Annotated in this window: 88 protein-coding genes, 1 tRNA gene and 2 pseudogenes (2 of these 91 cut by a window edge); 63 read left to right on the forward strand and 28 right to left on the reverse strand. The window is 70.1% G+C overall.

The features are described from left to right. The 3 genes from ACN263_RS10825 to ACN263_RS10835 all read left to right on the forward strand — a co-directional run. Positions 1-739, forward strand: the 3' portion of a protein-coding gene (locus ACN263_RS10825; RefSeq protein WP_422739662.1) for a TlyA family RNA methyltransferase. 116 nt of this gene lie to the left of the window's left edge; the window shows 739 of its 855 coding nt (coding positions 117-855); its start codon lies off the left edge, out of view; its stop codon occupies positions 737-739. Positions 740-827: 88 nt separating this feature from the next. Next, on the forward strand, positions 828-1,712 hold the full coding sequence (locus ACN263_RS10830) for an NAD kinase (RefSeq protein ID WP_421476068.1): 885 nt from the start codon (positions 828-830) through the stop codon (positions 1,710-1,712). 158 nt (positions 1,713-1,870) lie between these two features. Beyond that, on the forward strand, positions 1,871-5,584 hold the full coding sequence (locus tag ACN263_RS10835; RefSeq protein ID WP_422739663.1) for a S8 family peptidase: 3,714 nt from the start codon (positions 1,871-1,873) through the stop codon (positions 5,582-5,584). A gap of 81 nt (positions 5,585-5,665) precedes the next feature. Here ACN263_RS10835 and ACN263_RS10840 read toward each other — a convergent pair whose 3' ends face one another. Beyond that, positions 5,666-6,712 carry a helix-turn-helix domain-containing protein gene (locus tag ACN263_RS10840; RefSeq protein ID WP_422739664.1) on the reverse strand — a complete coding sequence of 349 codons (1,047 nt, stop codon included), beginning with the start codon at positions 6,710-6,712 and terminating at the stop codon, positions 5,666-5,668. A gap of 102 nt (positions 6,713-6,814) precedes the next feature. Between ACN263_RS10840 and recN the strand changes: the two genes are divergently transcribed. From recN to ACN263_RS10885, 9 genes are all read left to right on the forward strand, one after another. Further along, positions 6,815-8,572, forward strand: a complete 1,758-nt coding sequence (gene recN, locus ACN263_RS10845; RefSeq protein ID WP_422739665.1) for a DNA repair protein RecN — start codon at positions 6,815-6,817, stop codon at positions 8,570-8,572. A 119-nt stretch (positions 8,573-8,691) separates the two neighbouring features. Further along, positions 8,692-9,870: a putative cytokinetic ring protein SteA gene (gene steA / locus ACN263_RS10850; RefSeq protein WP_422739666.1), complete on the forward strand. Its 1,179-nt coding sequence runs from the start codon at positions 8,692-8,694 to the stop codon at positions 9,868-9,870. A gap of 27 nt (positions 9,871-9,897) precedes the next feature. Beyond that, positions 9,898-10,839 carry a copper transporter gene (locus ACN263_RS10855; RefSeq protein WP_422739667.1) on the forward strand — a complete coding sequence of 314 codons (942 nt, stop codon included), beginning with the start codon at positions 9,898-9,900 and terminating at the stop codon, positions 10,837-10,839. A 43-nt stretch (positions 10,840-10,882) separates the two neighbouring features. After that, positions 10,883-11,749, forward strand: coding sequence for a hypothetical protein (locus tag ACN263_RS10860; RefSeq protein WP_422739668.1), 867 nt, complete (start codon positions 10,883-10,885; stop codon positions 11,747-11,749). A gap of 1 nt (position 11,750) precedes the next feature. Further along, entirely contained in the window at positions 11,751-13,442 is a 1,692-nt protein-coding gene (gene murJ / locus ACN263_RS10865; RefSeq protein ID WP_422739669.1) for a murein biosynthesis integral membrane protein MurJ, read from the forward strand. A gap of 31 nt (positions 13,443-13,473) precedes the next feature. Further along, complete coding sequence (locus ACN263_RS10870; protein WP_422740672.1) at positions 13,474-14,622, forward strand: glycosyltransferase family 4 protein; 1,149 nt, start codon at positions 13,474-13,476, stop codon at positions 14,620-14,622. Next, on the forward strand, positions 14,622-17,030 hold the full coding sequence (locus ACN263_RS10875) for a hypothetical protein (RefSeq protein WP_422739670.1): 2,409 nt from the start codon (positions 14,622-14,624) through the stop codon (positions 17,028-17,030). The genes ACN263_RS10870 and ACN263_RS10875 overlap by 1 nt, the downstream gene beginning before the upstream one ends. A 152-nt stretch (positions 17,031-17,182) precedes the next feature. Continuing rightward, positions 17,183-18,928, forward strand: a complete 1,746-nt coding sequence (locus ACN263_RS10880) for a CTP synthase (protein WP_422739671.1) — start codon at positions 17,183-17,185, stop codon at positions 18,926-18,928. Then, a complete protein-coding gene (locus tag ACN263_RS10885) occupies positions 18,925-19,524 on the forward strand; it encodes an NUDIX domain-containing protein (protein WP_422739672.1) in 600 nt (199 codons plus the stop codon). Before ACN263_RS10880 ends, ACN263_RS10885 begins: the two co-directional genes overlap by 4 nt. Before the next feature lie 87 nt (positions 19,525-19,611). On the opposite strand, the gene ACN263_RS10890 is transcribed toward ACN263_RS10885, so the two are convergent. After that, positions 19,612-19,935, reverse strand: a complete 324-nt coding sequence (locus ACN263_RS10890; protein WP_422740674.1) for a TM2 domain-containing protein — start codon at positions 19,933-19,935, stop codon at positions 19,612-19,614. Positions 19,936-20,162: 227 nt separating this feature from the next. On the opposite strand from ACN263_RS10890, the gene ald reads away from it, so the two are divergent. The 12 genes from ald to ACN263_RS10950 all read left to right on the forward strand — a co-directional run bounded on the left by ald (position 20,163) and on the right by ACN263_RS10950 (position 42,321). Next, positions 20,163-21,278: an alanine dehydrogenase gene (gene ald, locus ACN263_RS10895; RefSeq protein ID WP_422739673.1), complete on the forward strand. Its 1,116-nt coding sequence runs from the start codon at positions 20,163-20,165 to the stop codon at positions 21,276-21,278. A 14-nt stretch (positions 21,279-21,292) separates the two neighbouring features. Then, entirely contained in the window at positions 21,293-22,270 is a 978-nt protein-coding gene (locus ACN263_RS10900) for a site-specific tyrosine recombinase XerD (RefSeq protein WP_422740675.1), read from the forward strand. 182 nt (positions 22,271-22,452) lie between these two features. Further along, on the forward strand, positions 22,453-23,376 hold the full coding sequence (locus ACN263_RS10905; protein WP_357120878.1) for a ParA family protein: 924 nt from the start codon (positions 22,453-22,455) through the stop codon (positions 23,374-23,376). A gap of 41 nt (positions 23,377-23,417) precedes the next feature. After that, positions 23,418-24,383 (forward strand): segregation and condensation protein A, encoded by a 966-nt coding sequence (locus ACN263_RS10910; protein WP_422739674.1) that lies wholly within the window; start codon positions 23,418-23,420, stop codon positions 24,381-24,383. Next, positions 24,376-25,398 (forward strand): SMC-Scp complex subunit ScpB, encoded by a 1,023-nt coding sequence (scpB, locus tag ACN263_RS10915; protein WP_422739675.1) that lies wholly within the window; start codon positions 24,376-24,378, stop codon positions 25,396-25,398. Before ACN263_RS10910 ends, scpB begins: the two co-directional genes overlap by 8 nt. Beyond that, the gene (locus ACN263_RS10920; protein ID WP_422739676.1) at positions 25,385-26,155 is read left to right on the forward strand and encodes a pseudouridine synthase; all 771 of its coding nucleotides are present in this window, start codon (positions 25,385-25,387) and stop codon (positions 26,153-26,155) included. The genes scpB and ACN263_RS10920 overlap by 14 nt, the downstream gene beginning before the upstream one ends. 197 nt (positions 26,156-26,352) lie before the next feature. Further along, positions 26,353-27,033: a (d)CMP kinase gene (gene cmk / locus ACN263_RS10925; protein ID WP_422739677.1), complete on the forward strand. Its 681-nt coding sequence runs from the start codon at positions 26,353-26,355 to the stop codon at positions 27,031-27,033. Beyond that, on the forward strand, positions 27,030-28,433 hold the full coding sequence (gene der, locus ACN263_RS10930; protein WP_422739678.1) for a ribosome biogenesis GTPase Der: 1,404 nt from the start codon (positions 27,030-27,032) through the stop codon (positions 28,431-28,433). Before cmk ends, der begins: the two co-directional genes overlap by 4 nt. A gap of 168 nt (positions 28,434-28,601) precedes the next feature. Further along, a tRNA-Pro gene (locus ACN263_RS10935) sits at positions 28,602-28,675 on the forward strand. A 574-nt stretch (positions 28,676-29,249) separates the two neighbouring features. Then, on the forward strand, positions 29,250-29,723 hold the full coding sequence (locus ACN263_RS10940; protein WP_422739679.1) for a hypothetical protein: 474 nt from the start codon (positions 29,250-29,252) through the stop codon (positions 29,721-29,723). A gap of 335 nt (positions 29,724-30,058) precedes the next feature. After that, positions 30,059-40,633, forward strand: coding sequence for a LamG-like jellyroll fold domain-containing protein (locus tag ACN263_RS10945; protein WP_422739680.1), 10,575 nt, complete (start codon positions 30,059-30,061; stop codon positions 40,631-40,633). Positions 40,634-42,021: 1,388 nt separating this feature from the next. Further along, positions 42,022-42,321: a hypothetical protein gene (locus tag ACN263_RS10950; RefSeq protein WP_422739681.1), complete on the forward strand. Its 300-nt coding sequence runs from the start codon at positions 42,022-42,024 to the stop codon at positions 42,319-42,321. Between the two features lie 156 nt (positions 42,322-42,477). On the opposite strand, the gene ACN263_RS10955 is transcribed toward ACN263_RS10950, so the two are convergent. The 3 genes from ACN263_RS10955 to ACN263_RS10965 all read right to left on the reverse strand — a co-directional run bounded on the left by ACN263_RS10955 (position 42,478) and on the right by ACN263_RS10965 (position 47,112). After that, entirely contained in the window at positions 42,478-42,915 is a 438-nt protein-coding gene (locus ACN263_RS10955; RefSeq protein WP_422739682.1) for a hypothetical protein, read from the reverse strand. Then, entirely contained in the window at positions 42,915-45,314 is a 2,400-nt protein-coding gene (locus ACN263_RS10960; RefSeq protein ID WP_422739683.1) for a hypothetical protein, read from the reverse strand. Before ACN263_RS10960 ends, ACN263_RS10955 begins: the two co-directional genes overlap by 1 nt. 994 nt (positions 45,315-46,308) lie before the next feature. Further along, entirely contained in the window at positions 46,309-47,112 is an 804-nt protein-coding gene (locus tag ACN263_RS10965; RefSeq protein WP_422739684.1) for a DUF6308 family protein, read from the reverse strand. Positions 47,113-47,630: 518 nt separating this feature from the next. Between ACN263_RS10965 and ACN263_RS10970 the strand changes: the two genes are divergently transcribed. Both ACN263_RS10970 and ACN263_RS10975 read left to right on the forward strand, forming a co-directional pair. Continuing rightward, the gene (locus tag ACN263_RS10970; protein ID WP_422739685.1) at positions 47,631-47,933 is read left to right on the forward strand and encodes a hypothetical protein; all 303 of its coding nucleotides are present in this window, start codon (positions 47,631-47,633) and stop codon (positions 47,931-47,933) included. Further along, positions 47,930-51,601 carry an NB-ARC domain-containing protein gene (locus tag ACN263_RS10975; protein WP_422739686.1) on the forward strand — a complete coding sequence of 1,224 codons (3,672 nt, stop codon included), beginning with the start codon at positions 47,930-47,932 and terminating at the stop codon, positions 51,599-51,601. The genes ACN263_RS10970 and ACN263_RS10975 overlap by 4 nt, the downstream gene beginning before the upstream one ends. A 344-nt stretch (positions 51,602-51,945) precedes the next feature. On the opposite strand, the gene ACN263_RS10980 is transcribed toward ACN263_RS10975, so the two are convergent. Further along, on the reverse strand, positions 51,946-52,803 hold the full coding sequence (locus ACN263_RS10980; protein ID WP_422739687.1) for a hypothetical protein: 858 nt from the start codon (positions 52,801-52,803) through the stop codon (positions 51,946-51,948). Between the two features lie 450 nt (positions 52,804-53,253). Between ACN263_RS10980 and ACN263_RS10985 the strand changes: the two genes are divergently transcribed. Continuing rightward, positions 53,254-54,168 carry a hypothetical protein gene (locus ACN263_RS10985; protein WP_422739688.1) on the forward strand — a complete coding sequence of 305 codons (915 nt, stop codon included), beginning with the start codon at positions 53,254-53,256 and terminating at the stop codon, positions 54,166-54,168. Here the strand turns inward: ACN263_RS10985 and ACN263_RS10990 are convergent. Then, the gene (locus ACN263_RS10990) at positions 54,165-56,435 is read right to left on the reverse strand and encodes a tetratricopeptide repeat protein (RefSeq protein WP_422740676.1); all 2,271 of its coding nucleotides are present in this window, start codon (positions 56,433-56,435) and stop codon (positions 54,165-54,167) included. The two genes, ACN263_RS10985 and ACN263_RS10990, sit on opposite strands and share 4 nt — an antisense overlap. A gap of 1,073 nt (positions 56,436-57,508) precedes the next feature. Here ACN263_RS10990 and ACN263_RS10995 point away from each other — a divergent pair. Continuing rightward, positions 57,509-57,634: a hypothetical protein gene (locus ACN263_RS10995; protein WP_422739689.1), complete on the forward strand. Its 126-nt coding sequence runs from the start codon at positions 57,509-57,511 to the stop codon at positions 57,632-57,634. 84 nt (positions 57,635-57,718) lie between these two features. Here ACN263_RS10995 and ACN263_RS11000 read toward each other — a convergent pair whose 3' ends face one another. Next, entirely contained in the window at positions 57,719-58,069 is a 351-nt protein-coding gene (locus tag ACN263_RS11000; protein ID WP_422739690.1) for a hypothetical protein, read from the reverse strand. Between the two features lie 459 nt (positions 58,070-58,528). On the opposite strand from ACN263_RS11000, the gene ACN263_RS11005 reads away from it, so the two are divergent. Together ACN263_RS11005 and ACN263_RS11010 are read left to right on the forward strand one after the other, a co-directional pair. After that, a complete protein-coding gene (locus ACN263_RS11005; protein WP_422740678.1) occupies positions 58,529-59,065 on the forward strand; it encodes a hypothetical protein in 537 nt (178 codons plus the stop codon). 221 nt (positions 59,066-59,286) lie between these two features. Further along, positions 59,287-59,610 (forward strand): hypothetical protein, encoded by a 324-nt coding sequence (locus ACN263_RS11010; RefSeq protein ID WP_422739691.1) that lies wholly within the window; start codon positions 59,287-59,289, stop codon positions 59,608-59,610. Positions 59,611-59,763: 153 nt separating this feature from the next. Here ACN263_RS11010 and ACN263_RS11015 read toward each other — a convergent pair whose 3' ends face one another. After that, entirely contained in the window at positions 59,764-60,930 is a 1,167-nt protein-coding gene (locus tag ACN263_RS11015) for a PucR family transcriptional regulator (RefSeq protein ID WP_422739692.1), read from the reverse strand. Positions 60,931-61,245: 315 nt separating this feature from the next. On the opposite strand from ACN263_RS11015, the gene ACN263_RS11020 reads away from it, so the two are divergent. Then, the gene (locus tag ACN263_RS11020) at positions 61,246-61,650 is read left to right on the forward strand and encodes a hypothetical protein (protein WP_422739693.1); all 405 of its coding nucleotides are present in this window, start codon (positions 61,246-61,248) and stop codon (positions 61,648-61,650) included. Positions 61,651-61,809: 159 nt separating this feature from the next. On the opposite strand, the gene ACN263_RS11025 is transcribed toward ACN263_RS11020, so the two are convergent. Then, positions 61,810-62,346, reverse strand: coding sequence for a hypothetical protein (locus tag ACN263_RS11025; RefSeq protein ID WP_422739694.1), 537 nt, complete (start codon positions 62,344-62,346; stop codon positions 61,810-61,812). 353 nt (positions 62,347-62,699) lie between these two features. Then, positions 62,700-63,158 (reverse strand): hypothetical protein, encoded by a 459-nt coding sequence (locus ACN263_RS11030; protein ID WP_422739695.1) that lies wholly within the window; start codon positions 63,156-63,158, stop codon positions 62,700-62,702. A gap of 183 nt (positions 63,159-63,341) precedes the next feature. Here ACN263_RS11030 and ACN263_RS11035 point away from each other — a divergent pair, with 183 nt between their 5' ends. Beyond that, positions 63,342-63,818 (forward strand): hypothetical protein, encoded by a 477-nt coding sequence (locus ACN263_RS11035; RefSeq protein WP_422739696.1) that lies wholly within the window; start codon positions 63,342-63,344, stop codon positions 63,816-63,818. Positions 63,819-63,966: 148 nt separating this feature from the next. Here the strand turns inward: ACN263_RS11035 and ACN263_RS11040 are convergent, their stop codons facing one another. Then, positions 63,967-65,232, reverse strand: coding sequence for an alpha/beta fold hydrolase (locus tag ACN263_RS11040; RefSeq protein WP_422739697.1), 1,266 nt, complete (start codon positions 65,230-65,232; stop codon positions 63,967-63,969). A gap of 556 nt (positions 65,233-65,788) precedes the next feature. Between ACN263_RS11040 and ACN263_RS11045 the strand changes: the two genes are divergently transcribed. Further along, entirely contained in the window at positions 65,789-66,484 is a 696-nt protein-coding gene (locus tag ACN263_RS11045) for a hypothetical protein (protein WP_422739698.1), read from the forward strand. A gap of 75 nt (positions 66,485-66,559) precedes the next feature. Further along, a complete protein-coding gene (locus ACN263_RS11050; RefSeq protein ID WP_422739699.1) occupies positions 66,560-66,793 on the forward strand; it encodes a DUF6980 family protein in 234 nt (77 codons plus the stop codon). A 173-nt stretch (positions 66,794-66,966) separates the two neighbouring features. Here ACN263_RS11050 and ACN263_RS11055 read toward each other — a convergent pair whose 3' ends face one another. Further along, positions 66,967-67,470: a DUF4279 domain-containing protein gene (locus ACN263_RS11055; RefSeq protein ID WP_422739700.1), complete on the reverse strand. Its 504-nt coding sequence runs from the start codon at positions 67,468-67,470 to the stop codon at positions 66,967-66,969. Between the two features lie 71 nt (positions 67,471-67,541). On the opposite strand from ACN263_RS11055, the gene ACN263_RS11060 reads away from it, so the two are divergent. After that, positions 67,542-68,024: a HalD/BesD family halogenase gene (locus ACN263_RS11060; RefSeq protein WP_422739701.1), complete on the forward strand. Its 483-nt coding sequence runs from the start codon at positions 67,542-67,544 to the stop codon at positions 68,022-68,024. An 88-nt stretch (positions 68,025-68,112) separates the two neighbouring features. Here the strand turns inward: ACN263_RS11060 and ACN263_RS11065 are convergent, their stop codons facing one another. After that, the gene (locus ACN263_RS11065; protein ID WP_422739702.1) at positions 68,113-68,742 is read right to left on the reverse strand and encodes a VOC family protein; all 630 of its coding nucleotides are present in this window, start codon (positions 68,740-68,742) and stop codon (positions 68,113-68,115) included. A gap of 66 nt (positions 68,743-68,808) precedes the next feature. Beyond that, positions 68,809-69,543 (reverse strand): hypothetical protein, encoded by a 735-nt coding sequence (locus ACN263_RS11070; RefSeq protein ID WP_422739703.1) that lies wholly within the window; start codon positions 69,541-69,543, stop codon positions 68,809-68,811. A 216-nt stretch (positions 69,544-69,759) separates the two neighbouring features. Between ACN263_RS11070 and ACN263_RS11075 the strand changes: the two genes are divergently transcribed. The 6 genes from ACN263_RS11075 to ACN263_RS11100 all read left to right on the forward strand — a co-directional run bounded on the left by ACN263_RS11075 (position 69,760) and on the right by ACN263_RS11100 (position 80,493). Then, positions 69,760-70,272 carry a hypothetical protein gene (locus ACN263_RS11075; RefSeq protein WP_422739704.1) on the forward strand — a complete coding sequence of 171 codons (513 nt, stop codon included), beginning with the start codon at positions 69,760-69,762 and terminating at the stop codon, positions 70,270-70,272. A 116-nt stretch (positions 70,273-70,388) separates the two neighbouring features. After that, positions 70,389-72,416, forward strand: coding sequence for a TIR-like protein FxsC (locus ACN263_RS11080; RefSeq protein ID WP_422739705.1), 2,028 nt, complete (start codon positions 70,389-70,391; stop codon positions 72,414-72,416). 2 nt (positions 72,417-72,418) lie between these two features. Beyond that, complete coding sequence (locus ACN263_RS11085) at positions 72,419-73,393, forward strand: AAA family ATPase (protein ID WP_422739706.1); 975 nt, start codon at positions 72,419-72,421, stop codon at positions 73,391-73,393. Positions 73,394-73,401: 8 nt separating this feature from the next. Beyond that, entirely contained in the window at positions 73,402-74,277 is an 876-nt protein-coding gene (locus tag ACN263_RS11090) for a hypothetical protein (RefSeq protein ID WP_422739707.1), read from the forward strand. A 162-nt stretch (positions 74,278-74,439) separates the two neighbouring features. Continuing rightward, positions 74,440-79,608, forward strand: coding sequence for a caspase family protein (locus tag ACN263_RS11095; protein WP_422739708.1), 5,169 nt, complete (start codon positions 74,440-74,442; stop codon positions 79,606-79,608). Between the two features lie 24 nt (positions 79,609-79,632). After that, positions 79,633-80,493 carry a hypothetical protein gene (locus tag ACN263_RS11100; RefSeq protein WP_422739709.1) on the forward strand — a complete coding sequence of 287 codons (861 nt, stop codon included), beginning with the start codon at positions 79,633-79,635 and terminating at the stop codon, positions 80,491-80,493. A 3-nt stretch (positions 80,494-80,496) separates the two neighbouring features. Here the strand turns inward: ACN263_RS11100 and ACN263_RS11105 are convergent, their stop codons facing one another. Beyond that, the gene (locus ACN263_RS11105) at positions 80,497-81,375 is read right to left on the reverse strand and encodes an NAD(P)H-binding protein (protein ID WP_422739710.1); all 879 of its coding nucleotides are present in this window, start codon (positions 81,373-81,375) and stop codon (positions 80,497-80,499) included. A 69-nt stretch (positions 81,376-81,444) separates the two neighbouring features. Here ACN263_RS11105 and ACN263_RS11110 point away from each other — a divergent pair, with 69 nt between their 5' ends. Next, complete coding sequence (locus ACN263_RS11110; protein WP_422739711.1) at positions 81,445-82,338, forward strand: LysR family transcriptional regulator; 894 nt, start codon at positions 81,445-81,447, stop codon at positions 82,336-82,338. A gap of 15 nt (positions 82,339-82,353) precedes the next feature. Here ACN263_RS11110 and ACN263_RS11115 read toward each other — a convergent pair whose 3' ends face one another. Then, the gene (locus ACN263_RS11115; protein WP_422739712.1) at positions 82,354-84,201 is read right to left on the reverse strand and encodes a glycoside hydrolase family 15 protein; all 1,848 of its coding nucleotides are present in this window, start codon (positions 84,199-84,201) and stop codon (positions 82,354-82,356) included. A gap of 157 nt (positions 84,202-84,358) precedes the next feature. Between ACN263_RS11115 and ACN263_RS11120 the strand changes: the two genes are divergently transcribed. After that, positions 84,359-85,594 (forward strand): low temperature requirement protein A, encoded by a 1,236-nt coding sequence (locus tag ACN263_RS11120; protein ID WP_422739713.1) that lies wholly within the window; start codon positions 84,359-84,361, stop codon positions 85,592-85,594. Between the two features lie 94 nt (positions 85,595-85,688). On the opposite strand, the gene ACN263_RS11125 is transcribed toward ACN263_RS11120, so the two are convergent. From ACN263_RS11125 to ACN263_RS11155, 7 genes and pseudogenes are all read right to left on the reverse strand, one after another. Then, complete coding sequence (locus tag ACN263_RS11125) at positions 85,689-86,237, reverse strand: hypothetical protein (protein ID WP_422739714.1); 549 nt, start codon at positions 86,235-86,237, stop codon at positions 85,689-85,691. A 100-nt stretch (positions 86,238-86,337) separates the two neighbouring features. Then, positions 86,338-87,180, reverse strand: a complete 843-nt coding sequence (locus tag ACN263_RS11130) for an oxygenase MpaB family protein (protein ID WP_422739715.1) — start codon at positions 87,178-87,180, stop codon at positions 86,338-86,340. Next, positions 87,177-88,394, reverse strand: coding sequence for an MAB_1171c family putative transporter (locus ACN263_RS11135; RefSeq protein WP_422739716.1), 1,218 nt, complete (start codon positions 88,392-88,394; stop codon positions 87,177-87,179). The genes ACN263_RS11130 and ACN263_RS11135 overlap by 4 nt, the downstream gene beginning before the upstream one ends. Before the next feature lie 7 nt (positions 88,395-88,401). Continuing rightward, positions 88,402-88,980, reverse strand: a complete 579-nt coding sequence (locus ACN263_RS11140; protein WP_422739717.1) for a hypothetical protein — start codon at positions 88,978-88,980, stop codon at positions 88,402-88,404. A gap of 25 nt (positions 88,981-89,005) precedes the next feature. Then, a pseudogene (locus ACN263_RS11145) lies at positions 89,006-89,493 on the reverse strand (hypothetical protein); the annotation flags it as partial. Between the two features lie 257 nt (positions 89,494-89,750). Continuing rightward, positions 89,751-90,800, reverse strand: coding sequence for an SMP-30/gluconolactonase/LRE family protein (locus tag ACN263_RS11150; RefSeq protein WP_422739718.1), 1,050 nt, complete (start codon positions 90,798-90,800; stop codon positions 89,751-89,753). A gap of 90 nt (positions 90,801-90,890) precedes the next feature. Continuing rightward, on the reverse strand, positions 90,891-92,372 hold the full coding sequence (locus tag ACN263_RS11155; RefSeq protein ID WP_422739719.1) for a family 43 glycosylhydrolase: 1,482 nt from the start codon (positions 92,370-92,372) through the stop codon (positions 90,891-90,893). A 324-nt stretch (positions 92,373-92,696) separates the two neighbouring features. On the opposite strand from ACN263_RS11155, the gene ACN263_RS11160 reads away from it, so the two are divergent. Further along, entirely contained in the window at positions 92,697-93,413 is a 717-nt protein-coding gene (locus ACN263_RS11160) for an alpha/beta fold hydrolase (protein WP_422739720.1), read from the forward strand. A gap of 58 nt (positions 93,414-93,471) precedes the next feature. Beyond that, positions 93,472-93,930, forward strand: a complete 459-nt coding sequence (locus ACN263_RS11165) for a GNAT family N-acetyltransferase (protein ID WP_422739721.1) — start codon at positions 93,472-93,474, stop codon at positions 93,928-93,930. Here the strand turns inward: ACN263_RS11165 and ACN263_RS11170 are convergent, their stop codons facing one another. After that, the gene (locus tag ACN263_RS11170; RefSeq protein WP_422739722.1) at positions 93,931-95,331 is read right to left on the reverse strand and encodes a PLP-dependent aminotransferase family protein; all 1,401 of its coding nucleotides are present in this window, start codon (positions 95,329-95,331) and stop codon (positions 93,931-93,933) included. It lies immediately after the preceding gene. A gap of 515 nt (positions 95,332-95,846) precedes the next feature. Here ACN263_RS11170 and ACN263_RS11175 point away from each other — a divergent pair. Genes ACN263_RS11175 through ACN263_RS11220 form a run of 10 tightly spaced genes read left to right on the forward strand, consistent with a single transcriptional unit; the run spans position 95,847 to position 105,320 of the window. Continuing rightward, positions 95,847-97,154 carry an anthranilate synthase component I family protein gene (locus ACN263_RS11175; protein ID WP_422739723.1) on the forward strand — a complete coding sequence of 436 codons (1,308 nt, stop codon included), beginning with the start codon at positions 95,847-95,849 and terminating at the stop codon, positions 97,152-97,154. Beyond that, positions 97,151-97,843: an anthranilate synthase component II gene (locus tag ACN263_RS11180; protein WP_422739724.1), complete on the forward strand. Its 693-nt coding sequence runs from the start codon at positions 97,151-97,153 to the stop codon at positions 97,841-97,843. Before ACN263_RS11175 ends, ACN263_RS11180 begins: the two co-directional genes overlap by 4 nt. Further along, positions 97,840-98,628: a B3/4 domain-containing protein gene (locus ACN263_RS11185; RefSeq protein WP_422739725.1), complete on the forward strand. Its 789-nt coding sequence runs from the start codon at positions 97,840-97,842 to the stop codon at positions 98,626-98,628. Before ACN263_RS11180 ends, ACN263_RS11185 begins: the two co-directional genes overlap by 4 nt. After that, positions 98,625-99,851, forward strand: coding sequence for an ATP-grasp domain-containing protein (locus ACN263_RS11190; RefSeq protein ID WP_422739726.1), 1,227 nt, complete (start codon positions 98,625-98,627; stop codon positions 99,849-99,851). Before ACN263_RS11185 ends, ACN263_RS11190 begins: the two co-directional genes overlap by 4 nt. Further along, positions 99,851-101,071 (forward strand): MFS transporter, encoded by a 1,221-nt coding sequence (locus ACN263_RS11195; RefSeq protein ID WP_422739727.1) that lies wholly within the window; start codon positions 99,851-99,853, stop codon positions 101,069-101,071. Before ACN263_RS11190 ends, ACN263_RS11195 begins: the two co-directional genes overlap by 1 nt. 29 nt (positions 101,072-101,100) lie before the next feature. Beyond that, the gene (locus ACN263_RS11200; RefSeq protein WP_422739728.1) at positions 101,101-102,405 is read left to right on the forward strand and encodes a TrpB-like pyridoxal phosphate-dependent enzyme; all 1,305 of its coding nucleotides are present in this window, start codon (positions 101,101-101,103) and stop codon (positions 102,403-102,405) included. 54 nt (positions 102,406-102,459) lie between these two features. Next, a complete protein-coding gene (locus ACN263_RS11205) occupies positions 102,460-103,164 on the forward strand; it encodes a flavodoxin family protein (protein ID WP_422739729.1) in 705 nt (234 codons plus the stop codon). Next, on the forward strand, positions 103,154-103,501 hold the full coding sequence (locus ACN263_RS11210) for a cupin domain-containing protein (protein ID WP_355050129.1): 348 nt from the start codon (positions 103,154-103,156) through the stop codon (positions 103,499-103,501). Before ACN263_RS11205 ends, ACN263_RS11210 begins: the two co-directional genes overlap by 11 nt. Further along, positions 103,498-103,863 (forward strand): chorismate mutase, encoded by a 366-nt coding sequence (locus ACN263_RS11215; protein WP_422739730.1) that lies wholly within the window; start codon positions 103,498-103,500, stop codon positions 103,861-103,863. The genes ACN263_RS11210 and ACN263_RS11215 overlap by 4 nt, the downstream gene beginning before the upstream one ends. Continuing rightward, positions 103,860-105,320: a UbiD family decarboxylase gene (locus ACN263_RS11220; RefSeq protein WP_422739731.1), complete on the forward strand. Its 1,461-nt coding sequence runs from the start codon at positions 103,860-103,862 to the stop codon at positions 105,318-105,320. Before ACN263_RS11215 ends, ACN263_RS11220 begins: the two co-directional genes overlap by 4 nt. Here ACN263_RS11220 and ACN263_RS11225 read toward each other — a convergent pair. Both ACN263_RS11225 and ACN263_RS11230 read right to left on the reverse strand, forming a co-directional pair. Continuing rightward, complete coding sequence (locus ACN263_RS11225; protein WP_422739732.1) at positions 105,265-106,776, reverse strand: PLP-dependent aminotransferase family protein; 1,512 nt, start codon at positions 106,774-106,776, stop codon at positions 105,265-105,267. The genes ACN263_RS11220 and ACN263_RS11225 overlap by 56 nt on opposite strands. A 93-nt stretch (positions 106,777-106,869) precedes the next feature. Continuing rightward, positions 106,870-107,253, reverse strand: a complete 384-nt coding sequence (locus ACN263_RS11230) for a DUF6223 family protein (RefSeq protein WP_422739733.1) — start codon at positions 107,251-107,253, stop codon at positions 106,870-106,872. A 216-nt stretch (positions 107,254-107,469) separates the two neighbouring features. Here ACN263_RS11230 and ACN263_RS11235 point away from each other — a divergent pair, with 216 nt between their 5' ends. The 3 genes from ACN263_RS11235 (at position 107,470) to ACN263_RS11245 (ending at position 110,235) form a co-directional block, all read left to right on the forward strand. Next, entirely contained in the window at positions 107,470-108,588 is a 1,119-nt protein-coding gene (locus ACN263_RS11235; RefSeq protein ID WP_422739734.1) for a sensor histidine kinase, read from the forward strand. Further along, the gene (locus ACN263_RS11240) at positions 108,585-109,247 is read left to right on the forward strand and encodes a response regulator (protein WP_422739735.1); all 663 of its coding nucleotides are present in this window, start codon (positions 108,585-108,587) and stop codon (positions 109,245-109,247) included. The genes ACN263_RS11235 and ACN263_RS11240 overlap by 4 nt, the downstream gene beginning before the upstream one ends. Before the next feature lie 79 nt (positions 109,248-109,326). Further along, on the forward strand, positions 109,327-110,235 hold the full coding sequence (locus tag ACN263_RS11245; RefSeq protein ID WP_422739736.1) for a hypothetical protein: 909 nt from the start codon (positions 109,327-109,329) through the stop codon (positions 110,233-110,235). A gap of 119 nt (positions 110,236-110,354) precedes the next feature. Here the strand turns inward: ACN263_RS11245 and ACN263_RS11250 are convergent. Beyond that, positions 110,355-110,747 (reverse strand): annotated as a pseudogene (locus tag ACN263_RS11250) (helix-turn-helix domain-containing protein); the annotation flags it as partial. Positions 110,748-111,111: 364 nt separating this feature from the next. Between ACN263_RS11250 and ACN263_RS11255 the strand changes: the two are divergent. The 5 genes from ACN263_RS11255 to ACN263_RS11275 all read left to right on the forward strand — a co-directional run. Beyond that, positions 111,112-111,930: a basic amino acid ABC transporter substrate-binding protein gene (locus tag ACN263_RS11255; protein WP_422739737.1), complete on the forward strand. Its 819-nt coding sequence runs from the start codon at positions 111,112-111,114 to the stop codon at positions 111,928-111,930. A gap of 76 nt (positions 111,931-112,006) precedes the next feature. Beyond that, positions 112,007-112,801, forward strand: a complete 795-nt coding sequence (locus ACN263_RS11260; protein WP_396799691.1) for an amino acid ABC transporter permease — start codon at positions 112,007-112,009, stop codon at positions 112,799-112,801. Positions 112,802-112,806: 5 nt separating this feature from the next. Then, positions 112,807-113,643 (forward strand): amino acid ABC transporter ATP-binding protein, encoded by an 837-nt coding sequence (locus ACN263_RS11265; protein ID WP_422739738.1) that lies wholly within the window; start codon positions 112,807-112,809, stop codon positions 113,641-113,643. Positions 113,644-113,875: 232 nt separating this feature from the next. Further along, positions 113,876-114,880 (forward strand): multicopper oxidase domain-containing protein, encoded by a 1,005-nt coding sequence (locus ACN263_RS11270; RefSeq protein WP_422739739.1) that lies wholly within the window; start codon positions 113,876-113,878, stop codon positions 114,878-114,880. A gap of 19 nt (positions 114,881-114,899) precedes the next feature. Beyond that, on the forward strand, positions 114,900-115,343 hold the beginning of the coding sequence (locus ACN263_RS11275) for a ThuA domain-containing protein (protein WP_422739740.1). The gene runs 3,501 nt beyond the window's last position; 444 of the gene's 3,945 nt are visible here — the first part of the coding sequence; its start codon is at positions 114,900-114,902; the stop codon falls past the right edge of the window.

Genomic DNA, 115,343 nt, shown 5'->3' on the forward strand with positions numbered 1-115,343 from the left:
GCGCAAGGCCGCCGCGATGGTCGACCCCGCCGACCCGCTGCTGGTCACCGGCGACGACCCGACCGAGGAGTACGTCTCCCGGGGCGGCCACAAGCTCGCCGGAGCCCTCGCCGCGTTCGGTGGGCTGCGCGTCGCCGGCCGCCGCTGCCTGGACGCCGGGGCCTCGACCGGGGGCTTCACCGATGTGCTGCTGCGCGCCGACGCCGCCGAGGTGGTGGCCGTGGACGTCGGCTACGGGCAGCTCGCCTGGTCGCTACGGACCGACGAGCGCGTCCGGGTCCTGGAACGCACGAACGTCCGTACCCTCGTTCCGGACACGATCGGCGGACCGGTCGACCTGACGGTGGCCGACCTGTCGTTCATCTCGCTGCGGCTGGTGCTGCCGGCGTTGGCCGGCTGCACCCGGGCGGACGGCGACCTGGCGTTGATGGTGAAGCCGCAGTTCGAGGTGGGCAAGGAGCGGGTCGGGGCCGGCGGTGTGGTGCGCGACCCGGCGCTGCGTGCCGAGGCGGTGCTCGACGTGGCCGCCGCCGCGGCCCAGCTCGGCCTCGGTCTGGCGGACGTGGCGGCCAGCCCGCTGCCGGGTCCCAGCGGCAACGTCGAGTTCTTCGTATGGTTGCGCCGGGGCGCGCCGGCGGCCGACCCGCAGCGGGTACGGGCCGTGGTGGACGCCGGGCCGGACGGCGTGACGACGGCCGGCGACGTGCCGGGCGTGGCGGCGGAGGAGGTCGCAGGGTGAACGCGTACAGCGAGCGGCGCGCGACGGCACGCGGGCGTGCCGGAGCACGGGCGTCCGGCCGTGCCGTCGCGGACGGGCGGGTGGCCCGATGAGCCGCACGGCGCTGCTGGTGACCCACACCGGTCGTCGGCGTAGCACCGAGCACGCCCGGTCGGTCGCCGCCGACCTCATCGCCGCGGGATTCGAGGTACGGGTCGTCGCCGACGAGGCCGAGGATCTCGACCTGCCCGGTGTGGTCCCGGTCGCCGGCCCGGAAGCCGCCGAGGGCGCCGAGATCGTCTTCGCGCTGGGCGGGGACGGCACGTTTCTGCGCGCGGCCGAGCTGGCGCGCCCGGCGAAGGCGCCGTTGCTCGGCATCAACCTCGGCAAGGTCGGGTTCCTCGCCGAAGCGGAGATCGACGACCTGGACACCGCGGTCCGCGACGTCGTCGAGCGCAACTACACGGTGCACGAGCGGCTGACGCTCGACGTCACGGCCGAGTTCGACGGCGGGCCGACCATCGAGTCGTGGGCGCTCAACGAGATCAGCGTCGAGAAGGGCGAACGGGCGCAGATGCTCGAACTCCTCGTCGACGTGGACGGCCGTCCGCTGTCCCGCTACGGCTGCGACGGCGTGGTCTGCGCCACCCCGACCGGTTCCACCGCGTACGCGTTCTCCGGCGGCGGCCCCGTCGTCTGGCCGGAGGTGGAGGCCCTGCTGCTGGTACCGATCAGCGCGCACGCGCTGTTCAGCCGTCCACTGGTCACCGCGCCCACGTCGACGTTCGTCATCACCGTCGACCCGTTCACCACGCTCGCCGTGCTCGCCTGCGACGGCCGGCGGGTGTACGACCTGCCGCCGGGCGCCCGGGTGACCGTGCGGCGCGGTGCCCTGCCGGTGCGCATCGTGCGGCTGCGGGCCCGCCCGTTCACCGACCGGCTGGTCGCCAAGTTCGGCCTGCCGGTGCACGGCTGGCGGGGCAGCCGCCGGTGACGGTGGCGCACACCGTCGGTGTCCGGCGGTTGTCCACCTGACGACATGTCGCCGCTACGGCGGCGAGCGGCTAGTGACCTGGTTGTGCGCTGCGTCGCAGACTCCGATCGGTCCTCATCCACGGATGTCGGGCCCGAAGGAGTGAAGGAGCGCATCGCATGCACTGGTCCCCCCGCTGGCTCAGCGCCGGCGCGGTCGGCGCGTTGGTGGTCGGCCTCGCCGCGCCGGCGTCCGCCGAGCCGCCCGTCCGGCCCACCGGCCCGAGCCTGGGCGCGTCCGCCCCGGCCGCCGCGCCCGTCCGCATCACCCTCATCACCGGCGACCAGGTCGAGTTGTCGCCGGCCGCGCCCGGCCGGGTCGCCGCCACCGTACGCCCGGGACCCGGGCGGGAGCGGATCCTCTTCCAGACCCTGGAGGTCGACGGCGGGCTGCGGGTCCTGCCCAGCGACGTCACGCCCTACATCTCCAGCGGTGTCCTCGACGCCAACCTGTTCGACGTGCAGGAGTTGGCCGCCGACGGCTACGGCGACGCCGCGCAGGGGGCGCTGCCGCTGATCGTGCGCTACCAGGAGCCGTCCGCCGGCCGGGTCCGGCCGCTCGGCGGCGTCACCGACGCCCGACCCCTGCCGAGCATCAACGGCGCCGCCGTACGGGTCGGCAAGGCCGACCTGGGTGGGCTGTGGACCACCCTCGCCGGCACGCCGACGACCCGGACCGCGACTCCTCGGCTGGGCGGCGGCATCGCCCGGGTCTGGCTGGACGGTCGGGTGCGCCCGACGTTGGAGCACAGCGTCCCGCAGATCGGCGCTCCGGCGGCCTGGGCGGCCGGCCGCGACGGCAGTGGCGTGACGGTGGCCGTGCTCGACACCGGCGTCGACGCCACCCACCCCGACCTGGCCGGGCGGATCGCCGAGGCGCGGGACTTCTCCGGCAGCGGCAGCGCCCGCGACGGTCACGGCCACGGCACCCACGTCGCCGCCACCATCGCGGGCAGCGGAGCGGCGTCGGAGGGGTTGCGCAAGGGCGTCGCCCCGGGCGCGCGGCTGCTGGTCGGCAAGGTGCTCGACGACGGCGGCTCCGGCTACGACTCGGCCATCATCGCCGGCATGGAGTGGGCCGCCCACTCCGGCGCGAAGGTCGTCAGCATGAGCCTCGGCGGTGGCCCGACCGACGGCACCGACCCGATGAGCCAGGCGGTGAACGACCTGACCGCCGAGACCGGCGCGCTGTTCGTGATCGCTGCCGGCAACTCGGGCCAGGCGCGGAGCGTCAACGCCCCGGGCGCGGCCACGGCGGCGCTGACCGTCGGCGCGGTCGACCGGGACGACAACCTCGCGGACTTCTCCAGCCGGGGCCCCCGCGTCGGCGACAACGGCATCAAGCCCGAGATCACCGCGCCGGGCGTGGGCATCGTCGCCGCGCGGGCCGCCGGCACCACCATGGGTACGCCGGTCGGCGACGCCTACACGGCCGCGTCCGGGACGTCCATGGCCACCCCGCACGTCGCGGGCGCGGCCGCGATCCTCGCCCAGGACCACCCGGACTGGAAGGCCGGCACGCTCAAGGACGCGCTGGTCAGCACCACCAAGGCGAACCCGGCGCTGACCGTCTTCGAGCAGGGCGGCGGTCGGGTGGACGTGGCGCGGGCGCTCACCCAACGGGTGTACGCGTCGGCCACCGCCGACTTCGGCCGGGTCAGCACCGGCGGACCGGTGGCCGAGCGCAGTGTGACGTACACCAATGGCACCTCCGTCGCGCGGACCCTGCGGCTGGCCCTGGAGCTGCGCAACCTGGACAGCGGCGCGGCCGAGACCGACGGCGTCGCCGTCGGCTCGGGCGAGGTGACCGTGCCGGCGGGCGGCAGCGTGGCCGTGCCGCTGCGCGCCGACCCGGCGAAGCTGGCCCGGGGCCCGCACGGAGGATGGCTGGTGGCGACCGGTGCGGACGGCGTCGCCGTGCGCACGCCGGTCGGGCTCACCGTCAGCGGACCGCAGCACGACGTCACGATCAAGGTGCTGGGCCGGCAGGGTCAGCCGACCCTCTCGCCCGCCCTGACCCTCTTCGGCGAGCAGCCCGAGTCGGACTTCTGGGGCTGGTGGCCGGGCGAGGGCACCCTGCGGGTCGAGGAGGGCAGCTACCTGCTGACCGCGCTGGTCGAGCACGGCGCTCCGCTGGACGAGCAGCTGACCCAGACCGTCGAACCCGAGCTCACCGTCGACCGGGACCTGACGGTCGTGCTCGACGCCCGCAAGGGCACGCCGGTACGCGTCGAGACGCCCAAGCCCAGCGAACAGCGGGCCACGCTCAGCTTCTACGTGCACCGGGTGCTGGGCAACGGCCGGCAGATCGACCACGGCGTCATGGCGTACAGCACCGTTCAGCAGGTGAACGTCACGCCGACCCGGCCGGTGCGCCACGGCGAGTTCGAGTTCGCCTCCCGCTGGCAGCTCGTCGCGCCCATGGTGGACGCCACCGTCACCGGCGTGTCCGGACCGTCGGACATCAACCTGCTGGGCGCGTCCCCGGCGCCGACCGGGCGACACAAGCGGCCGCTGGTCTGGGCGGGCGCCGGAACACCCGGCGAGCTGACCCGGGTGCGGGGCGCGGCCGTGCTGCTCGCCACCGACCCGGACCGCAGCGAGGAGGAGCAGGTGGCCGCGGTCGCGGCGGCCGGCGCGGCGGCGGTGCTGATCGTCCGCCCCGAGGACCGGAGCGCGTGGACGGTCTGGCGGCCGGCGGGGGAGCGGCTGCCGATCCCGGCGATGGTCGTGGCGTACGACGACGGGCAGCGGTTGATCGCGGCGGCGCGTACGGGTCGCGCGACGCTGGACCTGACGCTGACCGTGGACAGCCCCTACCTGTACGACGTGTGGCAGGTGTCGAAGGGGCGGGTGCCGGAGCGCATCGTGCACACGGTGACCGCGAGGAACACGGCCGAGGTGACCGCGCGCTACGGCGACACCGGCGCGGGTTGGGCCACCGAGGAGCGGTTCGGCTGGCGTCCGTGGCAGGAGCACGCCTGGAACGACGACCAGCGCCTGGTCCACAACGGCACCACGCGGCAGGAGTTCGTGAGCGCCGGTGACAACTGGTGGCAGCACCGGGTGCTGCACAAGCAGATGTTCATGCAGTGGGGGCAGTTGACCGGCGGCCTCACCCAGGAGCCCCGGCGGTACGCCGCCGACGACCGGGAGACCGAGTCCTGGCACGCCCCGGTGATGCGGCCGGCCGTGCCGGCGAGCGGCGCGCCGGTGCCGACGCGGACCGGGGACGTCCTCGACGTGCGGGTGCCCGAGTTCGTCGACGCCGACGGGCACTACAGCGTGGCGGGCACCAGCGAGGAGTCGGACGGCGTCGAGGTCCGCCTCAGCCGGGATGGGCGGCAGATCGCCGACCTGTCCGACGGGTGGACGCCGGTGCCGACCACGGCGGGACCGTCCCGTTACCGCCTCGACGTGACGACGCGACGGGCCTCGGACGAGTGGCGCTACGGCACCCGGACGGACACGGCGTGGCAGTTCACCTCGGCCCGTCCGGCGGGTGCCGCGGCCAGCCCGCTGTCGCTGTTGCAGGTGGACTACCGGGTGCCGGCCGACCTGCTCGGCACCGTGCCCGGCAACCGCCCGCACCAGGTGGGGCTGACCCTGCGCCAGCCCGCCGGGTTGTCCGCCCCGAAGGGCGCCGGCGTGACCGTGCAGGTCTCCTTCGACGAGGGCGTCACCTGGCGGTCCGTGCCGACCCACGGGTCGGGCGTCCGCTGGACGGCGATTGTGCCGGCCGGACGCGGCACGGTGTCGCTGCGGGTGCACGCCGCCGACCGGGCCGGGAACACCGTCGACCAGACGGTGCTGCGGGCGTACGGGCTGCGCTGACCGCCGGACCGGCCGGGCCCACCGTCAGCGCGACGGTGGGCCCGGCCGCGTCGGTCGTCGCGCGACGGCCGCAGCGCCCGGTCAGAGCCAGCCGCGTCGGGCCACCTGGAACGCCAGCCCCGGCCGGGTGTCGACACCGGCGACGTCCATCAGATCGGCGAGCCGGCGCTGCACGGTGCGGCGGCTCACCCCGAGCTGGGAGGCGATGGACTTGTCCGGTACACCGGCCACGAACAGCGACAGCAGTCGGGCCTCGTCGGCGTCGGGTCGGTAGCCGTCGGCCGGACGGTCGTCGCCGGCGTCGCGGCGGTCGCCGTTGGAGCCGCTGTCGCGGCGGTGTTCGGTCGCCGCGACAGCGAGTGGGTCGTCGAGTCGCAGCCGGGTGGCGAGCCGCCAGTGACTCTCGAAGAGGGCCAGCAGCGCGTCGAGCAGTTGGCTGCGGCCGATCACCGCGGCGCTCGGCTCGCCGCCGTCCCGGTCGGGCACCAGCGGGCAGATGGCGGTACGCCCGTCCACGATGGCCAGTCGGACCGGTAGCCGGTCCAGCACCCGGGCCTGCTCACCGGCGGCGACGCCTTTGGCCAGGTCGGCCAGTGCGCCCGGTTCCAGCAGCAGGTCCCGTTCGTAGATGGCGCGGTAGCTGACCCCGCGGGCGAGGGCGTCGAACTCCTCGACGTTCTCCGGGCCGGCCATCGCGAGGGGGTTGGCCCGGCAGAACCACAGCACCTCCTCGCGGGCCGAGTTCTGCAGGTCACGCAGCCGGTCGCGGAGCGTACGACCGCCGCGGATCACCTCGACCAGATGGTCGACGTGGTGACGGCGCAGGCCGGTCCGGTACTCCTCGGCCAGTTGGGTGACCCGACGGCGGGCCGCCTCCAGGTCCTCCTGACGGCGCAGCAGCGTGGCGCCGAGGGCGACATCCGGTGCGGTGGGGTAGAGCGGGGCGTCCGGATCGTCGCCGGTGGGCTGCACGAGACCCTTGGCCCGCAACGCCTCGACCTGCTCGGCGACCTGCGCCCGGGACCAGCCGAGCCGGCGGACCAGTTCGTCGGGGCGGGCCGTGGTGAGCTGGAGCAGGCAGCGGTAGAGCTCCTCCTCGGCGGAGGTCAGGCCGATCACGTCCAACACGGGGCAAGACTGTACGTCGGCCAGGTCACGGCCGCACCGCGGCCCGGTCGTGGGGCCCGTCGGCTGGTCAAGTGTCGGCCCTCGCGTCTACTGTCGGGTGCTGTGCTGGAAGAGCTGCGCATCACCGGACTCGGCGTCATCGAGGACACCACGCTGCCGTTGACCGGCGGCATGAACGTCATCACCGGCGAGACCGGTGCCGGCAAGACGATGGTGGTCACCGGTCTCGGCCTGCTCTTCGGCGGCCGGGCCGACGCCGGGCGGGTGCGTGCCCAGCCGGGCCGGGCCGTGGTCGAGGGGCGGCTGCGCCTCGCCGGGCGGGTCGCCGACGCGGTGCACGCCCGGATCGGCGACGCCGGTGGCGAGCCCGACGAGGACGGCTCGCTGCTGTTGAGCCGTACGGTGACCGTGGAGGGCCGCTCGCGGGCCCACCTGGGCGGCCGGAGCATGCCCGTGTCGATGCTCGGTGAGGTCGGCGAGCAGGCGGTGGCCGTGCACGGTCAGTCCGACCAGTTGCGCCTGCTGCGCCCGGCCGAGCAGCGGGCCGCCCTGGACCGGTTCGCCGGGCCGGCGCACGAGAAGCTGCTCGACGCGCTGCGGGAGGCGTACACCGGTTGGCGGCGGATCGTCGACGACCTGGCCGACCGGCGGCGCAACGCCCGCGAGCGCAACCAGGAGGCCGACCTGCTGCGGCTCGGCCTCGACGAGATCACCCGGGTCGACCCGCAGCCCGGCGAGGACGACGAGCTCAAGACCGAGGCGCAGCGACTGGAGCACGCCGAGGGTCTGCGCACGGCCGCGCAGCTGGCCCAGCAGTGCGTGGCGGGTGGCGCGGAGGTGGCCGACGAGACGCCGGACGCGGCGTCGCTGCTCGGCACTGCCCGGCGCACCCTGGAGGCGCAGGCCGGCACCGATCCCGCGCTGGGCGAGTTGGCGGCCCGCCTGGAGGAGGCGGCCACCCTGGTCACCGACGTGTCGGCGGAGCTGTCGGCGTACCTGGCGACGCTGGACGCGGATCCGGCCCGGTTGCAGCACGTCTACGAGCGGCGGGCGGCGCTGCGCACGTTGACCCGCAAGTACGCCGACGACGTCGATGGGGTCGTCGCCTGGGCCGAGCGGGCCCGTACCCGACTGTCCGACCTGGACACCTCCGACGACCTGCTCGACGAGCTGGACCGCGAGGGGCAGCGACTGGCCGCGGAGGTGGCCGACCTGGCCGCCCGGGTGTCGGTGTCCCGGCAGGAGGCGGCGGTCCGCTTCGCCGACCAGGTCACCGTCGAGCTGGCCGGTCTGGCGATGCCGCACGCCCGGATCGAGGTGGCGGTGCTGCCCCGACCGGCGGGCCGGGCCGAGCCGTCGTTGACGGTCAACGGCGTCGAGGTGGGCGTCGCGGCCGACGGCGGCGACGAGGTGGAGTTGCGGCTGCTGGCCCACCCGGGCGCACCGTCGTTGCCGTTGCAGCGCGGTGCCTCCGGCGGTGAACTGTCCCGGGTGATGCTCGCCATCGAGGTGGTCTTCGCCGGCTCCGGCGGCCCGCCCACGCTGGTCTTCGACGAGGTCGACGCGGGTGTCGGTGGTCAGGCCGCGGTGGAGATCGGTCGTCGGCTGGCCCGGCTGGCTCGCAGTCACCAGGTGTTGGTCGTCACGCACCTGCCGCAGGTGGCCGCGTTCGCCGACCGGCACCTGGTGGTGGCGAAGGACACCGGCGGCGCGGTGACCACCAGCGGTGTACGGGTCGTGGAGGACACCGAACGCGCCCGGGAACTGGCCCGGATGCTGGCCGGTTTGCCCGATTCGGATCTGGGTATCGCTCACGCCGAGGAGCTGCTGGCGGTCGCGGCGAAGGAAAGGCGGTTGTGACGCCGCGTATTGTGGGCGCAAGCACACCGGCTCGCGCCGGCGTGTGCTTCCCTGGGTAGGCGGCCCTGCTCAGGCATGTCGCGACAGAAAAGCCTGCCTCACATGCCAGGATGGTCACGATGCGTCTACCCACGTTGCGCCGGAACCGGAATGCCGAACCGGGCAGAGTCCTCGGCACCGCGCGCCTTGATCGCCGAACGAAACGCCTGGTCGGCCGGCTTCGCCCCGGCGACATCGCGGTCATCGACCACGTCGACCTGGACCGGGTGGCGGCCGACTCGTTGGTCGCTGTCGGTGTCGGCGCGGTCCTCAACGCCAAGCCGTCGGTCTCCGGCCGCTATCCCAACCTCGGCCCGGAGGTGTTGATCGCCGCCGGCATTCCGCTCCTGGACGATCTCGGCGAGGGCGTCTTCGAGCGCATCCGCGAGGGCGACCAGGTGCGCATCGAGGGCAACACCGTGTTCGCGGGCGAGGAGCCGGTGGCGCACGGCGCCCTGCAGGACGCCGAGTCGGTCGCCAAGGCGATGGCCGACGCCCGGGAGGGGCTGTCGGTGCAGTTGGAGGCGTTCGCCGCCAACACGATGGACTACCTGCGCCAGGAGCGCGATCTGCTGCTCGACGGTGTGGGCGTACCGGACATCCAGACCCAGATCCAGGGCCGGCACTGCCTGATCGTGGTGCGTGGCTACGACTACAAGGCCGACCTGGACGTGCTGCGCCCGTACATCCGGGAGTTCAAGCCGGTGCTGATCGGCGTGGACGGCGGCGCGGACGCGCTGGTTGAGGCCGGGTACACCCCCGACATGATCATCGGGGACATGGATTCGGTCACCGACGACGTGCTGCGCTGCGGCGCCGAGGTGATCGTGCACGCCTACCCGGACGGCCGGGCGCCCGGCCTGCCCCGGGTCAACGGGCTCGGCGTCCCGGCGATCACCTTCCCGGCCGCCGCGACCAGCGAGGACCTGGCGATGCTGCTGGCCGACGAGAAGGGCGCCTCCCTCCTGGTCGCGGTCGGCACCCACGCCACCCTCGTCGAGTTCCTCGACAAGGGCCGCGGCGGAATGGCCTCGACGTTCCTGACCCGGCTGAAGGTCGGCGGCAAGCTGGTCGACGCCAAGGGCGTGAGTCGGCTCTACCGGCAGAGCATCTCCGGTTCGTCGTTGCTGCTGCTGGTGCTCTCGGCGATCGCGGCGATGGCCTCCGCGGTGGCGGTCTCCACCGTCGGTAAGGCGTACCTGGGTGTGGTCGCCGAGTGGTGGGACAATTTCGTGTTCCAGCTGTACCGGCTCTTCTAGTTCCCGACCGATCAAGAGGCTGCAAGCGTGATCAACTTCCGCTACCACGTGGTGTCCCTCACCGCGGTCTTCCTGGCTCTGGCGATCGGCCTGGTGGTCGGCACCGCCGCCCTCAACGGGCCGGTCGCCGACTCGCTCAAGCAGCAGGTCACCGGGCTGCGCAAGGACAACCAGCAGTGGCGCCAGCAGGTCGCCAACATGGAGAAGCAGCTCGGTCTTGAGGAGGAGTTCGCCGAGGAGATGTCGCAGGTGGTCCTGCCGGGCACCCTCAGCGGACGCCGGGTGGTGGTGCTCAGCCTGCCGAACGGACGTGACCACACCGAGGGTGTGCTCAAGAAGCTCCAGCTCGCCGGTGCCACCATCACCGGTCGGGTGGACCTGCAGGACAAGTTCATCAACCCGGACAACAACTCGAACCTGCTGGAACTGGCCGTCACCGCGGCCCGACCCACCGCACAGACCACCGGCCTGCCGGGCAACGGGCACGGGGTGGAGACCTCCAGCGCGCTGCTGGCCAGCGTCCTGCTGGACCGGGCCCAGGGCGCCGCACCGGTCAGCGACGCCGACCGGCGGGCGGTGCTCGCCGCGTACAACAACGCCGGCTACCTGACCACCGACAACAACAAGGTCACCGGTCCGGCGGAGGCGGTCGTCGTGGTCAGCGGCCAGCCGTACGTCGACAAGGACTCCGAGAAGCGGGACGAGTCGGTCGTCAAGATCGCCGAACAGTTCGACCGGACCGGGGCGATCGTAATCGGCGGCAACGGCTCCGCCGGCGGCAACGTGGTGTCCGTGGTCCGGGGTGACCCGGTGCTGTCGCAGACCATCTCGACCGTCGACAACGCCAACACCGTCCAGGGGCAACTGGTCACCAGCCTGGCCCTGGTGCAGCAGCTCACCGAGAAGAAGGCCGGCCAGTACGGCGTCGGCGACAACGCCGCGTCCCTGCTGCCTAGACTGCCCCAGTGAGCGAACGACGTACCGCCGTGTCCGTAATCGACGAGGTGCCGGCATGAGCACGCTGGGTCGGCTGCTGGTCGCCGCCGCCGGAGCGGCCGCCGCCCGGTACGCGCTGCGCGAGGTGCGGACCGCCCCGGTGGGTCCGGCGCTGGAGCGCACCAACTTCCGGGGCCGGACGGTGACCCTCGCCGCCGGTCCGGCGCTCGCGGCCGGCGCGACCGCCGCGGGCGCGTTCGGCGCGACGAGCGCCGCCTCCGGTGGCGCCGCCCTGGTCGCCGGTCTCGGCGCCGGCGGTGTCGGGCTCTACGACGACGTGGTCGGGGCGCGACCGGAGCAGAAGGCGGCCAAGGGCTTCGCCGGGCACCTCGCCGCGCTGCGCGAGGGGCGGGTCACCGCCGGGCTCGTCAAGGTGGTCGGGGTGGGCGCGGCCGGGCTGGGCGCCGCCGCGCTGCTCGCCGCCGACCCCCGCGTCGCCGCGCACCCGCGCCGGCAACGCCAGGGCGCGTTCGGTCGGGGCGTGGACGTGCTGCTCGGCGCCGGCGTGATCGCCGGCACCGCCAACCTGCTCAACCTGCTCGACCTGCGACCCGGCCGGGCCATCAAGTCCGGGCTGCTGCTGGGCGCGCCGCTGACCGGCGGTCCGCACGGCGGGATCGCCGCCGGTACCATCGGCGCCGCCGCCGGCCTGCTCGGGGACGACCTGTCCGAGGACGTCATGGTCGGCGACAGCGGCGCGAACGCGCTCGGCGCGCTGCTCGGCGTCGCGTTGGCCGCCCGCAGCGGCCCACTGGGCCGCGCCGGCCTGCTCGCCGTGCTGGCCGGGCTCACCGCCGCCAGTGAGAAGGTCAGCTTCACTGCGGTGATCCAGCGGACCCCGGGTCTGCGGGAGCTCGACGCACTGGGCCGGCGCACCGACTGACGTGACCAGACCGGCCCCCCTCGCCGGCGCCGGCCGGCTGGCCGGGGCAGCCGCGCTCATCGCCGTCCTCACCGTGCTCAGCCGGCTCGCCGGCTTCGGCCGGACCGCCGTGTTCACCTGGAGTCTCGCCCCGACCGACCTCGGTGGCGCCTACGTGGTCGCCAACGCGGTGCCGAACTTCATCTTCGAGATCGTCGCCGGTGGGGCGCTGGCCAGCCTCGTCGTACCGTTGCTGGCCGGCGCGGTCGAGGCCGGTGACCGGGAGACCGTCGCCCGGACCACCGGCGCCCTGCTGACCTGGACGCTGGCCCTGCTGGTGCCGCTCGCGCTGCTGGTGGCGCTGTGCGCCGGCCCGGTGGTCGAGTCACTGGGGCACCACCTCACCGACGCCCAGCAGCACAGCGGGGTACGGATGCTGCGGGTCTTCGCGCCGCAGCTACCGCTGTACGGGGTCGGCATCGTGCTCACCGGGGTGCTCCAGGCGCACCGCCGCTTCGCCTGGCCGGTGCTCGCCCCGCTGCTGTCCAGCCTCACCGTGATCGTGGTGTACCTGGGGTTCACGGCCACCCAGGGCCGCTACGCCACGGTCGCCGGGGTCAGCCCCGGCGGCGAGGTGCTTCTCTCCGCCGGCACCACGCTGGGCGTGGTGGTGCTGTCGCTGTCGCTGCTCGTTCCGGTCCGCCGGCTGCGACTGGGGGCGCGGCCCGGTTTCGGGTTTCCCGCCGACGCGCGGGCCCGGGTCGGCGCGCTGGCGGTGGCGGGCGCGGTCACCGTCACCACACAGCAGATCGCCCTGATCGTCAGCCTCAACCAGGTGACCGCGGGCGCGCGCAGCAACCCCGGCGTCTACAACCTGGCGCAGACCGTCTACCTGCTGCCGTGGGCGGTGCTGGCGGTGCCGCTGGCGGTGGCGGCCTATCCGACCCTCGCGGCGGCACGCTCGGCCGGCGACGAGGACACCTACCGGGCGACCCTGGCGCCGGCCGTGCGCGGGGTGCTGCTGTTCAGTTGCCTCGGCGCGGCGGCGCTGGTCGGCACCGCGGGGCCGGTCGGGCACTTCTTCTTCCCCGCGTCCACCGCGCCCACCGCCGCCGCCGCGATCATCGGGTACGCCCCGGGCCTGGTCGGCTACGGTCTGTTCGCGATCCTCACCCGGGCGCTCTACGCGCGCGGGCAGACCCGGGCGGCCACGGTGGCGACCGCCGTCGGCTTCCTCGTCGTGCCGGTCGCGGTGCTGACGCTCGGCCGGGTCCTGCCGCTGACCGACCGGGTGCTCGCGGTGACGTCCGCGAACTCGGTGGGCATGGTGGTGCTGGGCGCGCTGCTGGTCGTCGCGGTGGCCCGCTCCGCCGGTGCGCCGGCGCTGGCCGGAGCGGCGCGTGCCGGGGCGGCCGGTCTCCTCGCCGGCGTGCTCGCCGCGCTCGCCGGGCTGGGCCTGAGCCGCTGGCTCGACAGGCTGGACGGCGGCACCCCGACGACGGCCGGGGCGCTCGGTCAGGGCATGCTGTCCGGGGTTCTGGTCGGTGTCGTGTTCCTCGTCGTGGTCTGGTTCGTCGACCGGCGGGACGTACGGCCGCTGCTGACCGGGGTGGCCCGCCGCCTGCGGCGGGGCCAGCGGGGCCGGGCCGGCACGTCCACGCCGGGCGCGGTCCCCCCGGAGTCGGGGGACGGGAAGGAGACGGCGGTTCGGTGAGCGTTGTCAACACCATCCGGCGGTGGCCGGCATGACGGAGCGCAACGGTTGGTCGGGCGCCGTGGCGCTGGTGCTGGCGTCCAGCACCGGCGGGGTCGGCCAGCACGTCAGTTCGGTGGCGCGCGGGCTCGTGGCGTCCGGGGCGACGGTGCTGGTCTGCGGGCCGGCGGCGACGCAGGAGCAGTTCGACTTCGTCGGCGTCGGGGCGCGTTTCGAACCGGTGGAGATCCCGGCCAGCCCGACCCCGGCCGACGCGCGGGCGGTGCTCGCCCTGCGGCGGGTGCTCGCCACGGCCCGGGTCGACGTGGTGCACGCGCACGGCCTGCGCGCCGGTCTCGTCGCCGTGCTGGCCCGACCGGCCGTCCCGCTGGTGGTGACCTGGCACAACGCGGTCCTCGCGGGCGGGCTGCGCGGCGGGGTGTCCCGGCTCGTCGAGCGGGTGGTCGCCCGTGGCGCCCGGGTGGCCCTCGGGGCGTCCGCCGACCTGGTCGAGCGGGCCGCCGCGCTGGGCGCCGCCGACGCACGGCTCGCCCCGGTCGCCGCCCCGACGCTGCCCGCGCCGCGTCGCCGTCGCGCCGCCGTCCGTGCCGAGTTCGGCGTCGGACCGGAGCAGCCGCTGATCCTCTCGGTGGGGCGGCTGCACCCGCAGAAACGCTACGACGTGCTGGTCGACGCGGCGGCCCGCTGGCGCACGCGTACCCCACCGCCGGTCGTGGTGATCGCCGGGAGCGGCCCGGCGTACCTGGCGCTGGCCGCCCGGATCTCGGCGGCCCGCGCGCCGGTGACCCTGCTGGGGCACCGTACCGACGTGGCCGACCTGCTCGCCGGCGCCGACCTCGCGGTGGTCACCAGCGACTGGGAGGCGCGGCAGTTGTTCGCCCAGGAGGCGATGCGGGCGGGCGTGCCGCTGGTGACGACGGCGGTGGGTGGCCTGCCGGAGCTGGTCGGCGACGCCGCCGCGCTGGTCCCCTCGGTCGACGTGGACGCGGTCGACGCGGCGGTGCGCGCGCTGCTGGACGACCCGGCGGCCCGGGCGGATCTGGGCCGGCGCGGCGCCGAACGGGCGGCGACGTGGCCCACCGAGGCGGACACGGTCGCCGTGCTGGCCGCCCTCTACGCCGAACTGGCCGCCCACCCGGCGGCGCCCGGCTCCGACGCGCCCATGACGGGACACCGGTGATGATGCGTCGACTGGCCCCGGCCCTGTTGACCGTGCTCGTGGTGGCGCTGGGCGTCGCCGCGCTCGCCGTCCGGCCGCCGCAGGGCACGCCGCAGCGCACCGCCGACTTCGTGGTGCTCGCCGGTGTGGCGGGGTTGCGCTGGGAGGACGTCGACGAGCAGCGCACGCCGACGCTGTGGCGGATGGCCCAGGAGGGCTCGATCGGCTCGCTGTCGGTACGGTCCGCACACCGGCCCACCTGCCCGGTGGACGGCTGGCTGACGCTCGGCGCGGGCAGTTTCGCCGGCTGGAACGGCGCCCGCCCCGACGGCGGTTGCCCGCCGGCCTCGGTGGCCGTGGAGCAGCCGGACGGGATCGGCGCGAACCTGCCCGACCAGGAGAGTGTGGTCCAGTACAACCAGCAGCGGCTGCCGTGGGGCACCCTGCCCGGGTCGCTGTCGGAGTCGGTGCGCTGCTCGGTCGCCGTGGGTCCGGGCGCCGCCGTGGCCGCCGCGCGGCCCTTCGGCCGGGTCGACAGGTACGCCGCGGGTCTGCCGGCCGATCCGCGCCGGCTGCTCGGCTCCTGCGTGCTGAGCATCGTCGACCTCGGCACGATCGAGGGGACCGACCCGGCGGCGCGCGCCGAGGAGGCGCGGGCGGCCGACGCGCAGTTGGCCCGGGTCCTGGCCGCCCGCCCGCCGCGGTCGCTGGTGCTGGTCGCCGGCATCTCCGACACCGAGCGACCGTCGCGGCTGCACGTGGCGATCGCCGACGGGCCGGGGTGGGAACGGGGCTGGCTCACCTCGGCCAGCACCGGCCGGGACGGTTACCTGCAACTCGTCGACCTCGCGCCCACGGCGCTGGCCGCGTTGGGCCGGCCGATGCCGGAGCGGCTGTTCCTGGGCCGTCCGGCGGTCAGCACGGGCGGCCGGCCGGCGGACCTGACGGAGGCGATCGACGCCCCGGCGGACGCCGACCGGGAGGCGGCCGCCCAGCGGACCGTGTCCGGCGGGTTCTTCACCGTGCTGGCCGTGGTGCAGGTGCTGCTGGCCCTGGCGGTGCTGCCGTTGCTGCGCCGCGCCCGGCCGCACGCCGGCCCGACCGGTCCGACCCCGGTTCCCGCCCGGGTCGTGGCGGTGGTCGAGCTGCTGCTGGTCGCGGCGGCGTTGACCGTTCCGGCCGCGTTGCTGGCCGACGCCGTCCCCTGGTGGCGGGGCGGGCACCCGGGGTGGATCTTCGCCGGGGTCACCGCGTTGCTGGTCGCGGGAGGCACGGCCGCGGTGCGGTTCGCTCCCGGGTACGCCAGGACCCTCGGCCCGGTCGGCGCGGTGGCCGGCCTCACCACCCTGGTTGTCGGGGTGGACGTGCTGACCGGTGCCCGCCTCCAGCTCAACGGTGTGGTCGGCTACTCCGCGTTGCAGGGTGGCCGGTACGCCGGGCTGAGCACGGTCGCGCTCGGGGTGTTCCTCGCCGGCGCGTTGGTGACCGGCGGGTGGCTCGCCCAGCGGGTGCACCGTCGCTGGCGGCCCGCCGTGATGGTCGCCGTGGGTGGCCTCGCCGTGGTGGTGGTCGGCAGCCCGTACCTGGGTGCCGACCCGGTCGGCGCGATCGCGCTGACCGGCGGCCTGAGCGTGGCGGCGGCGATCAGCGCCGGTGGCTGGCTGACCATCAGCCGGCTGGCATGGGCCAGCATGGCCGCCCTGGCGGTAGGTATCGGTTTCGCCGTGGTGGACCTGCGCCGGCCGGCGGCCGAGCGGGGGAGCCTGGGCCGGTTCCTGTCCGCGGTCGGCGACGGCACCGGCGGGTTCACCGTGCACCGTTCCAGCACGGCCAACTTCGAGACGTTGGTGAACAGCCCGCTGACCGTGCTGGCGATCGTCGGTGGGCTGCTGGTGTGGTTCGCGCTGCTCCAGCCGTGGGGTGGGCTGATGCGGCTGTTCGGCATCTACCCGGCGGTGCGGGCGGCGTTCGGTGGCACGGCCGTCGCCGCGGTGCTGGGCGGCGTGCTCGACGGCGCGGCGCTGGACGTGGCCGGCGCGGCGGCCGCCCTGGTGGTGCCGATGGCGGCGCTGGCGTCGTTGCGGGTCCTCGGGCACGCCGCCGACCGGACCCGTCCCGGCACCGGCCGCGCGCGGGAGGACGAGGCCGACGACGATTCGGGTTCCGGGGGCGACGGGCCGGCCGGCGGGGGGAACGGTCCGACCGGCGGCGGTGGTCCGCTGGGCGCCGGTCACCCCCGGCCGGTCAGCGGTGCGCCCGCCGCGCCGCCCCGTACGGTCGTCCGAGGGCTGGACCTGGGCTCGCCGGCGGTCGACGGCGCCGGACGGCCGGACGGTCCCACGGGGGGCGCTGCGGCCACCGCTCCGGCGCAGCGGCGTCCGGCGGACGCGCCGGTGGACCGGCCATCGAGCGAGGTTGCCGCCTCCTGACCGCCGGGTGTCGTCGAGATGGCCCAGCCGGGGTGCGGCCTGCGAGTACCCGTCGCGGAGGTGTTACCGTGGAATCCCGTGGATCGCGTGATCACTTTGCTGATCGAGCACGGCGGTCTGCATGACCGCGACAGACGACACGGGAGCAGGCCTTGGCCCCATCAGCACGGACGACCAGGCACATTTTCGTCACCGGGGGCGTCGCCTCCTCGCTGGGTAAGGGCCTCACCGCCTCCAGCCTCGGCAACCTGTTGACCGCGCGCGGGCTGCGCGTGGTGATGCAGAAGCTCGACCCCTACCTGAACGTCGACCCGGGGACGATGAACCCGTTCCAGCACGGCGAGGTCTTCGTCACCGAGGACGGCGCCGAGACCGACCTCGACGTCGGACACTACGAGCGTTTCCTCGACCGGGCGCTGTCCGGCAAGGCGAACGTCACCACAGGGCAGATCTACTCCGACGTGATCGCCAAGGAGCGTCGGGGGGAATACCTGGGCGACACCGTCCAGGTCATCCCGCACATCACCAACGAGATCAAGTCGCGGATCCTGGCGATGGCGGATCCGGACGAGGACGGCGTCCTGCCCGACGTGGTCATCACCGAGGTCGGCGGCACGGTGGGCGACATCGAGTCGCTGCCGTTCCTGGAGGCGATCCGTCAGGTCCGGCACGACCTGGGCCGGGACAACTGCTTCTACCTGCACGTCTCGCTGGTGCCGTACCTGGCGCCGTCGGGCGAGCTGAAGACCAAGCCGACCCAGCACTCGGTGGCGCAGCTGCGCAACATCGGTATCCAGCCGGACGCCATCGTGCTGCGCTGCGACCGGGAGATCCCGGAGAAGCTCAAGGAGAAGCTGTCGCTCTACTGCGACGTGGACCGCGAGGCGGTCGTCGCCGCCCCGGACGCGCCGAGCATCTACGACATCCCGAAGGTGCTGCACCGCGAGGGGCTCGACGCGTACGTGGTGCGCCGGCTCGGGCTGTCGTTCCGGGACGTGGACTGGACGAGCTGGGACGACCTGCTGGAGCGGGTGCACCGCCCCCGGCACACGGTGACCGTCGCGGTGGTCGGCAAGTACGTCGACCTGCCCGACGCGTACCTGTCGGTGAGCGAGGCGATCCGGGCGGCCGGGTTCGGCAACCGGTCCCGCGTGCAGCTCAAGTGGGTGCCTAGCGACGAGTGCGTCACCCCGGCGGGCGCGGCGGCGGCCCTCGCCGGCGTGGACGGCATCCTCATCCCGGGCGGGTTCGGCGTGCGCGGCATCGAGGGCAAGATCGGCACGGCCCGGTACGCCCGGGAGAACGGCATCCCGCTGCTCGGCCTCTGCCTCGGGTTGCAGTGCATGACGATCGACGTGGCCCGGCACCTGGCCGGCCTGGACGGCGCGAACTCCCTCGAGTTCGACGAGCAGGCCGCGCACCCGGTCATCGCCACCATGGCCGACCAGGAGGACATCGTCGCCGGCAAGGGTGACCTGGGCGGCACCATGCGGCTCGGGGCGTACCCGGCGACGTTGACCGAGGGCTCGATCGTCGCCGAGGCGTACGGCAGCACCGACATCAGCGAGCGGCACCGGCACCGCTACGAGGTCAACAACGCCTACCGGGACGCGCTGACCAAGGCGGGCCTGCACATCTCCGGCACCTCGCCGGACGGTCGGCTGGTCGAGTTCATCGAGCTGGACCGTGACCTGCACCCGTTCTTCGTGGCCACCCAGGCGCACCCGGAGCTCAAGAGCCGCCCGACCCGTCCGCACCCGCTGTTCGCGTCGTTCGTCAAGGCCGCGGTGGCGTACTCGCAGGCCGACCAGTTGCCGGTCGATCTCGAGGCGGCCGCGGAGGCCCCGTCGACCCGCAAGGCCGCCCGCAACGGCGCCGCCACGAAGGCGTCGGCGTGACCGAGCATCGCTACGAGGTCCGCTCCCGTGAGGAGCGCTACCGGGGGCGGATCTTCGACGTGGTCACCGAGGAGGTGACCATGCCGGGCGGCGGCACCGGGCGGCGGGACCTCGTGCGGCACGTCGGTGCGGTGGCCGTGGTGGCTCTCGACGACGCCGGTCAGGTGGTGCTGATCCGCCAGTACCGGCACCCGGTGGGTCGGCACCTGTGGGAGCTGCCGGCGGGGCTGATGGACGTTTCCGGCGAGGAGTTGCCGGCGGCCGCGTTGCGCGAGCTGGCCGAGGAGGCCGACCTGACCGCCGGGCGGCTCGACGTGCTGGTCGACCTGCACAGCTCGCCGGGGTTCACCAACGAGCTCGTCCGGGTCTTCCTGGCCCGGGACCTCGCCGACGTGCCGGCCGACGAGCGGCACGAGCGCCACGACGAGGAGGCCGACCTCCAGGTCATCCGCGTCGACCTGGACGAGGCGGTCGGCATGGTCCTGGCCGGCGAGATCACCAACGCGTCCGCGGTGGCCGGCCTGCTCGCGGCGGCGCGTGGCCGGGACACCGGCTTCGCGGCGCTGCGCCGGGCGGAGGCGCCGCTGCCGCGCTGAGCGCCGCCGCCGGTCCAGCCGATCATCGAGTACGCGCCAAAGGGGCCCCGCCGACGGCGGGGCCCCTTTGTATGGTCGCGCGGACGGTCAGTCCCGCAGCTGGCGGCCCTGCGCGTCGGTGCCGCCGTTGACGAGGATCAGGATGCCGTCGATCAGGCCCCAGAGGCCGCCGGCGCCGCAGGTCACCAGGCTCACGACGAGCTGGAGCACGGCGATCTTGGTGTGTCCGGTGTAGAACCGACCGGCCCCGAAGGTGCCGAGCAGGATGCCGAGGATGCCCGCGACGACCTTGCTCTTGTCGGAGTAACCCGGGGCGTACCCGGGCTGGTAAGGAGGAGTGGTCATGGGCGGACACAATAGTGATCCACTCGCCCGCTGTCCGTACCGCCACCCGTCAGATGGGACGATAATGGGCGAACACTGTCCTGACGGTTGAGGCGACGTCCACCGCCGGCCCGGGTCCTACCCTGACAATCCGTCAGGTCACCCGGGCACCGAATGCCACTGTGCTGGCTCGTGGCGGCACCGGACGCGCCTAGACTGCCGCCGGCGGGACCGGTGGACCGCGGCGGCAACGGGGCCGTCGTGGCACCGAGCGGTCGGGGGGAACGCAACCCCCGAAGAGAGGTGTCTGCATCGTGAAGGTCGGAATCCCACGCGAGGTCAAGAACCACGAGTACCGCGTGGCGATCACGCCGGCGGGCGTCAACGAGTTCACCCGCAGCGGCCACCAGGTCTTCGTCGAGTCCGGCGCCGGCGTCGGCTCCAGCATCACCGACGAGGAGTTCGCCGCCGCCGGCGCGAAGATCCTCGACACCGCCGACGAGGTCTGGGACACCGCCGAGCTGGTGCTCAAGGTCAAGGAGCCGATCGCCGAGGAGTACCACCGGATGCGCGAGGGGCAGGTGCTCTTCACCTACCTGCACCTGGCCGCCTCGAAGGAGTGCACGGACGCGCTGGTCGACCGGAAGGTCACCGGCATCGCGTACGAGACGGTGGAGCTGCCCGACAAGTCGCTGCCGCTGCTCGCCCCGATGTCCGAGGTCGCCGGCCGGCTCGCCCCGCAGGTCGGCGCGTTCTACATGATGCGGACCGGCGGCGGCCGGGGGGTGCTGCCCGGCGGTGTCTCCGGCGTGTACGCGGCGAAGACCGTGGTCATCGGCGCCGGCGTCTCCGGCCTGAACGCCGCCGCCATCGCCCTGGGTCTGCAGTCCGAGGTGCTGCTGCTGGACAAGAACGTGGCCCGGCTGCGTCAGGCCGACGCCATCTACCGGGGGCACCTGCAGACCGTCGCCTCCAACGCGTACGAGATCGAGCGGGCCGTCCTCGACGCCGACCTGGTCATCGGCGCGGTGCTGGTGCCCGGTGCGAAGGCCCCGACGCTCATCTCCAACGAGCTGGTCTCCCGGATGAAGCCGGGCAGCGTGCTCGTCGACATCGCCATCGACCAGGGCGGCTGCTTCGAGGACTCGCGCCCCACCACGCACGCCGACCCGGTCTACAAGGTGCACGAGTCGATCTTCTACTGCGTGGCGAACATGCCCGGCGCGGTGCCGAACACCAGCACCTACGCGCTGACCAACGTCACCCTGCCGTACGCCCTCGAACTGGCCAACCAGGGCTGGCGCGACGCGCTGCGCAGCGACCCCGCGCTGGCGCTGGGCCTCAACACCCACGACGGCCAGGTCACCTACGGCCCGGTCGCCGAGGCGCACGGCATGCCCGTGCTGACGCTGGCCGAGGTGCTGGGCTGACCGACTCCGCGGTGCTGCGGGCCGGTGCGGGCGTCGAACCCGCGCCGGCCCTGCGCCGTGCCGTCCGTGGCTACCTCGACCACCTCACCGTCGAGCGCGGCCTCTCCGCGAACACCCTCGCCTCGTACCGCCGGGATCTGGACCGCTACCTGGCCACCCTGGCCGACGCCGGCGTCGCCGACCTCGCGTCGGTCGCCCCCGGCGTCGTCGAGTCACACCTGGCCCGACTGCGCGCCGGCGACGACGACCACCCGCCCCTTGCCGTGTCGTCGGCCGCCCGCGCGGCCAGCGCGGTGCGGGGCCTGCACCGGTTCGCCCTGCGCGAGGGGCTGGCCGGCGCCGACCCGAGCCGCGACGTCCGCCCGCCGACCCCGCCCCGCCGGCTGCCCCGCGCGCTGGGAGTCGACGACGTGGTCCGGCTGCTGGAGACCGCCGGCCCGGTCACCGCGACCGGCGACGGCGCGTCGCTCGCGCTGCGCGACCGGGCGCTGCTGGAGTTCCTGTACGGCACCGGCGCGCGCATCTCCGAGGCGGTCGGCGCGGCGATCGACGACCTGGACGTCGACGAGGGCACCGTGCTGCTGCGCGGCAAGGGCGGCCGGATGCGCCTCGTCCCGATCGGCGGGTACGCCGTCGACGCGGTCCGCGCCTACCTGGTCCGGGCCCGCCCGACGCTGGCCGCCGCCGGCCGGGGCACCCCGGCGGTGTTCCTCAACGCCCGGGGTGGCGCGCTGTCCCGCCAGGGCGCCTGGATCATCCTGCGGCACGCCGCCGCCCGCGCCGGACTGCCGGTCGACGGACCGTCGGCGGTGTCCCCGCACACCCTGCGCCACTCGTACGCGACCCACCTGCTCGACGGCGGCGCCGACGTACGGGTCGTGCAGGAACTGCTCGGCCACGCGTCGGTGACCACCACCCAGGTCTACACCCTCGTCACCGTCGAACGGCTGCGCGAGGTGTACGCCACCGCCCACCCGCGCGCCCGCGACTGACGGCCCCGGCGGGCGTCGGCCCCGACACGCCGGGCCGGTGCCGAACGCCCTGCTGGTCGGTGGCGTACAGTCGGCATCGGCGCGGACCTCCTGGGGCGACAGACCGGGGTGCGCAGCGGCGCCGCGAAGGACGTCGGACGGCTCCGACGCCGGGTGGGTCGTCGGGAGGGGGCAACGAGGACATGGCTGGCAACGGTGACCGTGCCGAGACGTGGACGTCGGAGCTCCGCGAGCAGCAGGCCGCGCTCGGCAACGATCTGGGTCCGGCCGACCCGGCCGCCTACACCATGCGCAAGCCCATCCCCGAGCCGATGCCCACCGATCGGCACGGTCCGGCGCGCATCATCGCGATGGCCAACCAGAAGGGTGGCGTCGGCAAGACGACCACCACCATCAACCTGGGCGCGGCCCTCGCCGAGTACGGCCGCAAGGTGCTGCTCGTCGACTTCGACCCGCAGGGCGCCCTCTCGGTGGGCCTGGGCGTCAACCCGCACAACCTCGACCTGTCCGTCTACAACCTGCTCATGCAGGACGACGTGACCGCCGAGGACGTCCTCATCAAGACCGACGTCGCGGGCCTGCACCTGCTGCCCGCCAACATCGACCTCTCCGCCGCCGAGATCCAGCTCGTGAACGAGGTCGCCCGGGAGATGGCCCTGGCCCGGGTGCTGCGCTCGGTCCGCAAGGAGTACGACTACATCCTGATCGACTGCCAGCCGTCACTCGGCCTGCTGGCGATCAACGCGCTGACCGTCGCGCACGGCGTGCTCATCCCGCTCGAGTGCGAGTTCTTCAGCCTGCGCGGGGTGGCCCTGCTGCTCGACACCATCGACAAGGTGCGCGAACGGCTCAACTTCGACCTGGAGCTCGAAGGCATCCTCGCCACCATGTACGACAGCCGCACCACCCACTGCCGCCAGGTGCTCCAGCGGGTGGTCGAGGCGTTCGGCGACAAGGTCTACCAGACGGTCATCACCAAGACGGTGAAGTTCCCCGAGTCCACCGTGGCCGGTGCCCCGATCACGACGATGGACCCGGCCTCCTCCGGGGCGCGTAACTACCGTCAGCTGGCCCGCGAGGTGATCGCCGCCCAGTCGGAGCGGTAGCCGGACGTCCCGGTGCCCGTCTCGTGGACTACGGTCGTGCGGTGACCGCGCCGCCCCTCGACCCGCCCGACACCGCCGATCCGGCCGTGGTCGACGAGGCGCAGCCCACCGGCTTCACGGTGCGACTCGCCAACTTCACCGGCCCCTTCGACCTGCTGTTGCAGCTCATCGGCAAACACAAGCTCGACGTCACCGAGGTGGCCCTGCACACGGTGACCGACGAGTTCATCGCCTACATCCGGGCCATGGGCGACGACTGGGACCTGGACGAGGCGAGCGAGTTCCTGCTCATCGCCGCGACCCTGCTCGACCTGAAGGCCGCCCGGCTGCTGCCCGCCGCCGACGTCGAGGACGAGGAGGATCTCGCCCTGCTGGAGGCCCGGGATCTGCTCTTCGCCCGGCTGCTGCAGTACAAGGCGTACAAGGAGGCGGCGGCCCACATCGCCGAGCTGGAGGCGGTCGGCGGTCGCCGCTACCCCCGCGCGGTGAGCCTGGAACCCCGCTACGCCGAGGCGCTGCCCGACCTGGTGCTCGGCATCGGCCCGCAGCGGCTGTTGAAGCTGGCTGTGAAGGCGATGACCCCGAAGGCCGCGCCGGAGGTGTCCATCGCCCACGTGCACATGGTCCGGGTCAGTGTCCGGGAACACGCGGCGATCCTCACCGCCCGGCTGCGCCGGGCCGGCACGGCGACGTTCTCGCTGCTCTGCGCCGACTGCGAGGCCACCCTGGAGGTGGTGGCGCGGTTCCTGGCGCTGCTGGAGCTGTACCGGGAGGGTCTGGTGGCTTTCGTGCAGGAACAGGCCCTGGAGGAGCTGACCGTGCGCTGGACGGGCCCCGCCGACGGCGAGACCGAACTGCACGTCGACGAGTACGCCGGCACGGCCGCCGAGCCCGAACCGACCAGCGGGCCGGAGCCGGCGGAGTCGGAGCCGGCGGGGCCGGAGGCGGCGGGGGAGGCCGGCGGTGCCGCCGGGACGCAAGCGACAGAGGGTGACCGGGATGAGTGACGAAGAACGCCGGGACTCGCTGGCCGATCAGGCCGCCGCCTGGGTCCCCCCGTGGGAACGCCCCCGCCCAGCGGCACCGACCAAGTCCGAGGCCGCGTCGGCGCCCGCGGAGGTTCCGGAGGCCGACGAGCCGGCCGAGCCGCCAGCGACAACCGCGCCGGTCGAGGCCGCCGAGTCGGCCGAGTTCTTAGAGACGGCCGACACGGTCCTGACGGCCCCAGCCGCAGAGACCACCGAGCCGGCCGAGTCGGTTCCGACCGCCCCGACCGCCGAGGTTTCCGAGGCCGTCGGGCCGGCTGAGCAGGCTGCGTCGGCCGAGCCGGCGGTGGCCGCCAGCCCTGTCGAGCCCGTGCCGGCCGGGCCCACGGAGGCGACTGGTGCCGCTCAGGCGGGGAGCCGGGACGTACCTCCGCGGCAGGGCGCCGGGCGGCGGCGGGCGAGCGTCGTGCCGGAGCCCGCGCCCGAGCTGCCCGACGCCGAGTTGCGCGGCGCGTTGGAGGCGATCCTCCTGGTGGTGGACGAACCGGTCAGCGAGCTGGTCCTGGCCCAGGTGCTGGAGCAGCCGGCCGAGCGGATCGGGCCGCTGCTCGACGAGATCGCGGCCGGCTACACGGCCGCCGGGCACGGCTTCGAGCTGCGCCGGGCCGCCGGCGGTTGGCGGTTGTACACCCGGCCGGAATACGCTACCTACGTCGAGCGGTTCGTCCTGGACGGGCAGTCCGTGCGGCTGACCCAGGCGGCTCTGGAGACCCTGGCCGTGGTCGCGTACAAGCAGCCGGTCACCCGGTCGCGGATCTCGGCCATCCGGGGTGTCAACTGCGACGGCGTCATCCGTACGCTTGTCACTCGCGGTCTTGTCGAGGAGTGCGGCACCGAATCGGACAGCGGGGCGTTCCTGTACCGGACCACCACGCTGTTCCTGGAGAAGCTCGGGCTGAACACCGTCGACGAGTTGCCACCCCTCGCACCCTTCCTGCCCGACGACGTAGAAGAGCTTGCTGATGCGACCCGATAACCGTTCCCCGAAGCCCGACGCCCCCGTCTACGAGGGCGCGGAACGCCTGCAGAAGGTGCTCGCCGCCGCCGGCGTGGGTTCCCGGCGCGCCTGCGAGGACCTGATCTTCCGGCGCCGGGTCACCGTGGACGGGCGGGTCGCCAAGCTCGGCGACAAGGTCGACCCGGCCCAGGCCGTGATCCACGTCGACGGCGAGCGCCTTCAGGTCGACGTCCGCCTGGTCTACGTGGCGATGAACAAGCCGCGCGGGGTGGTCACCACCATGGCCGACGAGAAGGGCCGCACCGAGCTGGCCGACTTCATCGGCAGGCGGCTGGACCAGCGGGTCTACCACGTCGGGCGGCTCGACGCGGACAGCGAGGGCCTGCTGCTGCTCACCAACGACGGCACCCTCGCGCACAAGCTCATGCACCCCTCGTACGAGGTGCTGAAGACCTACCTGGCCGAGGTGGTCGGGCCGATCCCGCGCAACCTGAGCAAGCGGCTCCTGGCGGGCGTCGAGCTGGAGGACGGACCGGTCAAGGTCGACTCGTTCAAGGTGGTCGGCACCCTGGGCAAGAGCGCCCAGGTGGAGCTGAGCCTGCACGAAGGGCGCAAGCACATCGTCCGGCGGTTGATGGACGAGGTCGGGCACCCGGTGACCCGTCTGGTGCGTACCTCCATCGGTCCGATCCGGCTGGGCGACCTGCGCACCGGGCGTCTGCGGCGGCTGACCAACGCGGAGGTCGCCGCCCTGTTCCGCGCGGTGGGTGACTGACCCTCGGCCCTGGGGGTACGGCAGCCGGTAGGCTCCGCAGCGGCCGGGAAGCGGCCGCCGGAGGTGGCGTGCGTCGCCTCGGGCGGCGTCGCGTGTGGGTCCGCCACGGGCCCCGGGCATGATTGATGACGATTGACAAACCGCTTGCGGCGTCAGAGCACCGGGCGCTCCGCGAGGTACGGGCTGAGGAGGACACGGTGGAGGAAAACGTACGGGCCGAGCGATGTGTGGTCGCTGTGGACGGGCCGTCCGGTTCGGGTAAGTCCACCGTGTCGCGGCGGCTCGCCGCCGGCATCGGTGCGCGCTACCTCGACACCGGGGCGATGTACCGGGCGATCACGTGGGCCGTGCTGCGCTCCGGCGTGGACCTCACGGACGCCGCGTCGGTGGCCAAGGTCGCCGGCGAGGCGGACCTGCGCATCGGCACCGACCCCCAGGGGTACGGCGTTACCGTCGACGGGGTGAACGTGGACGCGGACATCCGCGGGCCCGAGGTGACCCAGGCGGTCTCCGCCGTCGCCGCCGTGCCGGCCGTCCGTGAGCTGCTTGTCGCCCGGCAGCGCCAGATGATCGTCAACGCGGGTCGGATGGTGGTCGAGGGCCGGGACATCGGCTCGGTCGTGGCACCGGACGCCGACCTGAAGGTCTTCCTGACCGCCTCCGAGGCGGCCCGCGCGGCCCGGCGCAGCGCCGAGGACGCCTCCGACGTGACGGCCACCGCCGCCGACCTGGCCCGCCGGGACCGGCTCGACTCGACCCGCAAGGTCAACCCGCTGGCCCAGGCGCCGGACGCCGTCGTGCTGGACACCACCGAGCTGGGCATCGACGAGGTCGTGGCCCGGCTGCGTGACCTGCTCAGCGAGCGGGGAGTGGCATGAGCGAGGGTGGTGGCTGGGTCGAGTTGCGCGAGCCCGACCTCGCCGTCGAGGAGCCGACCGGCCCGCAGCCGGTGGTCGCGGTCGTCGGCCGCCCCAACGTGGGCAAGTCGACGCTCGTCAACCGGATCATCGGCCGCCGGCAGGCGGTCGTCGAGGACATTCCCGGTGTGACCCGGGACCGCGTGCCGTACGACGCGCAGTGGAACGGCCGGTCGTTCACCGTGGTGGACACCGGCGGTTGGGAACCGGACGCGAAGGACCGTGCGGCGGCCATCGCCGCGCAGGCCGAGACGGCCGTGCTCACCGCCGACGTGGTCCTCTTCGTGGTCGACGCGATGGTCGGCTCCACCGACGTGGACGAGGCCGCGGTGAAGATGCTGCGCCGCAGCGCCAAGCCGGTCATCCTGGTCGCCAACAAGGCCGACAACACCTCCATCGAGATGGAGGCGGTGTCGCTGTGGTCGCTCGGCCTCGGCGAGCCGTTCCCGGTGTCCGCCCTGCACGGGCGCGGTTCCGGTGACCTGCTGGACGCCATCCTCGCCGCGCTGCCGGAAGCCCCGGCGATCGTCGAGAACCGGCCGCGCGGGCCGCGCCGGGTGGCGCTGGTCGGCCGGCCGAACGTGGGCAAGTCCAGCCTCCTCAACCGGTTCTCCGGCGAGGACCGGGCCGTCGTCGACTCGGTCGCCGGCACCACAGTGGACCCGGTGGACAGCCTGGTCGAGATCGGCGGCCAGACCTGGCAGCTCGTGGACACCGCCGGCCTGCGCAAGCGGGTCGGCAAGGCCAGCGGCACCGAGTACTACGCCAGCCTGCGTACCGCCGGCGCGATCGAGGCCGCCGAGGTGGCCGTCGTGCTGCTGGACGCCAGCGAGCCGATCAGCGAGCAGGACCAGCGGATCCTCACCATGGTGACCGAGGCCGGCCGGGCGCTGGTCATCGCCTTCAACAAGTGGGACCTGGTCGACGCCGACCGCCGGTACTACCTGGACAAGGAGATCGACCGGGAGCTGCGCCGCATCCCCTGGGCGATCCGGCTGAACCTGTCGGCCATGACCGGCCGCGCCGTCGACAAGCTGGCCCCGGCCCTCAACAAGGCCCTGGCGAGCTGGGAGACCCGCGTACCGACCGCGCAGCTCAACCAGTGGCTCACCGCGCTCGTACAGGCCACCCCGCACCCGGTGCGCGGTGGACGGGCGCCGCGCATCCTGTTCGCCACGCAGGCCGGGGTCGCGCCGCCGCGGTTCGTCCTCTTCACCACGGGCCCGCTCGACGCCGGCTACCAGCGGTTCGTCGAGCGCAAGCTCCGCGAGGAGTTCGGGTACGAGGGCAGCCCCATCGAGATCTCCGTACGCCCCCGCAAGAAGCTCGGCCCCGGTGGCCGGGGCAAGGCACACGGCTGACCTTTTTGAAGGGGTGGGCCAGACTCTCTCCTGGCCCACCCTCCTAGGACGCTTTTAGGGGTTGTGGGGTGGTTCGCCGCTCCGACAACGCGGGTGGGGCCTGTGCGGACGGGGCAGGAGCGCTGCGCTAAGCTGTACTGGCTGTCGCAGGGGGAACTCTGCGGGGGGCGGGACGTGGCGCAGCTTGGTAGCGCACTTGACTGGGGGTCAAGGGGTCGTCGGTTCGAATCCGGCCGTCCCGACCGATTGACCTGGGGAGATGAAGATCTTCTCGGGTCACGGCGGTAACATCCAGTAACGGATGATCTTTGTTCGCGGTAACGGCGTGGATGGTTGGCCGTTGGCGTGCCAGCTGCACAATGCTCTGACCTGCAGTTTCGTCTGCGTCCTGGTCTGAGCGGCAGTTCTGCTCTTGATTGCGCGTCAAGTGCGGCAGATGTTGCTAGCTGTCGCTACCTCCGATGATGCGACGCCGATGTACAGAGGATCGTCGGTGGGTCCAGCTCCCGACGATCCGAGCCGGATCGAGCCGATCTTCCACCGCACGACGCCGACGAGGCGTGGCTTCTCGGAACGCTGGACTACGAGGACGCCGGCCGGCCCCGCTTTGATATCCGAGTGCGCTCCGCGACTAACGGGCTGGTCCAGGACGGCCCTTGTCCTTCCCGCAGGATCAAGGAGGCGCGCACGGTATGGCTCCACGACCAAGGCATGATCGACGAGGCTTCTGCTCGCCCGTATCCTCAGCCGGTGCGGGGGGACCCACCGCCGTCGCGAGGAGGTCGGCAGGTGTACAGGTATCTACAGCGGCGATGGGTGTTGGTCGGGCTCGTTGCTCTGGCCGTCGCGATAGTGCTGACGTGGATCGTCTGGCCCGACCCCACCACTGCGCCTCGGGAGCGACAATACCGCGACGTCACCGCCTGTTTGCTGACCGACAACAGGGGGCTGGCCAGCCGAGACGCGAGAGCCGCCTGGACTGGAATGCAACGCGCTTCGGTTGAGTCGCTGGTGCAGGTGCAGTACCTAGCCGCGAACGGCGTCCAAGACAGGTCCAATGTGGCTGCCTACTTCAACACGTTGGCTGCTCAGGGGTGCGAGATGGTCATCGCGGTCGGGGTCGCTCCGGTGGACGCGTTAATCGCCGGTAAGGACCGCTTTCCGGCTATTCGCTACGTGGTCGTCGGTGGTGCGCCGAACGTCGGCATGACCATAGTGGAGGCTGGCTCTCCAGATGAGATCGTCGAAGGTGTTGCCGCAGCCGTGCGGACCTTGCCCGCTTCGACCTAACATGTAAAAACTTGGCCACTGACGGCCATTGTTTTCTCAGCAAACGTCCAGGAAGCTTCCCGTTGCATGATCAAGCTACGGGGAGGGCTGCCATGGGCGGTCGACATGATGCTGTTCGCGATGTATCGGCACGTCGACGTGCGCGTACCTCACGGCGGCCTGCGTACCGGCGGATCGCAACCGTTCTGGTGCTCGCCCTGGCTCTCGGTGTTGCTGCTCCACGAGAGCCTCTGCCCATCGTGGCGGGCTCGGGCTTCCCACTTAGTTGGTTCTGGTCACTGCTGGAGGCCCGACCGTCCTGGGCATTAAGTAATCCGCCAACCCCGAAGCAGCAGGTGGGGAAGAATCCGCCGCGCGGTCATTATGCGGAGGCTCCGCTCACCGAGGATCGCAGCAAGCCGGTTCGGGCTAAGGGTGAGTTGGCGCGCTTTCAGCCCCACCGGCCGGAGAGCGCGGTGCGCAAGGCCGGTGACTCGTCGCGCGGGTTCGACCTCAAGACCAGCAAGCGGCAGGCGGCAGCCGCCACCGAGCAGACGGAGATGTTTCGGAACGCGGACGGCTCGTACACCCGGAGGGTCTACCAGCGGCCAGTCAACTTCCGGGCGGCGGATGGGTCATGGCAGCCAATCGACGGCGAGCTGGTGCGGGCTGCCGACGGTCGGCTCCGGCCGCGGGCAAACGGACAGAAGGTCGAGTTCGACGCCTCAGGCGGTGATCCTGCAGCGCCCGCCACTGACGCGACCCCGTTGGTCAGCGTTACATTCGACGCAGGTCGAAGCCTTGCTTACCGGATCGCGGGCGCAGATATCGGTCTTCCCGAGGTGAGCGGGGAAGTGGCGACATACCGCCAGGTCTTCCCGAATGTCGACCTGAGGCTTGCTACCGCGGGACGCGAGGTCAAAGAAAGCCTGGTGTTTCATTCGGCGGACGTCCCCACCGAGTACACCTATCCCCTTGCACTGACCGGGCTTACGGCCGCATTGGATGGCGACGGGTCGGTGGTGTTCCGAGCAGCCGGGGGACAGACGGTCGCCCGGATGCCCGCAGCGTTCATGGAGGACGCCGCCGTTGACGCTTCTGGTGCCGGTGCGATGTCCCGCGACATCCGCTACTCACTTGTCGACACCGTTGACGGCCCTGCGCTCAAGATGACGGTCGACGGCGCCTGGCTGCATGACCGGAAGCGGGCGTTCCCTGTTGTGCTCGATCCGACGATCGCCACCACCAACGGCGACACCTACGTCCAGTCCGGCGGCACCGAATCTGACCGGTCGACTGAGCACAGTATCGGGATCGGCACATTCAACAGCGGTTCGGCCAAGGCACAGGGCCTGCTACCGTTTCCCACCTTCTCCACCGCCTACGCGGGCAAGAAGATCAGCACGGCCAAGCTCAACCTTTTCATGACCTACCAGGGCCTCAACACCGGCTGCGAGGTCCACCGTTTCGACGTCTTCGCCGTCAAGTCGGCCTGGTCGTCCACCGGCGTTCGATCCACGAATTTTCCGACGTTGTCGGCGTCCATCGGCAACGCATCCCCGACCAGCACTGCGGCCTGCGGTAACCAGGCAGCCATCCGGAACGTTGGCATCTGGGTGCCGGTCACGCTCAACGTGTCGGAGGTCAACAACTGGGTTACTGGCGGTGCCAACTACGGCCTCGCGCTGAAAGCGGAGAGCGAGACCAACAACAAGGCATGGAAGCGGTTCACCTCGGTCGATGCCGGGATCGAGACCCCGGCGATGCGTTGTGCCCATGCGACCTACGGCTCGATCAAGTGCGATGCGTTCCTTGACGTGACCTACACGGACAACGTCCCGCCGCAGCTCGACGTTCGCTACCCGGCCAACAACTACGCCGTCAATACGCTGACCCCGGAACTCGCCGCCGCCGGTAGCGACCCGGACGGCTGGCCTAACAAGGGTCTGCGGTACAACTATTTTGTTTACGACGAGGCAGGCGCGCAGCTCAGCACCTCCGGTTGGGTCACCGCTGGCGTATGGAAGGTGCCTGCTGGCGTCCTTGTCTGGGGCAAGACGTACCAATACGCGGTTCAGGTCAACGACTACTCGTCCACCTCGACTGTCGCCCCCGTGAAGTACGCGTTCACGACCCAGGTGCCGCAGCAGATGGTGACCTCTGACCTGGCGCAGAACGGCGGCAAGGGTTACGAGCCGAGTACGGGTAACTACACCACCTCCGACACGGATGTGGAGGTGACGACGGTCGGTCCGGCGCTCAGCATCACGAGGGACTACAACAGCCTCGACACCCGCGTATTCGGGGCGTTTGGGCGAGGCTGGTCGTCGCTGCTCGACATGCAGGCCCGGGAGTCGACCGACGCGAGTGGGGCGCTGCAAACGGTGGCGGTGCGCTACCCGAGCGGTGAGGACGTCTCGTTTGGTCGCAACCCCGACGGCAGTTGGACACCACCCCTGGGTCGCTACTCCGTCTTCAAGGCGGTCACCGGCGGTTACACGTTGACCGACAAGGACACGACCACGTATGAGTTCACGCAGGCGGCGACCGGTGGTGTCTACGGCCTGACCCGGATCACCGACGCTGCGGGCCGGTCACTGACCTTGCACTACGACGCCGGTGGGTTGGTCGATGAGGTGCGTTCACTGGCATCGAGTCGCGCGCTTCGCATTTCTTGGTCGCGTCCACCGAACTCGACGTATCCACACGTCTCGGCAATTACAACGGACCCGGTTGTCAAGGGCGACGCGGCCAGCGTGGTGACGTGGACCTACGACTATGACGACGACCTGCTGACTAAGGTTTGTCCGCCTTCTGGGGCCGCGAACTGTTCCAGCTACCAGTACACGCTGACGCCGCAGCACGCCACCACTGTGGTCAACACCGACCCGTATTCGTTCTGGCGGCTCAACGAGAGCCCCGGTGCGACGGTCGCACAGAGCTCGGTGCTGAGCAACGACGGCGTGGACAACGCCACTTACGCCAACGTCACCCTCGGGAGTTCCGGCCCGGTGGCTAACTCGACCTCCACGGCAGCAAGCTTCAACGGGACGTCGTCGTTGGTGAAACTGCCGGCGAAGCTGGTGACCGAGGCGTCATACCAATCGATCAGCATGTGGTTCCGCACGAGCAGCCCCACCGGCGTGCTTTTCAGCCATCAGGTCGACCCGGTCAGTGCGGGTGCCACGACGACCAAGACCTACACCCCGACTCTATACGTGGGGTCGGACGGCAAGTTGCACGGACAGTTTTGGACGGGCAGTACCGCGAACACCATGGCCTCGCCCAACACGGTAGTCGACGGTCAGTGGCACCACGTTGCCTTGGCCGGCAATGGCGGCAACCAGGCCCTCTACGTCGACGGTGCCCGCGTCGCCACGCTGACCGCCACGATCAATCTTGACCTTGGCATGACGAACGGCTACGTGGGTGCCGGCTTCCTCGGCGGCGCTTGGCCTGCGCAACCGAACACCGCGGCCACCGCCACGTTCTTCGGAGGGTCGATTGCCGATGTGGTCTTCCACAATCGGGCCATCACCACGCCCACGGTGACCTCCCTGTACAGCAGCGGTGTTGCGGCTGACCCCCTGCTGACGCGGATCACGACCCCCGGTGGTCGGGTCCAGGCCGTCGTCGACTACGACACGGTGACGGGCCGGGTCAAGCAGGTCACCGACGAACTCGGCGGAGCGTGGAAGATCGGGGCACCGACCGTTGGCGGCTCGAGCCTGGTCTACGTGTCGGCGGTGCTCGGGTCGCAACCGGAGCACTATTTCCGGCTCGCCGACATTCAGGCACCCACCCAGCCGGTGAACGAGGTGCGCGGCGAGTTCGACGACGCGCGGTACCGAAACGTCACCTTCAATACAACCCAACCCAACACGACGAGCCCGTTCGCCGATTCGTACGGGGCAGTGTTTAACGGCACCAACGCCTATGTCGAGCTGAACACTATGGCGGACCTCGGCGGCGGTCCGTACGACGCCACCAAGTCGGTCGAGATGTGGTTCAAGACCCCGGCAGGCAGCGCCAAGAGCGGCGTGCTGCTGGGCTACACCAATGGCCAGATGGACCTGCCGCCGTCGACGACGGGGGCGACCACCTGGACGCCAGCTCTCTATGTCGGTGGGGACGGCTATCTGCGCGGCGAGTTCTGGGCCCCGTCATCACCCGTCGTCCAGTCCCCGTCGAAGGTCAATGACGGTAAGTGGCACCACATCGCCGTCACCCAGACTCCGAGCCAGCAGTTGCTCTACCTTGATGGCGACATGGTCGGAGGCCATGCCGGCACTGTTCAAGACCTGGCCAGGGTGGCCGCATACCTTGGTACGGGCATCACCAAGGGCTGGCCCGGATCCACGCAGGATGTCTCCTATTTCACCGGGAACATCGCCGAGGTGGCCTTCTACAAAACGCCGCTGAGTGCCGCGGAGGTCGACCGGCACTGGAAGGCGTCGAAGAGCACCACACAGGCTGGCTCCGGCACCACCGGGTCGACGCTGACCTCGATTACCACGACGACGGTCACCGACCCGAAGGGCAAGACCTCTACGCAGGTCTTCGATCTGGTCAACGGTAACCGGCTGATCGCGTCCACCGACGTATTGGGCAACACCACCACCTACGGGTACGACATCGGCGGCTTCGGTTCCGTGACCTACGACCCGCTGCGGAACAAGACCGAGACCGGCCGCGACGTACGGGGAAACACGGTCCGTACGAGCGCATGCCTCACGTCGACAACATGTAAATCGGCCTATTACAACTACTATCCGGATGCGACAAGCACCAACCTTGCACCGGATCCACGTAACGACCAACTGATTGAATACCGCACGGCCAACTCGTACAGCCCAACCGATCCGATGTTCCTCACCCGGTTCGGATACGACACCGCCGGCAACCGGACGAGCACCACGACGCCGCCCGTCGCGGGCTTTCCCGATGGCAAAACCACCACCGTCACCTACACCAGCGCGACCACCGCAGCGGTTGGCGGCGGAACGACGCCGCCCGGACTGCCGGTGACGACCAGGTCCGCTGGCGGCGCCACCCAGACCAACGAGTACAACTCCGCGGGTGATCTGGCACGGATCACCGACGGAGCGGGACTGGTGACCGAGTTCGCTTACGACGGCCTGGGTCGGATCACCGCCAAGACCGTCAAGACCGAGACCCTGGGGGACCTGACCACCTCCATGAGATACGACGCGGAGGGCCAGGTCGTCGAGCAGACCGAGCCCCCCGTGCTAAATCAGGTCACCGGCGCGTCACACACAGGCCGAACGTCAACTGACTACGACCCCGACGGCAACGTCACGGGACGCCGGGTGCAGGACCTGACCGGCGGCGACGCAGAACGTGCGGTCCAGAGTTTCTACGACGACCACGGCCGGATGATCAAAACAGTCAATCCTGCGGGTGTTGTCACCCTGCTCGAATACGACGTCTACGGCAACACCACGGCCGAGGTCACCTGCGACAGTTCGCCATCCCCTGGCGATCCCTGTCCTTCGGGGGACGTGCTGCAAGCGGTACGGAAGACCTTCGACGGCGAGGGCAACGACCTGATCACCACGATCACCGGCGCCGACGGCACCACCACCCAGGTCAGTTTCAAGGCGTACTTCCCGGACGGCAATCTCGCCTCCGACACGGACGCCATGAATTACACGACGAACTACACGTACAACGGCAACGGCACGCTGCGGCGGGTCACCCGGACCGACGGCACCCGCATTTACGTGCTCGAGGAGAACATTCACCGGCCCGACGGGGAGTTGTCGAGCCAGGAAACCAACAACGGCGCGACAATCACCTCATACACCCGCGACCCTGCCAACCGGGTCGTGCAGATAAGCGCGACGGCGCCGGCGGATGTCTACAACAACACGTCACGTGTCACCAGTTTCAGTTTCGACGCCGACGACCATGTGCTGGCCACCCGAACAAGCGACCGCGGCGGTGCGTCAGTTCTGCAGACGACCAACCGTACTTACGATCCACTCGGCCGAATGAAGTCGGAACGGATCGCCGCCGACCCCTCAGTCTCGCCTAACGCCTGGTTCAAGCTTGACGAAACCAGCTTCAGCGACGGATACAACGTTGCCTACGACTCGACAGAGTCAGCCCTCAGTGCCTACGGCGGCCGCGATGTGACCATGTCGGGAGGCATCGCCACATTCGGTGGTGGCGGCCGAGGCCTGCCAATCAGCGGCAATCCCATCGACACTACTAAGTCGTACTCAATCTCTGTCTGGGTCAAGCCTAAGGATTTCCTTAAGGACCAGACCGCGCTGACTCAGAGGGGCTCGAACGGGATCGCGTACTACCTCGAGTACAACAAGACCTTAAATAAGTGGGCCTTCCGCGCGCCGTCATCAGACTCGGCGACCCCGTCGGCCATCTACTCGGCCACCTCCAGCAACGCGTTGGTCGCAGACAGTTGGGTTCATCTGGTTGGTGTCTACAACGCCACCAGTAAGGCGCTCAGCCTCTACGTCAACAACGTCGCCGGTACCGGGGCCACCAACCCGACCCCATTCACCTCCCAGTCGCCGACCATCGGCAGCGGCTACCTCGGCATGGGTGCGTACGCCAGCTACAGCGGCTCCATCGACAACGTGCAGCTCTACCAACGAGCCCTGTCCGCCGCCGAGATCAACACGCTCTACGCGGGAGGCAACGGCCGTACCGGTGAGGCACTCGCTTCGACCACCGGCCTGACGACCAGCTACACGATCGACAAGCTGGGCAACACCACCGCAACCACCGACCCCAAGGGCAAGACCACCAGCTACGAGTACGACGAGGCCGGCCAGTTGGTAAAGACGGTGGAGCCGTCGGTGACCGCCGAGGTGTTCGGCACGGCAGGTGTACCCGTCGTACCGGTCAACCGTATCGGCTACAACACCTTCGGCGAGATAGTCGAGACACAGGACCCACTCTCGAATGTCACCCGCACCCGAGTCGACCCTCTCGGTCGGCCCACCGAGGTGATCGCACCGGACTACACCCCACCCGGCGGTACGCCGATCGTGGGGGCCTCGGTGATCACCAACTACGACAAGCTCGACCGGGTGCGCTCGGTGACCAACGCCGACGGTAAGACGACGAGCTATGAATACGACGCCCTCGGCAATCGGGTCGCAGTCACCGATCCGCGGGGCAAGGTGTCGCGGGCAAGCTACGACAAGCTCGGCCGCCTTCTGGACTCAGTTGACCCGACTGGTGCCAAGCAGACGTCGACGTACGACCTGATGGACCGCCCGCTCACCAGGAGCCAGGTGGTCCGCCAGACCGGCGAAACCAACACCACCAACTATGACTACGGCACCGGCGCGCTCGGTCAGGGCCCGTGGCCCCAGTCAGTGACCACCGCCGCAGGCGTGAAGACATCGAGCACCTACGACTTCACCGGCGCGCCACTGACCACCACCGACGGTGCGAACAATCAGACCAAGTACGAGTACGACGGACTTGGCCGGGCCACCAGGATCACCATGCCGGATGGTACGGCGCAGACCGCCAGCTACGACCCGCTGGGCCGACTCACGCAGCAGCAGGACCTGGATGCCGCAGGCACCGTACTCGTCACCCGCTCAAAGGGTTACGACGACAACGGCAACCTGACGTCGTCGACGGACGGGCGCACGACCACCACCACCTTCGGGTACGACGCGATGAACCGACTGACGAGCGAGAGCCAGCCGGTCACCGCCACCACCGCGATCACAACCAGCTTCGGATACGACGCCGCCGGTAACCAGACTCGCTTTACCGACGGCCGCGGCAACCAGTTCTGGACCACCTACAACACCTGGGGCCTGCCCGAATCACGAATCGAACCATCCACCCCTGCCTACCCGAACCTGGCCGACCGCACCTTCACCACGACCTATGACAAGGCCGCTCGGGTCGTCGACCAAATCGCTCCCGGCGGGGTACGAACCAGCAACAGCTACGACGACGCTGGCCGACTGACCCGACAGTCCGGCACTGGTGCTGAGGCCACCACGGCCGACCGGACCTTCGACTACGACGACGCCGGCCGGCTGACCGGACTCGCGGTCCCGGCCGGCACAGCAGACGTCTCGTACGACGACCGCGGCCTACCGTTGTCCATCACCGGTCCCGGCGACTCGTCCTCATTCACCTACAACAAGGACGGAAAGACGGCGTCGCGCACCGACGCCGCCGGCAGCAGCAGCTACACCTACGACACCGCTGGCCGGTTCCGGACGGCGACCAATACCACCACCGGCGTAAACCTCGTGGTCGGCTACAACAACATGTCGCAGATGTCGTCGATCAGTTACAACTCCGGCAACGTGCGGAGCTTTGGATATGACGCGATGCACCGCCTCAAGTCCGACACTCTGAAAAACGCCGCCGGCACCACCACCCTCGGCTCGATCACCTACGGCTACGACAACAACAACAACGAAACCTCGAAGGTCACCACCGGCTTCGCCGGGTCCGGCGCCAACACCTACACGTACGACCTCGCCGACCGGCTATCGACATGGAACAACGGCAGTACCACCATCGGCTACACATACGATGGAGCAGGCAACAGGACGCAAGCCGGCGGGAAGATCTTCACCTACGACGCGCGGAACCAACTCTCGACGCAGAGCGGTGGGATCTCGTACGCGTACACCGCACGCGGGACCTTGCGCCAGACCAGCTCAACGGCAGGGTCGTTCGCCACCACCGCCGACGCCTTCGGCCAGGTGATTTCCCAACAGTCCGCCGGAGGCACCCGCACCTACTCCTACGACGGGCTTGGTCGCGCCGTCGTACCGGGATTTCGATACACGGGTCTCGACAATGAGCTAGCCCAGGACAGCGGGGCGACCTACACCCGTGGCCCTGACGGTTCGCTGCTCGCGGCCGGCACCGGCACCGGCACGGGTTCTCGGTACGTCTGGACAGACCAGCATGACGACGTCGTGGGCCAATTCACCGCCACCGGCACCACCCTTTCCGGGTCGACCACCTATGACCCCATTGGCACTGTCGTCGCCTCGTCCGGCCTACTCGGCAGCCTGGGCTACCAGTCCGAGTGGACTGACAACCTCACAGGGCGGGTCAACATGCTCGCCCGCTGGTACAACCCGGATACCGGTCAGTTCGACACCCGAGACACCGCGTCCAACAATCCGGTTCCCGACTCGGTCAACGCCAACCGCTTCCAGTACGGCGACGCGAACCCGCTGACGACGACGGACCCGACGGGACACTGGGGCCTTTCGAGCCTCAAGTCGGCCTTCCGGAGCACCGTGTCTGTGGTCACCAACCCTGTGGCGGCGATCCAGACCACCTATCGGGCGACGACTACCCTGGCAAAGAGCTCCTACCAGGCGTTCAACTACGTCCGATCCGGTAAGGCGTTGCAGGACCTCAAGAAGACAGCACGCAACGTCAAGAACAACCTGAAAAAGGCCGCCCATGTCGTTAAGGACACCACGGTCCGCTGGGCGAAAACGAAGATCCAGAAGGTTAAGGACGCGCATCAGGCCGCCAAAAAGTGCATCTCCGGCGGCGTCAGCAAGTGTGCCAAGGAAACCGCGAAGAAGGCAGCAAAAGCCGCCGTCACCAACCTCAAATCGACAGTCGAAGCGATCAAGAAGGATCCGTGGAAGTTCGCGGCGACGGTGGCCGTGGGCATCGCAGCAACAGTCGCGGTGGGCGCCCTCTGCGCCACCGGCGTCGGGTGTCTGATCCTGGCCGGTGCCGCCGCTGGGGCGATGTCCGCTGGCGCCGGATACATGGTCGATGTGAGCCGCGGTGATGAGAAATTCTCATTGGGCAATCTGGCCAGCACAATGATCGAGGGCGGTCTGGACGGTGGTCTCTCGGCCGGAGTGAGCCGGTTGACCGGAGGCGCGACGAAGCTCGCCGGTGGTGGAGCCAGTCGGGCGCTCGGCGGCAAGAGCGGCAGAGGCGCGGCGCCGAGCCGGCCGCAGGGCGGCGAGGGACGACAGCGTGTTTCGGGTTGCAACACTGCGCGGCACAGCTTCGATCCGGCCACCCGCGTTCTGATGGCCGACGGCAGCACCAAGGCGATCAAGGACATCGCACTGGGCGACAAGGTGGCGGCGACCGACCCCGAGGCCGAGGAGACTGCAGCCAAGAGCGTGACCGCCCTGCACGTCAACCAGGACCGAGACCTCACCAACGTCACGGTGCGTGACGCCAACTCGGGTAAGTCGACGGTGCTGAAGACCACGCAACATCATCCGTTCTGGGACGCGACCGACCGCAAGTGGGTGGACGCGGCTGAGCTGAGGGTCGGCCACCGCTTGCTCGTGCACGACGACAAGCGGCTGGAGGGTGACGGCACTGGCGCTGGCATGGGTGGTGGGGGACCTGGAGCACAGGTGACCGTGGTCGAGGTTGAGAACCTCGACGGCGACATCGAGATGCGGGACCTCACCGTCGCCGACATCCACACCTACTATGTGCTCGCCGACAAGACGCCGGTTCTCGTACACAACAACAATGCCTGCAAGCTCGTCAGTAATGGCACGCCCTCTACCGCGACGGTAAGCCCTCAAAGATTGGCCGATGATGCGAGGGCGCTGCACGATACGTACGGCGTGGGAACGCGGGCCGATCAGGGTGCGACGGTAGCCACCGGGCAGCTGGGAGGTGACCTTGTGTACGCGGTAAATCAGAATGGTACGAACCGCGCGCTGCGCGCTTTGGCTGCCAATCTGGGATATAGGCGAGTATTTGCTACTGATCTCAATCCGCAAATCGATACGGATGCCGAGCAGATCCTCTTCAATGCAATTGATGAGGGCGATGAGATTGCTGACGGGATTATTGCCGCGTCCCGGCCGGCTTGCGGGCCAGCTAGACAAAACTGTGCTGCGCGAGGCAATAGCTATCCGAATATTCAATTGTACGACCAGCGAAGGTAGACTCAACTGCCGAGGCTTCGTGGGCCGAGGATCGCCAGCCCACGGGGTCCGGTGACGTTGAATCGGCTGAGATCGAGGAACTGATGCTCTTACTTTGGGACAACATCATCGAGGGCCACGCTGCGGAGCTCAGCCAGATGAGCAGGTCTGAGCTGTGCGAACTCTCGGTCAGGGGCGTCGTGGGCACGGTTCCGCTCTTCGATCCTCCCTTCGTGGAGTACTTTCCACCCTCGACGGCTGGTCTAATTGATTCGACCCTTGCGTCATGCCGCTCCGCTGCGCCGTTGTGGAGGCTGGAGAGTCATCTCGTTAGTGATTTCTACGCGAGTTGCGATTCGCTTCCCAGTGTGCCCGTTCGACCGGGAGTCGGGCCGTTTCTGATGGCGTTGACTCGCCTTGTTGAGGGTATCGCCGAAACGATGGATGCAGACGTAGCGCTTGAGATTCTATCGGCATGCTACGAGTCAATACTGCTTTCGCAGTTGACCGGTAGAATAACGGTTGAAATGCAGGAGAATAATGAGATGTGCCGTAGGGTCGTACGGTTCCAGGAAGAACTAATTGCGGAGTACCATGCAAGATAGCAAGAGGCGGCTGCACTCTCTCATATCCGGGGCGTGTGATCCTGGGATTTCGTGTGGGCCATGTCTGCACTAGCGCGTTTGCTGCGGCCCGTCCGGTGCTGTCTGATTCTGGGAGGTCGCGGATGGCGCGTTGACCGAGGGCGTGCATCTGGAGTAAGTCGGCAGGTGGTAGCGGTGCAGGTGATGTAGCGCCTGCCGGACCCTGGTTCGGCGTTACGAGTTGGGTGAAACCGGCGGCTCGTGACAGATGGGTTAGGGCTGCGGAGGTGGTGAATAGGCCGGCGGGGGAAGGCGTTGGGGTCGAGGAGCCCGACCATGTGGAGGATCGGTGCGGCCAGGCCGACCGGCTCCATGCGGTCGACGGCGGCGAGGGACATCGACCATGTCTCGTCGAGTCGGGTGCCATGTTCGTCCGGTAACACGCTGGGGTCGGGCAAGAGTGTATTGAGGCGGTTACGTCGGTCAGCTAGCTCATGGCGGTACTCAGCGCAGCTGATGCGACGTTCCCGAATGTAGGCGGTGGCCTGCGCCAGCGCGATCGGCAGGTAGCCAAGGTCGGCTGCCAACTCCACGGCGCCGTCGCGGTGTGTCGGATCGGTGACTGCAGAATGCAGGTATTCCGCCGCTTCGTCCGGGGTGAACAACCCGACGGGGATGACAGATCTGGTATCGCTGTCCCACCCCCGTCCAATGCGGCTGTGTATAGCGATAAGGCGGCTTGGATGATGATGCTGTTGGCGGAAGGCCTACAAGCGCTCGAACTGGAAAATGGCTCTTTGGTTGAAGTCGCGCGACGGAGACGGATTGCTGGAGGCCGTGCAATTAGTCAGCCCTGATGGACGGGCGCTAACCATTACAGTCTGGACTGATTGGACGCTGGTGGTTCAACTCTGGTCAGACGTCGGAATACCGGATTATCTGTGGCCGCCTGAAGAGCGAAGCCGAACCCCTATATTGGGTTTCGACGACTCGAACAACGTTATACACGCCGTGGTGCCTCGTCTAGATAATTTTGGCAAGATTGCCTCAGTCGATTTTGAACTGGATAGCAGAAAAATAATGATCAAATCGATGGGCGGAAACTTAAGTGTAGGAATTGATTGAATCTCGGCGTGAGAACGAGTCCCACCGACATCCTGCCGACCAACGCACTTGATCGGTGATCTGCCTGGCTTGATTATTCGCGGAGTCCTCGCGCTGCCTGGCCGCGCCCGCTCCAGGGTCGTGTGGGGCGCGGTCTGTTGACCAGCTGTCACTGTGTTAGCCGCCCGTTGCTGCGTCCTGCAACGTGCGGTCCCGTGAGACTGCGGGAGCCGAGTAGAGGTCTTCCTCAAGTGCGGCAACGGCCGAAGTCCATGCCTCGATATCCCTCAGAGAAGGTGCAGGGTCTGGGTTGCGGCCGTGCAGGATCTCGCATATCGCGACGTATGCCTCTAGCGCGCCGGCGATCGTCTGCATGCGGCGGAGCTGGGCCTCTGGCGATAGCCCTGGCTCGCCGATGCTGAGGTACAGCCGCCGTTCGATCATGGAGATGTCCGGCTTCGCAGCAATCACCGTGCTGGGCAGCTTGGCCGCTGCGCGCTCGATGCGAACGCGGAGCACCAGCGCCGCGAGCGTCGCCTTTTCGGCCGTGCCGCCGGGCCACCCCCGGTAGGCGGCCTGGAGATCCGCTAGCTCGACGTCCGGGTAGGTCGCCATCAGCTCCCGATCTGCTGGACGGCTTTGATGATCTTCCGAGTTTGGCGTATCCAAAGCTGCGGGTCTCCCTCAGGGGCGCGGCCGTGCGCTGCGCCGTTGAGTGCGTGCACGGTCGGGGTGAAGCCGTTGACGTCGATGGCTCGCCGACCCGCACGGCGGGCATAACTGTTTAGGAGCGCCAACTGGTCAAGAGTCTTCCGCGCTTTTCGGAGGTCGGCGACGACTGCGGCCTCGGGCGAGCCGACCTGCCGGCCCAGCATCTCGATCTGTGCGACGACCTCGGTATCGACGGCCTGCCGGCAAATGGCAAGCGTCATCGCGGTGACGGCGGCGGGGGTTCCGATGGATGCTCCCTTCTCCGCCCCGAGGATTCGCTGGATCTCGTCAAGCCGCTGAATCCCGGGGCTAGCCACGTGCCTCACTCGGACCTGCGGCCGACCGTCACCGTGCCGGTCCATCCGGATGTGCGTCGGCATCGCACCCAGGCCACGAAGCTCGCGCCAGAGGCGGTCATCGTGAGTGAACACGACGACCTGGAAGCGCTCAGCGAGGGTCATCAGATGCCGAGCCAGGTACCGCACTCGCCAGGTGTCGAAGGCGTGGATCGGGTCGTCGAGGATGAGGAATCCGAACGGACTTTCTGGCTGGGTAGCACGGGGCAGGTACGTGGCCAGCGAGAGCGCGTTGCGCTGGCCGGTACTTAGGACCGCAGAGCTGTCCTTGCCGGCCGGCAACGCGACATCGCCGTCGACGAGGTCCAACGTCACATTTCGCCGCATCTTTGTACCGCCGGCGAGAGCGATGCCGGTCAGCTTCAGGTCCGCGTCTGGGTTGAGCACGGACCACAACTCCACTACCTCCTTTCCGATGGGTGCGAAGATGTCCTCGCGCGCGGTTCGGATCCACCGGTCGACCTTGCGGTCCAGCCGCTCGGCCACCTCGAGCCTTGTCAGCGCCGGCCGTTCCTGGCTGCGGACGTCCATCCACGACCCGATGTGCGCGCGGACCGTCGCTTGTGCGGCGACGAAGTCGTCACGCTGGACGAGAAGGTCGTCGCGGACCTTCGCGTACCAGTCGACTAAATCGGCGCTCTCGTCCAGCGCCTCAGTCAGCGACGCCACGGATGGCGCCATGGTGACGAAATCGGTAGCCAGGCGGACGAGCCGGTCCCACTGCCTAATCCGTAGTTCAGTGGCCGGATCCGTCATTTGGGTGAGTGCCCGGCGCAGCGATTCGGTCAGCGCCGTCGGGAAGCTTCTGCCAAGGTCCCGCAGCGCCGCAGCCGCGGCGGCCGTCGCATTGCGCAGCTCCCGGGTAGCCGTCTTCAGTCGGTCGGCTTCCTCGGAGGCGCGGCGCATCCACTCGTGCCCGGCCGCCCCGCAGACAGGGCACACGTCCCGGTCACGGAGGTCGTCGAGCCGCGCGTCACCGAGGGCAAGTGCCTTCTGAAGCACCGCCAGGAGCGCGTTCGCCCCGGCCGCATCCGAACCGACGGCTTCGTCCAGCCGGACGAGCGCGTTGACGGCCCGTACGCGAAGCCCGTCATCCACCTCCCAGGTGTCGGGCAGACCCAGCGGCGGCGGTGCCGTCGCCGGCAAGGTCTCGGTCAGGACCATGATCCGAGCCTGGGCCTTCTCGTCCGGGAACGCGCCGCAGTCCCGCACCATCCTGGCCAGTTCTTCCTGGCCCGCCTTGACGATGCCGTTCAGCGCACTCGTGTGGGCGGCCTCCACAGTGCGCCGGACCACCGCGCCCTTGTCGCGGTCAGTTTTGAGCAGGGCCTGCAGTTCTTCGAGTGCGGTCAACTCAAGCGCGTCTTTTAGGAACGCGTGCAGATTGCTCGGATCCTGAATGACCTGAGACATCTCCGGATACAGCAGCACTGGCATGTAGCGTTCGAATGCCTCCGTCCATTCGCTGGGTGGCATGCTGAGCGAACCGTCCGCGTTGCGCCATCGAACAACTTCGTCTGCCCCGCAGGCAATGTCTATATCGCGTCGCCCGTTGCTGACCGTGGCGACGATATCGCGGTGGGGATAATGAATGTTGTTCGCCAGTACCTGGTAGGACCGCTTGGTTCCGCCGCTGAGGGTGTGTCGGGCGCCGTCGGCGATGCTCGTCTTACCGGTGCCGTTGCGCGCGGTGACGATCGTGAGGCCCGCAGTTGGCTTCAGGGGTAGGTCGACGGCTTCCTCGGCGACTCCGATGTGACCCCGCACATGCACGTTCCGTACGTACCAAGGCCCGTCAGCGGTGGTGACGCTCGTTGCCAGATTCGGGTTCTTGGCCCGGGCTAGCTCCAGAAGTAGGTCTCGCATATCCGGCTCAAGGTCTGCGGCGGCGGCGGCTATATCAGCCCAGGTGAGCAGGACACGCTGCGACAGGTGTTCGGCGACCACGAAAGAGCCCTTTCGGCATACCGGCCGTGGACAGTCGCCGCGTTTGTCTCGTGCCGGACAACGAATGGGGTGGGCCGAAGGTCGGCCCAGCAGCGAGCCGCACAACATATCCCGCCCGCCGTCCTCATGCCAGCGACACGCGCAAGCGAATGGCCTGGCGAATGCGTACGGGTGTTCCAATCTGCAGGTCGAGTGCGGAATGTGAGGTGAGAACGCATTCTGGAATGTCGCGAGTCGCAGCTAGCTGTGCTTCGGCCCTCGCATGACAGACGGGCGGCAATACGTGCGTGCGGCCCCGGTGGTCGGGCGCCGTCTCCGGGCGGGGCGGAGTGTGAGCATGCGCACTGTGAGGGAGAGGCTTCGGCTGCGTCGGCATGTCGCGCGACGCGTGGTTTGCGGTCAATGCGCCTCCGGCGGGAGCGCTCCGGCTCCTGGATGGCCGGAGGCCGTCTGCGGCTGCCGGCTCCGAGGGTGGTGGCGGTAGGTCATCCTGTCTGCCATCAACCCGCGCAAGCCGAGCAGACCGCCGCCCGGCCCGCCAGCGTTCGTACGAGCCGTCGAGGTCCGCAGGCGGTGGCGGGCCGGGCGGCGGCCCGCTCCCCGGGGGGCGGGCCGATGGCAGACAGGATGGCGGATGGCGTCAGGAGGGGGCAGCACCTCGTCGCGCTGCCCGACTTCGTCCGGCGCCGGATTGTGTGGCCAGCTTGGTTCTACCGCTTTGGCTAGACGGTATGAGCAGCCGCGGCGACGTAGGGATGGCCGCCGTCGGCTCGCGTCAGCGAAAATGTTCCGAGCTGCGTCAGACTGCTGCGTGGACGTTAGCAGTGGGTCCGGCGCCGGCGGCCTCCATTGACAGGCCTCGGCGGGCTCGCGGCAATCGGTACGGTCCCCATCGAGAGAAGTGCCCGTGGGGTTTGGCGATCGGGGCAGGATCCCTGCAGTCGCGCCTCACGGATGGACCTTGGCCAAGGCTCTCTTCCATGCCAGCGAGTGACTATTTGGCTGCGGGGATCGGTTCAGGCTGTAACTCCTCGGCTGTGACATGCTGGCCGATTGGTCGGTCGATCCATCGTTCACCTTGGCCGGGCCGCCGGTAGGTCGGCTTGTCGTCCTGCGATGTCCACAAGACGATGTCGATTAACTGAAGGTCTGGTAGGTCGTGGATCTCGGGAACGGTTGGTGTCACGGCATCCCGCAGGGCCGCTATTTCGGCGCGGTGGATGCGAATCCAGATCGCCAAGGCCCGAACGACCTTGTCGATGCGCTCGCGGCGGTCCAGGTCGTGCTGGCGCGCCTTGTTCGAGAAGCCCCCGCGGTTGAAGCCGAACACCTCTGCAACGTGTCCGTCGAGCACGGGAACCGCGTGGGGCCGATACAGGGCGCCCATCTTGGTGATCTTGGGTCCCCAGACGCCGTGGTACCCGAAGTGGCACAGGTTGACAACCGTGGCTAGGTCCCTGTCGTCCATCGTGTGCAGGTCGGTGTCCTCCGGTACGGCGGCGACTCGGGCTGCGAAATCGCGTCGGCGGTCGCGGGAGAATCCGGCCACGTCTTCGACGTCTACTCGGCCGGCGAGCGCGTTGGCGTAGAGCAGTGACCAGGTGGTGACCTGATCGAAGAGGCCAGAGGTTTGGGTGCTGCGGGCGGCGAGATGGTAGGTGGCCCATCCGCTGCGCGGCTCGGTGCAGAAGACGAGCACTCGTTGGGCTGCATCCGTCACGGGTACCGGAGCCAGCACGTCACCGTTGAACCCTGCCGCTGCCGGGTCGATGACCATGTCGGAGAGGTCAGTAGTCACAGCGGCAGCGTACGGGCTGGTCTCCTATCGATCGACAGACGACTCTGCCATGGCAAGTTGTCGAGAGGTAGATGTCGGTTAGCCGCTCGTCACTCCGGCCTGGAAGCGTGCCAGCGATTATGTCAGTGGGGTTGGACGCATCCATGGCACATGAGCCGCCCGCGCTCACTTGGTTGAGGTTGCTCTCGCCGACCTCTGCATCCACGATCGGGCTCTACATGAGCTCGGATGACACGGCCAGACGCACCAAGTCAGAGTCGGTCAGCAGTTGGGACCTGCTACGTCACCGCACCTGCAGGAACGCGGTTGGCAATTTCGGTGCGTGTCTGAGGAGGCTACGGTGTGTCAAGGATCTGCCGTGGTCGGTTGGAGGTCAGGCTGTGATTGAGAGCTGGTTGCTGTCGGCGGCGACAGTGGGCGGGTCGGCACTGGTCGGTGCTGTCGCGACAGATGTATGGCAGTCAGCGCGAGCGGGAGTATGCCGCTTGTTCGGTCGAGCGGGACAGCGTCGGGGTGACGTGGCACAGGGGTGGGCGGATCAGACCGCTGCGGAGATCACTGGCGCATCGACGGAGCAGCAGATCGAGGTTCGGCAGCGGTTGGCGCTGTTGTGGCAGCAGCGGTTGGCTGATCTGGTGGAGGAGTACCCGGAACTTGGTGATGAGGTGCGGATGTGGGCCGCCGATCTCCGGCAGCAGTTGCCGGCGACAGGAAAGGATTGGGTGAATACGTTCATCGCGGGCGGTAACGCGACGCAGTACAACGCGCCTGGCGGCTCGATAACCGTGACGAATCGTCTGGGCGAACGAATCGGGTCATGAGCACGACTATGGGGCGTGTCGGCGGCGATCGGTTCGAGGCACGCGACCGCTCGATGATGTTCAACGCGCCGGACGGGACGATCAACGTCTACCACGATGACCACGGTCCTCTACCGATACAGCGGCTGTGGATGGCGCCGCCGCTCGCGGCGGGCATGGTGGCGCGGCCAGAGCTGGCGGAACCGCTGCTGGATCTGGTGACTGCGGATGCCGGCGAGCAGGTGGCGGTGAGCGGTGTCCACGGCACCGGCGGATTCGGTAAGACCACCTTGGCTGCCTGGATATGTCATCAGCCGCAGGTGCGCGACAGATTTTCGGGTGGTCTTCTGTGGGTGACTGTCGGTGAGCACGCCGCCGGCGCGGAGCTGGCTGGACGGATCAACAACCTGATCGAGCATCTCACCGGCGCCCGCAGCGGGTTCACCGACCCGATCCAGGCGGGACACCGGCTGGGCGCATTACTGGACAGCCAAGCCGACCAGGTACTGCTGGTGGTCGACGATGTCTGGCGGGCCGACCAGTTGGACCCGTTCCGCCAGGGCGGGGCACGGTGCCGGCGGCTGGTCACGACTCGTCACCGCGGCTTGGTACCGGCGAGTTCCAGCGTGTGGGTTGACCAGATGTCCACCCTGCAAGCGGCGGCGCTGTTGACCCGCGACCTCACCGATCCGCCGATCGACTTGGTCGACCGGATCCTGTCGGCGACCGGACGCTGGCCGGTGCTGCTCAGCATCGCGAATCGGACTGTGGTCCGCCACGTCGAGAGCTACGGCGCCACCGCGGCGTGGGCGCTGCGGGACATCGCGGACCGACTCGCCGAGGAAGGCCCTACCAGCTTCGACTTCGAAGACCCCGCTCGAAGCGGCCGTGCGATTGACGCCACCGTCCGCGCCGGCCTGGGCCTTCTCGACTCGGCGATCAGCGACCGGTTCACCGAGCTAGCGATTTTCGGCGAAGACGTTGATATACCGCTGTCAGTACTAACGCTCTTATGGGCAAAGACTGGCGGTCTGACACCACGCGGCACTCAGCGCGTATGCGCGATCCTGGCCGGGATGTCGCTGTTGTTGCAGTACCAGTCCGAAGCAGGGACCATCCGGCTTCACGACATCATTCGCTCCTATCTCATCCGCAACGCCACCGACAACAGTCAACGCACCCAACTGCACGCCCTGCTCCTGGACGCTGCTGTCGGACTGACCATGCCGGCAGCCTCAGCGACGACATCCGCAGCCTCGCCGACCACGGCTTGGTGGACGCTCCCAGCCGCCGAGGACTACCTCGTAGCACACCTCGCTGAACACCTACAGGCTGCCGGTCGACACGACGAACTCGCCGCGACCGTCACCGACCTGCGATGGATCACCACACGCTTACAAAGCCACGGGCCCGCCGCCGTTGAGGCAGACCTCGCCCACGTGACCACTTCCACAGCCGCCACGCTGGCTAGGACCATCAGGCAGAACAGCCATCTGCTTACCCCTACCGACCCGCCCGATGCTCTCGGAAACGTGCTGGTCAGCCGCCTCGACATCGAGCCCGACCTGGCACCACTGGTGGCCGCCTACACCTTTGCCCTTCCGCTGCCGCGACTAGCCAACCGGTGGATACCCCCAGACGGTGCTCACCCCGCCCTACTACGCACTCTCACCGGTCACACCGGTGCACTGTCGTCGCTGGTGTCGGCGCCGGATGGGGCCTGGGTGGCCAGCGGCGGCCACGACGGCACTGTCCGAGTCTGGGATCCCACCACCGGCGCCTTGCGCTATACCTTCACCGACCACCAAGGTCCGGTGTCGTCGCTGGTGTCGGTGCCGGACGGGGCCTGGGTGGCCAGTGGCGGCCATGACGGCACTGTCCGAGTCTGGGATCCCACCACCGGCGCTCTGCGCAGTATCTTCACCGACCACATTGGTCGGGTAGAGGCCTTGGTGGCAGCGCCAGATGCGTCCTGGGTGGCTAGCGGTAGCCCCGAAGGCTCGGTAAAGGTCTGGGACCTGGCCACCGGCGCCCTCCGGTACAACCTCGTTGGTCATAGCGGTTCCGTGCTGGCGCTTACAACGGCGCCGGACGGGTCCTGGCTAGCCAGCGGCGGACCCGAAGGCACGCTGCAGATCTGGGACCCGACGACCGGCACCCGTCAACAAATACTCACCGGCCACACCGGCTGGCTGTTGGCGTTGGCGGTGGCGCCGGACGGGTCCTGGCTGGCCAGTGGCGGACTCGATGGCTTGGTGCGTGTGTGGGACCCCACTAGCGGCACTGTCAGCCGTACTTTCGCCGGCCAAGATAGTCCGGTCTTGGCGTTGGCAGTTGCGCCAGACGGCTCGTGGCTTGCGAGTGGCGGCCACGATGGCTCGGTACGGATCTGGGATCTGACTACCGGCACTCTGCGCCATGCCCTCGCCGGCCACAGCAGCGCAGTGCTGGTATTGGCAGTGGCGCCGGACGGCTCTTGGTTGGCAAGCGCGGGGCGCGGTCACTCGGTGCGGATCTGGGACCCGTTCACCGGCGACCTCAAGCGAAATCTTACTGGTCACACCGGACGCGTATCAGCGCTGGCCGCTGCGCCAGACGGATCCTGGCTGGCCAGCAACGGTTTCGATGCGACGGTACGCGTATGGGACCCAAGTATTACTAGTGCCCTCGGGCGAGGTGCGGACGGCCATACCAGGTCGGTGATGGCGTTGGTGTTGGCACCGGACTGCACTTGGCTGGCGAGCAGCTCGTACGACCGGACGGTGCGAATCTGGGACCCTATCGTCGGCGCTGTGCGGCACACCTTCACCGACCACACCGGCTGGGTGGGGGCGTTGGTGGCGGCGCCGGACGGATCATGGTTGGCCAGCGGCGCTCACGATGGCACAGTGCGGATCTGGAATCCTGCCAGCGGGGTCCTTCGCCGAACTCTCACGGAAGGTCCGAGCCAGGTAGGGGCGTTGGTGGCAGCGCCGGACGGGTCGTGGTTGGCCAGCGGCGCTCACGATGGCACGGTGCGGATCTGGGACCCCATCACCGGCACCCTCCACCACACCCTCGCCGGTCACACCAACGCCGTGTTGGCGCTGGTGACAGCACCGGACGGATCTTGGCTGGCCAGCGACGGCTTTGACGACACGGTGCGGATCTGGGATTCCGCCACCGGGCTCCTTCGCCGAACTCTCACGGACGGTCCCAGCCAGGTAGGGGCGTTGGTGGCAGCGCCGGACGGGTCCTGGCTGGCCAGCGGCGCTCACGACGGCACGGTGCGGATTTGGGACCCGACCACCGGCACCATCCGCCACATCCTCACCGAGCACACCGAGGGCGTCTCGGCCTTGGTGACGGCACCGGACGGATCCTGGCTGGCCAGCGGCTCATACGACACGACGGTGCGGATCTGGGATCCGACCACGGGTACCCTCCGGCAGACCCTCAACGGCCACAAGTCCCCCGTGATGGCCCTGATGAGAGCACCGGACGGATCCTGGCTCGCCAGCGCCGGACGCGACGGAACGATCCGGATCTGCGACACACGAGACGGCGGACATCTCGCGACGACCCGAATAGGAGGGACGCCTCCAGTCTTCCCCCTAACGACAGGCAACCGTGCCGTCTTCTGTGCTGGCGCGCACGCCGTGTACGGCTTTGACTTACTTCTCACTCAAGGGCAAGGCGCTGGCGATTAAAACGCCTGCACGGTGCGGACACGCAGTCCAGACCACATTTCCCAGCCCTTCTGGGTCCCGAGTGCCCCCTCATAGGTGGGTGTCGGCTCCGTGTGAAAACTTCAACCGGCGTTGACAGTGGGCGCTGGACGTGTCCCGTAGATCTCGCGTCGGCGCCAGTAGGTAGGGGAGTTCCTGCAGAGCTGCGGGGACCAGCAGTGTCGTCCGGGGCGTGCCCGAGCTTCGATAACATCAGATCGGCCTGCTCATCCTGATGCTGCCCTGGCGTCTGCCGATCGTCCTGAGGCGTGGGCACATGTCTCGAACGAGCGTGCCGTCGGCGCGGGGAGTACAGCTCGACGCAGCTATCCGCTTGGCGGCACATCGCCGTCGGCTCGCCAGTCGGTGAACAGCTCGGCAAGTCTGGTCTTGGTCTGATCGGTAAGGATCTTGTTGACGTCCTCTCCGAGTGGTTTCAGAGCGTGTTGTCGTACTGCGGCGTGTTGCGCTGGTGCGGGGCAGATGAACACGGCGAGGATCCGGAGTGCGCGCAGAGCTTCGTCGCTCGAGATGAGGTCGAGCAGCGGCGCGCCCCCGAACGCTGCGGCCTGAACGCCATGCCACACCTTGTCGACGATCAAGCCGATGGCGGCTTCGGTGACGTGCGGCCGGTCGGCCTGCAGTGCCGAATCCAGGATCAAGGCTTTGACCTTGTTAGGGATGCTGTCGAAGCCTCGTCGGGTCATCTCGATCGCCTGAACCAACCCGATGAAGAGGTCGCACCAGAAGTGGTTGGTGAGGTCGCGTTTGACGCTGGTGGCGTCGGGAGTGGAACGGTCGAGTTGCGTGACGATTTCCCGCCAGGCTCCGCGCGTCATTTGCTCGGCGAGCGCTGTCACCTGCTCGGCTGGCGTCGGATAGGGCTCGTCGTCTTCGGGCCCCACGGGTGGCGACGGTGCGGCAAGCCAGTCCACGATGTCGACGCGGGCGAGGTCGGTGGTGACCTCTTGGTTGCCGCGGGTTTGCTCCAAGCGCCCCGGACGATGCTCTGTCCAGACCAGTCTGCTCTCGAACCGCTCTCGTCCCCCTTGACGGATCAGATCGTCCTGCTCAACGTGGTCGAGCCAACCCTGCACGCCATGTTGGCTGCCGCCGCACTGGGTGCAAAGGCAGCGGTGTCCGCGGGCCATCTCGCAACCAGGATTGTGTCTGCCGGTTTCCATGTCACGGCCACCTCGCTCACCCAATTGAACCGGTTGCGGTGCTAGCGATAGCTGACTAAATGGAACCTCATCGATACCCTACTCTGTGCCAATGCCGGTCGAACGAGCCTGTCGGGTTGCGGGCAGAACGCCGCCGGTCGCTACGGAACCGGCATCGCAAGATGGCTTGTCCGTAGTCACGGCGGCGCGTACGGTCGGTCGTAGCAGCCGACTACGTTTAGATATTTAACCTGCTGCTATGCCGCCCAGTTGTGCGGAGCCCGATGATCGGCCATCGATGCCGACGGGCTAGACCCCGCCTGCGGCGCGTCTTCGGGTCCCTCAGGTTGCAGTCGTCGACACACTCGGTTCCTGTCACTCCGCGTCAGGTGTTTGTGACTCGCCGCTGCTGCCTTGCACCGGATGAGCCCAAACGTGCTGGTGTGCCCTCGCTTGCAAAGGAGCGCCCTCATGACCTCGCACGGAATCCGTAGCCGTCGGGAACCGCCAGCTTCGAGCCGTTGGCTCGCCCAGCAGTTTCCGCACCGGGCCTGGCTCATCGCCGACCTGCAGAGTCGTATGAGTCGCGCCCCTGCAATCATCCGCGCCTGCGCACCTGAGCCGGACCGATTCGGGCAGGCAATGGAGCGGACACTCGCCCTTGACCTGTGCGATGCACCTCCGTACTTGCAGCTGATCAAACAGCTGCCGGCGGCCGGAATGCGGCGCCTGCTCACCACCGCCGGATACGCGCCAACGACCGACACTCCCGACGGGCCCTGGTGCAGAACCGGCGACCACGTTCCCGGCGCTCGACTGTTCACGGTGGGCAGCCTGCTCCCCGACCTCGATAGGGCCGTGCACGCACTCCGTGGGGTGCACCCGGACGAGGCGCGCGAGGCGATCCAGGCGGTGCTGCGCGACCGGCGGGCCATCTCCTCGTACGCCACCGCCGCGCGCGCCGCTCGCCCTGCCTTCGCTGCCTTCTGGGCCAGCTACACCAGCGGCTTCAGCAATGAACTGCGCAGCTACGGACCCGTTACCGCCTCCGTGAGCCTGCAGGGTGGCCTTCGCATCGCCGACTTCCTCGCCGGCACGACCATCGTCGAATACAAGACGGGTCATTTCGACGAGGCCCACCACCTGGACGCGCTTGTCGAGCAAGTGCTGACCTATGCCCTTCTCGTACCAGGATCCGGCCATCTGGTCACCGCAGTCGCCATGTACCTCGCCCGCTACCACGTGCTGGCCCGCTACCCCCTCGGCCTGTTCCTTGGCCACCTTGCCGGGCAACCCATCGACGTCACCGAAGCCGGCCGCCGCTTTACCGCCCTCGTGGAAGCAAAACAGCCAGTAGGTCGACCATCTGCACTCTGTTGTCTCTAGCCAGCGGTCTCGGCATGCGTGCGCCAGTAGGTGAGGCGATGACGGGTGGTAATGGTCTGCGTGTGATGAGGGCCGAGGATCCGCATCTGATCGGTGAGTAGTTCGGTGAGGGCTGCGACCGCGCCGCCTGGGCCTCCACTAGTGCCTCCGGTGTCGATTAGTTCCTGGCGCGTGGCCAGGGTTTCGGGGTGGTCGGAGCCCAGGACGCGCAGCATGTCGCGGAGCAGCGTCTCGAAGTCGCGGAGGGCTTCGGTTGCATCCCCGGTTCGCGCGTTCCAGCAGGCAAGTTCGCGGCGGGTGGTCAGGGTGTCCGGGTGATCGGGTCCGAGTACGCGGTTTTGGTCGCCGAGCAGGTCGGCGAGGGCGACGGCAGCGCCTACGGGATCCCCGGCTATGCCTTGGTAGCGGGCCAGGTTGTGTCGGTTAGTGAGGGTGTGCGGGTGGTCGGGTCCGAGAATTCGGATTCGGTCGGTGAGTAGTTCGGCGTATGTGGCCACTGCGCGGGTGGGGTCTCCGGCAATCCCGCTGATGTCGGCGATACGGTGACGGACAACCATGGTGTCGGGATGATCGGGGCCCAGGATCCGTCTCATGTCGGGCAGCAGCGCGGTTAACTGATCGAGCGCGCCACTGATGTCCCCTTTTATTCGATGGAAGCGAGCGAGATTGCTGCGGGTGACCAGGGTTTCGGGGTCATCCGGTCCGAGGATTCGCGCCTGGTCGGTGAGCAGCTCGCTGAAGGCATGGGCAGCGCCGGCAGCATCTCCCGCTTCACCCCGTTGGTAGGCGAGGTTGTTGCGGGTAGTCAGAGTTTGCCGGTGTTCGAGGCCGAGGACCCTCGCCTGGTCGGTGAGCAGAGCGGCGAAGGCGGTAGCGGCCCCGGTTGCGTCTCCGGAGGCGCCCCGCCATGCGGCGAGGCTGTTTCGGGTGGCGAGGGTTTGCGGATGGTCGCCTCCGAGCAGTCGAAGTCGGTCGGCCAGCAGTTCCTCGTAGTCCTTGGCAGCGCCGACCGGGTCTCCGGCTCGGCCACGCCAGCGGGCGAGTTCGTTCCGGGCTGCCAGGGTATCGGGGTGATCTGGGCCGAGGTGACGCTCGGCTATCTGATGCAGGCTGCGGAAATGATCGACGGCGGCGGCGACTTGTCCGGTGCCACCCAGACTGACGCCCGTCCGGAACAGGACAGGGTGGATGCGGGGAGTGTGAAGCAGACTGCCCAGGTGCTGCCGGAGGGCCGTTGCGTTGGCGCGCAGCAGGGCGGTGGTAGCGGTCTCGCGTTCAGTGTCGGGCCAGGTTTGCAGTAGTGCGTTCGCTGTAGCGCTCCCGCTGCGCCGAGTGCGGTCTGGATCTGAGTGGTCGCGGATGGCGCGTTGAACAAGGGCGTGCATCTGGAGTGAGTCGGTACTGATGTCGAGGGTGATGAGGTGGTAGCGATGCAGGTGATGTAGCGCCTGCCGGATCTGGTTCGGCGTTACGACTTGTGTGGAACCGGTGGCTCGGGACAGATGGGTGAGGGCCGCGGGGGTGGTGAATAGGCCGGCGGGGAAGGCGTTGGGGTCGAGGAGCCCGGCCATGTAAAGGATCGGTGCGGCCAGTCCGGCCGGCTCCATGCGGTCGACGGCGTCGAGAGACATCGACCATGTCGCGTCGAGTCGGGTGCCATGTTCGTCCGGTAGGACGGACGGGTCGGGCAGGAGTGTATTGAGGCGGTTACGTCGGTCAGCTAGCTCGTGACGGTACTCAGCGCAGCTGATGTGGCGTTCGCGAATGTAGGCGGTGGCCTGCGCCAACGCGATCGGCAGGTAGCCGAGGTCGGCCGCCAACTCCACGGCGCCGTCGCGGTGTGTCGGATCGGTGATCGCGGAATGCAGGTATGTCGCCGCTTCGTCCGGGGTGAACAATCCGACGGGAATGACCGATCGGGTATCGCTGTCCCAGGTGGTGTCCCGCACGCGGCTGGTCACCAGCGTGCGGCCGGTGGCGGATATCGGAGGCCACCAACCTGCGGCGTCGGCCGGGCTGTCGAGGTTGTCCAGCACCAGCAGCCATCGCCGCTCGGTATGCGCCAACCACGCCAACAGCCGGGTGGCCGCATCGGATGCGGCGACACTAGTCCCGGCAAGCCCAAGGACGCTTGCCGCTTCGGCATACCGAGCAACGATCGCGTCCCGGCTCGACGCTGTTACCCACACCAGCAGATCCAATTGTCGGCGCTCGATCAACTGGCGAGCGAACCGCGCGGCCAACTGGGTCTTGCCCACCCCGCCCATTCCCGTCAAGATCTGTGCGCGCGCCGCCGTACGACACGGCCTCGACAGCGTTCCTGGGTCGAAACGCGGACTTCGGTCCTGCAGCCAGGAAGCTGCCGAGGGTACCCGCCCAACTTGCGTGAGGCCGCTCGGGGTGGGTCCGGGTCGGTCGGCCGGCGATCCGGTGCGTAACGCCAGGATGGCGGCAACCGTGCCGACCGCAGCCAGCAAAGCGCTGACGATGCCCGCGATCCACCCGGCCTGCTCCACCGACGCCCACTTAGGGTGAGGTACCGACCAGTCGAACGCCAGCCACCACACCGTCAGCGCCGGTGACACCGTGACAGCCAAGACCAACGGCCAGACGAGGCGCTTCCGACGCCGCGTCCCCTGACGCCCGCAACCGTAAGTCACTGCTCCATCATCGCCCGTAGATGCGACAGATCCATGCTGCCCCGTTGGTGGTTAACCGGGCGTGGATCGGGGGTCCCTCCACCGTGGATGCCGATACCTCAGCTGCGGGCGAAGGCGCGTACACCGGTCAGGTATGCAGGGGTGGCAACAGAGCTACCTGGACCCGATGTCAGGGCGGGTCCTTGACCGCTCGCCGTAACGAGTCCGGTAACGACTCGGGGCTGAAAGCCGAGGAGTGACTGACATAAGGCAGCAGCGGGCGTCACAAAGGGCTGCCAATATGTCCGCATCTGCGGACGTATCAATCGGTTCTGGCATGCCGTGACACAATCGTTGTAAAACTGGGGGTCAAGGGGTCGTCGGTTCGAATCCGGCCGTCCCGACGCAGGTCAGAGGCCATTCGGAATCTTCCGGGTGGCCCTTTCTGATCTTGTACAGCGGCGAAGTGCAGTGACGGCTCATTGATCGAGGTTTCGCCCAGCTTCCGCAGGGCCTCGCGGGTGCCCTTGGATGAGACCTGGCTGTAGATCTACGTCGTGATCGCGCGAGTGCTGCAGTTGCGGCGCGTCGGCGGCGGGGGACCTGTTCGGCAGCTACGTCGCCAGCTTCAACCGAATCCTCGGGAAGAAGCTGGCGGTCTGGCCTGAGCACTGAGCCATAAGCGGTGAGAGGCTGAGAACATGGCCCGGGTCGAGCACTTCAACAACCCGAACGCCCCGAAGTCGAACAGCATCGAGGGACGCAAGCACCAGCAAGCGTTGATCGCCCTCGCCCGCCGCCGCGTCGACGTGCTCTGGCACTGCTGAGGGACAACCGCTGCTTCCAGCCCCAGCCGCCGTCCACGGCTCCCAGGTGAGCCTGCGCGAGTTCCTGACCCTGGCCGGCGGCGGTCAGCCTGGGGAGGAGTTGTCGAGGTCCTCGGCTCGACGCCTGAGTTCTTCGGCGTGATCGTCCCAGTCCGGCCCGTGAGAGTAGAGGTCCGCGCCGGCTGCGCGAAGCAGTTCGGCGTCGTGGGGCCGCTGAAGGCACGCCAGGCGATAGGCGAGGTTCCTCGCCCAGACCGGAAGATCTCCGGTGAGGTCCGGGATCGTCTCGCGGATCATCGCCATGATCGTGTCAGCATCCGCGAAGGTCAGCACCTCGATGAAGTCCCGCGTGGCGTCGTTGATGTGACTGCCCGGTCGCTCCGGATATTCCGGCTCAGCGCAGAGGTCGAGAGCAAGTTCAATAAGGCTCTTCACGAATGGATCATCCCCCCGTCCCCCTCAGCGGCGCGCCGCCCCGCACCCCGACCCTCCCTCGGAGACCGCAACGGGCCTCCTCGGCCGGGCACTTCAAGGGCTGCCCGAGAACCCCGGCCAGGTCAAGGGCAAGGCGCTACGCGGTCGCCTTCGGTCGAGCCTTGATCCGACCGAGAACCGTGGGGCAAGAAACAAGCCTGCCCGACCGAGGAGACCCACCATTGCGCAGCCCGCTTGACAGCCGCCATTGAGACTCGTCCGGCAGGGTGCTCCTCCTTTTCGGCGTAGGAGGGCTGGAAGGTTTGGCGACTGCCCGACGAGGAGATCCGCTCCCCTTGCTGATTGCTACGCTTCGCGACCTGAGGGGAGGAAGCCGTGGGCAAGTTCCTGGGGCGCTTTCGTAAGGTCCACCGAGGTGAGCCTGCTTCGGGCCTCAACCCGGGAGGCGCTGCCCTCGGTATCGCAGCGGCCCGTCGGCTGAGGGAACTCGGACACGTCAAGATTCAGCGGGGCCTGACGGAAGCGGAGCTTGCTCGCGTGGAGCACACCTTCGGCTTCCGGTTCGCTGACGACCACCGCGCCTTCCTGGCCGCCGGGCTACCGACCGGCCCTTCCTGGCCTGACTGGCGACGAGGGGAACAAGACGCTCTCCGCGATCGCCTTGCGTGGCCCATCCATGGCGTGTTGTTCGACGTCGAGCACAACGGCTACTGGCATGAGAGCTGGGGAGAGCGGCCAGGTAACCGCCGTGAGGCGGCAGCAAACGCCGAGCCACACCTCCGGAAGGTGCCGCAGATGGTGCCCGTGTTCGGTCACCGTTTTCTGCCCTCCGGCCGCGGCTCGTACGGGCACCCGGTCCTGTCGATGTATCAGACCGACATCATCTACTACGGCGACGACCTGGAGGACTACATCCATTCGGAGTTCGGTGGACGAGCACCGGACCGAGGTCGGGAGCCGCAAGCCACCGTCGCCTTCTGGAGAGACTTCCTCTAGCTGGTTCAGCTATCCGTACAGCCAAGACGGCAAGCCACCGCCGGCATTCCCCGACACGGACGGACTGAGCAGGGCACCGCTCCCTGGCCAGCCCGCTCCGATCTATCTCCAATCCCATGGCCAGCATGGGCCATCCGTGAGCCAGTGCCCGTGGCACGCGGTGGGGACGAGACGCAACAGGGCTGGCCGCCGCCCGCAGGTGTTTCGGGCATCACGACCGCTTGAGCACGCTCGTCCATACTGAAGGTGTGCATGGTTCGCTCCTGCAACTGATTCAGCGCCTGGCCGAGCTGCCGGACGACGCGACCCTTTACGCGGCTCGTCCATGGTCACCTGAGTCGGAAGCGGTTGCCGCGATCGAGGGGCCAGGTGTTGGGTCACCCACCGCATTCCCGTATCTCCTTGAGGTCGAACTCGCTCGTAGGGCGGTCGACGTGTGGTCGCAATGGAGGAAGGGCCGCAGGCCAACTGCCGCCGATGCCTGCGCGGCCGTTATTCACCACGCCACCCACGATGCGTACATGCCGACGAACGCCGGCACATGATCGGAGCCTCCTCCACCGCGCTGCCCCGTGCCCGTTGCGCGCCCCATCGAGCGGGAGCCGAGCAACGGCGGTCAACTGCCGAGCGGGATGAGGCCGTGACCACACTTCCTGGCCCCAATGCGGCGCATCGAAAGCTCCTCGCCGGCTGCTGATCTAACCGGCGAGGATCCGGGCGACGGCGGTGCTCAGCACGCGTACGCCGCGGGTCGAGCCCGGCTCCAGCCCGGTCAGGTCGCGCACCCGGGTCAGCCGGTAGTCGAGCGTGCGCGGGTGGATGCACAGCGCGGCCGCGGTGTCGAGCCGGTTCATGTCGTGCTGGTAGTAGGCGTCCAGCGTGGCGACCAGGTCGGGGCCGGCGTTGAGTTGCGTCGCCACCACCTGAAGCCACTGCCCGACCTCCGCCAGCCGGGCGGCTCCCAGCTCGGCGAAGACGTCGGTGACCGTGTACGCGTGACACGGCACGGCCCGCACCGGTGCGACCTCGCTGACCTGCCGGGCCAGCGCCACGGCGTCGCCGAACGCGCGTACCCGCCCAGGCGCGGTGCCGGCCGCACACGGCCGGCCGGTCATCGCGGCCACGTCGCGGGCCAGCGCGAGCCCGCGCTCGACCGCCGGCTGCCGGCCGCCCGGCGAGCTGGGGATCAGCGCGACCACCTCGTGCGGCTCCGACCAGCTCAGTGGCATCCAGTGTGTCTTCAGCAGCGCGCCGGCGAACTCGTCCCGCGCCGCCTGGTCCGGCCCGGGCGACCCGTCGGCCACCCGGACCACCGTCGCGACGACGTGGTCGGGGACCGGCATGTGCAGGCCGCGCGCCAGGTCGGTCGCGCTGTCGTCGCCGGCCAGCAGCATCACCGTCAGCAGCCGCACCTGGGCGGCGGTCGCCAGCGTGCGCCGCTGCCCCTCGATCCAGCCCCGGGTGTACGCGCCCTGGGCGGCCAGTCCCGCGGGAGCCAGCCAGGCGAGCGTGTGCATCGTCGCGGCGATGTCGTTCGGGCCGGCCGCCTCGTACACCTCACGCAGCGTCAGTCGGGTGTGCACGAGCAGCACCTGCCGCTGCGCGGTCAGGGTGAGTCCCTTCTCGCCGCGCTGGCGGCCCATCGCGGCCATCAGGTCCAGATCCTGCGAGTGGAACGGCGCGCTGTCCGCTGCGAGGTCGACCGTGCGCTGACGGAGGAAGACCGCGAAATCGAGCATCTCCGACCGCACCTGCGGCATGGCTGCGAGGTTGCGGTATTCCAGCAGCTCCTCCTGGTAGGCGTCCACCGCCCGGCGGGCGTTGTCGGCCACTCGCTGCCGCCAGAGGCTGAACAGACCGCCCATGCCGATCAACGGTAATCGATGCGTTCCGGTCACGCCGTCCGGTTGACGCGGACCGGACAGCCTTGCGGACATCCGCAAGAACCGGGGTACGCCGGCGACCCGGTTCTCGCCCTGTCACGAAGACCCGGCCACCGGCACCCTGGAACGCTTCGCCATGGACGTCGAACGATGGCCCGGCCGGGTCGGGCGCGACCAGGTACGCGCCCCGGCATCCGCAGATGGCACAGCACTCGAGAGGTGGTTCTGGTTATGACATGGCGTGGTCGACCCTCCGCCGGAGCACGATCCGGCATTCTCCGCGCATCCAGTCTGCTGTTGGCCGCGACGGCGATGCTCGCCGCGTTCGTGGCCGCGCCGTCCGCGGCGGTTGCGGCACCCGCGCCGAGCGGTGACGTGGCTGTCGCCGCCGTCGGAGCCGAGCGGGCATCGGCGAGCTCCGCCGGCATGTTGAGCGTCAGGACGTCGACGGCGACCGCTGCCGCACCGGCGAAGGGCGGCGGTTTCTCGGTGATGTCGGGCTCCTGCCCGTACGCCGGGCAGTACATCGACCCGTGGCTGATCGTGTTCCAGGGCTGCACCCTCACCGGCCAGCCGACGACCGCGGTCAGCGCCCGGTGCTCCAACGGGGCCACCCTGGGCCCCGTGCACGTGCCGCCCGGCGTCTACGACATCTATGTCGACTGCTACCCGGCGTTCTTCAGCTCGCTCGCGTTCATCTGATCGGCCCACCCGGCACGGATCCCGTTGCGGGATCCGTGCCGGCGGTGCCGGTCTCGGCCTGTTCTTCAAGGGGCTGCTCGTCGACGAGAGAGCCATCGGCGCGGCGGGTCGCGCCCCCGCGCGACCCGCCTGCCCGTCCGTCAGCCCGGACGCCTGCCGCTACGCGGTTCCCTGAAGGAAGTAAATCTGGTCAAGGTTGTTGAGGTCCTTGTTGTCATTGAGTGCCATCGTGACGGTGCTGCCGTCGTCGATGTCGAGGTTGTACAGGTCGCCACCGTTCACCGGACCCCGCCACGGGCCGTAGAACGGACCTGACTCCCTGACCTGCAGCGTCGTGTAGATGGTGTCGCTGTCGTCGCGGGTGTCGTACACCCAGACCACCTCGCCGTACGGGTGGAACTCCGACTTCGCGACGAGGGTGGAGCCGACGTACAGTTCGATCTTGATCGCCACGCCGTTCGGGTCCTTGCGGAAGAAGGTCCCGTCGAAGGAGTCGTTGAGGCGGCACCCGTCGCTCTGGGCGATCACGGTCAGGTTGCCGGCGATGCGGTGGCAGTTGTCGGTGTCGACCTGGGCCCAGCGGACAGTGGGGTTCGGGTTGTACGCCTGGGCGCTGCTCGGGAAGACCAACACCGAGCCGACCATGGCCAGGATCGCGACGATACCGGCCATCAGGTGACGACGTGTCCTCTGCATACTTCTCTTCCTTCCTCTGAGGTGACCGCGGCGACGGACTCACCCCCCCCCCCCCCCGGCCGTCGAACGCCGCACTTCGATCTGAGCAAGGCATGAACCGGGCAACAAGCCGTCAGGCCGTACGGGACAGTCCCGAACGGCGACCGAACGGCCGGTAGACGATCGACGGCCGGGGACCAGCGGGGCACCACACGTCCAACCTGGATGGATCACCGCAGGCATCGTGCCGCCGGGCGCGCCGATGCTGATGTACGTCTACGCGTACCGGAACGTCCTTTGTGGTCAAGGGGTCGTGGCTCCTCTGTGGGAGCTACCAGGCCCCGGGGATGGCGCGGCGGCAGGCGGCACGTCTCTCAGCGTGCGGCCGTAGAGGTGATGTAGGTGTGGAACGCCGCCGCTTCTTCATCCGTGACAACCGGTTCGAAGTCCAGGTGCTCGCTCGGAACGATGCTGGTACCCGTACCGGTGACTGTCACGAACCACGCGCCTTCGTGGCCGAACCAGCGCGCTTGCGCCAGGACGCCGACGTCGGCGCACTCTGAGGGGTCATCCCGGTTCGCCACGGCGGTGATACGAACCCACTGCCCGTCCTGGCCGTAGGGCGGTTGCGGGACGTGCAGGGTGAGGTTGTCCGCCCCGAGGCTCTCACCGAACAGACGAGCCGCACCGGCCTGGGCCAGTGCCCAGAGTTGTGCCGTCTTACCCGTGCGGCCCACCTCCACCTCGCCGTCCGGACCCTCGACCAGTACGGCGTATGAGCGGTCAGGCTCGTGCCGTACCCGCGCTCGCACCTGCATCTTGGGCTCGCTCACCCGTAAATGATGCCGCAGCCGATCCGTCGACAGCGGCACCTCTCCGCCACCTGACGTGCCGCAGCGGCGCTGAAGCTCCCCGGACTGCAAGCGCGCTTGGAGGTAGCGCACAGCTCGGCACTATTCCCGTTGCGACACAACGAACATCGCCGTGATCATGGCTGCATGACCAGAACGGCTGCGGTGTCGGCGAACGGGCGAAGCTTCTGGGCCTACGACGTGAGTGTCTCCTTCCTTGCCTACGAGATGCTTGTGGTGGGTCGCGAGGGTGTTCCCGGGCCGTGGTTCGACCAGCTAGCCGACTCACTCGCTGCGGTGGCGACTGTCGGCGGCAGCGCGGGCCTGAACCTGGAGCCGGTGGTCGAGGCCGATGCGGTGGAGCCGTTCGCGGCGCTCGCGTCGGAGGCAGCCGCCCGGCTGGGCGCATTTCGGGCGGTGACGGAGGCGGACGCTGAGCTGCGGCGTACCGGAGGATGGCCGGTGATCTGGCGCGGCCTCCATGGCCCAGCCATGCCCACCGCCCCGATGGTGGACCTGGCGCACGCGATGATCAAACTGCTTCGGGGGACGCTGCCAGAACCGCCACCTGGCACCTGGTGGTACCTCGGCCTGCCGGACGGTCCCAGCACGATCACGATGAACGGCGGATCCGACGGGTGAGGAACCTTCTTATGCGATAAAGCGGCGCGCTTCGCAGGCCGCTCAGGCCGCCGCACCTCTGGCCTTCGGCCGTCAGCGCGCCGTGACCGCCTGCCGGCGGCGCGGCATACGACGAAGCCCTGGCCGCTGTCGGCGGCGGGGTCGGGGGCTAGCAGGCCGTGTTGTGCCTCGGCAGCTGTCCGTCTATCAGGTACGCGTTGACCATGCCGGTCAGGCAGGCGTTGGCCTGGCCGCTGAGCAGAGGCACGTGTGTCTGCTTGTCCATGGTGACCAGCCGTGAGCCGGTGATGGACCGGGCGGTCGCGATCGAGTTGGCCAGCGGCACCGCGGCGTCGCGCAGTGCGGCGACGACGAGCGCCGCCGGCGCCCGGTTGCTGGCGAGCGGCGGGGTGTTGTCCTGGCTGACCGACCAGAAGGCGCAGGGGTTGAGGTTGGCGATCGACGGGCCGAAGACGGGGTAGCGGGTGCCGAGGCGGGCCAGGTCGTGGCGGTAGGTCGCCAGGTCGCGCGGCCACGCGTTGTCGCCGCAGCGGAAGGCTATGTTGACCGCGGTGTGGTTGTCCGCCGGCACGCCCGGGGTCCCGGGTAGGGGAGCTGGTCGCGGGTCGAGGGGGATCGGCGGCGGGGTGTGGGCGAGGATGGCGGCCAGGTTGGTCGCTACCACCGGCCACAGATGCTCGAAGTACGTCGCGATGACCGTCAGGGAGCCCAGCTCGCCGGTGGTCCAGGCGTGATCCCCGGCCACGATCGGCTCGATCGCCGCCTCGGCGAGAGCCTGGCTCAGGGTTTCCGCGACCTCGCCCGGCGTGGCACCGAGCCCGAACGCCGCGCTGTTGTCGGCAACGTACCGGGTGAAGGCGGCGTAGTTCTCCTCGAAGGCCGGGAGGCGCTTCAGCTCGTAGGGGCGCCAGGCGATGTCGTAGTTGACCGGGCTGTCCAGCACAAAGCGGTCCACCCGGCGCGGGAAGAGCGTGCCGTACGCGACGCCGAGCATCGCCGCGTACGAGCCTCCGAGGAAGGACAGCTTCCGCTCGCCCAGGCGTGCCCGGATGACGTCCATGTCGCGGGCGGCCTGTGCGGTCGTGGCGTACGGCAGCGCCCAGCCGGCGTGCCGGGCGCAGGCGCGGGCGTATTCGTGGGCCTCTGCGGCGGTGTCCTTCAGGGGCTGATAGGTGGCGGTGCGGACCCAGTAACCGCCCGGCTCCTCCTCCGGCTGGCGGCAGGTGATCGGAGTACTGCGTTCGACGAAGCGCATGTCGAACCCGACGATGTCGTACCGGGCGAGCACTCCGGGATCGACGACGGCGGCGAGGTTCAGCGGCTCGGGGACACCGGCGCCACCCGGCCCGCCGCCCGTGGTGAACAGGACACCGCGGCGAAGCGTCGGGTCGGCCGCGGGGAGCCGGGAGATCATGATGTCGATCGTTGGGCCGGATGGCCGCGCGTGGTCGAGCGGCACCTGAACCGTCGCGCAGCGCAGACGGGTGTCAGCGACACCCGGGCAGGCCCCCCACGCGAGGGTCGCCCTGCTGGTCGCCGAGGCTGGGGCGGCGGCCATGGTCAGGAAGGCGACGACGACAGCGGCCATCGCGCGCATACAGGTCCCCCAACCATCGACTCATATGTATCTATGCCGCACACGCTAGGGCGCATGTCCCTACACCGCAACGTGGCTCTTCGGCACCGGCGACACCATCGGAGCCGCCTACGGCGACGGCGACTGGGCTGGGCGGCGGCGCCTCGCTGGGCGCTGCGGCCCGAGTGCGATCGTTCGGGTCGGCCCGGTGTCGGCAGAATGGCTGCGATCGTGGATGTTCCGTACGGTTCGGAGAGTGGTGGGGCGCAATGCTGTTGGGTGAGCGGCGGCACCGGTGGCTGCGAGACGCTGGCGTCTTTCCGGGCGGGTGTCCCCTCGGCGAGCACGCGGAACGCCCGCTACAAGGCGGCGGCACGGTCGATGCGGTGACGCGGTGACCGGCGAGGCGACCGTGACACGCCTGGATCTCGGGCCTGAGCGGTGGCTGACTGACGGTGTGGCACCCGCCGGGCAACCGGGGCACCGGGTGGCCGAGCTGTTGCCCGCCGGGTACGAGGTCTACCTGCGGCTGTTCCACACCTTCACGTCCTGGCGGGTCCCGGGGCGAAGGACCTGGCGGAGCCTTGCCGACGAGGCCGGTGTCACCTTCCACCGAGAGATCGTCTGGGCGAGCCTGAAGCCGGCGCTGCTGCATGACGGGCGCGGTCACCGCTACGAGGTGGCCGATGGTTACCTGGAGCCGGTGACCAGGGCTGCCCTGTACCGGCGATTGTCGGCGGCCGGTGACAAGGGGCCGGTGTTCTTCTACTACGGCCTTTCCGCGATCGTCCGGGGAATCCCGCCGCTGCTGTGGTCAGCACCTCTGGATGCCGGTGATGAGGTGCAGCGCCGGGCGGATGCCGTTGCGGGTGTGGAGCTGGCGGGCCCCGAGTACGTCTGGCCGGCAGACCGGTCATGGATCGTCAACACCGACTATGACCTGGTTTCGACATACCTCGCCTGCTCGCAGATGACCGCGCCGGCGTTGGAGGAGGATCCGGTGCTGGAGATCCTGCGTGTCGACCTCGATACCCGGGTTGACGACGGGGCAGACCAGCTCAACGGTTTCCGGCCCCGGGGAGAGTCATGACCACCCGCGACGCGTCGCCTCATCACTCGCTGACACCGAGCAGGCGGTCGGGTCAGTCGCGCGAGAGGATCAGCCGTGACCTTCTGCTGCGAGATGATGCGCAACCAGGCCGAAACTGAATGTGCCGAGCACTCCGATCCGTTCGCCTGCCCCGACAACCTGATCCATCACGATCCAGACCCGAGCGACGAACGCTACGGCCTCATCATCCACGACGGTGGCACCTCGTACATCGCCATCCGGTACTGCCCCTGGTGCGGCACCGCCCTCCCTGGCTACCCGGACGACACGGATGATCAGACGGAATGACCAACTGAGTGACGACCGCCTTCGGCTCCACGACGTTGTTCTCGCCGAGGCGCCCGCACCACCGCCGGATGTGGGCCCGGCGGCCGGAGTCACCCTGACGCACGAAGCCCTGTGAAAGCCTGAGCCCATGCAAGCCCCTACCCCACCTCAGGAAGCCAGCAGATCACCTGCCTTCACTCGTCGACGTAGAGATACTGATCGTGTTCCAGCGCGAGGCTCAGGCGAGCCAGTCGTCCGATCGTCTCCGCGCTGTAGCCCACTGCCGCAGTGGTGATGTCGAGGTCCTGGTGGTCGCGACGTGCAGTCATCTCGATGACCACCGCGACACCGGCCCGCATGCCGAGGCTCTTGCACGCTTCAGCTATGCCGGTGGCGTACGGCTCGACGTCGTCCAGCAACCTCGCGACGACTTCCTCGCTGCGGTACGTACGTACCGGAGCAGGCGAGTACTCCCAGGCACTGAACTGCCGCGGCCCGGGGCGGTTCGGGTGCGGGGCGCCGCGTTGCCAGGCCATCGTGGGTTGCAGGCCCACGATCCTGCTGACCTCGTCGGGGTCGAAAGCCATCAGTTGCAGCTCGTCGACGCTGTAGGGCGGGCCGGCAGTTTCGACGTCCCTCGCCAGGTACAGGTATGCCCGCTGTACGCAGGAGGGACTCGAATCAGCACTGGAGCTCATCGCGGCGATGGTACTGCGAGCGCTCACCTCACGAGGTGCGGCCGAGAAGCCGGCGGATGGTAGAACAGGGCGTGGAGATCGCGCAGCTCAGCCAGGCGTTGGACGAGATCTTCGATGGCGCGATCGTGTATCACGGGTACACCGACTACCTGCGCGACTACGAAGTCGTCGTCTATGTCACCGCGGACCCACGTACGGACATCCCACCTGCTTACCTCCGCTACCTCTTCACGTACTGCGTCGCAGCCGAGGTGCAGACGGCGCTGAGCCCTGAGATCTGGCGTTGCTCGCTCGACGAGCGACTGACCGACCGGGAGATCGGCCCGGATCTGGACGGCTTCGTGTGGGCAGTGCGGTGGCAGCCGCTCTACCCGGGTGCGGAGGTGGTGGCGGACTCCGAGCGGGCACGCTCGTGGGCCGACAAGATCGGCATTCCGTTTCACGAGGTCCGCCTCGCCATGAACGCGCACGCCCTCACGCTCGTCTTCAGCGCCCTCGACGTGACCGAGGTGGGGGAGGGCTATGCGCCCTTCACGGTCACCGAGGACGACTGACGCGAGAACCTCGAAACTAGTCCGATCCGTTGGCTTGGCAGGTCTACCGCATCGCCCGCTGGCGCCGTCAAGGTGGCCCGTAGCAGTGCTATTCGCGGCCGACCCAGGTCGCGACGCACGCCTCGTTCCCCTCGGCGTCGGCCAACACCCACCACATCGGCGCGTGCGTCGCGGAGACGAGGTGGCCGCCCGCGGCCAGGGCAGCGGCGACGCGGGCCTCCGCCTGATCATGCGGAACGGCGATATCGAGGTGCATGCGGTTGCGGTGTGGACGCGCCGCTTCCATCTGCTGCACGCCGAAGCCCGGGCCACGGCGTGCCGGGTCGGCCAGGTAGTCATCGCCGATCGCGCGGTAACCGAGCAGCGCCCGCCAGAATGGCAGCACGTCCGCGCCGACGAGTACGTCGAGGGTGACGTTGATGTGCTGCATGGCGGTCGGGTCGGCGGGTATGCGCAGTGCCCTGGCGGCGGCCGAGATCTGCCGGGCCAGCCCGATGTCGCGCCGAGACAGGGACACGGTGACGCCGGCGTGACGTAGGTCGATGTTGAGGTAGTGCTGCTCGGATTCGCCGGCGAGTTGACCGATCTCATCGACGAGCGCGATGCCTTCGGCCAGTGAACCCGTCCGGTAGTGGGCCGAGACGAGGTGGTAGAGCGACCGCCAGTCCTCGACACCGTCGGCCTCGTGGAACTGCCTGGCGGTGATCTGCACAGTCATGCTGGCGACGCTAACACTGGAGGCAGGGGCGGACCTTGTCTGTCCCGTCGGTGGGGCGTGCCTCCGTCAGAGGCGGTGCAGACCCTCTCTCAGCTGGCTGATCACGCGCCACTGGGCGTCATCGGCGGTGGGTCGGGGAAAGCCGCCGTGCCGGAAGGTCCAGTTCAGGTAGTCCACCAGGGGCATACCGGCCTCGCCCACGAAGTGCGCGTCGGCGGATGCGTCGGGGAGGATGATGCCGTAGGGGCCGCCGCCGCTGACATTGTCCTTGTGGAAGTGGTCGGGTGCCACGGGCAGGAGGAATGGTTCCTCCTGGTCTTCCTGCCACGCCTCGATCTCTTCCGCGAAGTACTCACGGATGTCGCTGTTCGGGTAGCGGGAGCCCGCCACCTCCAGCACGAAGGGGTCGGCGGCGGCCGAGCTGGACCATTCGGGGTGCGTGCCGACCAACCAGACGTCGCCCACGATGCGGATCCACGACGACAGCGCCATCGGCAGTGGACCGAGCCGCTGCTCCAACCAGTGCAGGAGCTCTTCCGCCTTCGGGCCGGGTGGCGCGTACGGCTCCGTCGGGGTCTGCTCGTCGTCGTTCTGGTGGAACCGGTAGCCCTGCTCGTGCAGGCGCGCGACCAGGGTTTCAATGTTGTCCCGGGCGCGGCGGGCCATCTCGTCACATACCGCCTGCGCCTCAGGAGCGAAGGCTGGCTCACGGACACGGGCGCCAAGCTGGCGCATCTCCTGCCATACCCGATTTTCCTGCCCGGCTGCGTAGCGGGTTACCCAGTCCAGGTGCGTAATCATCGCGATCATGGTGCCGCAGGTGCCCGAGCGAGGCAACGGTCCCAGGCCCTAGCCCTGCGGGCAGAGGGCCGCGGAGGCTGTCGGCCATCTGACCGAGCCGCGCGAATCGACTCGTCCGGAGTTTAACTTGCGCGATGTCGCCCCGGAGATCGATGAAAGCCTTGCTTCCCGACCCACGTCGCAAGCACCGGTCTTGCCGACAGATAGGACAACGTCGTGGCCGATTCCGGTAGATCAGTCGATGCGATGGAGCGCCTACTGCAGGCTGCGGAGGAGGCGGCGAGGGAGGGCAATGTGCCGCTCCTGGAGAGTTTGGAGCGCACCATCAGATTCGCGATGGAGGACGCGCGGACCCGGCAAGCCTTTGAGCAGCAGGAGCAGCAGTCGAGCGCAACGTCGTCGTTGCGCAATCGGGCATTCCTGCACCGGTCGCGATTGGAGACCATGCGATTCGGTGTCGCGATCCTCCTCATCGTTGCGCTCTTCGGCGTGATTATTGCGGGCGTGCTGCGGGATGCCGAAGGTGACAGCGTGGCCCAGTTCGCCGCTCCGGTCAGCGGTTTGGCGGGTATCGCCATCGGCTGGCTCTTCAGTGGTCGTGATCAAGGATCTGTGGTGGCGGAGCCAGCACCTTCCCTCGGGTTGCAGGGGGCCGAGGCCCCTCCTGTGTCACCTGGCATATACGTCGGCGGTAGCAACTTCGGTACCGTGGGGAATGATCGCCATTAGCCGTCCCTGGCTGAGTCGGTAGACAGCTGCGACGCCAGCCGGGCGAGCTGAGGGCGAAGACTCCTCTTTCTCGCACCGACCCCATACCGTGATGGCACGTCGATCAGGGAGCGTCGGTGCTGTACTTCTACCTCAGCTATGCGCGGGGGGACGACGACGCCCTCGTCAACCAGTTCTACGAGGATCTGAACGCGGAAGTCCGCCTGATCGCGGGTCTTTCCCGCGACCCCGAGGTCGGGTTCGTGGACCGGACCCTCCTTCTCGGCGAGACCTGGTCCGAGCGCCTGAGCGCCGCGCTGTCCACCTGCCGGACGTTCGTCGTCCTCAGCACGCCACGCTACTACCTGAGCGATGTGTGCGGCAGGGAGTGGTCGGTCTTCAGCAGCCGTCTGCGGCAGGTGCCGGACGAGCGCCGGCAGGCGTCGTCGAGAGCCTTGGTCGTGTTGCCGTGGATCCCGCACGGCTCCGAGCGGGTGCCGGAGATCGTCAGGCCGTTCCGATCCTCGAACCTGATGCCCGAGTTCGTCTTCGACCGCGTCGGGGTGCGTCAGCTCATGCGGCTGAAAAGGCACCATGACGCCTACCTGGACCTGTTGGACGGCCTCGCGCACCGCATCGTCGCGGCGGCCGAGCAGTTCCCCGTCCCTGACACCGCATTCTTCTCCGTCGCGTCGGCGCCGAATGCCTTCCAACCGGATCGTAAGAGCCCTGTCGGGTCATCCACCGGCCGGGACGCTCTGACGGTCGTGCAGGCCGCCTTCACCGCCGCTGGCCGCCCGTTGGACGAGACAGGACTACCGGGCATGTTCACGCCCGGTCCGGTCTGGGTGGTCACGGACGCGACGGCCTCGGCCAGCGAGCTTCCGCTCTTCAACGAATATGCGCGCCACGGCCGCCTCAGCTACCTCGTCCACGCCGACGCGCTGCGCAGCGACGTGGAACGCGGCCTCGACCGGCTGCGGCTCGAAGGCAAGCCGGTGGTGACGGTGTCACTGCGCGCCCTCCGAGCCGCGCTCACCGACGGCCGGGCCAAGCCGTTCCTCGATGAGCTCGAACGCCGCTACGGCACCAGGGACAACCTCTTCGACACCAAGAACGCCCTCACCGACGAGCGTTTTCTCTTCGGTCGTGAGGCCATGCTGAACACCATCGGCAGCGCGATCAAGCGCGACGAACACGTGCTCATCACCGGTCTGCGTAAGGTCGGCAAGACCAGCCTGCTCAACATCCTGCGTCAACATCTGGTGGACCAGCCGGTCTGCATGGTCGACCTGCAACGCTTCGACCGCCACACCGAGGACTGGCCGGCGGAGTTGTCGCGCCTGATGATCGAGGCGTTCGACCGGTGGGGCCGGCTCGAACAGGTCGACTGGCCGTTCACCACCTCGACGCCCGCCACCGTCAGCGAGCTGGAACGGCAACTGCACGCGCGGATCGACCACGTGGGACGGTCCATTCGCCTCACCGTCGTACTCGACGAGATCGAACGCGTGTTTCCCGAGCCCGACGAGATCGGTGCGGCCCGCCGGTGGGTACGCGCGAGCGGAGCGCTCCGCCTGCTGGCCCAGGGCGACCGGCGTACGGTGGTGGTGATCGGGGCGGACCTGCGGCCGGTGGCCAACCGGATCAACGATCTGGGTCCGGCCGGTACGAACCCACTGTTCAGCTTCTTCCAGGAAATTCCGCTGCCACTCCTGGACGCCGACGCGCTCACCGAGATGGTCCATACGCTGGCCCGCGAGATGGGCGTCCGCGAGGTCACCACCGGCTTCACCGAGCGACTGTTCCGGCTCAGCGGTGGCCATCCGTCCCTCGCCCGCACCATTGCCGCCGAGTCGTACCGTCGACGGCGGGACGCCACGCTGCTGACCGACGTGGATCTTGATGCCGGGCTCGACCACCTGGAGGAGTCGGACGCGGTGGGGTACGTCCTGCGCAACAACCTCTGGGATTTCCTGACGCCGCAGGAGCGGGAGGTCCTGGAGGAGCTGGCCCGGCCGAGGCCCACGCCCCGGTACCGCACCGCCGAGCGCAGCCAGGCCGAGGCGACGCTGAGACGACAGGGACTCGTCACCGACCAGCGGATCCGCATCGGACTGTTCGAGAAGTGGATACTCGACCGCGTCGGAGGCGGGAGGTGGTAGCCGTGCCCCAGAACCCGCTGCTCTCACCTGACCTGTTCGTCGGGCGTCAGGACGAGTTGCGGCAGGTGTCGGCCCTTCTCCGGCAGGGAAAGTCGACTCTCCTCATCGGGGGACGGCGGGCCGGAAAGAGCACCCTGGCACGCCAACTGCGACGTGCCGATCTTGATCGGAACGTTGTCTGGACCGACGCCGCCGGCTGGGACATCACCACCGAGGCCTCCGGGTTGGGTGCGTTGCGCGGCGCGGTGGAGCGACGGCCGGAGACCACCTACCGGCAGGCGACCCGTGCCGAGATCGTGCGTGCGCTCGGTGAACTCCGCCCGGTCGCCCTGGTCATCGACGAGGCGGACCGCCTCCTCCAGGCGCGCTGGGGGCCGGGTTTCTACTCGTTCCTCCGCTGGCTGGACGACACCCATCTGCGCGGCGACATCTCGATCCTGCTGGTGGGTGGCCCGGTGCTCGTCATGTTCCGCGACCCGCACGAGAAGGGCTCACCGCCGCTCAACACCGCCGAGGTGCGCTACGTCGATCCGCTCGACGTCGCCGCGGTGGCGGAGCTGGTGGAGCTCGCCGGCGCGGACGCGCTGGACCGGGTCATGGAGCTCGCCGGCGGTCACGCCTGGCTCTCCACCCGGCTGCTCGCCGAGGTCTGGGACGGTCGGACGCTCGATGAGGCGGAAGACAACGTCGCGGACAGATGCCTGCCCACCTTCCATGCCTGGCAGCAGCAACTCGGAGCGGATGGCATGACCCTGATCCGCAAGTTCCCCCAGGCCGGTCTGGACCGAGCCGACCTCGGAAAACCGCCCTGGTCGCGGTATCGGCGCGCGGCACGGTTCGCCCGGTGTGTCGGTGTCCTCCGACTCGAGGGTGGGCGTCTGTGTCGCGGGCCTCGGCTCTTCTTCGACTGGATGGCCCAGCATGACGTCGCTGAGGGCGCTCGCGACATCGCCATCTCGTACGCGTCGGACGACTAGGGCCTGACGTGCGAGAGGTAACTGACGCCGTCGCGGAGGCCGTGCACTGGCTCACGGTGGACCGGCTGTCGACGGCGGTGGCGCTGCTGGCGCTCCTCGGTCTCTTCTACAGTTGGCGTTCCGTGCAGGCGGCCAGGGCGTCAGCCGAGGCGGCGCGTTCACAGGCGGATTCGGCGCGGGAGCAGACCGAACTGGGACGACGCCAGATCGAACTGCTGCTCCAGCAGCTCGCCCAGACCGATGCCGCCCAGCGCGCGACCCGGCAGGCGCAGGAGGAGTCCCTGCAGCCGATGGTGGTGGTGGACATCGGGCCGGCCCCGAACGACCGCAGCGTCCTGGTGCTGACGATCGAGAACATCGGCCCGTCGATCGCCCGCAACGTTCGCATCGAACTGGCGGATCCGATAGCCACCTCCCTCGATGACGAGGGGCGGGCTCCCCTCCACGAGTGGCACGTCATCACCAGGGGAGTGAAGACGATGCCGCCGGGGCACCGGATGGAGTTCTTCTTCGACGTCGGGCATCGGCGTTTCAAGCCCGGTGTCACCAACGAGTTCACCTTCACGGTACGGGCCGACGGGCCGTTCGGTCCCGCGCCGGAACTCACGTACGACATCGACCTCGCGCCGATCCGGGACACCTGGATAGGGCAGACCACGATCGGCACGTTCGCGGAGCAGCTACGGCAGATCAACTCGAGGTTGGCGAGCCTGAGCGCGGCCGTCAGGGAGACCGGCACCGAACTGGCGGAGGCGGCGCGGCACCCCGGGGATCCGAACCCGCAACCGGGTCGCCGGAGCCTGTCGAGACGCGCCATGGCTGCCCGGGGTCATCCGCTGTCCGCCGGTGCCAGGCATCGGCTCTGGCGTGGCCGGCGGGGCTGACCTCCCAGGGTGGGCTGGAGTCCTCTCCTGGAGCGGTGCTGCGAGCTCCGGTTCCACGACCAGGTCGTCGGATGATCGACGTTCGCCACGGTGATCGGGCGGGTGTCTATCCGATATGGTCGGTGCTCTCAGAGGCCAGACCATCACACGAGGTGAACGGCGATGCCCGAGTCTGACCCGGCTGCCCCCGCGCGCCGACACCTCATCACGATCGGCGCGGCCCGTTACCGCAACCTTCCGGACGCGGCCTACCTGCCGCAGGTGGAGGCAGACACCGCGACGGTGGCGGCGCTGTTCGAGCGGTTCGGATACCGCCGTGCGCTGGCGGGTCTCGGCGAGTACGCGACGGCCGACCACATCCGCCGGGTCATGTCGCACTGGTGCCAGGACGCCGGTATCGGGGACAACGACATCGTCGCCGTCTACTACGCCGGCCACGGTTTGGTCGACGACCGCCACTACCTCCTCTGCTGGGACAGCACAGAGGCGGACCTCGCGGCCAGCGCCTTACCCACCGAGGACCTGGTTCGGATCCTCACCCGGACCGGTCTGCGCAATCTGCTGCTCATCCTGGACACCTGCTACGGCGGCGCGGGCAGCGCCGAGGCTGCGCGGGTGGCGCTCCAGACGTTGTCCCGCCGGCTGACCGGCGACGCCGCGATCACCGGCATGTGGTTCCTCTCCTCTGCCAGGAGCCGGGACGAGGCCGGAGACGGGACGATGGTGGCAGCACTCCCGGCCGCGGTCGAGGCGGTGACGGCGCGAACCGGCCAGCGTCAGGAGTTCCTGGACCTGCACGACCTGGTGGCGGAACTCAACGCCACCTTCCGGCAGGGCGACAGCCCGCAGCGGGCCGAACTCACCTCCGGGCTGAGCACCGGCGTCGCCCCGTTCCTGCCCAATCTCGGCTACCGGGCTGACCTGCCGCCGCAGGGCACCGACCTGGAGATGCAGCGTCTGGCCGCCAAGCGGGACCTGGTGGAGCACTTCGGGCCGCGTTCGCGGGGCGTGGACTTCGAGTCGGAACAGGGCACCTACTTCAGCGGCCGGGACGCCGCGCTGGCGCAACTGGTCACCTGGCTCACCACGCCCGGTGGAGACGGCAAGGGCCGGGTGGTCACCGGCAAGCCCGGCTGCGGCAAGTCCTCGGTACTCAGCCGCGTGGTCGCGCTCTCCGACCGGGACTACCGTGCGGGGCTCGACGTGGCCGACGTCGACCCGGCCACCGTCGTACCGGTGGGGACCGTGGACGTGGCGGTGCACGCCCGCCACAAGCGGCAGGAGGAGCTTGTCGCCCGGATCGCCTCCGGGCTCGGGGTGGACGCCGACGGCACGGGCGAGTTGCTGCGGGCCATCAGCCGTCGGGCGCAGGCCGGCCTCAAGACGGTCATCGTGGTCGACGCCCTGGACGAGGCGGGCAGTGGCACCGCCACCGACACCGGCGGACGTGGCGAACCCCGGCGGATCGCCCGCGAACTGCTGCGCCCCCTCTCCGAGATCCACGGGGTGCACCTGCTGGTGGGCAGCCGCCGGGAACTCGTCCGCAGTTTGGGCCCGGCGATGCGCACCATCGACCTCGACGACGCCGATCTGCTCGGCCCCTCGGACATCTCCCGGTACGTGGTGAAGATGCTCACCGCGCCGGACGAGCCGGATCTGAACACCCCGTACCGGGATCGCCGCGACCTGGCCGACACGGTGGCACGGGCGGTGGGCGAGCGCGCCGCCGGTGTCTACCTGGTTGCCCGGATGACCGCGCGGAGCCTGCGGCTGGCCGCCGAACCGGTCGACGTCACCGTGCCCGGATGGGAAGGCCGGCTGCCGAGCGAGATCGGGGAGGCGTTCGACGACTACCTGAGCCGGTTCGGACCGGACGAGGGCCGGGTGCGCCGCCTGCTCACCCCGCTCGCCTTCGCCGAGGGGCAGGGCCTGCCCCGAGGGTTGTGGCCGGCGCTGGCGACCGCGATCGCCGGCCGGGAGTGCACCGAGGACGACGTGGACTGGCTGCTGGTCGCGGCCGGCGCGTACATCGCCGAGGTGGTGGAGCACGACCGCTCGGTCTACCGGCTCTACCATCAGACGCTCGCCGAGCACCTACGGCAGGACCGCTGGCGACCGGCGGTGCAGGCGCAGCAGCGGATCGTGGCGGCGCTGCTGGCCGAGGTGCCCGGGCACGGCTCAGGACAGCCGAGCTGGTTCGAGACCCACCCGTACCTGCGCCTGAACCTGCCCACCCACGCGGCGGCGGCGGAGCGGATCGACGAGTTGGCCCACGATCCGGGGTTCCTGCTCGCGGCGGATCAGTCCGCGTTGCTCAGCGCGCTCACCCTGGTGCACTCGGACACCGCGCGGCGGATTCGCACCGCGTACGAGCAGGTGGCGCACCGGATCGACCGGGGTGACCTCGCCCAGCGAGCCGCGTACCTGCAGCTGTCGGCCCGCCGCTGCGAGGCCGGCGGGTTGGCTGCGGACATTGACCGGCTGGGCCTGGCGCTGCCCTGGTCCACCCGGTGGGCGGAGTGGTCCCGCACCGGCGCGCACCGACGCCTGCTCGGCCACGAGGGATGGGTGATGGCGGTCGCGGTCGGCGAACTCGATGGCCGTCCGATTGCGGTCAGCGGCGACGACCGGGGCTCCGTGCGGGTCTGGGACCTGACGATCAACCAGCAGATCGGCGCGCCGCTGGCCGGGGGACCGGAGGGCTCCGACGGGATCACCGCGATCGCCCTGGTGGAGGTGGAGGACTACTCGCTGGCGCTGCTCGGCGCGGAGGACGGCACGGTGCGGGTTTGTGACCTCTCGACCGGCCAGGAGATCCCGACGGCCCTGCGGGGCCACACCAACGGCGTCACGTCGATCGCCGTGGCCGAGATCGACCAGCGCCCGGTGGCGCTCACCGGCAGCCGAGACGGCTCGGCGCGGCTGTGGGACCTGCGCACCTGGCAACAGCTCGGCAACCCGATCACCGGCCACTACGGCGGCGTTCGGGCGGTCGCGCTGGCCGAGTTGCCGGACCGGTCCGTGGCGATCACCGGGGGCGCCGACGGCCAGGTACACATCTGGGACACCGCCACCCGGGAGCCGGTCGGCGACCCGTTGAGCGGACACCTCAGGTCGATCCTGACCCTCGCGTTGGGCCGGCTGGACGATCGGATCGTGCTGCTCACCGGCAGCGTCGACGAGACGATGCTGCTGTGGGACCTGGCCAGTGGCCGGCAGTTGGGGGAGCCGGTGCCGGCCCACCGGTCCGGCGTTCGTTCGGTCGCGGTCGACAGCAGCAAGGGCCGTCCGATCGCGATCAGCGGTGGCAACGACAGCCTGGTCCGGGTCTGGGACCTGCGTAGTCGGCAGCAACTGGGCCAGCCGCTGACCGGCCACACGCAGATGGTCACCGCGGCGGCGTTCGGTGTGGTGAACGGATGGCCGGTCGCGGTCACGGGCAGCGCCGACCGCACCGTCCGAGTCTGGGACCTCGCCGCCGACCGGCCGCACGGCGGCCACGTCAAGTCGGTCGACGGGTACGCGCTGGACGCCGACGGCATGCTTCCGTATCTGGTGAGCGGCAGTTCCGACGGCAGCGCCCGGATCTGGAGCCTGCACAGCCGGGCGGAGGTGGGCACGCCACTCACCGGGCACGTCGATGGCGTCACCGCGGTGCTGCTGGCGTCCGGGCCGGGGGAACCGATCCTCGCCACCGGCGATGGCAGGGGGGTGATCCGGATCTGGACGGGCGACCCGCCGCAGGCGCCCCGGCCCCCGTTGGCCGGGCACACCAACTGGGTCTCCGCGCTCCGGACCCTGCACACCGACGACCGGCACCTGCTGCTGTCCGGCAGCGCGGACGGGACGGTCAGGTGCTGGGATCTCGTCGCCCACGCCCCCGCCGGTCCGCCACTGACCGGCCACAACGACGATGTGAGCATCCTTGCCACCGGCGTCGTCGACCACCGTTACGTGATCATGGCGGGCTCGGCCCAGGGTCGGATCTCCATCTGGGATCTGGAGACCCGACAGCCACTGGTGCTGCGCAGCCCGAAGGCCCGCAAGAGCCACACCGTGGCCCTGGTCTGTCTTGACGGCCGTCCGGTGGCGCTGCGGCAGTTGCCGGACCACAGCCTGGTCGGCTGGGACCTGCTGCGGGACCAGGCGGTCACCCCCGTGCTGACCGGGCACACCGGGGCAGTCAGGAGCGCCGCTGTGGACAGCACCGGTGACCGGCCGATCGCGCTCACGGTCAGCGGCGACCGTTCGGCCCGGGCCTGGGACCTCCGCGACGGGCGCGTCCTCACGCCACCAATGCGGGTCAACTATGCGGAGCACGCGGCTCTGGGCCGGCTGGACGGACGGCCGGTCGCGGTCATCGGCGACCGGACGTCGGCCCGGCTCTGGGACGTCACCTCCGGCACACAGATCGGCGATCCGCTGGTGGACTACGAGCCCCAGGCCACCAGCCTGGCGGTGACGGCCACCGGTGCGACGCCGAGGCTGGTCGTCGCCACGGAGGACGTGCTCCGCCTCCACGACCTGACCCCCGAGCCCACCGTCACCGCCCGGATCCCCTGTGGGAGCTGGATCAGATCGGTCGCGACGACGACCGCCCCCGACGGCACGGCCCTGTTGCTCGCCGGCTGCGACGACCACACCCTGCGGATCGTGGACCTCGACCGGGGACGGGAAATCGGGCAGATTTTCGAGCCGTCGCCGGATCCGTTCGGCGACGGCCCGGTGGCGCTGGCCACCGCACACCGGGCCGGCCGGGCCGTCGTCATCATCGGTTCGGGGGTGGCCACGCCGCGGGTCTGGGACCTCGCCACCCGGACCATGCTGGCGGAGTTGACCGGTCACACCGCCGGGATCATCGCGGTCGCGGTCTCCGAGGACGCGTCGCTGGTGATCGCCGGCTCCCAGGACGCAACCGCCCGGCTGTGGCGGCTCGACGACTTCACCCCGTACGGGGCGGCGCTCACCGGTCACGACGGCGGTGCCCGGGCGGTCGCGTTCGCCCGCTTCGGCGACCGGTCCGGTGTCGTCACCGGCGACGGCGAAGGGACGCTGCGTTGCTGGGACGTGGAGACCCAACAGCAGGTCACGCACCCGCTGACCCCGCACGCGTTGGGGATCACCTGCCTGACCACGGGGTCGGTCGGCGCGACCGACCTGCTCGGCGTCGGCAGCGCGGACGGGACGGTCCGGATCTGGCGGCTGCCCGACCAGACGCTGCTGACCGAACTCAACCTGGAGACGTACGTCAGCCAGATCGCGCTCGCGCCCGACGGGCTGCTCTGCGTGGGCACGGACTCCGGCCTGGCCACCTTCACCCTCCGGATCTGACCTCTCGACGGAAGCAGGTTGCGAATGGCGCGTGTCGTCCTGGTCCACGGCGTCGCCCAACAGACCATGGGCCCGGAAACGCTGCTGGCACAGTGGTTGCCCGCGCTCCGGGACGGGCTGACCCTCGCCGGCGGCACGCTGGCGTCGGAGCAGGTGACGATGGCCTTCTACGGTGACGTCTTCCGGCGGTCCGGCACGCGGACCCTGGGCGAGTCACCGTTGACCGCCGAGGATGTGACGGACCCGCTCGACCAGGAGCTGCTGTTGACCTGGTGGGCGGAGGCGGCCCGGATCGATTCCGGGGTCACCGGTCCGGCCGCCACCACCCGCCTGCGTACCCCGTTCGTGATCCAACGGGCGCTCGACGCGTTGAGCCACTCCCGCTTCTTCACCGGCCTCGCCGATCACCTGCTCGTCGGCGCGTTGCGGCAGGTCCGTCGCTATCTGACCGAGGACGGGCTCCGGCAGCGGATCCGCCAGCGTGTGCTCGACGCGGTGTCCGAGGACACCCGGCTGGTGGTGGCCCACTCGCTCGGTTCGGTGGTGGCGTACGAGACCCTCCATGCGGCCGACACCGCCCACCCGCCGGCACTGATCACTCTCGGCTCACCCCTCGGCATCCGCGGGATGATCTTCGACCGGTTGCGGCCGGCACCGCGGGCCGGTGTCGGTCAGTGGCCACCACGGCTCCGGAGTTGGACCAACATCGCCGACCGGGGGGACGTCGTCGCGCTGGTGAAGGCCCTGGCGCCGGTCTTCCCGGGCGGAGCGTTGACAGACGTGTCCGTACACAACGGGGCGACGGCCCACGACGCTCGTCCCTACCTGACCGCCCGGGAAACCGGTACTGCCGTGCGGGCAGCGCTCGAACCTCCGTCCCGTTGATCGTCACTCCCGCGCGGCCGCCACGGCGGGTGCGAGCACCGATGCGCACCACTGGCGGAAGGTCGTCCCGACGCCGTGGTCGCCCACGGGCGGGTAGACGCCGGCGGTCTGCGCCTCGGCCATCTCGATCATGGCGTCGACGGTTGCCGGACTCGCTCCGGACGACGCGTACCGGGCGCGGTAGTCGGCGAGGGTGGCCTGCTGGTAGGTGATCGGCCGGCCGAGGGTCTCGGAGATGATCTGCGCCATCTGCCGTGGGCTGTGGTCGACGGACTCCCGCACGGGCACGTCCTGCTGGCCGGTCCAGGTGGTGTCGGCGAGCAGGTCGGCGGCCGTGCGGGCGATGTCGGCGGTGGCCACCGCCGCGAGCGGCGCGTCGGGGTCGGCGGCGAGCACGAACGTCCCCCGGCTCCTGATCATGTCGACCTGGTGCAGCAGGTTCTCCATGAAGAACGCCGCCTGGAGCGACCGGTAGGCGGCGCCGCTGGACTCCAGCGTGTCGTCCATCGCCCAGGCCGCGGAGAGGAACCCGGCCGGGCCGCCGAATCCGCGGCCCAGCGAGGAGACGGCCACGACGCGGGGTACGGCGTGCGCGCGTACCGCCTGGGCGATGGGGCGCGCGAAGCCGAGGTAGTGCCCGGTGACGTCGGGGGCGGCGAAGTTCGGTGGTACGAGGACGAAGAGCGCGGCGGCGTCGGTCAGCGCGGTGGTGAGCACCGCCGGGTCGGCGTGGGAGCCGACCACCACGTCGGTGTGTTCGCGGAGGGTCTCGGGCAGGCGGGCGGGGTCGCGGGCGATCAGGCGAAGCGGTGCGCCGGCGGCGCGCAGGGACTCGGCGACGGCGGCGCCGATCGTGCCGGTGGGTGTCGTGATGACGATCATGGTCTCATCGTGGTCCGGGGGATCGCGGGCGAGAAGGACCAGTTCGGAGCGCATTATTATCCTCAGGGTATGAATCCCGTGGAGTCCCGGCCGCTGCGCTACTTCGTGGCCGTCGCCGAGGAGCTCAGCTTCACCCGAGCCGCCGAGCGGCTCGGCATCGCGTCGCCGGCCCTGTCGCGCGCGATCTCCGGGCTCGAGTCCGACCTCGGGGTACGCCTGCTCGACCGCACCACCCGCAGCGTCGCGCTCACCGAGACGGGCGCGGTGCTGCTCGCCGACGCCCGGACGGCGCTCGTCGCGCTCGACGCCGCCACCCGGCGCGCCCGGCGTGCCGCGGGTGTGCCCGGCGGCAAGCTGGTGGTCGCGGTGAAGGCCGACGTCGAGGGTGGCCTGCTCGAGGACGTGCTCGCGGCGTACCGGGCGGAGCACGCGGCCGTACCGGTCGAGGTCATGTTCACCGGTTGGCGCGAGCAGCCGGCCCTGGTCCGTGCGGGCGAGGCCGACCTGGCGATCGTGGTCGAGCCGTTCGACGCCGATGGTCTGGACGTCGAGCCGCTGCTGTGCGAGCGGCAGGTGCTGGCGCTGCCGTCCGGGCATCCGCTCGCCGGTCGGCCCCGGCTGCGGATGGCCGACATCGAGTCCGAGCATCAGCAGGTCGTTCCCGGCGCGCACGTCTACGTGCCACACGGCGAGCAGGCCCCGCCGTTCGGGGACATGGTGCAGATGCTGCGTCAGATCGAACTCGGGCGGATGCTCGCGCTGCTACCCGTCTCGCTCGCCGAGCGCAACGCCCGGCCGCAGCTCAGCTGGCGGTCGGTCGACGACGCGCCGCAAGCCGCGTTCGCGGTGGCGTGGCCGCAGCACTCGCGCTCGCTCGCGGTCGCCGCGTTCGTCCGGCTCGCCACGGCGATCTCGGCCTCCCGCCGGGCCAGCCGGTCGGCGGAGGCTGTGGAGACCGCCTGACGACGCCCACGCCCGCTACCGGCGGCGGCGGGCGTCGGCCTCCGCGTCGAGCAGGCTGTTGAGGGTCAACGCCGTGTTGATCAGGGACAGGTGGCTGAATGCCTGGGGGTAGTTGCCGATCTGCTCACCGGTCGCGGCGATCTCCTCGGCGTAGAGGCCGAGGTGGTTGCTGAAGGTGAACATCTTCTCGAAGGTGAGTCGGGCGTCGTCGAGGCGGCCGGAGCGGGCCAGCGCCTCGACGTACCAGAAGGTGCACATGTTGAAGGTGCCCTCGTGGCCCGGCAGGCCGTCGGGGGAGTGGACCGGGTCGTACCGGTGTACGAGGCTGTCGGAGACGAGTTCGCGTTCGATCGCGTTCAGGGTGGACAGCCACAGCGGGTCGCTGGGGGTGACGAAACCGACCGCCGGCATGGCCAGCAGCGCGGCGTCGAGCACGTTCTCGTCGTACGCCTGCACGAAACTGCCGCGTTCCGGGTGGTAACCGCGGGCCATGACCTGGTTGTAGATGCGGTTGCGCTGTTCGGTCCAGCAGGTCAGGTCGCCGGGGCGGCCGGTACGGTTGGCCAGGCGGATGGCCCGGTCCAGCGCCACCCAGGACATCACCCGCCCGAACGTGTAGTTGCGGGGGTGGTGCCGGCTCTCCCAGATGCCGGCGTCGCGCTGGTCCCAGTTGTGGCAGAGCCAGTCGACCAGCCGGACGGTGCTCTTCCACACCTGGTGGGAGACGCGGATGCCCTGCTCGTCGGCGAGGTGCATGGCGTACAGCGCCTCGCCGTGGATGTCGAGCTGGAGTTGATCGGCGGCGCCGTTGCCGATCCGCACCGGCCGGGAGCCGCGGTAGCCCTCCAGGTGGTCGAGCACCTCCTCGTGCAGGTCGGAGGAGCCGTCCACCCGGTACATGATCTTCAGTGGGTCCTGGTGGTCACTGGCCGTGCGGATGCGCTCGTCCAGCCAGTCCATGTACCGGCTGACCTCCTCGGTGAAGCCCAGGCCGAGCAGCGCGTGCACCGAGAACGACGTGTCGCGTACCCAGGTGTAGCGGTAGTCCCAGTTGCGGCTGCCGCCGACCAGCTCGGGCAGCGCGGCGGTGGGCGCGGCGATCATCGCGCCGGTCGGCGCGTACGTCATGAGTTTCAGCGTGATGGCGGAGCGCTCGACCATCTCCCGCCAGCGGCCGGTGTAGCTGGAGCGTTCCAGCCAGCGTCGCCAGTAGTCGCGCGTCCACTCGAACATGCCCTGGATCTCCTCCGGCGGGAAGATCCGTGGCTCGGTGTCGCCCGTCTCCAGGACCACGCCGCCGACGTCGCCCTCGTTGAGGGTGCCGTACGCGACGAGGTCGCCGTCCTCGATGCGGACGTCGCCGTGTTCGCGGATGAGCCGCCGGATGGGGTCGACGGGGTTGAACGTCAGCGTCGCGGACCGGCTGCGAAAGAGGTAGCCGTTGGGGTGGGGCTCCAATTGGTGCTCCTCCCGGGCGTAGTCGAAGCGGGGCCGGCACTCCACCCGGAAGCGCATGCTGCCGCGGACCATGGTGACGAGGCGGACCAGCCGGTGCGTGTCGGTGGCCCGCTCGCCCGTGACCGGCATGAAGTCCATCACCTCGGCCACCCCGTCGGCGCTGATGAACCGGGTGATCAGGATGGGTGTGCCGGGCAGGTAGAGCTGCTTCGTCACGTACCGCACGTCGTGCGGCGCGATCCGGAAGTAGCCGCCCCGCTCCTTGTCCAGCAGGGCGGCGAAGATGCTCGGCGAGTCGAAGCGCGGCGCGCAGAACCAGTCGACAGTGCCGTCACACGTCACCAGCGCGGCGGTTTGCAGGTCGCCAATGAGTCCGTGATCTTCGATCGCCGGATAGCTGTCCACATCTCTCCCCGGGTCGGCGGCCTCCTGCGCACCGAACTTAAAGGGAAAAATTGTCGATTAAGCCGGGATTTGGGCTCAACCACCCTGTCGCGTGCCCTGGGACACATCCCCTCGACGGACCGCTCGTTGGTGCGACGAGGGCGGACGGAGGGGGACGATGTCGGCGAGGCACGGTGCGGACCTCCTGCGTCCTCCGGACAGCGCGGGCCGCGCCACGTTCCTGGAGCTCTTCTTCGACCTGGCCTTCGTGGTGGCGCTCACCCGGGTCTCGCAGCGTTTCGTCGAGCTGAACGGCGACTCGGGGTGGGCGCTCGTCAGTGGGCTCGGCGGTACTCTGCTGCTCTTCCTGGCGCTCTGGCTGATCTGGTCGCACACCACCTGGATCACCAGCCGGTACGAGCCGGAGCGGTCGGTCATCCAGGCCGTCGTGGTCGCCACGATGTTCGCCGCGCTGGTCATGGCGGTGACGCTGCCCCGGGCGACCCAGGAGCGGGCGCTGCCGTTCGTGGTCGCCTACCTGCTGGTGATGGTGGTCCGGCCGCTGGTGATCGCACTCGCGCTGCGCGGCCACCCGCGCCGGCTGGTCGCGTTCCGGCTCTCCGCGTGGGCTGCGCTGAGCGCGCCGATCTGGCTGGTCGGCGCGCTCGGCCCGGAGCGACTGCGCCTGCCGCTGTGGGCCGTCGCCGTCGGGGTCGACTACCTCGCCTGGATTCTGGGGTGGCCGCTGCCGCGACTCGGGGCAGCGGCGGTGGCGCGCTGGCGGATCGCGGGTACCCACCTCGCGGACCGCTACCAGCAGATGTTCCTCATCGCGCTCGGCGAGTCGATCCTGGTGATCGGGGTGGTGTTCAGTGGCCGGGACTACTCCGGTGGGCGGGCAGCCGCCTTCACGATCGCGTTCGTCACCAGCGCGCTGCTCTGGCGGATCTACTTCCACCGCGCCGGTCTGCTGCTGACCGAGGCGCTGGCTCGGGCGGGCCAGCCCGCTCGCCTGGGTACGGCGTCGGAGCGGACGCACCTGCTCATCGTGCTCAGCGTCCTGCTCGCGTCGGTCGGCTACGAACTGGTGATCGACGACCCGTTCGGGGCGCCCCGACCGACGTGGCTGCTGTTCGTGGTGGGTGGTCCGGCGCTCTTCCTCGTCGCGCGGCTGCGCCTCGAGTACGAGGTGTTCGGGCGGATCTCCCGCTCGCGGCTGCTCGGGTTGGTGGTCCTGCTGCTGGTCACGCCGGCGTTGACCCGGTGGCCGCCGATGGTCGGTCTGTGTGCGGTGGCCGGGACGCTGGCCGTGGTCGCGGTCCTCGACGCGCTGGACGGTCGGCGGTACGCGCCGCAGGTCCCCAGCCCGTCGCTCGGGCGGGAGGCGCCCGAGGCGCGCGACTTCGAGGCGTGACGGTGGGCCCTGCGGCCGTCACCCGTGCCGCGAAGCTGGCCGACGGGTGGCGACGCGAGGGCGGGCGGTCGGGTCGACCACCCGCCCGGTGTCCTCAGCTCAGGGTGAAGGTCACGTCGTCGACGTCGAAGGCCGTGACGCCGTTGCCGGCCGTCTCGCTGCTCAGGAAGCTGGCTGTGGCGGTGCGCTCGACCTCCGCCGTGCCGCTCGACATGCTGTACTGCCGCCACTGCGCCCCGCCGTCGAAGGCCAGCGAGAACCTCGTCTTCGGCGGGATGCCGGTGACCGCCAGCCCGACGTTCAGATAGTCGCCCCGGGTGGTTTCGGTGGTGGTGGTACGGACCCAGAAGCGGACCGTCAGGTCGCAGTTGGCCGGCACGGTGACGGTGGTGCGCAGCAGGTCGCTACGCGTCACGTCCAACCCGGCGAAGGTGGCGTACGCGCGACCGGTGTGTGCGGGCCGGGTCTCGTCACCGAGCACGACCATGCGCGGGCCGGCGGTCCAGCCGGTGGCCCCGCGCTCAAACGACGGGTTGGGGTGGATCTGCCCGGCGCAGGGCGCGTCGGGTGCCGGGGGTGCGGGGGAGGTGGCCCCCGTGAGCAGGAGCAGCAGGGCTGCGGCGGTGGTGGCGACTGCCTTCATCGGTCCTCCTCGAACAATCGAAGGTTGCCGATATCTGACCTTGCGTGACGGGGGCCGCCACGTCAAGCGGTTCCCGACCCCGGCGCCAACCGGCCGCCGGTCAGTGCGGGCCGAGCTGGCTGATCTCGTACCCCTGGAGGTAGGTCCGGGCCTGGATGCCGTCGGCGAACAGCGGTGTGGTCCGCGGCGCGCCGAACCATCGCTGCCATCGCGCGCGGGTCCGCAGCGCGACGCGCAGGCCGGCCCGGATCGGCCAGGGCGGCGCGTCGACCCGGGTCGCGCGCCGCAGCGGTTCGTCGTACATCGCGCTGACCAGCGCGTTTCCCAGCGGCGCGAGGACGCGGGGGAGGCGGGCGAGCAGCAACATGCGGGTGGCCCGCTCGATGGCCGCGGCGTCGTCGTTGGGCAGCAGGTGGATGGCGTCGTGGGCGTCGAACCAGGTTTCGAACTCCTCGAACGACCCGGGGATGTCGGTGATGCCCATCCGCTGGCCGAGTTCCCGGTAGAACAGGTAGGTGGCCTGCCGCTCGTGGCAGCAGGGCGGACGCCAACCGTGCTCGCGCAGCCAGCGGATCGGGATCACCACGAGGCAGCCCAGGACGTAGCGGAAGTCGTCGTTGCCGATGTCGTACGGGCGGTGGATCTGGTTGACCCGGCGTAGCGCGTCACGGCCCCGGGGCTGGTCGAACCCGTTGAGGACCATCTCGTACATCAGCAGGCCGGTGTCGTCGATGCGCTTCTGGGTGCGCTCGGTCAGCTCACCGGTGGTGGTGTGTACGGCGGCGATGGCCGGCACCGAGAAGGACCTGTTGAACGCGAGGTTGAGGCCCAGCTTCATGTCCCACGGGAACTCGTAGCGCAGCATCGTCTGGTAGATGTCCAGGTAGTCGCGCTGCGGGTCCAGCGTGCGGATCCGCTTGAGGTTGTCGTAGCGGCCCCTCATCGGCGCGCGTCTCCTGCCGTCGGTTGTGAGATGGCGGCGGCGAGCGTCCGGGCCACCACGGCCGATCGGGCGTAGGCGTCGGTGACGAGCGTCAGCCACGCCACCTCGCCGGCATAGCCCCCGTCCGGTCGGTGCAGCTCGTCGGCGGGCTGCGGCACCGCGGCGACCAGCCCGGCCCGGTGCCGCCGCAGCGCGCAGGCCAGGTGCGCCGCCTCGACCGTCGCCTGCCGTTCGGTGGCGCCGAGGCCGGCCCCTGCGGCGAACCGCTCGGCCAGCGCCGTCACCCCCGTGTCGGTGTAGGGGCGCAGCGCCAGCCGGCCGTCACGGATCTCGGCGACCCGGCGGGTGAGCGCGTAGTCGGTGTCGCGCAGGGCCGCGAACCGGCGGCGCAGGGCGGGGTCGAGTTCCAGCTCGGGAAGGGCCGCGACGAGGTCCCGCCAGAGCGGTTCCAGTCGCCGGTAGGAGCGGAAGTCCGCCCACCGCTGACCGATCTTGAGAGTGGGACCCCACGCCGGCATGGTGAGGCCGATCGTGATGAGCAACGCGCCGATGGTCACCAGCACCGCGGCTATCTGCCGCTCGCCGGTCGGCCGGTAGCCGGCCCAGTACGCCACCAGGTAGACGATCTTGTTGGTGCTGTAGAGCAGCGCGAAGGCGGCGCCCACGGCGGTGATGCGCAGGCCGCGGCGCAGCCAGGGGCGTCCGCAGATCTTCGCGAAGCCCCAGCACAGTCGGGTGATGTCGACGCAGTAGGCGAAGAACCCGAGCAGCAGGAAGATCAGCAGGTAGGCGGTGACGACGGGGTCGGTCGCGTACTCGACGGTCAGGCGTACCGGCTCGTCGTACGTGAGGGTGACGGCGAACAGGCCGAGCATGACGACGAACGCGCACGCGGTCACCCAGACCCAGCGGCGGGCACGGACGGCGGCCGTCGCCGGGGGCAGCGCGAAGTGCAGCAGCATGATCTCGGCGTTGGCCGAGATGGTCAGGGCGCCGGCGTGCGCCATGATCTTGGCGAGGTTGGGCAGGCCCGACACCTCGTCGATCGCGACGGCGACGGGCGGGATGGCGACCGTGATCCCGGCCGCGAACGCCCCGAGCCCCGCGCAGATCGCGCGACGGGCCCGGCTGGGATGCCGGCGCTGCAACCGCACCATGTAGGCGAACGCGACCCAACCGGAGGCCGCGCACACGGCGTAGAGGACGGTGTCCATCACCCTGCTACCAGTGCGGGTGTTCGAGCGAGTGCCGCAGCCGGCCGTACAGCTCGGCGTCCGGCCCGTCGACCGGGGCGTCGTCCGCCTCGCCGCGCCCGCTCCGGACCCGCCGCAGCAGCAGCGAGCCGATCATCTCGGCCTCGCGCTCCTCGGCCGCGGCGTAGTTGCTGCGGCCGAGGCTGCGCCGCACGAGTTGCGGGTCGAGGTCGGGCAGCAGCAGCCGGGACGAGTCCGCGTCCAGCACCTCGGTCGCCTGGTGTCCGGCGAGCAGATGACCCAGTTCGTGACCGATGATCAGCAGTTGGTGCAGGGGTGAGGTGTCCTGCTCGTAGAAGATCGCGTCGAAGTCGTTCGTCGGCACGCACATGCCGCACACCGTCTGCGCCGGCAGTTTGATCGGTACCAGGTGGATGGGCCGGCCACGACGTTCGCCGAGGGCGTCGCACAGCGTCCGGATGTCGAAGGGCTGCGGTATCTCCAACTCGGCGACGATGCGCGCGCAGCGTCTACGTAACCGGTGCGACGTCACGTCGGTGTTCTCCCACTCGTCGGTGTGCTCCCACCGCAGGATCTGCACGGCCATCGGCTACCGACGATCGTCGGAGACGGCCGTGTCGGTGCCCTCCGCCACGGCGCGTAGCCGGGCCACCATCTGTTCGACGAGGCGGGTGTCGGTCGCCGAGAGGCCGTTGTCGGCGAGCACCTGCCGCAGCGCCACCCGCTTGACGTCCATCCGGCGCAGTTCGCTGAGCAACGTGATCTGGTCCTGGATCCGTCGGGCCGCCGCGTCGTCCACGAAGTAGCCCGAGTTGACCCCGAACGCGGTGGCCAGGGCGCGTACGTGCGAGGTGCGCGGGTCGCTCGCCACACCTCGACGCAGTTCACCGATGTAGGCGGCGCTGATCGTCACGCCCGTCTCGGCCGCCGCTTCGTTGATCTTGTCGGCGATCTCCCGGTTGGTGTACCGCCGCCCCGGCTCGTCGGAGTCGCCGAGTTCGTCGGGCGTCGGGCGGATCTTGTCGAACAGGTACTCCAGCCGTGCTGCCAACGTGTCGAGGGGCGGCAACTCCCGCTCCGCGCGCCGAACGTCCACCATGCTCTTCACCCTCCGGCGACCTGAACGACAGTGTCGCAGATGCGCCCCCGGGCGAAACACCCGTTGACACGCGCACGGAACGTGAGCGTAAGCTCGCACCTGTTTGGAGCAAACGCACGTTGAGTGGGAACCCGATCCGCTCAACGCGTGTTGCGCGGCGGGCCGCGCCTGGTCTGTCCGGCCGAACCTGGGGGGCGAGCGGGGAGGAATCCGCTCCGCGAGGAGCACAACGGGGGATTCCTCCCACGGCCGGTCCGTCAGTACGGGTACCCCGGGACGTTCAGCCGCACGCTGTAGAGACCGGAGTCGTTGCGTGGACCCGAGGTGATGAAGAGGGTCTGCCGGTCGGACCCGCCGAAGGCCACGTTCGTCGTGCCGGTGAAGCCGGACCGGATCGTGCCCAACTGGACGCCCGCGGGCGAGTAGACGTGGACGAGGGAGTCCCCGCCGGAGGTCCAGTACACGTTTCCCGCGCAGTCGATCGTGCCGCCGTCCGGGCCACCGATGTAGTTCACGAACACGCTGCGCGCGCCGGTGCTGCCATCGGGCTGGACGGCGTACTTGTAGATCTTGTTCTCGGAGTAGGCGGCCACGTACAGGGTGCTCCCGTCCGGCGACAGCGAGATGCCGTTGGGCTGACGCAGTTGGTCGTCCACCAGCGACACCTGACCGTTGACCACGCGGAAGACGCTGGTGCGTCCGTTCATCTGGTCCGGGCGGTTGCCGCGCTGGAAGTTGGGGTCGGTGAAGTAGACGACGCCGTCCGAGCGGACCGCGACGTCGTTCGGCGAGTTGAACGCCCGACCCTGGTAGTTCGCCGCGACGGTGCTGCGGGCGCGGTCGCTCAGCCGGTACGCGGACACGTTGCGCTGGTCGTGGGTGGCCGCCACGAGTTGCTGGCCGTCCGCACTCAGCGCGATACCGTTGCTGCCCGCGTTGGAGATGAACGTGTCGAAGGTCGACGGCGGCGTGAACCTGCGGATCGTGGACGGCTGCACGTTGTACGGCCCGGTGCCCGCGGCCATGTCGGAGAAGAGCAGGTACCCGCCGTCGGCGACCCAGACGGGCCCTTCGAGGAACGAGAACCCGCCCTGGATGCGGGGCGCCGTCACCGAACTGGACGGCAGGGGCGAGCCGTAGCCGGCCCCCGTCGGGCAGGCGCCGGGTGGCGTGCCGGGCGGGCCGGCGAGCCTGGCGTACGCGCCTGCCGGGGCGGTCGCCGATGCTCGGGCGGCGGCGGGGACGGGGGCCGCGCTGACCGCGAGGCAGAGTCCGGCCAGGATAGCGATGGTGGGACGCCGGTTCATCGGGTGCTCCAATCGGCGTCGACAGGTCGCGGGGACCGGCCGACGGTGTCGCAGGGCGCGTGCGGGCGCGATACGGCCCGCCCGCCGGGGCTATTCCAGGTGGAAGGTGGCAGAGCCGCGCTCGGCGCTCGTACTGACCGCCTCCAGGTAGAGCAGGCCGTCACGGTGGCGCACGAAGCGGCCCGGGTAGTTCTGTGACTCCAACGAGATCCCGGCGCTGTCGGCCAGGCCGGATCGGCGTTGGAAGCTCGCGTCGGCGGCGAAGATCGACGATGAGTCGTTGGGCGCGATGGACAGCGCGAAACCGTAGTGGCGCAGGTAGTAGCCCGGGAAGTTGGTCGACTCCAACGACACGCTCCCGCCGCCGGCCAGACCGATGACGATGCGGAACTGGGAGTCGGCCAGGTTCGTCACGTTCGGCTCGACCCGCGCCCGGTAGTCGTAGTGCCGGACGTAGCTGGTGGTGAGGTCGTGCGAGCGCAGCCGGACCGGGGTGACACCGTCGGGCACCGGGATGCCGAAGTTCGGGGTGCCGTCGGCGTTCCAGTACACCTTCTGGAGCCGGGTCCGTCGGTTGGGATCGTTGAGGGGGTCGCCGCTGATGTCCCGGTAGTTCCGGTCGTGGTAGACCAGGATGTCGCTCTGTCCGTCCTCGGATACGGTGAACGAGTTGTGGCCCGGGCCGTACTGGCCGGTGGCCGCGCTGGTGGCGAAGACCGGGTTGGGGCTCTTGCTCCAGGAGGCCGCGTCGAGCAGGTTCGCGGTGGCGGAGGCGCTGAGCATCCCGAGGCAGTAGTTGGCATCGGTGGCGCTGGCCGAGTAGGTCAGGAAGAGGCGTCCGTTGCGCTGGATGACCGCCGGTCCCTCGGCGACCCGGTAGCCGCGGGTCTCCCAGGCGTACGTCGGTACGACGAGCCGGGTCACGGTGCCGGTGATCTGCCACGGGTTGGCGCCCATCCGGGCGAGGTAGACGTTCGAGTTGGTGGAGATGCCCGGCTCCTGCTGCGCCCAGGTCAGGTAGCGCACCCCGTTGGCCACGAAGGTCGAGGCGTCCAGGCTGAAGGTGTCCCAGGGCGTCGTGATCCGGCCGCGTTCGGTCCACCCTCCGGTGAGCGGATTCGCGTTGGCGTTCTCCAGCACGTACATCCGGATGCGCCACACGTCGTCGGTCCGCCCGGCGGCGAAGTAGACGTACCAGCGGTTGTTGATGAAGTGGATCTCCGGGGCCCAGATGTGGGCGCCCATCTCGCCGCTGGTGTGCCGGCTCCAGATCGTGGTCTCCGGCGCCGTCGCCAGCCCCGACAGGGTGGTCGCGCGGCGCAGGACGATCCGGTCGTACTGCGGCACGGTCGCGGTCAGGTAGTAGTAGCCGTCGGTGTGCCGGAAGATGTGCGGGTCGGCCCGCTGGTTGACCAACGGGTTGCTGTAGGTCACGGCGGGCGCGGCCTGCGCGGGCCCGGCCACCGGCAGCCCGGCCGACACGGCGAGCGCCACCAGCATCGCGGCCAGCACCGACCGTCGACGGCGGGGGGCGCCCGAAGCGGCGGTTCCCCGGTCAAGTGGCAGCGGCATCTGTCCTCCGTGAACTGTGGGTGCCGCGTTTGTCGACGCTGCCCCCGGCGGTCGTCCTGCGGCACCGGCGAGGGCGCGAACGCCCGCGGACAGGAATGTGTGACGGGAGTGTTGCGCCCAGGTAACGGCCTCAGTGTTGGCGCTAACATCGACGAGTGTCAAGGTCTTCCGGTAGTTCCCGGGCGGGTCGCGCAGCGCGGGACCGCGTGCGCAGGCGGGTGGCGCGGTCGGTCGGAACGGAGGTTTCGCCGTCGCCTGGCGGGTACTCAGGCGCACCGGCGCGTCCGGTCGAGGACCAGCGTCACGAGCGAGGGAGCGCCTGTCATGCCCGATGCGGACCCCACCGTCGTTCTGGTGCACGGCGCGTTCGCCGAGTCGGCAAGCTGGAACGGCGTGATCGAGCGGCTGGGCGACGCGTACAACGTCGTGGCCGCCGCCAATCCACTGCGCAGCGTGGCGGGCGACGCCGCGTACGTGCGGGACGTGGTCCGGGGGATCGGCGGGCCGGTCGTGCTCGTCGGCCACTCCTACGGCGGCATGGTGATCACGCAGGCCGCAGCGGGCGACACGTCGGTGCGGGCCCTCGTGTACGTCAACGCGGTCGCGCCGGACACCGGCGAGTCGGCGCTGTCGCTCTCCGGGAAGTTCCCCGGCAGCACGCTCGCCGACACGCTCGTGCAGTACCCGGTGTCGACCGGCGGCAACGAGGTGGCGATCGGCCAGGACGCCTACCACGCCCAGTTCTGCGCCGACGTCTCGGACGATCTCGCCTCGCTGATGGCCCGCACCCAACGGCCGATCACCGAGCAGGCCCTGAGTGACGGGCTCACCGGCGAGCCCGCCTGGCGGTCCCTGCCGAGCTGGTTCGTGTTCGGTGACGCCGACAAGAACATCCCGGTCGCCGCACACCGGTTCATGGCCGAGCGGGCCGCGCCGCGCGGGCAGCGCGAGATCGTCGGCGGGTCGCACGCGATGGCGGCGGCCCCGCAGGCCGCGAGCGAGGTCGCCGAGACGATCATCGAGGCGGTCCGGGCCACCTGACCGCGTGCGCCGGCAGCGTGACGCGAGCGCCGGATCGCGCCCGCGTAGCCTTGCGGTCGTGGGGGACTGGGCGCTTCGGCCGGCGTCGACGGCGGACGTCGAGGCGGTGGCCGAGTTGCGGTCCGTGGTGCTGCGGCCGGATCTGGAACGGCTCGGACGGTACGACGAACAACGGGTCCGGCAGCGACTGCGGGACGGGTTCTCGCCGGCGCACACCTGGCTGATCGAGGTGGGCGGCGCGTTCGCCGGGTGCGTGTCCCTGCGGCCGGGTGAGGACGCCCACTGGCTGGAGCATTTCTATCTGGCGCCAGACGTGCAGGGCGCTGGTGTCGGCGCGGCCGTGCTGCGCGCGCTGCTCGACCGGTGCGACCGCGACGGCGTCCGGGTCCGGTTGAACGTGCTGAGCGGCAGCCCGGCCCGGCGACTGTACGAGCGGCACGGGTTCACCCTGGCGAGCGAGGACCCGGTCGACGTGTTCATGGTGCGCGAGCCGACGCCGGCCGCGCCGGCCGACTGATCAACCCCGGCCGGCCGACTCCCGGTACGCCGCGGCTAGCCCGGCCAGGCCGCGCCCCAACTCCGGGCCGCGTACCCCGGCGTACCCGAGGACCAGCGCCGGCGGACGGTCGTCCGGCCGCAGGGCGTAGAAGCGGCCACCGCGCACCAGCACCGAGCGGCGCCGGGCCGCGCGGACCAGTGCCTCCTCCGGGTGTCGGGCCGGCAGCAGCAGGTACGCCTGGAGCCCGCCGTCTCCACCAACGAGGGTGACGTCGGGCAGGTGCCCGGCGACGAAGTCCCGGACCGCCTGGCGGCGCTTCTGCACGTCCGCGCCGAGGCGGCGCAGGTGCCGGTCGAAGGCACCGGTGTCGATCAGTCGGGCGAAGGCGAGCTGTTCCAGGCCGGAGCAGCCGATGTCCCAGCTGGCCCGGGTGCGCTCGACCGGGGCGGTCAGGTCGGCGGGGGTGGCCAGCCAGCCGAGGCGCAGCGCCGGGGTGAGAACCTTGCTGGCGCTGCCGGCGTAGACCACCCGGTCGGGCGCGAGGCTCTGCACCGCGGGCATCCGCTGCGCCGGGGCGACCAGGGCGGCGTCGAAGTCGTCCTCGACGACGTAGCCGTCGACCTCCTGCGCCCAGGCCACGAGCTGGGCCCGGCGTCGCCCGGTGAGCGTGACCCCGGTGGGGAACTGGCTGGCCGGGGTGACCAGCACGGCACGGGCCCCGCTCGCGGCCAGCGCGTCCACCCGGATGCCGTCGGAGTCCACCGGAATGCCCACCGGCCGCAGCCCGGCCTCGGCGATGAACCTCCACTCGCCCGGGTGCCCCGGGTCCTCCACCGCGAGCGTGTCGTGGCCCCGGTCGCGCAGCACCCGGCAGAGCAGCGCGAGCCCCTGCGCGAAGCCGGACGTGACCATGACGTGTTCGGGTCGGGTCCGCACCCCGCGTACCCGGCCCAGGTAGCCGGCCAGGGTGTGCCGCACGACCGGCAGGCCGGACGGAGGGGCGTAGTCCAGCTCGCGACGGCCGGCCGAGGTGACCACCGCGCTGACCGCCCGGATCCAGTCCTGCCGAGGGAACGCCGAGTCGTGCGGGCTGCCGGTGCGCAGGTCACAGACCGTCGGGGCGGGTGTGTGGTCGTCCGGGGTGAGCGCCGAGCCGACGTCCGCCCGGGCCGAGGCCGCCACGGAGGTGCCCGAGCCGTGGTGGGAGACGAGGTACCCCTCGGCGCAGAGCTGTTCGTACGCCTCGACGACCACACTGCGGGACACGCCGAGATCGGCGGCGAGCTGCCGGCTCGACGGCACCCGGGTGCCGGGGCGTAACGCCCCCTCCTCGATCTGCGTCCGGAATGCGTTACGGAGCTGCACCGCCAGCGTTCCCCGCGATTGCACATCTATTGACAAGCTTAGATTTATTGGCAAGTGGTCCGCTCCGAGATCGTCGAAGTGGTATGGACAGCGTGATCGGTGCCTGTGGAAAGTGTTGGGCGGGTGCGCAACCGCCCGGTGGCCGGCGAATCAGGGCGTACGTTCCGAGCGTGTCCAATGCGGACGACCCCGCCGCCGGCGCCGGGGTGGTCGTGCGAAGTCCTTTCGCCTGGGGGAAGGGCCCGACCTGCCGCGTTGTCGGTGGGGCCAGCGCCGACGGTGGCGCGGCAGCGGGCTGTTCAGAGGGGGTTCCGCAAGTGTCCCTATTGTCAACCGAGCGCGCCGCGTGGTCGAACCGGTCACATTCGTCGGCCGGTGCCCGTACACCATTTATGGGCTCAATTCCGGTGCAAGTGACATCTATCACACTGCCGTCGATCGATCCGTTGTCGCTCTACGCGGCACTTGCCGACAGTCTTTCCCAGCCCGATCCGTATCTGTTCGAAAGCCTGGACGGTCCAGCTCAGGACCGGTATGCCGCAGCCGTCGGTTGGGGTCTTCTCGCCGAGGTGCGACTCATCGCCGACCGCCTCGAACTGACCGCCGACGGTCCGCTGGGCGACGCCCTGGCCGCCGTGCTCACCGCCGTCCTGGGCGAGCCGGGCCGGCGACGCGAGACGTCGCGGATCTGGCCGGTCGCCGGCCCGACCGAGGTGTGGACGGCCGTCCGGGCGATCCAGCGGGCGTTCGCCGTGCGCACGACCGTCCCCACTGACACCTTCGCCTTCGGTTTCCTCACCACCCTGGCGTACGAGGCCGCGCGGGACATGGACGAGCTCGGGACCGACCGGGTGGTCGACGACATCCCGCGCTGCACGCTCGCGCTGTTCCGGCACACCGTCTGGTGGGATCTGCGCGCCGGCACGGTCCGCCGGCTCCACGCCACCGGCCCGCACCTGCCGCCCGAGGACATCGCCCGGCTGCCCGAGCTGACCGAATGGCAGGCCGCCGACCTCGCCCGCGTGCCGGCCGCCCCGCCGCCGGGTCTGATCCGGGACACTGTCGACGAGGAGACGTTCGCCGCCCGGGTGAAGCAGTGCCTGCGACACATCGAGGTCGGGGACAGCTACCAGATCCAGATCGGCCACCGGATCGACGTGGAGACGACGCTCACGCCGCTGGAGGTCTACCGGCGGCTGCGTCACCGCAACCCGTCGCCGTACATGTATCTGACGCCGTGGGCCGGCCGGACCGTCATCGGGGCGAGCCCGGAGCTGTTCCTGCGCGTCCGGGACGGCCGGCTCTCGATGCGCCCGATCGCCGGCACCGCGCCCCGCGCCGCCGACCCCGAGGCCGACCGACGTCGGGTCGCCGCGCTGGCGACGAGCGAGAAGGAGCGGGCCGAGCACGTCATGCTCGTCGACCTGTGCCGCAACGACATCGGCCGGGTCTGCGTGCCGGGGACGCTCAGCGTCGACAGCATGTTCGACGTCGAGCCGTTCGCGTACGTGCACCACCTGGTCTCGACCGTCTCGGGTCAGCTCGCCGACGACGCCGACGTGTGGGCGGCGATCTGCGCCACCTTCCCGGCCGGCACCATGACCGGCGCCCCGAAACTGCGGGCCATGGAGATCATCGACGGTCTGGAGGACGAGCCCCGGGGCGTCTACGCCGGCGCGGTCGGGCTGGTCGACGTCCGCGGGTACGCGGTGCTCGCGCTCTGCATCCGTACCGCCGTGCACGACGGCCGGCACTACCGGACCCAGGCGTCCGCCGGGGTGGTGGCCGACTCCGTCCCGGGCGACGAGTGGCGCGAGACGCTGGCCAAGATGAACCCCACCTACTGGGCCCTGACCGGTGGGGAGCTGCTGTCGTGAAGGTCCTGCTCGTCGACGCGTACGACAGCTTCACCCACATCATCGACCAGTACCTGCGAACCCTCGGCGCGCGGACCGTGGTGGTCCGTTCCCGCTCGGCGACCAGCGACCAGCTCGCGGCCCTGCGGCCCGACGCGGTGGTGCTCGGCCCCGGGCCCGGCCACCCCGCCGAGTCCGGACACGTGGAGCTGGTGCACGCCTTCGCCGGCCGGGTCCCGCTGCTCGGGGTCTGCCTCGGCCACCAGGCGATCGGCCTCGCCTACGGCGGGACGGTCGCGGTCGCCCGGCACCTGATGCACGGCAAGACCAGCGTGGTCACCCACGACGGCCGGGGCGTCTTCGAGGGCGTGCCCGCCCCGCTCACCGTCACCCGCTACCACTCGCTGATCGTCGCGGAGCCGGTGCCGCCGGCCCTGCGGGTCACCGCCCGGTCGTCCGACGACGGCTACGTGATGGGGGTACGACACGACACGCTCGCGGTGCAGGGGGTGCAGTTCCATCCGGAGAGCGTGCTCACCGAGGCCGGCCTACGGCTCTTCGACAACTTCCTGCGTGACGCGTCGGCGGCCGCGCAGCGGCCACCCGGATTGGCCTCACCGGATCACCCCGGATTGGCCACAACCGGTGGTCGTCCCGCTGCGTACGGTCGGGCGGACAATCGGACCCGAACCTCACGAGGATCACGATGACCCAGCTCAGCGACGGTGCGGCCACGCTCACCGTCCGCATCGACGACCGGGTGCTGACCGCGGTGCCGGACTATGTGCTCGGCGTGCTCGCCGTGGCGCAGGTCGAGGTCGTACCGGCGCCTCCCGCCGTGTCGGCGCTGCTGACCGCCGCCGAGGACGCGCTGCACGCCGCCGGCCTGGACAAGGCCGGCGTGGCCGACCTGCCGGGCATCGCGGCCTGGCGCGAGGCGTACCGGGCGGTGGGGGTTAACCCGAACCGCTTCCCCTGCGCCGCCGAGTCGATCAGCCGGCGGGTGGCCAAGGGTGACCGGCTGCCCCGGATCAACGCCCTGGTCGACCTCTGCAACGCCGTCTCACTCGACACGGCGCTGCCGGTCGCCTCGTGCGCGGTCGACGGCCTCACCGACCTCGTGGTGCGGCCGGCCGACGGCACCGAGACGTACCTGCCCCTGGGCGTTCCGGACGCGCCGGAGCGCCCCGAGCCGGGCGAGGTCGTCTACGCCGACGCCGCCGGGCGGGCCCACTCGCGGCGCTGGAACTGGCGGCAGGGCCACCTGGTCCGCACCGACCTGGGCCCGCACGCGCTGCTGCTCACCGTCGAGTCGGCCCACCCCGGCGGACGGGCGGAGGTGGTGGACGCGCTGGCCCGTCTCGGCGACGTCCTCGACCAGATGTCCGCCGGCCCACGGCAGGCGGCCGTGCTCGACCGCGACGCGACGAGCGCGGTGCTGCGTACCGCCGGACCGCTGAGCCCGGCGGGCAGCAACGGTCGGGGTCGGCCGTGACCGGCGCGATCCTGGTCATCTACCGTCCGGCGGCCGGCCGGTACGCCGCCCAGTTCCGCGCCGTGGTCGCCGCCGCCGCCGAGCGGGGCGTGGCGGCCGTCGCGCTGCTGCCGACCGGGCAGCCGTCCGCCGACACCGCCGGGCTGCCCTGCTACCACGCCGACCTCGACGACCGCGAGGCCGTCCGGGCGGTCGTCGCGACGATCGTCGCCGAGCACCCGGTGCGCCGCATCTTCCCGCTCTTCGAGGGCGACGTGCTGACCGCCGCGCACTGCCGGCGGGACCACGGCATCGACGGGCTCGACCCGGAGCAGGCGCTGACCTTCCGGGACAAGAACGTCATGCACCGCCGGGCCACCGAGCTGGGGGTGCCGGTGGCCCGCTCGTGCCGTCCGGAGACGGTCGGGGCGGTCGCCGAGTTCGCCGCCGAGGTGGGCTGGCCGGTGGTGATCAAGCCGTACGCCGGCTGGGCCTGCGGCGACACCCACCGGGTGGACTCCGCCGAGGACCTGGCCCGGGTGTGGCCGCTGATCGCCGACGACCGGCACGACTACCGGGTGGAGGAGTACGTCCGGGGGGCCGAGTACCACGTCGACTCGCTGCTGCGCGCCGGTGAGGTGGTCTTCGAACAGCTCTCCCGCTACACGTACTCGGTCCTGGAGTTCCGCGACGAGCCCGGCGGCACGGTCTCGCGCAAGCACGACCTGACCGACGCCGAGCGGCGCATCCTGGCCGCCAGCGCCACCGTGCTGCGCGGGTTCGGGATGCGCACGGGGGTGGCGCACGTCGAGTTCTTCCTCCGCGACGACGGCGAAGTGATCTTCGGCGAGGCGGCCGCCCGGGCCGGTGGCGGTTCCATCGTGCCCGCCATCGAGGCCGGACGGGGGATCAACCTGGCCGGGGAGTGGTGCCGGCTCGAACTGGACCCGGCGCACGTGCCGGACGCCGGCGTCGGGCCGGAGATCGGCACCGAGTACCTCTGCTCCGACCGGTACGGGCGGATCACCGCGATCACCTCGGCGCAGGAGTTGCGGGCGCTCGACGCGGTGCGCGACGCGGACGTGTGGAAGAGCGTCGGTGACGTGCTCGCCGCGCCGACCGCCTCGAACGACGTGCTCGGCTGGTACGTCTGCGAGGGGCGGGACTTCGACGACGTCCGCGCCCGGTTCAAAGTCATCCGCGACTCCTTCGAGGTGCGTACCGAACCGGTGGGGGAGTCGTGATGTGGCTGAGCCGGTTCCGGGCGCTGCCCCGCCCACTGCGGATGCTGGTCTACGCGTCCTTCATCAACCGGGCCGGCATGTTCGTCTTCCCGCTGCTCGCGGTCTACCTGGTGCAGAGCCGGCACCTGAGCACCGGCGAGGCGGGCGTGCTGATCTCCGTGGGCAGCACCGGCCTGCTCGCCGGCAGCCTGCTCAGCGGACCGGTCTGCGCCCGGGCCGGCCGCCGCGCCGCGCTGGTGTCGAGCCTGCTGCTCAACGCGGCCGGCTACCTGGGCCTGGCCGTGGTCGACGGTCCGACCTGGACGTACGCGGTGCTGCTCTTCGTCGCGCTGGTCGGGATGGGCATGTTCTCCCCGGCGGCGAACACGCTGATCGCCGATTTGACCGAGCCGGGCGAGCGGCCGTTCGCGTACACGGTCAGCTACCTCGCCAACAACCTCGGCATGGGCGTCGGCCCGCTGCTCGGCGGATTCGCGGCGGCCCTGTCGTACCAGCTGATGTTCGCCGGGAACATCCTGCTCGGCCTGCTCGCGGCGGCCACCATCTGGCTGTTCGTACCCGCGCAGACCCGCCGTGCCCCGACGGCCGCGCCGGTCGCCACCACCCGGTGGGCCGGCCTGCGCCGGGACGTCGACGTGGCGCTGCTGGTGCTGGTCTCGTTCTGCTACGTCGCGCCGCTGATCGGCCTGGAGTACACGCTGCCCCTCGCGGTCACCACCGTGCTGCACTCGTCGGTGGCGGTGGTCGGCGCGGTCTACACCATCAACAGCGTCGTCGTGGTCAGCGCCAGCCTGCTGATCGAGAAGCGGATCAAGGCGTACTCCACCCGGGTCCTGCTGGTCGTGGCCGGCCTGCTCTGGTCGGCCGGCATGGCGGTCCTGGTGTTCGCCTTCTCCCTGCCCGCCGTCCTGCTCTCCACGGTGGTCTGGACCCTCGGGGAGATCATCGCCTCGGTGGTGGTGCCCACCTACATCGCCGACCACGTCGAGGAACGGCGGGTCAGCAGCTTCATGGCTCTGAACGCCTTCGTGCTCAGCTCCGCCCGGTTGGTCGTGCCGATGGGTCTCGGCTTCGTGTGGCAGACCCAGGGGCACCGACCCGTCCTGCTCATCCTCCTGCTGACCCCGGTGGTCGGTGTGGTCGCGTTCGCGGCGTTGCGAATCCGACCGGCCGTCCGGCCCGTGCCGGCGCCCGCCGAACCGGCCACCGCGAGTCCCTGACACCCACCCACCCCTCATCGGAAGGTGCCATGACCACGTCGAAGTTCGTGCTGCCCGAGAGCGACATCCCGACGACCTGGTACAACGTGGTTCCCGACCTGCCCAAGGGACTGCCCCCGATGCTGCACCCCGGCACCCGGGAACCCCTCACCCCGGCGGACCTCGAACCGCTCTTCGCCACCGGCATGATCGAGCAGGAGTTCAGCACCGAACGGGACGTGGACATCCCCGGGCCGGTGCTGGACATCTACCGCCAGTGGCGGCCCAGCCCGCTCGTACGCGCCCACCGGCTGGAGAAGGCCCTCGGCACGCCGGCCCGGATCTACTTCAAGTACGAAGGGGTCAGCCCGTCCGGCAGCCACAAGCCGAACACCGCCGTGCCGCAGGCGTACTACAGCAAGCTCGACGGCGTGCAGCGGTTGACCACGGAGACCGGCGCCGGCCAGTGGGGCAGCTCGCTCTCGATGGCCTGCACCTACTTCGGCCTCGACTGCGAGGTCTTCATGGTGCGGGTCAGCTACGACCAGAAGCCGTACCGGCGCGGGCTGATGGAGACGTTCGGCGCCTCGGTGACGGCGAGCCCGAGCGACCGTACCGAGGCGGGCCGGGCCGCGCTCGCCGCCGACCCCGACTCCACCGGCAGCCTCGGCCTGGCCATCTCCGAGGCGGTGGAGGCGGCGATGGTCAGCGGCGGCGTCGCCAAGTACTCCCTCGGCTCGGTGCTCAACCTGGTGCTGATGCACCAGACGATCATCGGCCAGGAGGCGCTGCTCCAACTCGCCATGGCCGACGACTACCCGGACATCGTCATCGGCGCGGCCGGCGGTGGCTCCAACTTCGCCGGCCTGGCCCTGCCGTTCCTGCGCCGCCAACTCGGCGGCGGCCCGGCCGTGCGGTTCGTCGCGGTGGAGCCGTCCTCCTGCCCGTCGCTGACCCAGGGCACCTACGACTACGACTTCGGCGACACCGCCGGCCTCACCCCGCTGACCAAGATGCACACCCTGGGCCACGACTTCCGCCCACCGGCCATCCACGCCGGTGGACTGCGGTACCACGGCATGGCGCCGATCATCAGCGCGCTACGGGACATCGACCTCATCGAGGCGCGGGCGGTGCCGCAGAGCGCGTGCTTCGAGGCGGGTGTGCTCTTCGCCCGCAGCGAGGGGATCGTGCCGGCGCCGGAGTCCACCCACGCCGTCCGGGTGGCGGTGGACGAGGCGCTGCGGTGCCGGGAGACGGGCGAGTCGAAGGCGATCGTCTTCTCCCTCTCCGGGCACGGTCACTTCGACATGCAGGCCTACATCGACTACTTCGCCGGGAAGCTGACGGACTGACCGCGTCGGGGGTGGGCGTCGTCGTGGCGTCCGCCCCCGCGCCGAGCACCGGGGGTGCCCTTGCACAGCGAAGCAGCGACCATCCTCGCCATCAACGGGTCGGAACGGGCCGGCGGCAACACCGACCACGCCATCGCGTACGCGGGCCGGCTGATCGCCGAGCGCGGCGCGACCCTGCGCACCATCGTGCTCCGCGAGCACCGCATCTCGCCGTGCAGCCCGTGCGGCGACTGCAACAGCCGTACCCTGCCCTGCCGGGTGGACGACGACGTCCCCGCCCTGGTGGAGCAGATGGCCGCCGCCGACGGGCTGATCTACGCGGCCCCGGTGCACGGCTTCGGTCTCGCCCACCTCATGCAGGTCTTCATCGAGCGGGCGGGCGTCGGCTACCTGCGGTTCACCAGGCCGCTGGCCGACAAGGTCGGCGGCATCATCGTCACCGGGCGTCGGTACAGCGACTCCTCGGTGCACAACCAGATCGTCAACAACCTGCTGCTCAACAGGATGATCCTGGTGGGCAGCGGATTCCCCGTCCTGCTGCGCAACACCACCGGCAGCCCGGGCCTGACCGACGCCGAGGGCGTCGACGCACTCGAGCGGATGGTGCACCGGATGCTCGACATGGTGCAGCTGCTCAAGCGGCACCAACCCATCGGCGGTGGTCCGGTCCTGCCGCGCCGGGACCGCAACGAACGTGTCCCGCGGCCCCGCCGCGCCGAACCCGTCCAGAGCAGAGGAGATATCGAGAATGTCCACTGAGCAGGTCGCCGCCCCGGTCGGCATCGACTTCCCGGCCACCGAGTGGGAACGGTGGGACAAGCCGGGCGCCGAGGGCCGGGTCAAGATGACGTACGTGGGCGGTCAGCGACTCCGCCTGCTGGAGCTGCCGCCCGGCTTCGACGAGCACCACTGGTGTCTGCGCGGGCACACCGGCTACGTCCTCCAGGGCGAGTTCACCATCCACTTCCGGGACCGGTCGGTGCCCTGCCGTCCCGGGATGGGGTTCGTCATCCCCGACGACGAGGAACACCGGTCCCAGGGCAGCGACGCCGAACCCACCGTCGTCTTCGTGGTCGACGAGGTTCCGCAGCCGTGAGCGACCAGCAACCAGTCGCGTCGCCGGCCGGGTCGGCGTCGGCCGGCGACGTCGACGGGCCGGCCCGGATCGCCGAGCTGCGGGTCGCCATCGACGGGCTCGACCGGCAGATCATCGCCCTGCTGGCCGAGCGCACCCGGGTGGTGCGGGAGCTGACCGTGCACAAGACGGACGAGGCGACCGTCCGCTCACCCGAGCGGGTGCGGCAGGTCCTCGACCGCATCCACGGCCTGGCGGTCGGGCAGGGCATGCCGCCCGAGGTGGCCGTCGGCACGTACCGGGCCCTCATCGAGGAGCTGACCCTGATGCAGCTCGACATGCTGGCGGCCCGCCGCGCCGCCGCGTCGGCGGACAGCAGATGAGCCACCGTTCACCCGTCGACCTGCGGCACGCTCTGGCCAGCCTCGACCCGCTCCCGGGCGAGCTGGTGCGGGTCGCCACCGAGCTGCCCGCCCGGTACGGCGTGTCCGCCCACTACGCCCGGTGGGCGGGCGCGCCGGCCGCCCCGCCCACCGGCGCCGGACCGGCCGTGCTCTTCGACCGGGTACGCCCCGACGACGGCCCCACCCGGGCGGTGCTGATGGGCCTCTACGGCACCCGCCGACGCGCCGCCGGCCTCCTCGGCTGCACGCCCGCGGAACTGCCCCACCGGCTGCTCGACGCGGTGGCCGCGCCCCGACCGGCGGTGCCCGCCGTCGACGCCTCCCGCTGGCCGCGCGAGATCCTGCCTCGGGACCTGACCGCGCTGCCGGTGCCGGTCCTCACCGACGAGGACGCCGGGCCCTACCTGACTCTCGGCGCGGTGCTCGCCACCGACCCGGACACCGGGGTCCGCAACCTGTCCGTGCACCGGATGTGCGTGCAGGGGCCCGACACGCTGACCATCTGGATGGTGCCGGGGCGCGACCTGGAACTCGCGTACCAGGCTGCCCTGCGCCGGGGTCGCGCGCTGCCGGTGGCGATCCACCTCGGCCTGAGCCCGGCGGTGCTGTTGTCGTCGTGCTGCCCGACCTCGCTGGTTCCGTCGGACCTCGACGAGCTGGCGGTGGCCGGCGCGCTCGCCGGCCACCCGGTGGAGCTGCTGCCCTGCGCCACGGTGGACGCCGAGTTCATCGCCCACGCCGAGTACGTCATCGAGGGCGAGCTGCTGGCCGACCACGCACCGGAGAGCGCGCACGGCACGGTCGCCACGCCGGAGTTCCTCGGCTACCAGGGCCGGGCGAACCCCTCGCTGCCGCTGATCCGGGTCACCGGCATCACCGCCCGGGAGAGCCCGATCCTGCAGGCGGTCTCCGGGCCCGGGCACGAGCAGTCGATCCTGCTCGGCTTCGGGATGGAGGCCGCCGTGCTGGACGTGCTGCGGCGGCGGGGGACACCGGCGCTCGCGGCGCACTGCCACACCGCCGGCGGTGGTCAGCTCATGGTCGTGCTCCAGTGGCCGGCCAAGCGTGGCCCCGAGGACGACCTCGCGGTGCGCGCCGCCGCCGAGGCGGTGCTGGAGCAGTTCCGGATGGCCAAGCTGGTGCTGTGCGTGGGCGAGGACGTCGACATCGAGTCCGACCAGGACCTGTGGTGGGCCATGGTCACCCGCTTCCAGGCCGACCAGGACCTGGTCGTGCTGCCCGACCGGGAGGGCTTCCCCCTGGACCCGAGCCAGCACACCGGCTACTCGCCGGCGCTCTCCGCCGACGGGCGCACGGCCAAGGCGGTGTTCGACTGCACCGTCCCGTACGCCCAGAGCGCCCGGTTCCGCCGGCCCCGCTTCACCGAGCCGTCACGTCCCGCACCGCGGCGGCCAGCAGCGCCACTCCCTCGGTGATCCGGGCGGTGGGCAGCGCCGCGTACCCGATCAGGAAGGTCGGTTCGGTCGGCGGCCGGGTGACGAAGTAGCCCGAGGCGGGGTAGACCCGTACGCCGCGCGCGGCGGCGGCGCGCACGATCTCGGCCTCGTCGACGTCGGGCGCGCCGCCCAGGGTCACCAGCACGTGCAGCCCGGCCGCCGTGCCGGAGATCCGCACCCCGGCGCCGAAGTGCTCGTACAACGACTCCAGCAGGCGGGCGCGTCGCTGCCGGTAGAGGCGGTCCATCCGGCCGATGTGCCGGGCGTACGCGCCGGAGGAGATGAACTCGGCCAGCGCCTCCTGGGTCACCGTCGGGGTCAGCCGGTCGGTGATCCACTTGACGCCCAGGAACGATCGGACGAGGTGCGGCGGCAACACCGCGTACCCGATGCGCAGCGACGGGAAGAGGGTCTTGCTGAAGCTGCCGACGTAGACCACGTCCGCGTCCTGCCGGTCGGCGGCCAGCGACGGGAGCCGCTCCTCGGCGAAGGTGAACTCGTTGTGGTAGTCGTCCTCCAGCACCGTCGCCGCGTGCTCGCGGGCCCAGCGCAGCAACGCCCGTCGTCGCCGGTCGGACATGATGAACCCGGTCGGGAACTGGTGCGACGGGGTGACGTAGACGAGGCGTACCCGGGCCGGGTCGAGGCCGTGCGCGCGGACCCGGCAGTCGATCTCGTCGACCCGTAGGCCCTCCTCGTCGACCGGCACCGGCACCACCGCGGCCCGCGAGTAGCCGAAGATCTGCCGCAGCACGGTGTGGCTCGGGTCCTCGATCACCACCACGTCGTCCGGGCCGACGAGCAGCCGGACCAGGATGTCCATGGCCTGGGTCGCGCCGCTGGTCACCACCGTGTCCTCACGCCGGGCGTCCAACGCCCGGCTGCGTCGCAGCAGGGCGGTGATCTGGGTACGCAACGACGGGGAACCCTCGGCCGGGCCGTAGCCCAACGCCACCGCGTCGGCCCGGCTGACCGCGTCGGCGAGCGACTGCCGCCACCGGGTCACCGGGAAGCTGGCCAGCGCCGGGGTGCCGTGCCGGAAGTCGTACGTGCCGTCCGGCCGGTGCATCGGCGCCGGCTCCCACGGTTTCCAGAGGGGACTGCCGGCGTCGGTGGGCAGTGGGGGCTCGGGCCGCAGATGTGCGCGGGCGGCGCGGGGGACGGCCGGTGGGGTGCCCGCCGGGGCGGCGCTGACCCGCGTGCCGGAGCCACGCCGGGACGTGAGTACCCCGTTGGCGCGCAGCAGTTCGTAGGCGCGGGTCACCACCGTCCGGGAGACCCCGAGCTGGTGCGCCAGCTCGCGGCTGGGCGGCACCGCGTCGCCGGGACGCAGCCGGCCGGCGCGGACGGACGAGCTGATCTGGTCGCAGAGTTGCTGCTGCAACGGCACCGCACTGGTGCGGTCCAGCGTGACGAGGAGCTGGTCCGAACTCACCTGGGCATGCTCCCCCGATCGACCGCCGCCGGTGAGTCTAGTCGCGCCGGTCGGGCCCGTCCTGCTCCCGCGCGGAGCAGGACGGGCGGTTCCTCAACTGCGGGTACGGCGCAGCGCGAGACCACCGAGGACCAGCGCGGCGGACCCCACCACCAGGGCCACGTACGCCCCGCCCCGACCGTTGCCGGTGCCGATCCCGCTGTCGGAGGTCGCCACCACCAGCGCCCCGAGGGCGACGCCGATCAGCCCGGCGGCCAGGGCCACGGTCGCGCCGAGCGGTCCGCTGCCGGTGCCGACGCGGCTGCTCGGGCGGGCCAGGGCCAACGCGCCGACGATCACCCCCGCCAGGCCCAGCAGGCCGCCCAGGCTGGCCCCGAGCCGCCCGGCGCTCATGGTGGTGACCGTGGCCGCCAACTGCTGGTCAGGGGCGGCGAACCCGTCAAGCAGGGCGGACGCGGCAGCGGTGAACACCGACATGTGCTTCTCCTTCTCGGACGTCGTGCTGTGTCGTTCGATCCTGTCGCCGCGTCGACCGTCGGTCGTCCGGCAGCCGGAGGCTCTTCGCCCTGCCGCGGCGGCCGCAGACGGCTGCCACGTACGACGCATCCACCGCACGACTACCGCGGACGCGGTAGTTCCCGGTCGTCCGCGCGCAGGAGTCGCCCGGGGCGCGTCGCGGGCTAGGGTGCGCGCATGAGCACAGCGCGTGCCGTTGCCCGGGACTGGGCCATCGCCGTCGGCGTGGCGGTGGTGCTGCTGGTCGCCGGGCGGTCCGCGGACTCCGCCACGATCGACGCCGACCTGCTGGGCTACCCGCTGCTGGTCGCCGGTGGTCTGGCGTTGGCGGCCCGTCGCCGCGCTCCCGTCGCCGTCCTGGCCGTCACCGGGCTGTGCGCCGTGGGCTACCAGGCGGCCGGTTTCGACGTGCCGGCCGTCGCCTTCCTGTTCGCCGTGTACGCCGGCGTACGGGCCGGTCACCGGGCCGTCACGATCGTCGCCGCCGTGCTGATGCTCGTCGCGTTGCCGCTCAGCGCGCTCGCCCCGCCGCAGGACCTGCCGCTGGGTGACGCGCTCGCTCGGGGCCGGGGCGCGCTGGAGTTGGCGTGGCTGATCGCCGCCGGTGCGGCGGGGGAGGCGTTGCGGCAGGCCGAGCGGCGGGCCGACGAGGCCGAGCGCACCCGCGAGGAGACCGCGCGCCGCCGCGCCGACGAGGAACGGCTGCACATCGCGCGGGAGCTGCACGACTCGCTGACCCACCAGATCTCGATCATCAAGGTGCAGGCCGAGGTAGCCGTTCACGTGGCCCAGCGGCGCGGCGAGACGGTGCCGGAGGCGCTGTTGGCGATCCGGGAGGCCGGTCGGGAGGCCAGCCGTGAACTGCGCGCGACCCTGGAGGCGCTGCGGGACGACAACCGGAACCCGCGGCACGGCCTCGACCACCTGCCGGAGCTGGTGCAGCGGGCCCGGATGGCCGGGCTGGACGCGACGTTGACGGTGCAGGGGCGGCGACAGACCGTGCCGGTTGCCGTGGACCGGACCGCCTACCGGATCGTCCAGGAGTCCCTCACCAACGTGGCCCGGCACGCCGCCGCGGCCACCGCGTCGGTCCACGTCGACTACCGTCCGGACGCCCTCGCCATCCGCGTCGACGACGACGGCGCCGCCACGCCGACCACCGCCCCGACGCCCGGAGTCGGGCTGCTCGGCATGCGGGAGCGGGTCACCGCCCTGGGTGGACGCCTGCACGCCGCGCCCCGCGACGAGGGCGGCTTCACCGTCCACGCCGAACTCCCGGTCGGACCGGCCGCGTGATCCGCGTCCTGCTTGTCGACGACCAGGCGCTGCTGCGCAGCGGCTTCCGCGCGCTCCTGGACATCGAGGACGACATCGAGGTGGTGGCCGAGGCCGCCGACGGGCGGGAGGGAGTCGCCCTCGCCCGGCGTCACCTGCCCGACATCGCCCTGATCGACATCCAGATGCCGGTGCTGGACGGCATCGAGGCGACCCGCCTCATCGCCGCCGATCCGGCCCTGGCCGGAGTACACGTCGTCATCCTGACCAACTACGGCCTGGACGAACACGTCTTCCACGCGCTGCGCGCTGGCGCCGCCGGGTTCCTCGTCAAGGACATCGAGCCGGAGGACTTCCTGCACGCCGTACGCGTCGCCGCGCGGGGTGACGCGTTGCTCGCGCCGTCGATCACCCGCCGGCTCATCGACCGGTACGTCGTCGAGCCGCGTCACCTGCGCGCCCCGGCCGGCCTCGCGGAGTTGACCAGCCGCGAACGCGAGGCCGTGGTGCTGGTCGCCCAGGGCCTGTCGAACGACGACGTCGCGGCCCGCATGGTGATCAGTCCGTTGACCGCCAAGACCCACGTCAACCGGGCCATGACCAAGCTGCACGTCCGTGACCGCGCCCAGCTCGTGGTCGTCGCGTACGAGTCCGGGCTGGTCGCCCCGCGTCAGCACTGAAGGCGGCGGGCGCCGGACCAGGGACGGGGTACCGGCTTGCCGCGCGGCGCCCGGGTCGGCCCGTGCCATGATTGCGGCCATGGGCAAGCAGCAGCACGTCGGCGGGACCGACCGGCACAGCGGGTCGGGGACCACGGCCGACCGTCCGACCGACGGTGGGGCGGACGCGCGGCTCGCGCTCGCACAGGACCCCGCGACACCACAGATGACCCTCATCGAGCTGGCGTCGGATTCGTCGGTCCCGGTGCGCAAGGCGGTCGCGGCGCGGCCGGACGCGCCCGCGCAGGCGCTGCGGACGTTGACCCGCGACCACGATCGTCAGGTCCGGGAGACGGTGGCACGCAATCCCGCCACGTCGGTCGGCAACCTCCTGCGGCTGGTCAAGGACGCGGACCGGTGGGTCCGTTGGGCTGTTGCCGGCAACCCGGCCTGTGACGAGTCGGTCCGCCGGGCGATGGTCGCCGCGCCCGACAAGGAGCTTCGGGGCCTGCTCGCCGAGACCAGCGAGTTGGAGCCCGACCTCGCCGCCCGGCTGGTCGAGGACGCCTCACCCGAGGTACGCGAGCGGCTCGCCACGCACACCCAGGACCCCGACGTCATCGTCGACCTGCTCGCCGACCGTACCGTCCGCGTCCGCAAGGGGCTCGCCCGCAACCCGCGGACCACGGCGGCGCAGCGCAGCGCCCTGGCCAGGGACTCTGCGGTCGACGTACGGGCCGCGCTCGTCCGCGCGCTGGAGCTGGACGAGGCGGATCTGGCGACGTTGGTCGACGACCGCTCGGTGCAGGTCCGGCTGGCGCTGGCCACGTCCGAGATCATCCCTGCGCACGTCCGGCAGACGCTCGAAGATGACCCCGACGAGATGGTGGCCGCCGCGGCTCGGGACTTCCGCCCCGGAGCCGTCAGCTCCCCGGTGGTGCGGGCTCCCCGCATCGGTTCCCGACGCTCCGGCACCGGTCCGGGTCGGTCAGGTCGCGCCGCGCGCTGAACCCGCCTGCGCCGCGCGGCGCGCATCCGGTCGGGCTACCGGCGGGACGCGCCCACGCGCGGCGGCGCGGACGCGCTGGCGCGGGAATCCGTCCCGGTCGGTGACGCCGCCTGCACCGGGAGGTCCCGGCCGGCGAGTCGGCGGAGATGGTCGCGGATCTGGCGTTTGTCCGCGGCCGAGACGGTGTCGTCGAGCAGCCGCCGGCGGATGCTGCCCATGTCCGCCTCGACCTGCGCCAGCACCCGTGGCGTGACGGCCGCGTTCGGCATCGCGAGCGGCCGGATCGCGGCGGCGATGGAGAGGTCGAGGGTGGCGCAGAGGCTCCGGACCTTCGCCAGTTCCGGGTAGCGCTGCCAGTCACCGGCGAGCCAGCGGAACAGCGTCGAGCGGCTCACCCCGGTGTGGTGGGCGATGTCGCCGACGGTCCAGCCGTGCTCCTCGCGGGCGTCGTCGACGGCCTTGCGGACGAACTGCGCGAAAGCCATCTGAGGCGTCGTGGGGTAGGTGTCCATTCGCAGGTCTGCCCTCCATTCGGGGTCGGATCTGCTCACCCTCGGGGTGACGGCGGTATCACTGATCGTCCATCAGCTTCTGCGGTGGCGCAGCGGTGTCCGGCGCGGTGGCCTACTCGTTCGGGGTGGCTCGGATACTCAAATGCCGATCGCCGTGGCCGGGAGGCCCGGGTCGGGAGCCGGCCCGGCGTCCGGTTCGTGATCGGCTGTCGGGTTCACGGACTGTGATGGTCGCCGCAGCGCGGCGACTACGCCGCGTGACCTGAGTTACTGTTCCTCGGGTCAGGTACCGTCCCCTGTCACACCGTCTTCGTACCAAGCTGGCTGCCCGTCACCGGGGGAGCCGAACCGGAGGGACACACTCGTGAGAGTCCGAAGCGCAGTCCGTCAGGCCGGCCTCGTCGTGGCGATCGCCGCTCTGGCGGTGACCGCCGGGTGTGCCAAGAAGGACGACAGTGAGGTCCAGGCCAGTGGGGTGAAGCTGGTCGAGGGCGGCAAGCTGACCGTCTGCACCCACCTGCCGTACCCGCCGTTCCAGTCCAAGGACGCCAGCGGCAAGGTCACCGGGTTCGACGTCGACGTGATGGACCTGGTGGCCAAGGAGCTGGGCGTCGAGCAGACGATCATCGACACGCCGTTCGAGGGGATCAAGTCCGGTCAGGACCTGAACACCGGCAAGTGCGACGCGGCCGCCGCCGGCATGACCATCACCGCCGAGCGGCAGAAGGTGATGGACTTCTCGGATCCGTACTTCGACGCGACGCAGGCGCTGCTGGTCAAGACCGGCAAGCCGTACAAGTCGCTCGACGACCTGCGGGGCAAGAAGCTCGGCGTGCAGGCGGCCACCACCGGTCGTGACTACGCCCGCAAGTTCGAGAAGGAGAAGGGCCTGCAGCTGGTCGAGTTCGAGGATCTCGCCGCCCTGCAGCAGGCCGTCGCGAACGGTCAGGTCGAGGCCGCCGTCAACGACCTGCCGGTGTGGACCGAGTACCTGCGCAAGAACCCGGGTGGGTTCGCGGTGACCGCCGAGTTCGACACCGGCGAGCAGTACGGGTTCTCGGTAAAGAAGGACGGCAACCCGGAACTGCTCAAGAAGATCAACGAGACGCTGGCCAAGGCCAAGCAGGACGGCTCGTACGACACGATCTATGAGAAGTGGATCGGCAAGCGGCCGAACGCCTGATCGACGTTCCAGAGGGTAGGGCGCGCGGATTGTGCGCCCTACCCGTCGGCACCATCCGGGAAGGCAACGAGCCAACGTGAAGCTGCGCCGCCGCCAGCGGGAACGACTGTCCCTCGGTATCCAGTACCTGGTCTTCGTCGCGATCATCGCCGCGGTGCTCCTCGCCGCGGACTGGGGCCGACTGGCCGACGCGTTCTTCCGCGTCGACATCATCGAGTCGATGTTCCCGACGATCATCACCGTGGCGCTGCGCAACACGATCCTCTACACGCTCGGCGCGTTCGCCTTCGGTCTCGTGTTCGGGACCGTCCTCGCGCTCATGCGGCTGTCCCGGGTCGCGCCGTACCGCTGGCTGGCGACCGCGTACATCGAGCTGTTCCGGGGTCTGCCGGCGCTGCTGGTGCTCTTCCTCGTCGGGTACGGCATCCCGATCGCCTTCCCGGAGCGGGAGATCCCCGGCGGCGTGTTCGGCTCGATCGCGATCGGTCTCGGGTTGACCGCCGCGGCGTACATGGCCGAGACCATCCGCGCCGGCATCCAGGCCGTGCCGAAGGGGCAGATGGAGGCCGCGCGCACCCTCGGCATGTCGCACTTCACCGCCATGCGCACGATCGTCATCCCGCAGGCGTTCCGGATCGTCATCCCGCCGCTGACGAACGAGCTCATCCTGCTCACCAAGGACTCGTCGCTGGCGTACGTGCTGGGCGTGACGGCACAGACCATCGAGGTCACCAAGTTCGGCCGGGACATGCTCAACGACCGGGTGAACGCCACCCCGCTGCTGGTGGCCGGCCTCGCCTACCTGGTCATCACCCTGCCGCTGTCCCAGGTGGTACGCCGCCTCGAACTCCGCTACGCCAAGGCCCGGTGACCCGCATGACGACCAGCCCGTCCCGTCCCGCCGTCCAGATCCGCGACCTGCACAAGTCCTTCGGCTCGATCGAGGTGCTCAAGGGCATCGACTTCGAGGTCGGCCAGGGCGAGGTCGTCTGCGTGATCGGGCCGTCCGGGTCCGGCAAGTCGACCCTGCTGCGCTGTGTCGACCTGCTGGAGGAACCCACCGCCGGCACGATCTGGGTGAACGGCGTGGAGATGACCGACCCGGACGTCGAGATCGACGCGGTCCGCCGGGGCATCGGCATGGTGTTCCAGTCGTTCAACCTGTTCCCGCACCTGACCGTGCTCAACAACCTCACCGTCGCGCAGCGCAAGGTGCTGCGGCGCTCCCGCGCCGAGGCCGAGCGGATCGCCCGGGCCAACCTGGAGCGGGTCGGCCTCACCGACAAGGCCGACGCGTTCCCCGCACAGCTCTCCGGCGGGCAGCAGCAGCGGGTGGCGATCGCCCGGTCGTTGTCGATGGACCCGAAGCTGATGCTCTTCGACGAGCCGACCTCGGCGCTCGACCCGGAGCTGGTCGGTGACGTGCTCACCGTCATGCGCGGGCTGGCCGAGGACGGCATGACGATGATGGTGGTCACCCACGAGATGGCGTTCGCCCGGGACGTCGCCGACCGGGTGGTCTTCATGGACGGTGGCGTGGTCGTCGAGCAGGGGCCGCCGCACGAGGTGCTGGGCGCGCCGAAGCACGAGCGGACCCGTGCGTTCCTCTCCCGCGTCCTCGACCCGACCCACGCGCGGCTCGGTCAGCCCGAGCAGTCGCCCGCGCCGCCGGAAACCCCCAGCCTGCCGGCCGACGACCGGCACGGTCTCTGACACCACCAGCTCCGGCCGATCGACGGCCGTCGTGATGTCGCGGTAATCTTCCTGCAATCAGACCCTGTACTTTCGTCGATGGATTACATAAGTTGGGTCCATCCATCGAAAGTTCTGAGTCTTCCGAGCAAAGTCCGCGACGAGCCTCACCTCGGTCGTGCTGCCGCCCCGTGCTCGGCGGTCGCTGCACCCTGCTCTCGTCGCGTCTTCGCCCGGTCGGGAACGGAGACCCATGGACGATCACGCCGTTGGCTCCCACCGCCACCTGTCCCGTCGATCACTGATCGCCACCGGTGCGCTCGCCGCCGGAGCGTTGGGCGCGTCCGCCCCCACGCTCGGGGGCGCGTTCGGCGGCAGCCCAGCGCAGGCCGCCGCCGGAGTGATCAGGAAGGTCACCATCTACGCCGAGCAGTTGCCCGGCGGACTGTACGGCTACGGCCTCGCGCCCGGCCAGGCCACCGTGCCCGGGCCGGTGCTGGAGATCTACGAGGGTGACACCCTGGAGATCACCCTGGTCAACACCACCGACCAGCGGTTGTCCATCCACCCGCACGGGGTGGACTACAGCACCGACTCGGACGGCAGCCCCTTCAACGACTCCTTCAACAACCCGGGCGAGACCCGGACGTACGTGTGGCGCTCGCACGAGATGGTCGCCGCGTCGGGCCGCCGCTACATGCCCGGCAGTGCCGGCTACTGGCACTACCACGACCACGCCATGGGCACCGACCACGGCACCGCCGGCGTCGCGAAGGGACTGTACGGCGCGCTGATCGTCCGTCGTCGGGGCGACATCCTGCCGGAGAAGCAGTTCACGGTCGTGTTCCACGACATGACGATCAACAACAAGATGGCGCCGAACACGCCCATGTTCGAGGCGAACCTGGGGCAGCGGGTGGAGTGGCTCGCCATCGGGCACGGCAACCTGTTCCACACCTTCCACCTGCACGCCCACCGCTGGGCGGACAACCGCACCGGAATGCTCGAGGGGCCGGCCGACCCGAGCCTGGTCATCGACAACAAGGACCTCAACCCGGGCAGCTCGTTCGGGTTCCAGGTGCTGGCCGGGGAGGGCGTCGGGCCCGGCGCGTGGATGTACCACTGCCACGTGCAGAACCACTCCGACGGCGGCATGGCCGGGATCTTCCTGGTGCGCAACGCCGACGGCGGCATGCCCCCCGGCGCCGAGGAGGCGATCCACCGGTTCCAGGGCCACACCCACACGCACGGAAGCTGACCGAAAGGTGGGGACGGGGATGAGAAGAGACGTACGACGAGCCCTCGCGGCGATGGCGGCCTTCGCCACGCTGATTCCGGCGACGGCATCGGCGGCGGCCGCCGCGCCGCGAGCGGTGACCGCCGCACCGGCGCAGACCCAGCAGAGCGGCACCGCGGTGCTGGTGTTCCACGGCCCGGTGGCCGAGCAGCAGGACCCGGTGGCGCGCGCGGTGGACACCATCCGACAACTTGCGGCCAGTCATGACATCGATGTCATGGCCACCACCGACCCGGCTGTGTTCACTCCGACGAAACTGTCCGCGTACCGGAGCGTGGTGTTCCTCTCCGCGACGGGCGCCGCGCTCAACCGCGACCAGGAGTCGGCGCTCCAGGCCTACATGAAGGCCGGCGGCGGCTTCGTCGGTATCGCCGACGCCGCCCGCGCGCAGGTCGACTCGACCTGGTTCACCGGCCTGATCGGC

Source organism: Micromonospora sp. WMMD729 (assembly GCF_049315225.1).
GTDB lineage: Bacteria > Actinomycetota > Actinomycetes > Mycobacteriales > Micromonosporaceae > Micromonospora.

Bases quoted from the DNA above. Each gene is read 5' to 3' on its own strand.
- ACN263_RS10830 (WP_421476068.1), top strand. From the start codon at position 828: ATGAGCCGCACGGCGCTGCTGGTGACCCACACCGGTCGTCGGCGTAGC.
- ACN263_RS10835 (WP_422739663.1), top strand. From the start codon at position 1,871: ATGCACTGGTCCCCCCGCTGGCTCAGCGCCGGCGCGGTCGGCGCGTTG.
- steA (WP_422739666.1), top strand. From the start codon at position 8,692: ATGCGTCTACCCACGTTGCGCCGGAACCGGAATGCCGAACCGGGCAGA.
- ACN263_RS10860 (WP_422739668.1), top strand. From the start codon at position 10,883: ATGAGCACGCTGGGTCGGCTGCTGGTCGCCGCCGCCGGAGCGGCCGCC.
- ACN263_RS10870 (WP_422740672.1), top strand. From the start codon at position 13,474: ATGACGGAGCGCAACGGTTGGTCGGGCGCCGTGGCGCTGGTGCTGGCG.
- ACN263_RS10875 (WP_422739670.1), top strand. From the start codon at position 14,622: ATGATGCGTCGACTGGCCCCGGCCCTGTTGACCGTGCTCGTGGTGGCG.
- ACN263_RS10905 (WP_357120878.1), top strand. From the start codon at position 22,453: ATGGCTGGCAACGGTGACCGTGCCGAGACGTGGACGTCGGAGCTCCGC.
- scpB (WP_422739675.1), top strand. From the start codon at position 24,376: ATGAGTGACGAAGAACGCCGGGACTCGCTGGCCGATCAGGCCGCCGCC.
- ACN263_RS10920 (WP_422739676.1), top strand. From the start codon at position 25,385: ATGCGACCCGATAACCGTTCCCCGAAGCCCGACGCCCCCGTCTACGAG.
- der (WP_422739678.1), top strand. From the start codon at position 27,030: ATGAGCGAGGGTGGTGGCTGGGTCGAGTTGCGCGAGCCCGACCTCGCC.
- ACN263_RS10955 (WP_422739682.1), bottom strand. From the start codon at position 42,915: ATGGCGACCTACCCGGACGTCGAGCTAGCGGATCTCCAGGCCGCCTAC.
- ACN263_RS10975 (WP_422739686.1), top strand. From the start codon at position 47,930: ATGAGCACGACTATGGGGCGTGTCGGCGGCGATCGGTTCGAGGCACGC.
- ACN263_RS10980 (WP_422739687.1), bottom strand. From the start codon at position 52,803: ATGGAAACCGGCAGACACAATCCTGGTTGCGAGATGGCCCGCGGACAC.
- ACN263_RS10985 (WP_422739688.1), top strand. From the start codon at position 53,254: ATGACCTCGCACGGAATCCGTAGCCGTCGGGAACCGCCAGCTTCGAGC.
- ACN263_RS10990 (WP_422740676.1), bottom strand. From the start codon at position 56,435: ATGGGCGGGGTGGGCAAGACCCAGTTGGCCGCGCGGTTCGCTCGCCAG.
- ACN263_RS10995 (WP_422739689.1), top strand. From the start codon at position 57,509: ATGGCCCGGGTCGAGCACTTCAACAACCCGAACGCCCCGAAGTCGAAC.
- ACN263_RS11015 (WP_422739692.1), bottom strand. From the start codon at position 60,930: ATGGGCGGTCTGTTCAGCCTCTGGCGGCAGCGAGTGGCCGACAACGCC.
- ACN263_RS11025 (WP_422739694.1), bottom strand. From the start codon at position 62,346: ATGCAGAGGACACGTCGTCACCTGATGGCCGGTATCGTCGCGATCCTG.
- ACN263_RS11040 (WP_422739697.1), bottom strand. From the start codon at position 65,232: ATGATCTCCCGGCTCCCCGCGGCCGACCCGACGCTTCGCCGCGGTGTC.
- ACN263_RS11055 (WP_422739700.1), bottom strand. From the start codon at position 67,470: ATGAGCTCCAGTGCTGATTCGAGTCCCTCCTGCGTACAGCGGGCATAC.
- ACN263_RS11065 (WP_422739702.1), bottom strand. From the start codon at position 68,742: ATGACTGTGCAGATCACCGCCAGGCAGTTCCACGAGGCCGACGGTGTC.
- ACN263_RS11070 (WP_422739703.1), bottom strand. From the start codon at position 69,543: ATGATTACGCACCTGGACTGGGTAACCCGCTACGCAGCCGGGCAGGAA.
- ACN263_RS11095 (WP_422739708.1), top strand. From the start codon at position 74,440: ATGCCCGAGTCTGACCCGGCTGCCCCCGCGCGCCGACACCTCATCACG.
- ACN263_RS11100 (WP_422739709.1), top strand. From the start codon at position 79,633: ATGGCGCGTGTCGTCCTGGTCCACGGCGTCGCCCAACAGACCATGGGC.
- ACN263_RS11105 (WP_422739710.1), bottom strand. From the start codon at position 81,375: ATGATCGTCATCACGACACCCACCGGCACGATCGGCGCCGCCGTCGCC.
- ACN263_RS11110 (WP_422739711.1), top strand. From the start codon at position 81,445: ATGAATCCCGTGGAGTCCCGGCCGCTGCGCTACTTCGTGGCCGTCGCC.
- ACN263_RS11120 (WP_422739713.1), top strand. From the start codon at position 84,359: ATGTCGGCGAGGCACGGTGCGGACCTCCTGCGTCCTCCGGACAGCGCG.
- ACN263_RS11125 (WP_422739714.1), bottom strand. From the start codon at position 86,237: ATGAAGGCAGTCGCCACCACCGCCGCAGCCCTGCTGCTCCTGCTCACG.
- ACN263_RS11130 (WP_422739715.1), bottom strand. From the start codon at position 87,180: ATGAGGGGCCGCTACGACAACCTCAAGCGGATCCGCACGCTGGACCCG.
- ACN263_RS11135 (WP_422739716.1), bottom strand. From the start codon at position 88,394: ATGGACACCGTCCTCTACGCCGTGTGCGCGGCCTCCGGTTGGGTCGCG.
- ACN263_RS11140 (WP_422739717.1), bottom strand. From the start codon at position 88,980: ATGGCCGTGCAGATCCTGCGGTGGGAGCACACCGACGAGTGGGAGAAC.
- ACN263_RS11150 (WP_422739718.1), bottom strand. From the start codon at position 90,800: ATGAACCGGCGTCCCACCATCGCTATCCTGGCCGGACTCTGCCTCGCG.
- ACN263_RS11155 (WP_422739719.1), bottom strand. From the start codon at position 92,372: ATGCCGCTGCCACTTGACCGGGGAACCGCCGCTTCGGGCGCCCCCCGC.
- ACN263_RS11160 (WP_422739720.1), top strand. From the start codon at position 92,697: ATGCCCGATGCGGACCCCACCGTCGTTCTGGTGCACGGCGCGTTCGCC.
- ACN263_RS11185 (WP_422739725.1), top strand. From the start codon at position 97,840: ATGACCCAGCTCAGCGACGGTGCGGCCACGCTCACCGTCCGCATCGAC.
- ACN263_RS11195 (WP_422739727.1), top strand. From the start codon at position 99,851: ATGTGGCTGAGCCGGTTCCGGGCGCTGCCCCGCCCACTGCGGATGCTG.
- ACN263_RS11200 (WP_422739728.1), top strand. From the start codon at position 101,101: ATGACCACGTCGAAGTTCGTGCTGCCCGAGAGCGACATCCCGACGACC.
- ACN263_RS11210 (WP_355050129.1), top strand. From the start codon at position 103,154: ATGTCCACTGAGCAGGTCGCCGCCCCGGTCGGCATCGACTTCCCGGCC.
- ACN263_RS11220 (WP_422739731.1), top strand. From the start codon at position 103,860: ATGAGCCACCGTTCACCCGTCGACCTGCGGCACGCTCTGGCCAGCCTC.
- ACN263_RS11230 (WP_422739733.1), bottom strand. From the start codon at position 107,253: ATGTCGGTGTTCACCGCTGCCGCGTCCGCCCTGCTTGACGGGTTCGCC.
- ACN263_RS11235 (WP_422739734.1), top strand. From the start codon at position 107,470: ATGAGCACAGCGCGTGCCGTTGCCCGGGACTGGGCCATCGCCGTCGGC.
- ACN263_RS11245 (WP_422739736.1), top strand. From the start codon at position 109,327: ATGGGCAAGCAGCAGCACGTCGGCGGGACCGACCGGCACAGCGGGTCG.
- ACN263_RS11265 (WP_422739738.1), top strand. From the start codon at position 112,807: ATGACGACCAGCCCGTCCCGTCCCGCCGTCCAGATCCGCGACCTGCAC.
- ACN263_RS11270 (WP_422739739.1), top strand. From the start codon at position 113,876: ATGGACGATCACGCCGTTGGCTCCCACCGCCACCTGTCCCGTCGATCA.